At 61.2% G+C, this 110362-nt stretch carries 106 protein-coding genes, 4 tRNA genes, 4 pseudogenes and 1 riboswitch (1 of these 115 only partly in view); of the genes and pseudogenes, 74 read left to right on the top strand and 40 right to left on the bottom strand.

From position 1 onward, the window contains the following. Nucleotides 1-392: 392 nt before the first annotated feature. Nucleotides 393-1121: pseudogene (locus tag DWF74_RS30955) on the top strand (PAS domain-containing protein); the annotation flags it as partial. 18 nt (nucleotides 1122-1139) lie between these two features. Continuing rightward, nucleotides 1140-1709, top strand: a complete 570-nt coding sequence (locus DWF74_RS30950; RefSeq protein WP_240322057.1) for a methyl-accepting chemotaxis protein — start codon at nucleotides 1140-1142, stop codon at nucleotides 1707-1709. A gap of 63 nt (nucleotides 1710-1772) precedes the next feature. Here the strand turns inward: DWF74_RS30950 and DWF74_RS08135 are convergent, their stop codons facing one another. From DWF74_RS08135 to DWF74_RS08120, 4 genes are all read right to left on the bottom strand, one after another. Further along, nucleotides 1773-2279 (bottom strand): hypothetical protein, encoded by a 507-nt coding sequence (locus tag DWF74_RS08135; protein WP_102860624.1) that lies wholly within the window; start codon nucleotides 2277-2279, stop codon nucleotides 1773-1775. Nucleotides 2280-2461: 182 nt separating this feature from the next. After that, nucleotides 2462-3205: an NAD-dependent epimerase/dehydratase family protein gene (locus DWF74_RS08130; protein WP_102860625.1), complete on the bottom strand. Its 744-nt coding sequence runs from the start codon at nucleotides 3203-3205 to the stop codon at nucleotides 2462-2464. 32 nt (nucleotides 3206-3237) lie between these two features. After that, nucleotides 3238-3870 (bottom strand): glutathione S-transferase family protein, encoded by a 633-nt coding sequence (locus DWF74_RS08125; RefSeq protein WP_115580733.1) that lies wholly within the window; start codon nucleotides 3868-3870, stop codon nucleotides 3238-3240. Between the two features lie 100 nt (nucleotides 3871-3970). Continuing rightward, nucleotides 3971-4402 (bottom strand): PACE efflux transporter, encoded by a 432-nt coding sequence (locus tag DWF74_RS08120; protein ID WP_102860627.1) that lies wholly within the window; start codon nucleotides 4400-4402, stop codon nucleotides 3971-3973. A gap of 123 nt (nucleotides 4403-4525) precedes the next feature. On the opposite strand from DWF74_RS08120, the gene DWF74_RS08115 reads away from it, so the two are divergent. After that, on the top strand, nucleotides 4526-5443 hold the full coding sequence (locus DWF74_RS08115) for a LysR family transcriptional regulator (protein ID WP_102860628.1): 918 nt from the start codon (nucleotides 4526-4528) through the stop codon (nucleotides 5441-5443). Here DWF74_RS08115 and DWF74_RS08110 read toward each other — a convergent pair. After that, on the bottom strand, nucleotides 5440-6369 hold the full coding sequence (locus tag DWF74_RS08110) for a LysR family transcriptional regulator (protein WP_115580732.1): 930 nt from the start codon (nucleotides 6367-6369) through the stop codon (nucleotides 5440-5442). The genes DWF74_RS08115 and DWF74_RS08110 overlap by 4 nt on opposite strands. A gap of 66 nt (nucleotides 6370-6435) precedes the next feature. Here DWF74_RS08110 and DWF74_RS08105 point away from each other — a divergent pair, with 66 nt between their 5' ends. Continuing rightward, complete coding sequence (locus DWF74_RS08105; RefSeq protein WP_115580731.1) at nucleotides 6436-7056, top strand: LysE family transporter; 621 nt, start codon at nucleotides 6436-6438, stop codon at nucleotides 7054-7056. 6 nt (nucleotides 7057-7062) lie between these two features. On the opposite strand, the gene DWF74_RS08100 is transcribed toward DWF74_RS08105, so the two are convergent. Then, the gene (locus DWF74_RS08100; RefSeq protein ID WP_115580730.1) at nucleotides 7063-8094 is read right to left on the bottom strand and encodes a LacI family DNA-binding transcriptional regulator; all 1032 of its coding nucleotides are present in this window, start codon (nucleotides 8092-8094) and stop codon (nucleotides 7063-7065) included. 215 nt (nucleotides 8095-8309) lie between these two features. On the opposite strand from DWF74_RS08100, the gene DWF74_RS08095 reads away from it, so the two are divergent. Both DWF74_RS08095 and DWF74_RS08090 read left to right on the top strand, forming a co-directional pair. Beyond that, nucleotides 8310-8843 carry a gluconokinase gene (locus tag DWF74_RS08095; protein WP_102860632.1) on the top strand — a complete coding sequence of 178 codons (534 nt, stop codon included), beginning with the start codon at nucleotides 8310-8312 and terminating at the stop codon, nucleotides 8841-8843. Nucleotides 8844-8927: 84 nt separating this feature from the next. Next, entirely contained in the window at nucleotides 8928-10280 is a 1353-nt protein-coding gene (locus tag DWF74_RS08090; RefSeq protein WP_047305702.1) for a GntP family permease, read from the top strand. 209 nt (nucleotides 10281-10489) lie between these two features. Here the strand turns inward: DWF74_RS08090 and alaC are convergent, their stop codons facing one another. Continuing rightward, nucleotides 10490-11701 (bottom strand): alanine transaminase, encoded by a 1212-nt coding sequence (gene alaC / locus DWF74_RS08085; RefSeq protein ID WP_102880635.1) that lies wholly within the window; start codon nucleotides 11699-11701, stop codon nucleotides 10490-10492. Nucleotides 11702-11980: 279 nt separating this feature from the next. Between alaC and DWF74_RS08080 the strand changes: the two genes are divergently transcribed. From DWF74_RS08080 to DWF74_RS08045, 9 genes are all read left to right on the top strand, one after another. After that, nucleotides 11981-12643, top strand: a complete 663-nt coding sequence (locus tag DWF74_RS08080; RefSeq protein WP_110594805.1) for a LysE family translocator — start codon at nucleotides 11981-11983, stop codon at nucleotides 12641-12643. 69 nt (nucleotides 12644-12712) lie between these two features. Continuing rightward, entirely contained in the window at nucleotides 12713-13201 is a 489-nt protein-coding gene (locus DWF74_RS08075; RefSeq protein ID WP_102860634.1) for a GyrI-like domain-containing protein, read from the top strand. Between the two features lie 253 nt (nucleotides 13202-13454). Next, nucleotides 13455-13553: a K(+)-transporting ATPase subunit F gene (kdpF, locus tag DWF74_RS08070; protein ID WP_016968152.1), complete on the top strand. Its 99-nt coding sequence runs from the start codon at nucleotides 13455-13457 to the stop codon at nucleotides 13551-13553. Next, on the top strand, nucleotides 13537-13707 hold the full coding sequence (locus tag DWF74_RS30405) for a hypothetical protein (RefSeq protein WP_162884082.1): 171 nt from the start codon (nucleotides 13537-13539) through the stop codon (nucleotides 13705-13707). Before kdpF ends, DWF74_RS30405 begins: the two co-directional genes overlap by 17 nt. Before the next feature lie 13 nt (nucleotides 13708-13720). After that, nucleotides 13721-15427, top strand: a complete 1707-nt coding sequence (kdpA, locus tag DWF74_RS08065) for a potassium-transporting ATPase subunit KdpA (protein ID WP_115580729.1) — start codon at nucleotides 13721-13723, stop codon at nucleotides 15425-15427. A 9-nt stretch (nucleotides 15428-15436) separates the two neighbouring features. Next, entirely contained in the window at nucleotides 15437-16120 is a 684-nt protein-coding gene (kdpC, locus tag DWF74_RS08060; protein ID WP_115580728.1) for a K(+)-transporting ATPase subunit C, read from the top strand. 12 nt (nucleotides 16121-16132) lie between these two features. Continuing rightward, a complete protein-coding gene (gene kdpB / locus DWF74_RS08055; RefSeq protein ID WP_102860637.1) occupies nucleotides 16133-18205 on the top strand; it encodes a potassium-transporting ATPase subunit KdpB in 2073 nt (690 codons plus the stop codon). Between the two features lie 60 nt (nucleotides 18206-18265). Further along, a complete protein-coding gene (locus DWF74_RS08050; RefSeq protein ID WP_102860638.1) occupies nucleotides 18266-20959 on the top strand; it encodes a sensor histidine kinase in 2694 nt (897 codons plus the stop codon). Beyond that, a complete protein-coding gene (locus tag DWF74_RS08045) occupies nucleotides 20956-21648 on the top strand; it encodes a response regulator (protein WP_102860639.1) in 693 nt (230 codons plus the stop codon). The genes DWF74_RS08050 and DWF74_RS08045 overlap by 4 nt, the downstream gene beginning before the upstream one ends. Here DWF74_RS08045 and DWF74_RS30400 read toward each other — a convergent pair. Beyond that, entirely contained in the window at nucleotides 21627-21779 is a 153-nt protein-coding gene (locus tag DWF74_RS30400; protein ID WP_162884081.1) for a hypothetical protein, read from the bottom strand. The two genes, DWF74_RS08045 and DWF74_RS30400, sit on opposite strands and share 22 nt — an antisense overlap. Before the next feature lie 221 nt (nucleotides 21780-22000). On the opposite strand from DWF74_RS30400, the gene DWF74_RS08040 reads away from it, so the two are divergent. Then, complete coding sequence (locus DWF74_RS08040) at nucleotides 22001-22498, top strand: GNAT family N-acetyltransferase (protein ID WP_115580727.1); 498 nt, start codon at nucleotides 22001-22003, stop codon at nucleotides 22496-22498. 94 nt (nucleotides 22499-22592) lie between these two features. On the opposite strand, the gene DWF74_RS08035 is transcribed toward DWF74_RS08040, so the two are convergent. Continuing rightward, complete coding sequence (locus DWF74_RS08035; RefSeq protein WP_102860641.1) at nucleotides 22593-23078, bottom strand: GNAT family N-acetyltransferase; 486 nt, start codon at nucleotides 23076-23078, stop codon at nucleotides 22593-22595. Nucleotides 23079-23261: 183 nt separating this feature from the next. On the opposite strand from DWF74_RS08035, the gene DWF74_RS08030 reads away from it, so the two are divergent. The 4 genes from DWF74_RS08030 (at nucleotide 23262) to DWF74_RS08015 (ending at nucleotide 25882) form a co-directional block, all read left to right on the top strand. After that, a complete protein-coding gene (locus DWF74_RS08030) occupies nucleotides 23262-23696 on the top strand; it encodes a YybH family protein (RefSeq protein WP_102860642.1) in 435 nt (144 codons plus the stop codon). A 67-nt stretch (nucleotides 23697-23763) separates the two neighbouring features. Then, entirely contained in the window at nucleotides 23764-24108 is a 345-nt protein-coding gene (locus tag DWF74_RS08025; RefSeq protein ID WP_102860643.1) for a YciI family protein, read from the top strand. A gap of 26 nt (nucleotides 24109-24134) precedes the next feature. Beyond that, a complete protein-coding gene (locus DWF74_RS08020; protein WP_115580726.1) occupies nucleotides 24135-24626 on the top strand; it encodes an SRPBCC family protein in 492 nt (163 codons plus the stop codon). Further along, entirely contained in the window at nucleotides 24626-25882 is a 1257-nt protein-coding gene (locus DWF74_RS08015) for an RNA polymerase sigma factor (RefSeq protein WP_102860645.1), read from the top strand. The genes DWF74_RS08020 and DWF74_RS08015 overlap by 1 nt, the downstream gene beginning before the upstream one ends. Nucleotides 25883-25924: 42 nt before the next feature. Here the strand turns inward: DWF74_RS08015 and DWF74_RS08010 are convergent, their stop codons facing one another. Continuing rightward, nucleotides 25925-26779, bottom strand: a complete 855-nt coding sequence (locus tag DWF74_RS08010) for a LysR family transcriptional regulator (RefSeq protein WP_115580725.1) — start codon at nucleotides 26777-26779, stop codon at nucleotides 25925-25927. A gap of 89 nt (nucleotides 26780-26868) precedes the next feature. Here DWF74_RS08010 and DWF74_RS08005 point away from each other — a divergent pair, with 89 nt between their 5' ends. From DWF74_RS08005 to DWF74_RS07985, 5 genes are all read left to right on the top strand, one after another. Then, nucleotides 26869-27303 carry a multidrug/biocide efflux PACE transporter gene (locus DWF74_RS08005; protein ID WP_102860647.1) on the top strand — a complete coding sequence of 145 codons (435 nt, stop codon included), beginning with the start codon at nucleotides 26869-26871 and terminating at the stop codon, nucleotides 27301-27303. A gap of 183 nt (nucleotides 27304-27486) precedes the next feature. After that, nucleotides 27487-28095 carry a paraquat-inducible protein A gene (locus DWF74_RS08000; RefSeq protein ID WP_102860648.1) on the top strand — a complete coding sequence of 203 codons (609 nt, stop codon included), beginning with the start codon at nucleotides 27487-27489 and terminating at the stop codon, nucleotides 28093-28095. Next, the gene (locus tag DWF74_RS07995; protein ID WP_102860649.1) at nucleotides 28095-28709 is read left to right on the top strand and encodes a paraquat-inducible protein A; all 615 of its coding nucleotides are present in this window, start codon (nucleotides 28095-28097) and stop codon (nucleotides 28707-28709) included. Before DWF74_RS08000 ends, DWF74_RS07995 begins: the two co-directional genes overlap by 1 nt. Then, nucleotides 28702-30393, top strand: a complete 1692-nt coding sequence (locus tag DWF74_RS07990; protein ID WP_102860650.1) for an intermembrane transport protein PqiB — start codon at nucleotides 28702-28704, stop codon at nucleotides 30391-30393. Before DWF74_RS07995 ends, DWF74_RS07990 begins: the two co-directional genes overlap by 8 nt. Further along, nucleotides 30390-30974 (top strand): PqiC family protein, encoded by a 585-nt coding sequence (locus DWF74_RS07985; protein WP_102860651.1) that lies wholly within the window; start codon nucleotides 30390-30392, stop codon nucleotides 30972-30974. Before DWF74_RS07990 ends, DWF74_RS07985 begins: the two co-directional genes overlap by 4 nt. Nucleotides 30975-31221: 247 nt before the next feature. Here the strand turns inward: DWF74_RS07985 and DWF74_RS07980 are convergent, their stop codons facing one another. Further along, nucleotides 31222-32139 (bottom strand): LysR family transcriptional regulator, encoded by a 918-nt coding sequence (locus DWF74_RS07980; protein WP_102860652.1) that lies wholly within the window; start codon nucleotides 32137-32139, stop codon nucleotides 31222-31224. 211 nt (nucleotides 32140-32350) lie between these two features. On the opposite strand from DWF74_RS07980, the gene DWF74_RS07975 reads away from it, so the two are divergent. The 6 genes from DWF74_RS07975 (at nucleotide 32351) to DWF74_RS07950 (ending at nucleotide 38104) form a co-directional block, all read left to right on the top strand. Further along, nucleotides 32351-33109 (top strand): 5-oxoprolinase subunit PxpA, encoded by a 759-nt coding sequence (locus DWF74_RS07975; RefSeq protein ID WP_102860653.1) that lies wholly within the window; start codon nucleotides 32351-32353, stop codon nucleotides 33107-33109. 94 nt (nucleotides 33110-33203) lie between these two features. Continuing rightward, the gene (locus DWF74_RS07970; RefSeq protein ID WP_102860654.1) at nucleotides 33204-33446 is read left to right on the top strand and encodes an acetyl-CoA carboxylase; all 243 of its coding nucleotides are present in this window, start codon (nucleotides 33204-33206) and stop codon (nucleotides 33444-33446) included. Between the two features lie 10 nt (nucleotides 33447-33456). Next, entirely contained in the window at nucleotides 33457-34830 is a 1374-nt protein-coding gene (locus tag DWF74_RS07965) for an acetyl-CoA carboxylase biotin carboxylase subunit (RefSeq protein ID WP_115580724.1), read from the top strand. Then, nucleotides 34827-35699, top strand: coding sequence for a 5-oxoprolinase subunit B family protein (locus tag DWF74_RS07960; protein ID WP_115580723.1), 873 nt, complete (start codon nucleotides 34827-34829; stop codon nucleotides 35697-35699). The genes DWF74_RS07965 and DWF74_RS07960 overlap by 4 nt, the downstream gene beginning before the upstream one ends. After that, nucleotides 35696-36670 (top strand): biotin-dependent carboxyltransferase family protein, encoded by a 975-nt coding sequence (locus tag DWF74_RS07955; RefSeq protein WP_102860657.1) that lies wholly within the window; start codon nucleotides 35696-35698, stop codon nucleotides 36668-36670. The genes DWF74_RS07960 and DWF74_RS07955 overlap by 4 nt, the downstream gene beginning before the upstream one ends. Nucleotides 36671-36781: 111 nt before the next feature. Continuing rightward, complete coding sequence (locus tag DWF74_RS07950; RefSeq protein ID WP_102860658.1) at nucleotides 36782-38104, top strand: purine-cytosine permease family protein; 1323 nt, start codon at nucleotides 36782-36784, stop codon at nucleotides 38102-38104. Between the two features lie 21 nt (nucleotides 38105-38125). On the opposite strand, the gene DWF74_RS07945 is transcribed toward DWF74_RS07950, so the two are convergent. Beyond that, nucleotides 38126-39736: an inorganic phosphate transporter gene (locus tag DWF74_RS07945; protein WP_115580722.1), complete on the bottom strand. Its 1611-nt coding sequence runs from the start codon at nucleotides 39734-39736 to the stop codon at nucleotides 38126-38128. Between the two features lie 241 nt (nucleotides 39737-39977). After that, nucleotides 39978-41000, bottom strand: a complete 1023-nt coding sequence (locus DWF74_RS07940) for a transporter (protein WP_115580721.1) — start codon at nucleotides 40998-41000, stop codon at nucleotides 39978-39980. Nucleotides 41001-41170: 170 nt separating this feature from the next. Between DWF74_RS07940 and DWF74_RS30945 the strand changes: the two are divergent. Together DWF74_RS30945 and DWF74_RS30940 are read left to right on the top strand one after the other, a co-directional pair. Then, a pseudogene (locus DWF74_RS30945) lies at nucleotides 41171-41965 on the top strand (methyl-accepting chemotaxis protein); the annotation flags it as partial. Nucleotides 41966-42130: 165 nt separating this feature from the next. Then, nucleotides 42131-42898, top strand: a complete 768-nt coding sequence (locus DWF74_RS30940; RefSeq protein ID WP_416760392.1) for a methyl-accepting chemotaxis protein — start codon at nucleotides 42131-42133, stop codon at nucleotides 42896-42898. Nucleotides 42899-42979: 81 nt separating this feature from the next. Here the strand turns inward: DWF74_RS30940 and DWF74_RS07930 are convergent, their stop codons facing one another. Further along, entirely contained in the window at nucleotides 42980-43297 is a 318-nt protein-coding gene (locus DWF74_RS07930) for a PepSY domain-containing protein (protein WP_115580720.1), read from the bottom strand. Nucleotides 43298-43452: 155 nt separating this feature from the next. On the opposite strand from DWF74_RS07930, the gene DWF74_RS07925 reads away from it, so the two are divergent. Next, the gene (locus DWF74_RS07925; RefSeq protein ID WP_102860662.1) at nucleotides 43453-44364 is read left to right on the top strand and encodes a sterol desaturase family protein; all 912 of its coding nucleotides are present in this window, start codon (nucleotides 43453-43455) and stop codon (nucleotides 44362-44364) included. Here DWF74_RS07925 and DWF74_RS07920 read toward each other — a convergent pair. Further along, nucleotides 44342-45022, bottom strand: coding sequence for a helix-turn-helix domain-containing protein (locus tag DWF74_RS07920; protein ID WP_115580719.1), 681 nt, complete (start codon nucleotides 45020-45022; stop codon nucleotides 44342-44344). The two genes, DWF74_RS07925 and DWF74_RS07920, sit on opposite strands and share 23 nt — an antisense overlap. Further along, nucleotides 45023-46150, bottom strand: coding sequence for a glycerophosphodiester phosphodiesterase (locus DWF74_RS07915; protein WP_102860664.1), 1128 nt, complete (start codon nucleotides 46148-46150; stop codon nucleotides 45023-45025). A 245-nt stretch (nucleotides 46151-46395) separates the two neighbouring features. Here DWF74_RS07915 and DWF74_RS07910 point away from each other — a divergent pair, with 245 nt between their 5' ends. Next, nucleotides 46396-46731 (top strand): DUF2025 family protein, encoded by a 336-nt coding sequence (locus DWF74_RS07910; protein ID WP_102860665.1) that lies wholly within the window; start codon nucleotides 46396-46398, stop codon nucleotides 46729-46731. 46 nt (nucleotides 46732-46777) lie between these two features. On the opposite strand, the gene DWF74_RS07905 is transcribed toward DWF74_RS07910, so the two are convergent. Next, the gene (locus DWF74_RS07905; protein ID WP_115580718.1) at nucleotides 46778-47101 is read right to left on the bottom strand and encodes an antibiotic biosynthesis monooxygenase family protein; all 324 of its coding nucleotides are present in this window, start codon (nucleotides 47099-47101) and stop codon (nucleotides 46778-46780) included. Continuing rightward, nucleotides 47098-47817 carry a CTP synthase C-terminal region-related (seleno)protein gene (locus tag DWF74_RS07900; protein WP_115580717.1) on the bottom strand — a complete coding sequence of 240 codons (720 nt, stop codon included), beginning with the start codon at nucleotides 47815-47817 and terminating at the stop codon, nucleotides 47098-47100. The genes DWF74_RS07905 and DWF74_RS07900 overlap by 4 nt, the downstream gene beginning before the upstream one ends. A 62-nt stretch (nucleotides 47818-47879) precedes the next feature. Between DWF74_RS07900 and DWF74_RS07895 the strand changes: the two genes are divergently transcribed. Beyond that, nucleotides 47880-48773 carry a LysR family transcriptional regulator gene (locus DWF74_RS07895; RefSeq protein ID WP_240322035.1) on the top strand — a complete coding sequence of 298 codons (894 nt, stop codon included), beginning with the start codon at nucleotides 47880-47882 and terminating at the stop codon, nucleotides 48771-48773. Nucleotides 48774-48780: 7 nt separating this feature from the next. On the opposite strand, the gene DWF74_RS07890 is transcribed toward DWF74_RS07895, so the two are convergent. The 5 genes and pseudogenes from DWF74_RS07890 to DWF74_RS07875 all read right to left on the bottom strand — a co-directional run bounded on the left by DWF74_RS07890 (nucleotide 48781) and on the right by DWF74_RS07875 (nucleotide 52937). Next, the gene (locus tag DWF74_RS07890; RefSeq protein WP_102860668.1) at nucleotides 48781-49320 is read right to left on the bottom strand and encodes a DUF1003 domain-containing protein; all 540 of its coding nucleotides are present in this window, start codon (nucleotides 49318-49320) and stop codon (nucleotides 48781-48783) included. A gap of 88 nt (nucleotides 49321-49408) precedes the next feature. Then, nucleotides 49409-49849 (bottom strand): annotated as a pseudogene (locus DWF74_RS30935) (methyl-accepting chemotaxis protein); the annotation flags it as partial. Nucleotides 49850-50002: 153 nt separating this feature from the next. Continuing rightward, nucleotides 50003-50638 (bottom strand): annotated as a pseudogene (locus DWF74_RS30930) (PAS domain-containing protein); the annotation flags it as partial. Between the two features lie 447 nt (nucleotides 50639-51085). Next, nucleotides 51086-52156 carry a diguanylate cyclase gene (locus tag DWF74_RS07880; RefSeq protein ID WP_115580715.1) on the bottom strand — a complete coding sequence of 357 codons (1071 nt, stop codon included), beginning with the start codon at nucleotides 52154-52156 and terminating at the stop codon, nucleotides 51086-51088. A gap of 172 nt (nucleotides 52157-52328) precedes the next feature. Then, nucleotides 52329-52937, bottom strand: coding sequence for a TetR/AcrR family transcriptional regulator (locus tag DWF74_RS07875; RefSeq protein WP_102860671.1), 609 nt, complete (start codon nucleotides 52935-52937; stop codon nucleotides 52329-52331). A gap of 203 nt (nucleotides 52938-53140) precedes the next feature. Between DWF74_RS07875 and DWF74_RS07870 the strand changes: the two genes are divergently transcribed. Further along, on the top strand, nucleotides 53141-54199 hold the full coding sequence (locus DWF74_RS07870) for an MBL fold metallo-hydrolase (RefSeq protein ID WP_115580714.1): 1059 nt from the start codon (nucleotides 53141-53143) through the stop codon (nucleotides 54197-54199). A gap of 87 nt (nucleotides 54200-54286) precedes the next feature. Next, nucleotides 54287-54844: an AAA family ATPase gene (locus DWF74_RS07865; RefSeq protein ID WP_102860673.1), complete on the top strand. Its 558-nt coding sequence runs from the start codon at nucleotides 54287-54289 to the stop codon at nucleotides 54842-54844. Here the strand turns inward: DWF74_RS07865 and DWF74_RS07860 are convergent. Further along, nucleotides 54826-55143: an XRE family transcriptional regulator gene (locus DWF74_RS07860; RefSeq protein ID WP_115580713.1), complete on the bottom strand. Its 318-nt coding sequence runs from the start codon at nucleotides 55141-55143 to the stop codon at nucleotides 54826-54828. The genes DWF74_RS07865 and DWF74_RS07860 overlap by 19 nt on opposite strands. Before the next feature lie 106 nt (nucleotides 55144-55249). After that, nucleotides 55250-56041, bottom strand: a complete 792-nt coding sequence (locus DWF74_RS07855) for an AraC family transcriptional regulator (protein ID WP_115580712.1) — start codon at nucleotides 56039-56041, stop codon at nucleotides 55250-55252. A 113-nt stretch (nucleotides 56042-56154) separates the two neighbouring features. On the opposite strand from DWF74_RS07855, the gene DWF74_RS07850 reads away from it, so the two are divergent. After that, nucleotides 56155-56973, top strand: coding sequence for a sulfite exporter TauE/SafE family protein (locus DWF74_RS07850; protein WP_115580711.1), 819 nt, complete (start codon nucleotides 56155-56157; stop codon nucleotides 56971-56973). Nucleotides 56974-57222: 249 nt separating this feature from the next. Here the strand turns inward: DWF74_RS07850 and DWF74_RS07845 are convergent, their stop codons facing one another. From DWF74_RS07845 to DWF74_RS07835, 3 genes are all read right to left on the bottom strand, one after another. Then, on the bottom strand, nucleotides 57223-58203 hold the full coding sequence (locus tag DWF74_RS07845) for a hypothetical protein (protein ID WP_115580710.1): 981 nt from the start codon (nucleotides 58201-58203) through the stop codon (nucleotides 57223-57225). Between the two features lie 169 nt (nucleotides 58204-58372). Next, a complete protein-coding gene (locus DWF74_RS07840) occupies nucleotides 58373-59620 on the bottom strand; it encodes a ribonucleotide-diphosphate reductase subunit beta (protein ID WP_011062780.1) in 1248 nt (415 codons plus the stop codon). A gap of 750 nt (nucleotides 59621-60370) precedes the next feature. After that, a complete protein-coding gene (locus DWF74_RS07835; protein WP_016968107.1) occupies nucleotides 60371-60634 on the bottom strand; it encodes a DUF2790 domain-containing protein in 264 nt (87 codons plus the stop codon). Between the two features lie 411 nt (nucleotides 60635-61045). On the opposite strand from DWF74_RS07835, the gene acs reads away from it, so the two are divergent. From acs to astE, 14 genes are all read left to right on the top strand, one after another. Beyond that, entirely contained in the window at nucleotides 61046-63001 is a 1956-nt protein-coding gene (gene acs / locus DWF74_RS07830) for an acetate--CoA ligase (protein WP_016968106.1), read from the top strand. Nucleotides 63002-63614: 613 nt separating this feature from the next. Then, complete coding sequence (locus DWF74_RS07825; RefSeq protein WP_102860678.1) at nucleotides 63615-64391, top strand: ABC transporter substrate-binding protein; 777 nt, start codon at nucleotides 63615-63617, stop codon at nucleotides 64389-64391. Nucleotides 64392-64483: 92 nt separating this feature from the next. Next, a complete protein-coding gene (locus tag DWF74_RS07820; protein WP_016968104.1) occupies nucleotides 64484-65173 on the top strand; it encodes an ABC transporter permease in 690 nt (229 codons plus the stop codon). Continuing rightward, nucleotides 65170-65868, top strand: coding sequence for an ABC transporter permease (locus DWF74_RS07815; RefSeq protein ID WP_102860679.1), 699 nt, complete (start codon nucleotides 65170-65172; stop codon nucleotides 65866-65868). Before DWF74_RS07820 ends, DWF74_RS07815 begins: the two co-directional genes overlap by 4 nt. Before the next feature lies 1 nt (nucleotide 65869). Continuing rightward, on the top strand, nucleotides 65870-66982 hold the full coding sequence (locus DWF74_RS07810) for a succinylglutamate desuccinylase/aspartoacylase family protein (protein WP_110594762.1): 1113 nt from the start codon (nucleotides 65870-65872) through the stop codon (nucleotides 66980-66982). A 23-nt stretch (nucleotides 66983-67005) separates the two neighbouring features. Beyond that, the gene (locus DWF74_RS07805) at nucleotides 67006-67770 is read left to right on the top strand and encodes an ABC transporter ATP-binding protein (protein WP_011062773.1); all 765 of its coding nucleotides are present in this window, start codon (nucleotides 67006-67008) and stop codon (nucleotides 67768-67770) included. Nucleotides 67771-67882: 112 nt separating this feature from the next. Continuing rightward, the gene (gene argR / locus DWF74_RS07800; RefSeq protein WP_102860681.1) at nucleotides 67883-68863 is read left to right on the top strand and encodes a transcriptional regulator ArgR; all 981 of its coding nucleotides are present in this window, start codon (nucleotides 67883-67885) and stop codon (nucleotides 68861-68863) included. Between the two features lie 411 nt (nucleotides 68864-69274). Next, complete coding sequence (locus tag DWF74_RS07795; protein WP_115580709.1) at nucleotides 69275-70495, top strand: aspartate aminotransferase family protein; 1221 nt, start codon at nucleotides 69275-69277, stop codon at nucleotides 70493-70495. A gap of 132 nt (nucleotides 70496-70627) precedes the next feature. Continuing rightward, a complete protein-coding gene (gene aruF / locus DWF74_RS07790) occupies nucleotides 70628-71647 on the top strand; it encodes an arginine/ornithine succinyltransferase subunit alpha (protein ID WP_102860683.1) in 1020 nt (339 codons plus the stop codon). Between the two features lie 85 nt (nucleotides 71648-71732). Further along, nucleotides 71733-72758 (top strand): arginine N-succinyltransferase, encoded by a 1026-nt coding sequence (astA, locus tag DWF74_RS07785; RefSeq protein ID WP_016968175.1) that lies wholly within the window; start codon nucleotides 71733-71735, stop codon nucleotides 72756-72758. Further along, nucleotides 72755-74224 (top strand): succinylglutamate-semialdehyde dehydrogenase, encoded by a 1470-nt coding sequence (gene astD / locus DWF74_RS07780; protein WP_162884154.1) that lies wholly within the window; start codon nucleotides 72755-72757, stop codon nucleotides 74222-74224. The genes astA and astD overlap by 4 nt, the downstream gene beginning before the upstream one ends. Before the next feature lie 142 nt (nucleotides 74225-74366). Beyond that, on the top strand, nucleotides 74367-75713 hold the full coding sequence (gene astB, locus DWF74_RS07775; RefSeq protein ID WP_115580708.1) for an N-succinylarginine dihydrolase: 1347 nt from the start codon (nucleotides 74367-74369) through the stop codon (nucleotides 75711-75713). 57 nt (nucleotides 75714-75770) lie between these two features. Then, entirely contained in the window at nucleotides 75771-76058 is a 288-nt protein-coding gene (locus DWF74_RS07770; protein ID WP_102860686.1) for a topoisomerase II, read from the top strand. 12 nt (nucleotides 76059-76070) lie between these two features. After that, the gene (gene astE, locus DWF74_RS07765) at nucleotides 76071-77081 is read left to right on the top strand and encodes a succinylglutamate desuccinylase (RefSeq protein WP_115580707.1); all 1011 of its coding nucleotides are present in this window, start codon (nucleotides 76071-76073) and stop codon (nucleotides 77079-77081) included. 63 nt (nucleotides 77082-77144) lie between these two features. Here astE and DWF74_RS07760 read toward each other — a convergent pair whose 3' ends face one another. Further along, entirely contained in the window at nucleotides 77145-77654 is a 510-nt protein-coding gene (locus DWF74_RS07760; protein WP_102860688.1) for a 6,7-dimethyl-8-ribityllumazine synthase, read from the bottom strand. A 121-nt stretch (nucleotides 77655-77775) separates the two neighbouring features. Continuing rightward, nucleotides 77776-77946: riboswitch (FMN riboswitch) on the bottom strand. Between the two features lie 221 nt (nucleotides 77947-78167). On the opposite strand from DWF74_RS07760, the gene ltaE reads away from it, so the two are divergent. The 8 genes from ltaE to mgtE all read left to right on the top strand — a co-directional run bounded on the left by ltaE (nucleotide 78168) and on the right by mgtE (nucleotide 85998). Further along, nucleotides 78168-79172, top strand: a complete 1005-nt coding sequence (gene ltaE / locus DWF74_RS07755; protein WP_102860689.1) for a low-specificity L-threonine aldolase — start codon at nucleotides 78168-78170, stop codon at nucleotides 79170-79172. A 146-nt stretch (nucleotides 79173-79318) separates the two neighbouring features. After that, entirely contained in the window at nucleotides 79319-81943 is a 2625-nt protein-coding gene (gene alaS, locus DWF74_RS07750) for an alanine--tRNA ligase (protein ID WP_115580706.1), read from the top strand. A gap of 97 nt (nucleotides 81944-82040) precedes the next feature. Continuing rightward, on the top strand, nucleotides 82041-83282 hold the full coding sequence (locus tag DWF74_RS07745) for an aspartate kinase (protein WP_102860691.1): 1242 nt from the start codon (nucleotides 82041-82043) through the stop codon (nucleotides 83280-83282). A 188-nt stretch (nucleotides 83283-83470) separates the two neighbouring features. Continuing rightward, nucleotides 83471-83659, top strand: a complete 189-nt coding sequence (gene csrA, locus DWF74_RS07740; protein WP_002554426.1) for a carbon storage regulator CsrA — start codon at nucleotides 83471-83473, stop codon at nucleotides 83657-83659. Nucleotides 83660-83721: 62 nt separating this feature from the next. Next, a tRNA-Ser gene (locus DWF74_RS07735) sits at nucleotides 83722-83812 on the top strand. A gap of 107 nt (nucleotides 83813-83919) precedes the next feature. Beyond that, nucleotides 83920-83996: transfer RNA gene (locus DWF74_RS07730), tRNA-Arg, on the top strand. Nucleotides 83997-84068: 72 nt separating this feature from the next. Further along, nucleotides 84069-84145: transfer RNA gene (locus tag DWF74_RS07725), tRNA-Arg, on the top strand. Nucleotides 84146-84555: 410 nt separating this feature from the next. Beyond that, nucleotides 84556-85998 carry a magnesium transporter gene (gene mgtE, locus DWF74_RS07720; RefSeq protein ID WP_102860692.1) on the top strand — a complete coding sequence of 481 codons (1443 nt, stop codon included), beginning with the start codon at nucleotides 84556-84558 and terminating at the stop codon, nucleotides 85996-85998. 111 nt (nucleotides 85999-86109) lie between these two features. On the opposite strand, the gene DWF74_RS07715 is transcribed toward mgtE, so the two are convergent. Beyond that, nucleotides 86110-86436, bottom strand: a complete 327-nt coding sequence (locus DWF74_RS07715) for an Arc family DNA-binding protein (RefSeq protein ID WP_016968184.1) — start codon at nucleotides 86434-86436, stop codon at nucleotides 86110-86112. Between the two features lie 378 nt (nucleotides 86437-86814). Between DWF74_RS07715 and phnN the strand changes: the two genes are divergently transcribed. Continuing rightward, complete coding sequence (gene phnN, locus DWF74_RS07710; protein WP_115580705.1) at nucleotides 86815-87396, top strand: phosphonate metabolism protein/1,5-bisphosphokinase (PRPP-forming) PhnN; 582 nt, start codon at nucleotides 86815-86817, stop codon at nucleotides 87394-87396. Here the strand turns inward: phnN and DWF74_RS07705 are convergent. After that, on the bottom strand, nucleotides 87371-87550 hold the full coding sequence (locus DWF74_RS07705) for a PA3371 family protein (protein WP_102860694.1): 180 nt from the start codon (nucleotides 87548-87550) through the stop codon (nucleotides 87371-87373). The genes phnN and DWF74_RS07705 overlap by 26 nt on opposite strands. Before the next feature lie 23 nt (nucleotides 87551-87573). Continuing rightward, complete coding sequence (locus DWF74_RS07700) at nucleotides 87574-87813, bottom strand: hypothetical protein (protein WP_115580704.1); 240 nt, start codon at nucleotides 87811-87813, stop codon at nucleotides 87574-87576. A gap of 295 nt (nucleotides 87814-88108) precedes the next feature. Between DWF74_RS07700 and DWF74_RS07695 the strand changes: the two genes are divergently transcribed. Then, a tRNA-Arg gene (locus tag DWF74_RS07695) sits at nucleotides 88109-88185 on the top strand. A gap of 15 nt (nucleotides 88186-88200) precedes the next feature. Here DWF74_RS07695 and DWF74_RS07690 read toward each other — a convergent pair. The 3 genes from DWF74_RS07690 to DWF74_RS07680 are packed head-to-tail and all read right to left on the bottom strand — an operon-like array spanning nucleotide 88201 to nucleotide 92427. After that, on the bottom strand, nucleotides 88201-88860 hold the full coding sequence (locus tag DWF74_RS07690; RefSeq protein WP_115580703.1) for a DUF1266 domain-containing protein: 660 nt from the start codon (nucleotides 88858-88860) through the stop codon (nucleotides 88201-88203). A gap of 7 nt (nucleotides 88861-88867) precedes the next feature. Next, the gene (locus DWF74_RS07685) at nucleotides 88868-90109 is read right to left on the bottom strand and encodes a hypothetical protein (protein WP_115580702.1); all 1242 of its coding nucleotides are present in this window, start codon (nucleotides 90107-90109) and stop codon (nucleotides 88868-88870) included. Beyond that, nucleotides 90100-92427, bottom strand: coding sequence for a hypothetical protein (locus DWF74_RS07680; protein ID WP_102860698.1), 2328 nt, complete (start codon nucleotides 92425-92427; stop codon nucleotides 90100-90102). Before DWF74_RS07680 ends, DWF74_RS07685 begins: the two co-directional genes overlap by 10 nt. Before the next feature lie 527 nt (nucleotides 92428-92954). Between DWF74_RS07680 and DWF74_RS07675 the strand changes: the two genes are divergently transcribed. The 4 genes from DWF74_RS07675 to DWF74_RS07660 all read left to right on the top strand — a co-directional run bounded on the left by DWF74_RS07675 (nucleotide 92955) and on the right by DWF74_RS07660 (nucleotide 98266). Then, nucleotides 92955-94559: a tetratricopeptide repeat-containing response regulator gene (locus DWF74_RS07675; RefSeq protein ID WP_102860699.1), complete on the top strand. Its 1605-nt coding sequence runs from the start codon at nucleotides 92955-92957 to the stop codon at nucleotides 94557-94559. Next, a complete protein-coding gene (locus tag DWF74_RS07670; protein ID WP_102860700.1) occupies nucleotides 94556-95245 on the top strand; it encodes a sensor histidine kinase in 690 nt (229 codons plus the stop codon). The genes DWF74_RS07675 and DWF74_RS07670 overlap by 4 nt, the downstream gene beginning before the upstream one ends. Nucleotides 95246-95580: 335 nt before the next feature. After that, complete coding sequence (locus DWF74_RS07665) at nucleotides 95581-96822, top strand: glutamine synthetase family protein (protein ID WP_205413503.1); 1242 nt, start codon at nucleotides 95581-95583, stop codon at nucleotides 96820-96822. Nucleotides 96823-96895: 73 nt separating this feature from the next. Further along, nucleotides 96896-98266, top strand: a complete 1371-nt coding sequence (locus tag DWF74_RS07660; protein ID WP_102860702.1) for an MFS transporter — start codon at nucleotides 96896-96898, stop codon at nucleotides 98264-98266. A gap of 57 nt (nucleotides 98267-98323) precedes the next feature. Here DWF74_RS07660 and DWF74_RS07655 read toward each other — a convergent pair whose 3' ends face one another. The 4 genes from DWF74_RS07655 to flgA form a co-directional block, all read right to left on the bottom strand. Beyond that, complete coding sequence (locus tag DWF74_RS07655) at nucleotides 98324-99070, bottom strand: flagellar brake protein (RefSeq protein ID WP_102860703.1); 747 nt, start codon at nucleotides 99068-99070, stop codon at nucleotides 98324-98326. A 96-nt stretch (nucleotides 99071-99166) separates the two neighbouring features. Beyond that, entirely contained in the window at nucleotides 99167-99634 is a 468-nt protein-coding gene (locus DWF74_RS07650) for a flagella synthesis protein FlgN (protein WP_102860704.1), read from the bottom strand. Nucleotides 99635-99682: 48 nt separating this feature from the next. After that, nucleotides 99683-100000, bottom strand: coding sequence for a flagellar biosynthesis anti-sigma factor FlgM (gene flgM / locus DWF74_RS07645; protein WP_102860705.1), 318 nt, complete (start codon nucleotides 99998-100000; stop codon nucleotides 99683-99685). 151 nt (nucleotides 100001-100151) lie between these two features. Next, nucleotides 100152-100913: a flagellar basal body P-ring formation chaperone FlgA gene (gene flgA / locus DWF74_RS07640; protein WP_102860706.1), complete on the bottom strand. Its 762-nt coding sequence runs from the start codon at nucleotides 100911-100913 to the stop codon at nucleotides 100152-100154. A gap of 75 nt (nucleotides 100914-100988) precedes the next feature. Here flgA and DWF74_RS07635 point away from each other — a divergent pair, with 75 nt between their 5' ends. The 6 genes from DWF74_RS07635 (at nucleotide 100989) to flgE (ending at nucleotide 106020) form a co-directional block, all read left to right on the top strand. After that, nucleotides 100989-101921, top strand: a complete 933-nt coding sequence (locus tag DWF74_RS07635) for a chemotaxis protein CheV (protein ID WP_102860707.1) — start codon at nucleotides 100989-100991, stop codon at nucleotides 101919-101921. Nucleotides 101922-101965: 44 nt separating this feature from the next. Beyond that, nucleotides 101966-102793, top strand: a complete 828-nt coding sequence (cheR, locus tag DWF74_RS07630) for a protein-glutamate O-methyltransferase CheR (protein ID WP_011062744.1) — start codon at nucleotides 101966-101968, stop codon at nucleotides 102791-102793. A gap of 252 nt (nucleotides 102794-103045) precedes the next feature. Continuing rightward, nucleotides 103046-103453 (top strand): flagellar basal body rod protein FlgB, encoded by a 408-nt coding sequence (flgB, locus tag DWF74_RS07625; protein ID WP_102860708.1) that lies wholly within the window; start codon nucleotides 103046-103048, stop codon nucleotides 103451-103453. Between the two features lie 3 nt (nucleotides 103454-103456). After that, nucleotides 103457-103900, top strand: a complete 444-nt coding sequence (gene flgC, locus DWF74_RS07620; protein WP_102860709.1) for a flagellar basal body rod protein FlgC — start codon at nucleotides 103457-103459, stop codon at nucleotides 103898-103900. Between the two features lie 15 nt (nucleotides 103901-103915). Beyond that, nucleotides 103916-104647, top strand: coding sequence for a flagellar hook assembly protein FlgD (gene flgD, locus DWF74_RS07615; RefSeq protein WP_102860710.1), 732 nt, complete (start codon nucleotides 103916-103918; stop codon nucleotides 104645-104647). Between the two features lie 29 nt (nucleotides 104648-104676). After that, nucleotides 104677-106020: a flagellar hook protein FlgE gene (gene flgE, locus DWF74_RS07610; RefSeq protein WP_115580700.1), complete on the top strand. Its 1344-nt coding sequence runs from the start codon at nucleotides 104677-104679 to the stop codon at nucleotides 106018-106020. Nucleotides 106021-106359: 339 nt separating this feature from the next. On the opposite strand, the gene DWF74_RS07605 is transcribed toward flgE, so the two are convergent. Further along, on the bottom strand, nucleotides 106360-109254 hold the full coding sequence (locus DWF74_RS07605) for a ribonucleoside-diphosphate reductase subunit alpha (protein WP_102860712.1): 2895 nt from the start codon (nucleotides 109252-109254) through the stop codon (nucleotides 106360-106362). Nucleotides 109255-110011: 757 nt separating this feature from the next. Here DWF74_RS07605 and DWF74_RS07600 point away from each other — a divergent pair. Further along, nucleotides 110012-110362 carry the beginning of a response regulator gene (locus DWF74_RS07600; RefSeq protein WP_102860713.1) on the top strand. Its footprint extends 372 nt past the window's final position, so the window shows 351 of its 723 coding nt (coding positions 1-351); it begins with the start codon at nucleotides 110012-110014; its stop codon lies off the right edge, out of view.

Below are 110362 nucleotides of genomic sequence, written 5' to 3'. Positions count from 1 at the left end.
TTTGAAAAAGCGTATCGGTCGCTTTTTGAACCACTGTCTCGTGATGTTTCAGCCTTATAACGGCTGTTTGTGGAATGTTCATCCGGGCACGAAATTGACTTCATGAATAAAGACGAGAGTGCGCATTTAGAGGCACCGCAGGATCAGGAGTAATTAATTAGATGGAATTTCTTTTCTTTGTTAGGTCCGACCCGACAGCGGGTCCTCAAGAAAAGGATGGCTTGATAAGAGCGTTGCAACATGGACTCTCCGATTAAACATCATTTGTCACCTGACACTTCCTTTCTCATATGGAGAGAGGCGCTTGCCCTGTTAATGGAACGTTGTGGTGGATCAGTTGAAAGACTAGAAACTTCCGTCAATCAAAAGACAGCGTTGAAGGTGATACAACTATGTTTAACCTACATCACAAGGCAGACCTTCTGGAGATCGAGCGCTTTAATTGTGCGTTGACCGAGGCCAATGCCAAGTTGGCGGCGATCAGCCATTCCATGGCGATGATCGAGTTCTCTCCCGATGGCATCGTGCTCGACGCCAACGAAAACTTTTGCAAGGCAATGGGCTATTCCGCGGAAGAGATACGCGGCAAGCATCACCGGATCTTCTGCGAGGAAGCGTTCTACCGCAGTGAGGAGTACGCCAAGTTGTGGCGTGATCTGGCCCGGGGTGAACCTGTCAGCGGCACCTTCCTGCGGCTGAACAAGCGCGGCCAGGAGATCTGGCTCGAAGCCAGCTACATGCCGGTGTTCGATGCCGAGCGTCAGGTCAAGAGTGTGATCAAGGTGGCTTCGGACATCTCCGAGCGCATCCATCTGGAACATGAAAACCAGAGTCTGTTGAACGCCATTGGCCGCTCCATGGCAATCATCGAATTCACCCCCGATGGCAAGATAGTTGCCGCCAACGACAACTTCCTCAAGACCATGCAGTACTCCCTGAATGAAATACTCGGTCAGCACCACAGCATGTTCTGTCATCGCTCTGAAGCCGAGTCTGCCGAGTACAAGCAGTTCTGGGCCTCGTTGAACCGTGGTGAATACCATTCCCACCGTTTCGAGCGGGAAAACAAGTACGGCCAGACCGTGTTCCTCGAGGCTTCCTACAACCCGCTGTTCGACACCAAGGGGCGCTTGTACAAGGTGGTCAAGTTCGCCAGCGATATCACCCAGCAAGTGACCACCCTGCAATCTGCCGCCGAATCGGCCCACAGTACCTCGGTGCAGAATGATGCCTGCGCCCAGAAAGGCTCGGAGGTGGTGCAACAGACGGTGGAGATCATTCAGCAGATTTCCCACGACCTGAACGAAGCCGCCCGCAGCATTGATGCGGTCAGCAAACAATCGGAGATCATCGGCAGCATAGTCCAGACCATTCGCGGGATTGCCGACCAGACCAACCTGCTGGCGCTCAATGCGGCCATCGAGGCGGCCCGGGCCGGCGAGCATGGACGGGGGTTCGCGGTGGTGGCGGACGAGGTACGCAGCCTGGCGGCACGCACCAGCCAGGCGACGGTGGAGATCGTCGAGGTGGTGCGCAAGAACCACGACCTGTCCATGAGCGCGGTCACCAGCATGCAGTCGAGCCTGAGTCGTACCGGACTGGGGGTCGAGCTGGCCAATGAGGCGGGGGAGGTGATCCTGGAGATTCAGCAGGGCTCAAGGCATGTGGTGGATGCCATCAGCCAGTTCAACTCGACCTTGCAGCTGTAGCCGCGGTTTTCCTTCGGATACAAAAAAGGGTTCCCGTGCAGGGAGCCCTTTTTGTTGGCGCTGTTACAACGCAGCGAGGAACTTCTCGTCGATCGGCTTGGCGCTGTTCTTGGCCTCTTTCTCTTCCTTGGCCAACTGCATCTTGTCTTGCAGGCGCTGGGCGATTTCCTGATTGATCGTCAGTTGCCGTTCAGGTGGCAGGTTCCTCAGGTCTTCTTCGGTCAGCCCCATATCCTTGAGGATGCTGTCGCGCAGGCGCTGTTCGGGCGTCTTGCTCATGTAGTCCTTGAACTCGCTCAGGGCACCGGTTTCCGTGGCGCTGGTGGCCTGTGGCGTGCTGGTGGCGGGCGGCGTGGCCTGGAGCAGGACACGGGTCTTGGCGAACGCTGCATTGACGTTGTCGTCCACGGTATTGCCTTGCAGGCTGGACTGGGACGTCGGCACGGTCACGGAGTTCTGGGCCTGCTGCAGCATGCCGCTGTACAGCGCGCTGGCGGCAGCGGTGGTCGGGTCCATATCGGTGCGCGAGGTGGGCTGCACCGAAACGGATTTCTGGGCGTTGACCAACATGATCGGGAACCTGTGTGAGAGAACTAGGCTGAAGTTTTAGCAAGTTCCATGCCGATACTTTAGTCATTGAATATCAAGAGGTTAGGGCAATTGTTCTCGGCGGGTGGCCAGTAAGCGGACAAGTCTTGCCGCTTCCTGGCAATTGCCGCCCGCCTGTTTGCCGAGGGGCGGCGATCAGCGTCTCAGTAAGTGATGGGAATGCCGAAATGCTCCTGGAAGGCATCGTCCACAGGCTCGTACCCCAGGACCTTGGTGGTTTCGCTGAGATCCAGGCGCTTGAAGCGGTTGTTGGATATGCCATGGCCGATCAGGAACTGCACCCCAGGGGTTTCGACCGCTCGCTGCAGCAGTTGCACAGCGTCCCGAGGGCTGAGCCAGGCGCTCAGGTCGCGGGTGGTGGTCAGTTCGTGGTGTTGCGGGTCCTCGAATGCCCCGATGCGCAGGGCGATGCAGGACAGCCCGCGCCGGGCTGCATAAAAGGCACACAGGGCTTCGCCATAGCATTTGCTCACACCGTACAGGTTGGCTGGCATCACCGGCATGCCCGGGGTGATCTGCCGGTCCACCGGGTAGCCTTCGATGGTCTGGGCGCTGCTGGCGAACACCAGGCGCCGGCAACCGGCGTTCACTGCGGCCTCGAACAGGTAGGTGGTGGCGAGGATGTTGTTGGGCAGCAGTTCGTCGAAGCCGGCAGTGGCGTGGGGGATGCCGGCCAGGTGCACGATGACGTCGATCCCCGGCAGCAGGCGGCTGATGGCTTGCGGGTCATCAAGGTCCAGGCGCACAAAACGGTGGGGCGCCGGGATGTCGAAGTCCGGTTCGACGCGGTCGGTGAGGGTGAAGCGATGGCGCTCCTGGGAGCCCTGGAAAAACACTTTGCCGATCCTGCCGCAGGCGCCGGTCAGTAGTACGTTGAGTCCATCCATGTCGAATCTCCGGTGGGCTGAGAAGGGGCAGGCTAGGGCGTGCCGTTACGTCCATGCAGCACAAAGCCCGGACGCAGGCTGAGGCGTTCGTAGTAGGCGGCCACGGCGGGGAAGTCCGGGTGTTCCATCGGGGTCATCTTCCAGCGATTGACCGAGAGGCCAAGGACGATATCCGCCAGGCTGAAGTCTTCACCGAGCACATAGTTCCCGGTGCTCTCAAGCTGCCGTTCAAGGATCGCCATCTTGCCGTTCCAGGCCAGCAGGCTGGCGCCGATGCGCTGGCTGTCCTGGCAATCCGGATGCTGGCGCACCAGGCCCATGAAGGCGTAGCTCCAGGCCGGATTGAGTTCGGTGGCCTGCCAGTCCATCCACTGTTCCACCAGCGCCCGGGCTCGCGGGGCGATGGGCAGCAGGCCGCTGCTGGGGTGCAGGTTGGCCAGGTAGCGGCAGATGCTGTTGGACTCCCACAGGGCACCGGCATCATCGATCAGCACCGGGACCTGGGCGTTGGGGTTGAGGGCGAGAAATTCGGGACTGTGGGTCGACTGGAAGCCGCTGCCCCAATCTTCCTGCTGGTAGGAAAGGTCCAGTTCTTCACAGGTCCACAAGACTTTCCTGACGTTGATGGACGAGGCTTTACCGAGAATTCTGCAGGGGGTTCCCATGACGTTTCCTTGTTCGTGGCACAGGTTGGCGATGGGAATCTATCAGCGAGCCAGGTTCTCGGCGACGGTCAAATTGCCTCCAGGGGTGTTTTGCCCAGCTTCAGGCCGGATCGGGCAGGGCCGAAGCCGGCAGACCGAAGACCCGGTCGAACAGCCAGTTGAAGGCGAAGGTGTAGCAGGGGATGAACAGGATCAGCGCCAGGTCCAGGAGGAAGGCCTGCACCAGGCTGATGTTCATCCACCAGGCGATGAGCGGGATCAGGAACACGATCAGGGTCAACTGGAAGCCCACGGCATGGGCGATGCGCCGCTTGACGGTGCGGGTGCGCGAGGGCTGACGGCTTTCCCAGCGCTCGAACAGCGTGGTGTAGATGAAGTTCCAGGTCACCGCGATGCTGGTGATGACCACGGCCAGCGGCCCGGTGCTGCTGGGGGACGTGCCGGACAGCAGGGCCAGGCCGAGGGCCGAGAACGTCATGCCGAACACCTCGAACAGGGATACGTAGACCAGTTTGCGTTTCACGCCTTGCATGGAAATTCCTCGGTATTGAATGGCAATGGCCAGAGCTGGACTGGCGCAGGGCGCGAAAGGTAGCTTCAATAGTGGTGACAGAAAAAGTCGGAAGCTTTCAGTTTTATTGATAGGTTGCCCTCCATGAATTTCTCCAGTGACAGCATCCAGTTGTTTCTCGCCGTGCTCGAGCGCGGTTCCTTTTCTGCGGCGGCCCGCTTCCTGGGCAAGGTGCCCTCGGCGGTCAGCATGGGCATTGCCAACCTTGAGGCTGAACTGGGTTACGCCCTGTTCGATCGCCGCCATCGCGAGCCGGTGCCGACGCCCCTGGCCCTGTCCCTGGCGCCCCATGCGCGGTTGATCGCCGACCAGCTCAAGCAGTTGCAGGTGCACGCCATCGAGCTGTCCCTGGGCCTGGAGAGCAAGCTGTCGATTGCCGTGGTGGATGACATCGACAAGCAGCGAGTGCTGGCCGCCATCAAGCTGATTGCCGAGCGCTATCCGCTGCTGGAGGTGGAGGTGCTCAGTGCCCCCCAGGATGATGTGCTGCAACTGCTGCACAGTGGGCGAGTGAGTGTGGGCGTGGCCTTTGCCGGCTTGAGCGTGAATGCCCTGGAGTATTTCCAGTACATCGGCAGTGAGCGGGTGATTGCCTGTATCTCGCCGCGACATCCGGTGTTTGTGGCCAGCGATGGCTCGTTGTACCTGGAGGAGCTGATCCGGTTCCGCCAGGTCGTGGTGGCCAGCCGCGACTTGCCCATCAGCGATACGCGGCCCTTGGTGGGCGAGTCGTTGTGGCGCACCGACAGCCTGGCCATGGCCCTGCACATGGTGGAAGCCGGCATCGGCTGGGGCAATTTCCCCTTGTCGGTGATCCAGCCGCTGCTGGTGGCAGGGCGCTTGCAGAGGCTGAAGTTCAAGAACCTCGACAACGGCTTGTCGTTGCCGGTGCATGCGGTGTGGCTGAAGAACCGGCCACTGCAGAAGGGCGCCCTGGCCCTGGTGCAGTTGCTCAGTGGCGAAGATCCGGCGCTGGGGCCGCTGCCCGCCCCCGGGGTTTAGCCCAGGGCCTGTTCACGCAACCAGCGCAGCAAATGACCGGCCGCCGAAGCGTCGCTGATCGCCTGGGCGGACAACAGGTAATAGGCGCTGCCGTCGGCGATGAAGCCGAAAGGGGCGCAAAGCAATCCTCCAGCCAGATCATCGCGCACCAGTTGCCGGGGGGCGATGGCCAGCCCGAGTCCCGCCACCGCCGCTTGCAGGCTGAAGTAGAAATGCTCGAAGACTTGCTCCTGTAGAGCCAGGGAGGCGGGCAGCTGCTGCTGTTGCAGCCAGTGCTCCCAGGCTTGCGGCCGGGTAGCACTGTGCAAGCGCGGGGCGTGTTCCGCCAGGGTCGGCTGGCCGTCTGGCGAAGGGGTCCAGTCAGCCTGTTTGTCCGGCCGGCACACGGGGCCAATGGCTTCGTCGAACAGCCAGTGGGCCTGAGTTTCATCGCTCCAGGCGAAATCGTTGCGGCGGATCGCCAGGTCGATGCCGGCGTTGAACGAGAAAGGCCCGCCGCCGGCCAGCAACTGGATCGATATTTCCGGGTGAGCGGCCTGGAACGCCGGCAGGCGTGGAATCAGCCAGCGCATCAGCAGGGTCGGTTCACAGGACAGCACCAGCGGCGCCTCGGGGTCCGGTGCCCGCAGGCGGCTGGCGGTGTTCTCGATCAGGTCCAGGGCCTGGGTTACGCTGTGCAGCAGTTCGGCTCCGGCCGGCGTCAGAAATACCCGGTGGCTGCGGCGTTCGAACAGCGCCGTGCCCAGGTCCTCTTCCAGGGCGCGCACGGCGCGGCTGATGGCGCCGTGGGTCAGGTGCAGGGCGGCGCCGGCCTGGGTGAAGCTTTCCAGGCGTGCCGCTGCTTCGAAGCAGCGCAAGGCGCCGAGGGGCGGCAGGCGTCGGCGCAATGTCTGTGAGTTTTTATCACTGAGAGTGTCAGTTTTCATCGTTGGCTGTCCCCGTGCCGATCCCCATACAGTAGCGCCTGATTCTATATCCAAGGCGTATGTAACGTGACTGAACTGTTAGTCGTAATCACCATTACCATTCTTGCTGTACTCAGCCCCGGAGCCGATTTTGCCTTGGTAACGCGCAATAGCCTGATGCTCTCGCGCCGCCACGGTGTGTTCACTGCCCTGGGTATCGGGCTCGGGGTCATGCTGCATATCGGCTACAGCCTGCTGGGGGTGGGGGTGCTGTTGCAGCAGTCGCTGCTGTGGTTCACCGGGCTGAAGATTGCCGGGGCGCTTTATCTGATCTATCTGGGGATCAAGCTGTTGCGCGGTTCGGACCAGGGGCCGTACGAGGAGGCGGCGGCGAATGTCGAGACTTCGTCATGGGCGGCTCTGCGCAGCGGCTTTCTGACCAATGCGCTGAACCCCAAGACGATGATTTTCGTTCTCAGCCTGTTTATGCAGGTGATCCGGCCGGGCACGGCATTGCCGGTGCAGATCGGCTACGGGGGGATCATTGTCCTGGCTCACGTGTTGTGGTTCGTGGCGGTGGCGCTGTTTTTCTCGGCACCGGCGATTGCCAGTCGACTGCAGGGGTACAAGCGCCGTATCGATCAGGTATTTGGTGTGGTGCTGGTGGGGTTCGGGCTGCTGCTCAGCGTGCTGAGCCTGCAGCCCTGAAACACCTCAGGTGCTTTCCCGCACCCGCAGCTCGAAGCCCATGTCCACTACGGGCTCGGCCACGCTGTTGCCGGCCAGCAGGGTCAGCATCTGCTCGGCTGCACGGCGGCCGATGGCTTCCCTTGGGGTGCTGATACTGCTCAGGCGCGGCACCATGTGTTCCGAGGAGGGCAGGTCGTTGAAACCCAGCACCGCCACTTGCTCCGGAACCTTGATCCCGCAGCGCATGGCTTCCAGCAGTGCGCCCTGGGCCAGGTCGTCGTTGCCGAAGAAGATGGCGTCGACTTGCGGCTGGCTCTGCATCAGTTGCAGGAACAGTTCGCCGCCCAGGCCCACGGAGGATGGGCGTGGGGTCAGCAGTTCCAGATCGGGGTTGTACAGCCCGGCCTCTTGCAGGGCACGACGGAAACCTTCGCCCCGTAGCAGAGTGCGTTGATCCAGTTGTGCACCGATGTAGGCCAGATGCTTGCGCCCACGGGAAATCAGGTGCCGGGCGGCGGTCTCGCCCGCGTTCAACTGGGAGAAACCCACGCAGTTGAGCCCGGCGCCGGGGTCCAGGTCCATCATGTAGACGCAGGGGATGTTGTTGGCCTCGATCATCCGCCGGGCGCTTTCGGTACGGTCAAAACCGGTCAGCAACAGACCCCGGGGCTGGTAGGTCATGTAGTTGCGCAGCAGGTTTTCTTCTTCGTCCCGGGAGTAGTGGTAGTTGCCGATCAGCACTTCGAAGCCCTTGGGCCGCAGGACCTGATGAATGGCTTCCAGGGTTTCGATGAACAGCAGGTTGGACAGCGACGGCACCAGCACCACCACCGACTGGCTCTGGGCCGAGGCCAGGGCACGGGCGGCGGAGTTGACCACGTAGTTCAGCTCCTGCGCGGCCTTCTGCACCTTTTCCACCAGCTCGGTGGCCACGCTGCTGACGCCGCGCAGGGCCCGAGAGGCGGTGATCGGACTGACACCGGCCAGTCGCGCCACTTCGTTGAGGGTAGGGCGCCCCGTGGTACGGGAGCTTTTATCGTTTTTATGAGGGGTCATCAGACGGCTTGCCAAACAAAATTCAAGTCACTAAGGTAGCGCTGTCCTGAAACAGCTGCAATGCGTGAGCGAGGTGTGCCTGACCCTCGCTCTTTGGTTTGGCGGACTATATACGCGGCAACCCACAAAAATGACAAGAAGGCGTCGGCAGACACTGTTTTTGTACTAGAACTAGAACTAGCGAAGGTAGCGCTGTCTGCGCGCTGAGGTGTTACATGAGTCAATCTATTACCGCCCTGGTCATCATGGGTGTTGCCGGCTGTGGCAAATCCAGCGTCAGCCAGGCGCTGTGCCAACGCAGCGGCGCCACGGCCATTGAAGGCGATACGTTCCACCCTGCCGCCAATATCGCCAAGATGAGCGCCGGCATTCCCCTCGACGACGACGACCGTGCCGGCTGGCTCGACAGCCTCTGCGATGAATTGCGTCGGACCCTGGCCGCCGGTCAGCGTCCGGTACTGACCTGCTCGGCCTTGAAGCGCAAATACCGTGAACGCCTGCGCGCAGCGACCCCCGGCCTGGGCTTTATCTTCCTCGAACTGACACCGGCAGTGGCCGCCGATCGCGTGGCACACCGGCCAGGGCATTTCATGCCTTCGACCCTGATCGACAGTCAGTTCGCCACCCTCGAATCCCCCGTGGGGGAGCCGCTCACCCTGGCCCTGGATGCCAGCACCCTGAGCGTCCAGCGCCTGGCCGAACTGGCCAACCAATGGTGGCTGGAGCATGGCCTTGAACCTTCACATTAAGTGCTGGCTCGAAATAGGTAGCGCTATCCCACTCGGCCCTTGTTTTTAACGCTTAAATAAAAACAACAAACCGGAGGCAATCCCATGTTTGGCATGTCCCAAGAGACCTATCTGCTGGTTGATGCAGTGGTCACTATCATCGGCCTGATCGTCTTGATCACCCGATTCAAGCTGCATCCCTTTATTGCTCTGACCATTGCCGCGGGGTTCCTCGGCCTGACCTCGGGCATGCCGGTAGACAAGATCATCAAGGCGTTCCAGGACGGTTTTGGTGGCGTGCTCGGTTTTGTCGGCATCATCCTGGCCCTGGGCACCATGCTCGGAAAAATGATGGCCGAGTCCGGCGGCGCCGATCAGATTGCCCAGACCCTGATCCGTTCGTTCGGCAAGGAGCGGGTGCAGTGGGCGATGATGTTCGCTGCGTTCCTGGTGGGCATCCCGCTGTTCTTCGAGATCGGCTTCGTGCTGCTGATCCCGCTGGTGTTCATCGTCGCCCGGCGCACCGGGGTGTCGCTGATCAAGATCGGCATTCCACTGCTGGCTGGCCTGTCGGCGGTGCACGGCCTGGTGCCGCCGCATCCGGGGCCGCTGCTGGCCATCGGGGTGTTTGGTGCCGACATTGGCAAGACCATTCTCTACGGCCTGATCGTTGCTCTGCCGACGGCCATCATTGCCGGTCCGATCTACGGCACCTTCATCGCCAAATACATCCCGGGTCACCCGTCCCAGGAGCTGGTGGACCAGCTGGCCCGTGAAAACACCTCGCAGAACCTGCCCAGCTTCAGCGTGACCTTGCTGACTGTGCTGCTGCCGGTGTTCCTGATGCTGCTCAAGACCTTCGCCGACGTGGCGTTGCCGGACGGGCACTTCTTCCGCATCTGGATGGACATGATCGGCCACCCGATCAGTGCCTTGCTGCTGGCCCTGCTGCTGTCGCTCTACACCTTTGGCTACAAGCAGGGCATTGGCTCCAAGCAGATCCTCGGTTTGCTCGACGCCAGCCTGGCGCCTACCGCGGCGATCATCCTGATCATTGGTGCCGGCGGTGGTTTCAAGCAGATGCTGGTGACCAGCGGCGTGGGTGATGTGATCGGCCACATGGCGGTCAATGCGCAGATCTCGCCAATCCTCCTGGCCTGGCTGGTGGCGGCGGTGATTCGTATCGCAACCGGTTCGGCCACCGTGGCCACCATCACCGGCGCGGGCATCGTGGTGCCGGTGGTGGGGATGATCCCCGGGGTCAACCGCGAACTGCTGGTGCTGGCCACCGGTGCCGGCTCCTTGATCCTGTCTCACGTCAACGACGCGGGCTTCTGGCTGGTCAAGCAGTACTTCAACATGACCGTGGCCGAGACCTTCAAGACCTGGACGGCGATGGAAACCATCCTCTCGGTGGTGGGCCTGATCTTCATCCTGTTGTTGTCGTTGGTGGTTTAAACGGCGGGGCTGACCCCTGTAGCTGCTGTCGAGCCTGGGGCGAGGCTGGGCAAAGGCCCGAAGGGCCTTGCCCGGTGATCTAACGTCAGCCCTTGATAGGCATCTGAATCGCCGCGAGTGCTACGCACTCGTTCGCAGTCTGCGGCAGCGGCTACAGTACAGGCACAAAAAAACCGCATCGCTGCGGTTTTTTTGTGGCTGAAGGAGTCTCAGCTTTTCTGCACCAGGGCGTCGGCGCGGAACATCCCGCGAATGCCGCGCACCGCCTGGCGAATCCGGTCCTGGTTCTCGATCAGGGCGAAGCGCACGTGATCGTCGCCGTACTCACCGAAACCCACCCCGGGCGACACGCAGACCTTGGCCTCGGCCAGCAGCTTCTTGGCGAATTCCAGGGAGCCCAGGTGCGCATAGGCTTCGGGAATCTTGGCCCAGACGTACATCGAGGCCTTGGGGTTCTCCACCATCCAGCCCAGCTCATGCAGGCCCTTGACCAGCACATTGCGCCGTTGCCGGTATTGCTCGGCAATGTCTTTCACGCACTGCTGGTCGCCTTCCAGGGCGGCAATCGCGGCCACTTGCAGCGGGGTGAAGGTGCCGTAGTCGTGGTAGCTCTTGATTCGCGCCAGGGCGTTGACCAGCTCCGGGTTGCCGACCATGAAGCCGATGCGCCAGCCGGCCATGTTGTAGCTCTTGGACAGGGTGAAGAACTCCACCGCGATGTCCTTGGCCCCGGGCACCTGCATGATCGACGGGGCTTTCCAGCCGTCGTAGACGATGTCGGCGTAGGCCAGGTCGTGGATCACCAGCACGTCGTACTGCTTGGCCAGGGCGATCACCCGCTCGAAGAAATCCAGCTCCACGCACTGCGCGGTGGGGTTGGAGGGGAAGCCCAGGATCATCATCTTCGGCTTGGGGATCGAACCGCGAATGGCCCGCTCCAGCTCGGCAAAGAAGTCCACGCCGGGCACCAGTGGCACCGAGCGCACCTGGGCGCCGGCGATCACCGCGCCGTAGATGTGGATCGGGTAGCTGGGGTTGGGCACCAGCACCGTGTCGCCCTGGTCCAGGGTGGCCAGCATCAGGTGCGCCAGGCCTTCCTTGGAACCGATGGTGACGATGGCTTCGCTTTCCGGGTCGATATCGACCTCGTAGCGATCCTTGTACCAGCGGGAAATCGCCCGGCGCAGCCGTGGAATGCCTTTGGAGGTGGAGTAGCCGTGGGTGTCCTCACGCTGGGCAACGGTCACCAGTTTTTCGACGATGTGCGGCGGAGTCGCGCCGTCGGGGTTGCCCATGCTCAAGTCGATGATGTCTTCGCCGCGCCGACGCGCAGCCATCTTCAGCTCGGCAGTGATATTGAAAACGTAAGGGGGGAGACGATCGATGCGCGCAAAGCGGCGCGGCGAACCTTGTTCGGCCATTGTTGCCTCGAAAAGACGTAAGCGCCCGGAACCGTCCGAGCGACGTTGGCCACTGCGGTGGCCTGCGGGGGCAGACGATAAAGGCGCTGGCGCCGGCTTGTCCAGAGCAGCGGAAAATTATTTTTGCGCTGCCGGCGGTTTGCCCGGCTGGCGGGTTTGCCGCTATAACGTGCACGCTTTTTGCCTGCAAGGACGGCGCCCGGCCTGTGCCTGATCCGTTCGGGCGGATCTGATGCCGCTCGGCAGCTCTTCGAACAACAGCGTCAGACGGGATGAATGATGGAGTTTACCAGCGGCTTTTTGCTGAGCCTTTCGCTGTGCCTGGACATCGGCGTGGCCAATATCGCGATGATCACCCTGGCCATGCAGCGCGGCTATTTCCAGGGCTTCTGCCTGGGCCTCGGAACTTGCGTGGGTGACCTGATCTACGCGCTGTTGGCCCTGGCCGGGATGACCGTACTGTTGCAGTACGAAACTGTGCGTTGGGTGCTGTGGATCGGCGGTTCGGCGCTGCTGGTGTATTTCGCGGCGAAGATGATCTACGCCGCCATTCATCACAGTGCGCTGCTGGCCACGGCGGGGGAGGCGGACCGCGGTTCGCCGCGCAAGGAGTTCCTGCGCGGGATCTTCCTGGCCATGTCTTCCCCCAGCGCGATCCTCTGGTTTGCCGCCGTGGGGGGCACCCTGATTGCCCGATCCGGTGGCGGCACGATTGCCGACTCCGGGTTGTTCCTGGCCGGCTTCTTTTGCGCCGGGCTGGTCTGGACCATGGGCCTGTGCCTGGCCGCGACCCAGGGCGGCAAGTTGCTGGGCGACAAGCTGTTGCGCTACTCCTACCTGGCATCTGCGGCGATCTTCTGCTATTTCGCGGTGTACGTGATCCTATCCGGTTATCAGGAGTTCATCGTCGGCGCTGGGGTGGTCGACCTTCCGGCGCTCTGATCCTGGCCCTGGCGATTGGCTTCTATACTTGCTGGCGTACCCATCTTTTCTGCGGCAGGAGTGGCATTCATGGATGAGCAAAAACAGGGCGCAGGTCCAGAACCGCGCTTCGAAAGAGAGCGTTTTCTGCTGATCGCCGGCTTCAGCGAGCGGTTTACCCCTGGCGCCAGCCAGGACATCGGGCAGCTCTGGCAGCGCTTCATCCCCCACATCGGCAAGGTGCCGGGGCAAGTGGATGAGGTGACCTACGGCATCTGTTGCAACCCCGATGGCCAGGGTGGCTTCGAATACCTGGCCGGGGTCGAGATCAGCAAGCTCGACGATTTGCCCGAGCGCTATCGCTGGATCGAGGTGCAGCCGCAGAACTATGCGGTGTTCGAGCACGGTGGCTCCTTGCAGGAACTGCCACAGACCTTCAACTACATCTGGAAGACCTGGCTGCCCCAGTCCGGTCGCGAGGCGGCCGATGCCCCGGAATTCGAGCGCTACAGCGCCGACTTCAACCCCGATACCGGCAGCGGCGTGGTGGAGGTCTGGCTACCGCTGAAAAGTGAATGATCCCCTCGGGGGCGCTGGCCGGCCCCCGATTCCCCCGGCCTTGGCCGCAATCTATACGCCGTCTTAATACCGCCCCCCGCAATCAGTGTCCGACCTTGATACGCCCTCACCTAACCTGCGTGGCGCAGAGGAGAGCGGCGGACGGCTCGTTCCCGACTCCCTGCCGGTGCCTGTTGCCGGGTGCCTGACCGGTTGCGCCCCGGGCCGCTGTCTGCGGTTGCGGCGCCGCCTCAATGGATTAAGGGGAAAAGCCTTGCTGACACTGGAATTCATCTACGGCGCCAGCGGTTTTTGCGCCGTGCTGCTGTTTGTCTACCTGGGTTACGCGCTGATCCGTGCCGAGAAATTCTGATGACCGCACCCAACGCTACCCCGGCATTTTCATTCGCCCGTCCGGGCATTCTCGAGAAAGGAAACCAGCCATGTACGACCTGATCTTCGTGGGCCTGTCCCTGGGGTTCTTTGTACTGACGGCCCTGGTCATCGTCGCCATGGGCAAGATTTGAACGGAGCATCGACATGTTGAGTACTGTGCTGGAATACGCGGTGATCCTCGGGGTAATGACCGGGCTCGCCGTACTCATGGGCAAATGGCTGGCCCGGGTCTTCAGCGGCCGCGGCCACGCCTTGCCCGAGCGGGCCACCTACCGCCTGCTGGGGATCGACCCCGGCGAAACCATGGGCTGGGCGCGCTATGGCTCGGCGCTGTTGCTGTCCAACGCAGCGATGATGCTCCTGGGCTACCTGGTGCTGCGCCTGCAAACCGTCATGCCCCTCAACCCCCTGGGGTTGGCGGCGCAGACCCCGGACCTGGCGTTCAACACCGCCGCGTCCTTTATCACCAACACCAACTGGCAGGCGTACTCAGGTGAAAGCAGCCTGTCGAACTTCAGCCAGATGGCGGTGATCACCTTCCTGATGTTTGTCGGCTCCACCGCCGGTGTGGTGGCAGCGGCCGGTTTCATTCGTGGCCTGAGCCGTTCCAGCTCCGCCGATATCGGCAACTACTGGGTCGACTTCACCCGCACCCTGTACCGGGTGATGCTGCCTTTGTGCCTGGTCATGGCCCTGGTCTATGTCTGGCAGGGCATGCCCCAGACCCTCAACTCCCAGGCCCTGGCCACCACCTTGGAAGGCGCCCAGCAGCAGCTGATCGTCGGCGCCGTGGCCAGCTTCGAGTCGATCAAGCACATCGGCACCAACGGTGGCGGCTTCTTCAGCATGAACGCCGCCCACCCGTTCGAGAACCCGACTCCGCTGACCAACGTGCTGCACATCCTCAGCATGTTGCTGATCCCTTCGGCGCTGACCTACACCTTCGGCAGCATGCTGCTGCGGCGGCGTCAGGGCTGGGTGTTCTTCGGCACCTTCCTGGTGATGTTCGTCGGCTTCCTGGCCATTGTCTTCACCGCGGAGCAGGGCGGTAATCCGCTGCTGACCCAGGTCGGTGCCGACCAGCAACTGTCGGCAACCCAGAGTGGCGGCAACATGGAAGGCAAGGAACTGCGCTTCGGCATCGCCGACACCGCGCTGTTCGTCACCACCACCACCGGCGCCACCACCGGTTCGGTGAACGCCATGCACGACTCGCTGACCCCCATGGGCGGCTTCGTGCCCCTGGCGCAGATGATGCTCAACTGCGTGTTCGGCGGTGACGGCGTGGGCTTTATCAACCTGATCCAGTACGCCCTGCTGACGGTGTTCCTGGTGGGCATGATGATCGGCCGCAGCCCGGAATTCCTCGGCAAGAAGATCGAGGCCCGGGAGATCAAGCTGGTGATGCTCTCGGTGCTTGCGCACCCGATCTGCATCCTCGGTTTCACCGCCCTGGCAGCGTTGTGGCCGGACACCTTGAACAGCCTCAACAACCTTGGCCCCCATGGTTTCAGCGAAGTGCTCTACGCCTACGCCTCGGGTACCGCCAACAACGGTTCGGCGTTTGCCGGGCTCAATGCCAACACGCCGTTCTTCAACACCACCATCGGTCTGGCGATGCTCATGGGACGTTTCTTCACCATGCTGCCGATGCTGGCCGTGGCCGGTTCGCTGGCGGCGAAAAAGAACATCCCGGCCGGTGCCGGCACCATTCCCACTGCCACGCCGCTGTTCATGTTCCTGGTGGTGTTCGTGGTGCTGGTGGTTGGTGGCCTGACTTTCCTGCCGGCCCTCGCGCTCGGCCCGCTGGTGGAGCAACTGCAGTTGCTGGCCGGCCAGACTTACAAGTAAGGGGTTGTGATGACGACGCAAATGCAAACCCAAGGCACCACTGCGGTGCTGTTCAAGGGCCTGTTGCGCCCGGTGCTGGTGGCGGCGGTGTTCTTCATGCTGCTGACCGGGCTGGCCTATCCGTTGGCGACCACCGTGCTGGCCAACCTGCTGTTCCCGTTTCAGGCCCAGGGCAGCCTGGTGCAGCGTGACGGGGTGGTGGTGGGCTCGGCACTGATCGGTCAGTCCTTCAGTCGCCCGGAGTATTTCCAGGGCCGCCCGAGCATGACCCTGGGCAGCGATCCGCTGGACCCGAGCAAGAGCGTGCCCCAGCCCTACAACGCCGGGGCCAGTGGTGCCAGCAACCTGGGCCCCACCAACCAGAAACTGATGGACAGCGTGGCGGCGCGGGTCAGCGCCTATCGCCAGCTCAACGGCCTGGCGGCGGACATGCCGGTACCGGTGGACGCGGTGACCGCTTCGGCTTCCGGCCTGGACCCGCACATCTCCCTGGCCAACGCCCAGCTGCAATTGAACCGGGTGGCCCGCCTGCGCAACCTGCCGCTGGCCGAGCTGCGGGCGCTGCTGCAGGACCACAGCGAAAGCCGCACCTTCGGCCTGCTGGGCGAGCCCCGGGTCAATGTGCTGCAACTCAATCTCGCGCTGGATGCCCTGGCACCCGTGCATGCCTCGCCCCTTGCGGTCAGTGAGTAAGAGATACCGATCATGAGTAATAACCCTCGTATAGCGTTGTTCGACCGTGGGCTGCTGTTCACGGCGTGCCTGGATGCGGTGAAGAAGCTGCTGCCACAGGCGCAGTGGAAGAACCCGGTGATGTTCGTGGTCTATCTGGGCAGCATTCTCACCACTTTGCTGTGGTTCCAGTCCCTGGGCGGTGAAGGCGAGGCCTCCAGCGGCTTCATCCTCAGCATCACCCTGTGGCTTTGGTTCACCGTGCTGTTCGCCAACTTCGCCGAGGCCCTGGCCGAGGGCCGCAGCCGGGCCCAGGCTGCGAGCCTCAAGGGCATGAAGCGCCAGACCCTGGCCAAGCTGTTGCAGCAGCCCAGGCATGGCGCCGCCTGGCTGCCGATGGCCGCCAGCGAGCTGCGCAAGGACATGGTGGTGCTGATCGAAGCCGGCGACCTGGTGCCGCTGGATGGCGAGGTCATCGAAGGCGTGGCCACGGTGGACGAGAGCGCCATCACCGGTGAGTCGGCGCCGGTGATCCGCGAGGCCGGGGGCGACTTTTCCTCGGTCACCGGCGGCACCAAGGTGCTGTCCGACTGGCTGGTGGTGCGCATCAGCGTCAACCCCGGCGAGTCGTTCCTGGACCGCATGATCTCCATGGTGGAATCGGCCAAGCGCCAGAAAACCCCCAACGAGGTGGCCCTGACCATTCTCCTGGTGGGGCTGACCCTGCTGTTCCTGCTGGTGATCGTGACCCTGAGCCCGTACTCGATCTTCGCCGTGGCCATGAGCGGCACCGGCAGCGTGATCAGCGCCACGGTGATGGTGGCGTTGCTGGTGTGCCTGATCCCCACCACCATCGGCGGCCTGCTCTCGGCCATCGGCGTGGCAGGCATGAGCCGGATGATGTCGGCCAATGTCATCGCCACTTCCGGGCGCGCTGTGGAAGCCGCTGGTGACGTCGACGTGCTGCTGCTGGACAAGACCGGCACCATCACCCTGGGCAACCGTCAGGCCAGCGCCTTCCTGCCGGCCCCGGGAATCAAGGACAGCGAACTGGCGGACGCCGCGCAACTGGCTTCCCTGGCGGACGAAACCCCGGAAGGCCGCAGCATCGTGGTGCTGGCCAAGCAGAAGTTCGACATCCGTGGCCGCGACATCGAGGCCCTGGGCGCCAGCTTCGTGCAGTTCAGCGCGCAGACCCGCATGAGCGGCGTCGACCTGCCGGAGGGGCGCAGCATCCGCAAGGGCGCGGCCGATGCCATTCGCCGGCACATCGAAGCCCTGGGGGGCAGCTTCCCGCCGGCCTTGCAGGCCAAGGTGGATGAAGTCTCGCGGCGCGGCAGTACGCCGCTGGTGGTCAGCGACGGCGCCCAGGCCCTGGGCGTGGTGGAACTCAAGGACGTGGTCAAGGGCGGGATGAAGGAGCGCTTTGCCGAACTGCGGCGCATGGGCATCAAGACCGTGATGATCACCGGCGACAACCGCCTGACCGCGGCGGCGATTGCCGTGGAGGCCGGGGTCGATGACTTCCTCGCCGAGGCCCGTCCCGAGGACAAGCTGCAACTGATCCGCGACTACCAGGCCAAGGGCAAGCTGGTGGCCATGACCGGCGACGGCACCAACGACGCCCCGGCCCTGGCCCAGGCCGACGTTGCGGTGGCGATGAACAGCGGCACCCAGGCGGCAAAGGAAGCCGGCAACATGGTCGACCTGGACAGCAACCCGACCAAGCTGATCGAAGTGGTGGAAGTCGGCAAGCAGATGCTCATGACCCGCGGCGCCCTGACCACCTTCAGCGTGGCCAACGACGTGGCCAAGTATTTTGCTATCGTACCGGCCGCGTTCGTCGCCACTTACCCGCAGTTGGGCGCGTTGAACGTGATGCAATTGACCAGCCCGAACTCGGCGATTCTCAGTGCGGTGATCTTCAACGCGCTGATCATCGTGTTCCTCATCCCCCTGGCGCTCAAGGGGGTGAAGTATCGGTCCATCGGCGCGGCGGCCTTGCTTAACCGCAACCTGCTGATCTACGGACTGGGCGGGGTGCTGGTACCCTTTGCCGGGATCAAGCTGATTGACATGCTGCTGGCCGGGCTTGGCCTGGTTTGACGCAAGGACAGGCAATGCGGCGCTCCCTGGGGGCGCCGCATTGTTCATTTAAGGAAGCTCATGACTGTGCTTGATGCAAGTCCTGCGCCCCGCGACGGGCGCCCCGATCCCGATGCGCTGCTGGAAAAGCTGCAACAGGACGAACAAGCCGCCCAGCGCGGCAAGCTGCGGATCTATTTCGGTTCCAACGCCGGGGTCGGCAAGACCTGCGCCATGCTCACCGCCGCCCGCAACGAAGTGGCCCTGGGTCGCGACGTGGTGGCCGGGGTGGTGGAAACCCACGGCCGGCGGGAAACCGCCGAGCTGCTGCAAGGCCTGGAGGTGCTGGAGCGTCACAGCCTGATGCACCGCGACTATGCCTTGCCCGAATTCGACCTGGACGCGGCCCTGGCGCGACGTCCCTCGGTGTTGCTGGTGGACGAGTTGGCCCACAGCAACGTCCCCGGTTCCCGGCATCCCAAACGCTGGCAGGATGTGGAAGAACTGCTGCGGGCCGGGATCGATGTCTGGACCACCCTCAACGTCCAGCACCTGGAAAGCCTCAACGACATCGTCAGCGGCATCATCGGCATCCGCGTGCGCGAGACGGTGCCTGATCACCTGTTCGATGAGGCCCACGAAGTGCTGGTGATCGACCTGCCACCGGACGACCTGCTGCGTCGACTCAAGGACGGCAAGGTCTACATGGGGCCCCAGGCCGAGCGCGCTTCACGCAATTTTTTCCGCAAGGGCAACCTGTTGGCCCTGCGCGAGCTGACCCTGCGCCGTACCGCCGACCGGGTCGATGCGCAAATGCGCGACTATCGCCGCGAGCGCTCGATCAATGCCCTGTGGCCGGCCCGGGAGCGCTTGCTGGTGGGGATCGCCGGCGACCCGGCGGACGAACGCCTGGTGCGCGAGGCCGCGCGCCTGGCGCAGAAACTCGAAGCCGACTGGATCGTCGTGCACGTGGCCTCGGCGCAACGTCGTGGCCACGGTGCCAGCCGTTATGCAGCAGCGATGAAGACCCTGGCCCTGGCCGCCGAGTTCGGCGCCGAGACCGCGACCCTGCCAGGCCTGGACGTGGCCGAGGCGCTGGTGGCCTGTGCCCGTGAGCACAATGCCAATCGCCTGGTGCTGGGCCATTACCCGCGCAAGGTCTGGCAGTTCTGGCATCAGTCGGTGAGTGATCGCATCAGCCGCCAGCATCCGGAAATCGATCAGATCGTGATCGCCAACGGGCCCTTGAGCCGGCGCCCGGCCGCTGCGGACAAGCCAGAGGCCGGATTGTCGCCGAGTCGAGCGCCGGCCTATCTGTGGGCCAGCCTGGCCTGTTTTGCCGCCACTGCAGTGGCGGCGCTGCTGCTGAAGGTGTTCGACCCGGCCAACGTGGTGATGTTGTTCCTGCTCACTGTGGTTCTGGTGGCCTTGCGTTTCGGGCGGGGGCCGGGTGTCTGGGCGGCCATGCTGGCGGTGCTGTGTTTCGACTTCTTCTTCGTTCAGCCGGTGTTGTCGTTCACCGTCAACGACACCCAGTATTTCTTCACCTTCGCCTTGATGCTTGGCATTGCCCTGATCACCGGCCAGCTCACCGCGCGGCTGCGCCACCAGGCCCGCACCGCCGCCGAAGGCGAACGTCGCGCCACCTCCCTGGCCGGGCTGGCTCGGGAGTTGTCGGCGGCACTGACCGAGGAGCAGATCTGCGCCGTGGCCCTGCGCACCTTCAGCGGGGTGTTCGAGGCCCGGGTCGGATTGGCGCTGCCGGATGCGGACAATCGCGTGCGAGCCTTGAATGCCAATACCCTGGCGGTCGATGAAAGCATTGCCCAGTGGGCCTATGACCACGACCAGCCGGCAGGCAGCGGCACCGACACCCTGGCGGCGGCCAAGGGCTGCTACCTGCCGCTCAAGGCACCGATGCGCGTGCGTGGGGTGCTGGTGTTGGAGCTGACGGACGCCGAACGCCTCAACGAACCCGAGGAGCAGCGCCTGCTGGAGGCCTGCATGAGCCAACTGGCAATCGCCCTGGAGCGGGTGCATTACGTCGAAGTGGCGCAGAGCACCGTGGTGCAGATGGAAGGCGAGCGCATGCGCAACACTTTGCTCGCCGCTATTTCCCATGACTTGCGCACTCCGCTGACCACCATCATCGGGGCCGCCGATGCCGCGTTGCCCCATGCCCCCAGTGGCCCGCTGCCCGAGCTGTTGCATGGCATCCATGATCAAGCCACGTCGATGCAGCGCCTGATCGAGAACCTGTTGGATATGGCGCGCATGCAGGAGCGCGGGGTGCGCCTCAAGCGTCAGTGGAATTCCCTGGAGGAGATTGTCGGCAGCGCCCTGCGCCAGTTGCGCGAGCCCCTGGCCAGACATGAACTGCGGGTGACCATGGCGCCCCATCTGCCCCTGGTGGAGGTGGATGCGCTGCTGCTGGAACGGGTGCTGGTGAACCTGCTGGACAACGCCGCCAAGTACACCCCTGCCGGCACCCTGGTGCAGATCACGGCCCGCCAGGTGGACCAGCAGATCATCCTGCAGGTCAGCGACTCCGGCCCCGGCTGTCCCAAGGGCAGTTCCCCGGACAGCCTGTTCGAGGCCTTCAGCCGTGGCCAGCAGGAGTCCGCGGTGGCCGGGATCGGCCTGGGGCTGGCCCTGGCCAAACGGATTGTCGAAGCCCATGGCGGGCGTATCGAGGCCCAGCCTCACGCCGACGCCGGGCTGAGTTTTGTCATCACCTTGCCGGCGGGACAACCGCCATCCATGGAAGCCCTATGAGCAACCCACGCATCCTGATTGTCGAGGACGAAGCCAACATCCGGCGTTTTGTCGGCATTGCCCTGGAGGACGAAGGTTTCCAGGTGTTCGAGGCCGACAGCGTCAAGCGCGCCCTGATCCATGCCGCCAGCCGCCAGCCGGATCTGGTGATCGTCGACCTGGGCCTGCCGGATGGCGACGGCAAGCAATTGATCAGCGAGCTGCGCGGCTGGCTGGCGGTGCCGATCCTGGTGCTGTCGGCCAGGGACCGCGAAGACGAGAAAGTCGCCGCCCTGGATGCCGGCGCTGATGATTATCTGGTCAAACCCTTCGGTGTGCCGGAGTTGCTGGCGCGCATTCGTGCGCAACTGCGGCGCCACGGCCAGAGCGGCGCGGTGGCGGCCACCAGCAAGGTGGCCTTCGGTGCCATCGAGGTCGACCTGGCCACCCATGAGGTGCGCCGCGAAGGGCAGTTGGTGCACCTGACTCCCATCGAATACCGTCTGCTCTGCGCCCTGATCCGCGGCCAGAGCCGGGTCCTGACCCATCGCCAACTGCTGCTGGAGGTCTGGGGCCTGGACTATGTCGACCGCGCCCATTACTTGCGGGTGCACATGGCCCATCTGCGGCAGAAGCTGGAGGCTGATCCGGCTCAGCCCCAGCACCTGATCACCGAGTTGCAGGTGGGTTATCGCCTGGTGGGGCTCTGATCCTGCCTGGTGGCGCCGCTCAGGGCTTTTTTGCCGCGACGCCGCTCATGTACAAAATCGATGTACAAGGTGATGCAGCCGAAGGCGGTGATGCTGAACAGCACAAGAAGGCCGATCTGGATGTTGCTCATGGGGAAAGTCCTGTGGGCAAGACGCGGCAGGGCCGGCTTGATGGGGCCGGCCAGGAGGCGTCGGGGATCAGATAGATAATCCCTGGGCGCCGCCCTTGCCAGGGTTTATATGAAAGCTTTACGGCGGCCCCGACTATCCCTATGCCCTGCATACGCAAGGCTCCCGGCAACGCCACTCTTGCTAGAATCGGCCATCCTTCACCGTCTTCAGGTTGCCGCCCATGACTGCTTCGACCCCGCTGATCCGTACCGTCCTGCCCACCGACCTGGATGCCTGCTTTGCCATCGAGACCCTGGCCTACGAAGGCGACGAAGCCGCGACTCGGGAAAAGATCGCTACCCGCATCGCTACCTGGCCCGAGGGCTTTATCGTTGCCGAGGTGGAGGGGGCAGTGGCCGGCTTCATCAACTCCGGTGCCACCTTCGAGGTGCAGATGGCCGACGAAGCCTTCAAGGAACTGATCGGCCACGACCCGGCCGGTTCCGAAGTGGTGATCATGTCGGTGGTGGTGCATCCGGATTTCCAGGGCCAGGGTCTGTCCCGGCAACTGTTGCAAGCCTTCATTGCACGCATGACCGAGCTGGGCAAGGCGCGCATCCACTTGATGTGCAAGGAACGCCATGTACCGCTCTACGAGCGCTTTGGCTTCGTCTATGTCAAGGCGTCGGCGTCGGACCACGGCGGCATGGCCTGGCATGAGATGGTGCGGGGGGTTTAAGTCCCAGGCATGCCCCTGATGCACAAGGGGCGCCGGCGTAGGGGCTTTTCAGGGGGCTGCTAAGCAGGAGTGCCCTTGAGTTGAAGTGCTGAACTCAAAACGCCAGGACCATCCTGCGTTCATAACCCATCCGGCCTTTGCAGGCTTCGCCATTCTCGACCCAGCCCAGCTTGAGATAGAGCTGGAGTGCGGCGTGGTTGTCGGCATCCACCGCCAGCATCAGGCCCTTGAGCTGCGGCCATTCCTGGAGCGCGGCGCCGGGCAGGGCTTGCAGGCAGGCGGTGCCCAGTCCCTGGCCCTGGAATGGCAGGTCCACTTGCAGGGCGTGCAGGGTGGCGTGGTCGGCCTCGGCCCAGGCTGGCAGGCAAGGCGCGTGCTTGAGCAGCAGGAACGCCACCGGCCGTTCGTCGCTGAGCAGGGCAAAGCCCTTGATGGCGCCGGCCGGTGCATTGCCCAGGGTGTACAGCGCGCCATGGATATCCCCGGAAAACGCTCTCTGTTCAGGCCGTACTTCAAGGCTCAGCAGTTGGGCACGCTGATGGCTGTCGAGCTGTTCATAAGGCACGAGACGAGTGGTCACTGGCGGGACTGTCCAGGGGAGGGAAGGGGGCGGATTCTAGCGATTTTGCCCGAGCGGTAAAATTTTTTATCGAGGTTGTCGATTGTCTGGCTGGCCAGACGACTAAGGGTGAACCGAGCATTCAAGTGCGCTCTTGCAGGGGCTGCCCGGTGCCGGTTGATTCCACTCTTGAGGAGTTTTGCCATGCACAACCCATCCAGCGAAGCACAGATCCGCAGCCTGATCGGCCATTGGCAGCAGGCGGTGGTCGCCAGGGACATCGAGCGTATCGTCAGCTTTTACGCCGATGACATCGTCTCTTTCGACGCCGTCGGCGCCCTGCAGTATTCGGGCAAGGCGGCCTACCGTGAACATTGGCAGGCCTGCATGCAGGAGTGCCCGGGGCCGGGCATCTTCGAGTTCCACCAGCTGCGGGTGCGGGCCGCCGAGGAACTGGCGTTCGCCCATTGGCTGGCCCATTGCGGGGGCACGGATGCCCAAGGGCAGACCAAGGCCTGCTGGATGCGGGTGAGCGCCGCCTATGAGCTGCGCGACGGGCAGTGGCAAGTGGTGCATGAGCACTGGTCGGCGCCGTTCGACATGCAGACCGGGACCACTCAGTTCGATCTGCAACCTTGATGAGCGGGTGGTTCGCCAAAGGACAAAACAGCAACCATAGTTGATCAGCCCGAACCCGGAGACACCCATGAAATACCTCTGTCTGGTCTACAGCGATGAACAGTTGTTGCACAGCTTGCCCGAGAGCCCCAAGGACGCCGAGTGCCAGGCCTATGCCGAGTCGGTCCAGGGCAGCGGACGGATGCTTGCCGCCGAGGCGTTGCAATCGATACAGACCGCCACCACGGTGCGCATGCGTGGCGGCAAGCTTTCCATCACCGATGGTCCGTTCGCCGAAACCAAGGAGCAACTGGCCGGTTTCTACCTGATCGAGGCCAGGGATTTGAATGAAGCGATCCAGGTGGCGGGGAACATTCCGGCGGCCCGGGTCGGCAGTGTCGAAGTGCGTCCTGTGCGTGAACTCAATCCCTGATAACAAGCATAAGCAGGAGTTTGCCAATGACCTTTTCAACAGTCGGCCGCCAGGCCGCCGAGCATGAACTGTCCATCAGCCGCTTGATCGATGCGCCGCGGGCCAGGGTGTTTCGCGCCTGGACCGAGCCGGCGTTGCTGGTGCAATGGTGGGGGCCGCACGGCATGACCACCCCGGAGTGTGAAATGGATCTGTGGGTCGGTGGTCAATTTCGCACGTTGATGCGGGCTGCGGACGGTGCCGAATACCCGACCATGGGGGTGTTTCTGGAGATCCACGCGCCGCCGCGCCTGGTGTTCACCGATGCCTATGTGCCGGGCTGGATTCCTTCGGGCAAGCCGTTCATGACCGCTGAAGTGACCTTCGAGGAGCAGGACGGCAAGACGCTCTACACCGCCCGTGCCATGCATTGGAGCGAAGCCGATCGGCAAGCCCACGAAGCCATGGGATTTCACCAGGGGTGGGGAGAGAGCCTGGAGCGTCTGGTGGCCCTGGTCACCCAAGGCATGGCGGACTGATGCCGGGTCAATCCGGTGAGGCCCTACAGGTCCTGGTGGCGCGGGTCTACCGCGAGCAATCGCGGCGCATTCTCGCCACCCTGATCCGCCTGCTGGGGGATTTCGACCTGGCTGAAGAGGCCTTGCACGAGGCCTTCTTTGTCGCCGTGGAGCGTTGGCAAAAGGACGGCGTTCCGGACAATCCTCGGGCCTGGCTGGTGTCCGTTGGACGCTTCAAGGCCATCGATGCCTTGCGCCGGCGGGCGCGCTTCGCCGCTTCCCAGGCGGCGCTGGTCAGCCAGCTGGAGCACCTGGAACAGCACGACTGGGAGGGTGAGGACGTGCAGGACGATCGCCTGCGGTTGATCTTCACCTGTTGCCACCCGGCGCTGGCGGCAGACGCCCAGGTGCCACTGACCCTGCGGGAAATCTGCGACCTGAGCACCGAGGAAATCGCCCGGGCCTTTCTTGTCTCTCCGGCCACCATCGCCCAGCGTATCGTGCGGGCCAAGGCGAAGATCCGCGACGCCGGAATTCCCTATCAGGTGCCGACGCTGGACGAGTTGCCCGAGCGCCTGGACAGTGTCTTGCGAGTGATCTACCTGGTGTTCAACGAAGGTTATTCGGCGTCCATGGGGGCCGAGTTGACCCGTGAGGACCTGACCCGTGAAGCGATACGCCTGGGGCGCCTGCTGCTGGAGCTGTTACCGGAAGCGGAGGTATTGGGCCTGCTGGCCCTGATGCTGTTGCACGAGTCGCGACGTGGGGCGCGACTCTCCAGCACGGGCGAGTTGATCCTGCTGGATGAGCAGGACCGTTCCCTGTGGCAGCGGGCCTTGATGGACGAAGGTTGTGCCCTGGTGGAGCGCGGGTTACGCAGCGGACGCGGCGGAGCCTATTGCCTGCAGGCGGCGATTGCCGCGGTGCATGCCGAGGCTCCCAGCGCCGAACAGACCGATTGGCCGCAGATCGTTGGCCTGTATGAGGTGTTGCTGCGGCTGCAGCCTTCGCCGGTGATCGAGCTCAACCGTGCCGTGGCCCTGGCCAAGCGTGACGGCCCCGCGGCCGGCCTGGAGCAGGTGGAGGCCATCCTGCAGCGCGGCGACTTGCAGGATTACCACCTGATCCACGCTGCCCGTGCCGACTTCTGCCGGCAGTTGGGGCGAGTCGAGGCGGCGCGGGAGTCCTACCAAAGAGCCTTGGCCCTGACCCGGCAAGCTCCGGAACGGCGTTTTCTCGAAGCGCGCCTGGCCCAACTGGTCTCCAGCTCTGCGTAGCTTTACAGGACGCGCTCTACAGGGGCGGATACCCGAGCTGCCTCACTCCAGCATTCGCCCCAACAGCCAGCTCCCGGCCGGCCCTGGCGGGTGCAGGCGCGACCAGAGGGCATCCACCACCACCTTGCGCGGCCAGCCGCGTACGTTCAGTTCCTGCAATTTGCCGGCGCCGAAGCCTTCCACCAGCCAGCTCGGCAACGGCGCCCAGCCAAAACCGCCCTGGGCCATTTCCAGCAGCATCAGGTAGCTGGGCGCCGACCAGACCCGTCCCTGGGGACGGCTGTCGTAGGGGTTGAGCACTGTCGCCAAGCGCAGTTCCCGGTGCTGGCGCAGGGCTTCCTGATCGACGTGCTCGAGCCGGGCCAGGGGATGTTTGCAGGAGACGTACAGGGACATTTCACCCTGTTCATCCAGGGTCTGGTGATCCAGGTCCGCCGGGTAATCGGCCTGCATCTCGGCGAAGGCGATGTGCGCCCGGCCACTTTGCACCAGGGCAATCAGGTCTTCGCATTCGGCAATCAGGCATTCCAGTTCCAGGTCCGGGTAACGCTGCTCGAAGGCGCTCAGGCAGCTTTCAAAGCGATCCGACTGATAGGTGTCGGACAGGGCAACGGTGAGTTTCGCCTCGACTCCCTGGGACAGTTGGCTGGCGGCCATTTCCAGGCGGCTGGTGGCCGCGAGGATTTCCTCCGCGTGCTGCAGCATCACCTGCCCGGCGGGGGTCAGGCCGGGCTTGCGGCTGGCCCGATCGAACAATTGCACATTGAGGTCGATTTCCAGGCTGGCCACTGCCGCGCTGATGGTGGACTGGCTCTTGCCCAGTTTGCGGGCGGCGGCGGAAAAGGAACCCTGGGTCGCTGCCTGGACGAACGCCAGCAGCACTTCGTGTGAGGCCATGAACTATCGCCTTGGTCGATGGTTATTGATTATTAAGTATCGACCTGATCCTGGAAGATCGCCAACACATTCACTCAAGGAGCACGGCAATGAGCCTGCAAAAATCCCTTACCGAACGTATTTTCCAGGCTGTAGGTTTTGAGCTGCTGGCCGTGCTGATCTGCACGCCGCTGCTGTCCTGGATCATGGATAAACCCATGGCTGACATGGGCCTGGTGACCATCGGCATCGGCCTTTTGGCGCTGATCTGGAACGTGGTGTTCAACGGTCTGTTCGATCGTCTGCTCAAGCGCCTGCAACTTGCACGCAATGGTTGGACCCGGGTCCTGCATGCCCTGCTGTTCGAAGGCGGTCTGGTGGCGATGGGTGTACCGCTGATTGCCTGGTGGTTGAATGTCAGCCTGTTGCAGGCGTTCATCCTCGATATCGGCGTGCTGTTGTTCTTTCTGCCCTACACCTACCTCTACCACTGGGCCTACGACGTACTGCGGGACAAGTGGTTGCAACAGCGTCTGGCTCATTGAGCCGCAGGCCTTTGTGATAGTCGCCGGTTTTGGCCGGCGAAAACCCACGGGGGGCCTATTATGGCGTAGAGGTCTGCGAGCTGATTTCAGACAGAACTGGACACCGTCCTCGGGTTTTTCTGAAAATGTGCGTCCGCTGGAGGCCGTCACTGAACCAGCAGCCCTCCCGACTATCTGAAGACCATGACTATTTCCCGCAACTGGATCATCTGCGAACACTGCGATTCGCTGTACGAATCCGTGCCGCTCGGCAAAGGCCAGGCCGCTCAGTGCTCGCGCTGTGGCGCGTTGCTGGCCCGTGCCCGCTACATGAACGTGCAGCAGCTGTTCGCCTTGTCGATTACCGCCGGGTTGTTGTTCGTCTTCGCCAATCTGTTTCCGGTGATCAAGATCAGCCTCGAAGGCCTGAGCAACGAAGCCACGCTCTGGCAATCGGTAGAAGCCCTGGCCCAGGGCCGCATCAGCCTGATTGCGGCGATCACCGGCCTGACCATCATTCTGGCGCCGTGCCTGCAGATCATCCTGCTGTGCTGGGTGCTGGGGTTCGCCAATTTCGATCGTGCCGCGCCAGGCTTCAAGGCCTGCATGCGGGCCCTGGAGCACCTGCGGCCGTGGAGCATGCTGGAGGTGTGCCTGCTGGGCATTCTGGTGGCCATCGTCAAGCTCGCTGGCATGCTCGATGTGCACCCCGGCCTCGGGCTCTGGGCCCTGGCCATGCTGACGGTGCTGATCATCCTGATTTCCGGCAAGGACATCCGCTATCTGTGGGATGACCTGGAGGGTCGCTACTGATGAGTACGCCCCCTTACGCCCGGGACTATCAGCTGATGCTCTGCCACACCTGTGGCCAGGTCTGCGAGCAATCCGAGCACCAGTGCCCCCGATGCGACTCCGTGGTCCATGCGCGCAAGCCCAACAGCCTGGCGCGGACCTGGGCCTTTCTCGTGGCCAGCCTGATCTTCTACATTCCGGCCAACCTGCTGCCGGTGATGCACACCAGTATTTTTGGCAGCGCCAGTGAAAACACCATCATGAGCGGCGTGGTGGAGTTCTGGAGACACGGCTCCTGGGACATCGCCCTGTTGATCTTCATCGCCAGCGTGGTGGTGCCCTGCATCAAGTTCTTTGTCCTTGGCACCTTGCTGGTGACCTGCCAGCGCCGCAGCCTCTGGGCCCAGCGCGAGCGTGCCAGGCTGTACCGTTTTATCGAGGTGATCGGCTATTGGTCGATGCTCGATGTGCTGGTGGTGGCCCTGGTGGCGGCCCTGGTGCAGTTTCGGGCCCTGAGTTCCATCGATCCGCGGATGGGCATACTGTTTTTTGGTTTGGTGGTGGTGCTGACGATGTTGGCGGCCATGAGTTTCGATCCCCGGCTTATCTGGGATGTAGAGGTTGAAGATGTCTGATCATCCAGGTTCCAAGGCGGCAGGTTCCCAGCCGGCTCCCGGCGCTCCGGCGCTGCGTACGCGGCGTTTCAATGTCTCGCTGGTGTGGTTGGTGCCCATTGTTGCGGCCTTGGTGGGGCTGTCGATGGTGGTCCACAACTCGCTGTCGGCCGGGCCGGAAATCACCATCAGTTTCCAGACTGCCGAGGGCCTGGAAGCCAACAAGACCCAGGTCAAGTACAAGAACGTGGTGATCGGCAAGGTGACCTCCATCGCCTTGAGCGACGATCGCCGCAAGGTGCTGGCCAAGGTCGAGCTGGATCAGTCCGCCGAACCGTTCACCGCCGACGACTCGATGTTCTGGGTGGTGCGCCCGCGGATCGGCGCCAACGGCGTTTCCGGGGTCGATACCTTGCTCTCCGGGGCCTTTATCGGCGCCGATGCCGGCAAGTCGGAGAAGCGCAAGAACAGCTTCAAGGGCCTGGAAACCCCGCCGCTCATTACCTACGGGCAGAAGGGCAAGCGCTTCACCCTGCACACTGACGACCTGGGCTCCCTGGACATCGGTTCGCCGGTCTACTACCGGCGCATCGAAGTGGGGCAGGTGGTGTCCTATCAGTTGGCCAACAGCGGCAAGGGGGTGGACGTGAAGATCTTCGTCAACGCGCCCAATGATAAGTACGTCACCACCGACAGCCGATTCTGGAACGCCAGCGGTGTGGATGTGACCCTGGGCGCCAATGGCTTGAAGGTCAACACCGAGTCGGTGTCCTCGATCCTTGCCGGCGGCATCGCCTTCGTCGAACCCAAGTACAGCCCCAACGCCAAGCCGGCCGAGGAGAATGCCGAATACACCCTGTTCGGCGATCAGGATACGGCGCTGGCTCCGCCGGACGGCGCGCCGTATTACATCCGCATGCGCTTCGATCAGGCCCTGCGCGGCCTGTCGCTCAATGCCCCGGTGGAGTTCCTCGGGGTGAACATCGGCAAGGTGGTGTCCATGGACCTGGACTACGACGAACAGCGCAAGTATTTCCCCACCCTGGTAGGGGCGGTGATCTATCCCGAGCGCCTGGGCAAGGCCCATGAAAAACTGGTGAAGCAGACCGGCGGCGAAGACGACGCCCGCTCCGCGCAACTGATCGGCGCCTTCGTCAAGAACGGCCTGCGGGCCCAGCCCCGCAGCGGCAACCTGCTGACCGGCCAGCTGTACATCTCCCTGGATTTTGTCGCCAATGCCAAGCCGGTGGCCTACAACCCCGCCGCACGGCCGCTGGAGATCCCCACCATCCCGGGCAGCATGGACAAGTTGCAGGAACAACTGCAGGCCGTGGTGGACAAGATCAGCAAGCTGCCGATCGACTCCATCGCCGCCAACCTCGATGGCAGCCTGGCGGAGATGCAGAAGACCCTGAAACAGGTCAACGGCCAAGTGCTGCCGCAGATGCGCGACACCCTGGAGCAGTCGAAGAAGACCCTGGCCAGCGCCAACGAGAGCTTCTCCGAGGATTCGCCGCAGCGACAGAAACTCAGCCAGGCCATGGAGGAAGTGCAGCGCACCGCCCGTTCGGTACGGGTGCTCAGCGACTTCCTCGGTCGTCATCCTGAAGCGTTGATTCGCGGTCGTCTCAAAGACAACCAACCGGATGCCTACCAGTCGCCATCCTCCTCTGTCCGCGAATCCGCACCGGAAGCCCAGCCATGAAAAAAATCGCCTTGTTGTTGAGCCTGACCCTGGGACTTGCCGCTTGCAGCTCTGCGCCGACCCGTTACTACACCCTGATGCCGCCGGTGACTGAAGGCAGCGCTGCGGCCCGCAACGCGAATCTGCAGTTCGAGATGTCCACGGTGCGCATCCCGGTCCAGGTGGATCAGCCGCAACTGGTGGTGCGCCAGGACAGCGGCACCCTGGCGATCCTGGAAACCCAGCGCTGGAGCGCGCCCTTGGTGGATGAGTTCCACGACGCCCTGGCCAGCCAGATGGAGCACAAGCTCGGCACCCGCAACCTTGAAGGCTTGCCCAAGCAGCCCGGGCTCCCGGTGCTGTCGTTGCAGACCGATGTACGGCGTTTCGAATCCCTGCCCGGGCGTTACGCGCTGATCGATGTGGTCTGGAGCCTGCGCTTGCGGGGCGAGGGCGGCCCGGCCCGCAGCTTGACCTGCAGCAGCCAGATCCGCCAGCCGGCGGGTGTTGAACTGAGCAGCCTGGTGCAGGCTCATCAACAGGCCATTGCCCAGTTGGCCGCACAGATCGCCAGCACCGCACAGCGCTGGACCTGCCCCTGAATCAGCCCTGTAGCCGCTGCCGCAGGCTGCGAACGGCTGCGCAGGAGACGCAGGTTTTTCCGGCCGCCACAGGTTTGGCTCAGGATCGCCAGGCAAGGCCCTGCGGGCCTTTTCGCAGCCTCGCGGGCTCGGCAGCGGCTACAGGTGTCGGGTTGTAGCCGCTGCCGCAGGCTGCGAACGGCTCCGTAGGAGACGCGTGGATCTTGAGGTCGCTGGAGGTTCGGCAAGAGATCGCCAAGCAAGGTGTTCAGCGCCGGGCGCTGAGTTGCTGGGGCGCGAGGAAGGCGTCGTGGAAGTAGTCGCGCAAGGCCTGCATCGCCGGGGTGAAAGTCCGTTCGCGGTGCCAGGCCAGGCCTACGCTCATCGGGGTCACTGCGTCGCTCAGGCTCAGGGTCTCGATGCGCTTGCCCTCCAGGGACCAGGGTCGATGCACCAGGTCCGAAAGAATCGCCACGCCGCTGCCGTTGGCCACCATGCTGCGCACCGCCTCCACCGAACTGGTGCGCACCCGGACATTGGGCTGCTGGCCGGCCTGTTCCCAGTAGCGCATGGCACTCTGCTCGGCTTCGTCGACGGTGAGCAGGATGAACGGCTCCTGGGCCACGTCCGCCAGGCTGACGCTGGCTCGTTCGCAGAGCCGATGGTGGGCCGGCAGCCATAGCCGGCGCTCGGAGTTGAATAGGGTTTCCGAAACGATGTCCGGGTGGGTCAGGTTGGCGGTGAGCACCACCGCCATGTCGAAACGCCCCTCCAGCAACCCTTGCTCGATGGCCTGGCGCTCCTGCTCGTGGAGTTCGATGGTGACGTCCGGGTGCCAGTGCTCCAGGCGTTGCAGGTGGTGCGGCAAGAAGTAGCCGATCACCGTGTAGCTGGCCGCCAGGTGCAGCACACCACTGGCCCGATAGTCCGGCAGCGGACTGTTCAGCGCATCCTCGACACTGCGCAAGATCACATAGGCGCGGTTGAGAAAATGCCGCCCGGCGTCGGTCAGGTTCATGCCCTGGGCCGAGCGCACGAACAACTGCACGGCGAGCATGGCTTCAAGCTCCTTGATCGCCGTGGTCACCGCCGATTGGGAGATATTCAAGTGGATCGCCGCCTGGGAGATCTGCCCGATCTCTGCGGTCGCCACGAAGTAGCGCACCTGGCGCAAGGTCAACGACATGTTCCATTCCCCATCACCTCTGCAGGAGCCGGTTTGTCGGCCAAAGCCATCTCACGCCGGTCTTCGCCGATACGTGGATCACCGCCTGCCTACTCCTAGCAGAGCTTTATCTGTTTTTCAGAAGATGCTCTATCTGATAATAGATCTTCCCAAGGGGTCAAGGCCGCTCTAATTTTCACTGCACGAAGTCACAAGAGTTGGAGCAACAGTGATGCAGGCAGTGGATTTCAATTCGGACATGGGCGAAAGCTTCGGCCCCTGGACCATTGGCGACGGCGTCGACAACGAGCTCATGGGCTTTATCAGTTCGGCCAATATCGCCACCGGCTTTCACGCCGGCGACCCCGGCACCATGCGCCGCACCATCGAACAGGCCAAGCGCCTGGGGGTGGCTATCGGTGCGCATCCGGGGTTCCGCGACCTGGTGGGCTTCGGCCGCCGGCACATCAACGCACCGGCCCAGGAGCTGGTGGACGACATGCTTTATCAGCTCGGCGCCCTGCGGGAAATGGCCCGGGTGCAAGGCGTGAAGTTGCAACACATCAAGCCCCACGGCGCGCTCTACATGCACTTGGCCCGGGACGAGGAAGCGGCGCGGCTGCTGGTGCAAAACCTGCGCAAGCTGGAGCCCGAGCTGCTGCTGTATTGCATGCCCAATTCGGTGATCTGGCACGTCGCCCAGGAGCTGGGCCAGCCGGTGATCCGCGAGTTCTACGCCGACCGCGATTACGACCTCAGCGGCTCCATCGTCTTCACCCGCCAGGTGCGCGCCCTGGACCCGGCTGCCGTCGCCGCCAAGGTGTTACGCGCTTGCCAGACCGGCCTGGTACGTACGGTTGAAGGCGAGGACCTGGCCATCGAGTTCGATTCCATCTGCCTGCACAGCGACACCCCCGGCGCCCTGGATCTGGTGGAGGCCACCCGCACGGCGCTGGATCAGGCCGGCATCGAGGTGCGCGCACCGCGCTGAGGCGCATCGATACGAAGCACCGCGCACAGACGCGGGGTTCATCTGGTTTTGATTTTTTGCCTGCCTTTCTACAACTATTCCAAAAGGAACAGACATGGCCGAATACAGTGTTATCACCCCCTTGCCGGGCACTTTCTATCGCAAGGCCACCCCGGAGTCGGCGCCTTTCGTCGAGGTCGGCGACAGCGTCAGCGCCGATACCGTGATCGGCCTGATCGAAGTCATGAAGCAGTTTTCCGAACTGACCGCCGGGAGCGCGGGTCAAGTCAGCGCCTTTGTGGTGCAAGACGGTGATCCGGTGGAACCGGGTCAGGTCGTCGCGACGCTCGAACAGTGAGGGCCAGGGCATGACTCAAGCAATCAAGAAGTTGCTGGTGGCCAACCGCGGCGAGATCGCCGTGCGCATCATCCGTGCGGCCAAGGCCCTGGGGATTCCCACCGTTGCCGCCTGCAGTGAGGCGGATGCCGACTCCATGGCTGCACGTATGGCCGATGAAGTGCAGATCATCGGCCCGGCGCGGGCCGACAAGAGCTACCTGAATGTCCAGGCCCTGCTCGGTGCCTTGCAGGCCAGTGGTGCCAATGCGGTGCATCCGGGCTATGGCTTTCTTTCCGAGAATGCCGACTTCGCCGAGGCGGTGGTCGAGGCCGGGGCGATCTTCGTCGGTCCCAGCGCCGAAACCATCCGCCGCATGGGCGACAAGGCCGAAGCCCGGCGCACGGCGCAGGCGGCGGGAGTGCCGGTGGTACCGGGCTCCCCAGGTGAGCTCTTCGACCTGGACGCGGCGCTCAAGGCCGCTGAAAGCGTGGGCTTTCCACTGTTGATCAAGGCCAGTGCCGGTGGTGGCGGACGCGGGATTCGCCTGGCTCAGGATGCGGCGCAATTGGCCGAGGAGTTCCCTCGGGCGCAACGCGAAGCCCAGACCGCCTTCGGCAATGGTGCGCTGTACCTGGAGCGTTTCATTGGCCGTGCGCGGCACATCGAAGTCCAGGTCTTGGGCGATGGCCAACACGCGGTGCATCTGTTTGAACGCGAGTGCTCGCTGCAACGGCGGCGGCAGAAGATCTTCGAAGAAGCGCCGTCGCCGGTGCTCAGTGCCGAGCAGCGTGAGCAGTTGTGCAGCAGCGCCGTGCACCTCACCGAAGCCTTGGGTTACCAAGGTGCTGGCACTCTGGAATACCTCTATGACGACAGCACCGGCGAGTTCTTCTTTATCGAGATGAACACGCGGATTCAGGTGGAGCACCCGATCAGTGAACTGATCACCGGCATCGATCTGGTCCAGGCCATGTTGCGCATCGCCGGGGGCGAGCCCCTGGGGTTGCGCCAGAGCGATATCCAGCTCAATGGCGCGGCCTTGCAGATGCGCCTGAATGCCGAAGACCCAGCGCGGGATTTCTTCCCCAGTCCGGGCAAGGTCGAGCAACTGATCTGGCCGCAAGGGGCGGGGGTGCGGGTCGATAGTCACTTGTACCCGGGCTATGCTGTGCCGCCTTATTACGACTCGCTGCTGGCCAAACTGATCGTCCACGGGCGTGACCGTGGCGAGGCCCTGGCCCGGGCGCGGCTGGCCGTGGAACACACCACCTTGACCGGCATGGCCAGCACCTTGGCGCTGCACCGTGAACTGCTGGCCGAGCCCTGGTTGCAGCAGACCGATTTTCACACCGCAACCCTGGAAACCTGGCTGGCCGAGCGCCGCGCCGGAGGTGTCGCATGAACCAGCCGATCCGCTACAGCTTTGGTGCCGACGAGCACCTGTTCGCCGAAGTCAGCGACAGCATGTCCCTGGAAGCCTTCTTCAAGGGCATGGCGGTGACCCGTGCCGTAGAGCGCCTGGAGTTGGATGGGGTGCTGGATGTGTGCCTGGCCAATGCCTCGTTCCAGATTCGTTTCGACCCGGATCGCATCGCTCCGCAGGTTCTGCTGGAGGCGGTGCAGCAGGCCGAGGCCGGGGCGGTGGCCGAGCGCAGCCTGCACACTCGGATCATCGAGATCCCCGTGCTCTACAACGATCCCTGGACCCACGAAACCCTGATGCGCTTTCGCGACCGGCACCAGGACCCCAGCGCCACGGACCTGGAGTACGCGGCGCGTATCAATGGCCTGGCGGACGTCGAGGCCTTCATTGCCGCCCACAGCGGCGCGCCCTGGTTCGTCTCCATGGTGGGCTTCGTCGCCGGGTTGCCGTTCATGTTCCAGATGGTCGAGCGCCAGCGGCAGTTGCAGGTGCCCAAGTACCTGCGGCCGCGCACCGATACGCCCAAGCTGACCCTGGGCCACGGTGGCTGTTTCGGCTGCATCTACTCGGTGCGCGGTGCCGGCGGCTACCAGATGTTCGGCGTCACCCCGGCCCCCATCTACGACCCGCAGCAGCAACTGGCCTACCTCAAGGCGCACATGGTGTTCTTCCGTCCGGGGGACATCGTGCAGTTCAAGCCCATCGATCGTGAGGCTTATGACCAGGCGGTGGCCGAAGTCGAGGCCGGGCGCTTCGACCTGCGTATCCGCGAGGTGGAGTTTTCCCTGGATGCCTTTCTCGCCGACCCGGTCGGCTATCCCAAGTCGCTGCAGGAGGTGCTGGCATGATCAAGGTCATCAAACCGGGCCTGGCCACATCGGTGCAGGACCTGGGTCGCGAAGGTTTCTATCACCTGGGGATTCCGCCGTCCGGGGCCCTGGACCAGTACGCCCTGAGCGCGGCCAACCAGTTGGTGGGCAACCCGGCAGGCGCGGCGGGGCTGGAGTGCACGCTGCTCGGGCCGGAGCTTGAGTTCAGCGCCGACGCCCTGGTGGCGGTTTGCGGCGCGCACATGACACCCAAGCTCGATGGCGTGGACATGCACCTGGACACCGCCTTTGCGGTCAAGGCCGGGCAAGTGCTGCGTTTCGACTTTCCCAAGGCCGGGGCCCGGGCCTATCTGGCGGTGGCCGGTGGCATCGATGTGCCGCTGGTGCTGGGCAGTCGTTCGACCTACGCCCTGGGCGCCCTGGGTGGTTTCCAGGGCCGGCGCCTGGCGGCCGGGGATGAGCTGCCGGTGGGTGTCGCCAGCGGCAAGAGCCGTCCCGGTGCCAGCTTGCCCATGGCGCTGCGCCAATCCCTGGGCGGCGAAATCACTCTGCGGGTGGTGCCGGGGCTGTACTACGAACGCTTGAGCGAGGCGGCCAAGGCCAGCTTCTTCGCCGAACCCTGGACCGTGGGCTCGGAGGCGGACCGCATCGGCTATCGCTTCAAGGGCGGCAGCGCCTTGAGCTTCCAGCCCCGGGAGCAGCCATTCGGCGCCGGTTCCGATCCGTCGAACATCGTCGACAGCTGCTACCCGATTGGCTCGATCCAGGTGCCGGCGGGGCTGGAACCCATCGTCCTGCACCGGGACGCGGTGTCCGGTGGCGGCTACGCCATGATCGGCACAGTGATCAGCGCCGACCTTGACCTGATCGGCCAGATGCAGCCCAACCAGAAGGCCCGCTTTGTTGCGGTGACCCTCGAAGAAGCGCTGGAGGCCCGGCGCTCCTACAAGAAAAAGCTCAGCTGTCTGAGCAAACTGTTTCCTTCCTGATTCTGCCCGCCGCATCGCGCGGGCCATGCCAAACGGTAGGCCAACGCCGCACTTCGGTGCGGTGACGGCTGCCCGCGCTTCAACCCTTGATCGGTTCTGGAGTTCACGCACATGGCAGCTTTATCGCAAGCGAATCAAACCGGGCAGACCCCGGCCGATGTGGCCCTTCCCAGCGATGCACGCATGGGCCGACTGTCCCTGACCATGGCCTGGTGGGCGGTGTGCAGCGCGATGTTCTATATCGTCGTCGGCGCTTCCCTGGCCCTGTCCTACGGCACCCGCAATGCCTTGATCGGCATGCTCTTGTCGGTGCTCAGCTATGGCCTGGTGAACAGCGTCCTCAGCCGCTTCGCCATGCGCAGCGGGCTCTCGGTGGCGCTGTTTTCACGGTTGTTGTTCGGCAGCACCGGGGCTTGCCTGGCGACCCTGATCTTCTTCTCCACGGCCATCTACTACGCGGTGTTCGAGGGTTCGGTGATCGCCGTGGCGCTCAACCACCTGTACCCGCAACTGCTGTACCCGCTGGCGGCGCTGGTGGTGGTGCTGTACAGCGTGCCGTTGATTCTGGGCAGCGTGCAGCACTGGCTGGACAAGCTCAACGGTGTGCTGTTGCCGGTGTACCTGGGGGGCTTGCTGTTCGCCGTGGGCCTGTCCATCAGCCGTTATGGCTACCAGCCGCAATGGCTGGATTTCGGCCCGGCCAATCCCAGTAGCACGGGCTGGTGGGATTGCTTTGTGGCCTACATGGGGGTGTGGATCCTGATGTTGTTCACCTTCGACTATGCACGCTTCGGCAAGCCCGAAGACGCCGGCTATCACGGTCGCTGGAACTTCGGCATGCCGTTCTACGCGGTGACGTTCTTGCTCAACGGTGCGGCAGGGATCTATCTGGTGAGCAGCATTCCCCATGACGGTGCACTCAACGAAGTTTCGGTGGTGATGGCGATCCTGCAATTGATGGGGCTGTGGGGGCTGTTGTTCGTCTGGGCCACGCAAACCCGGATCAACACCGCCAACTACTACCTGGCGACCTTGAACATGCAGGCGTTCTTCGGCCGCTTCGGCCTGCGCGGTTCCTACCTGATGTGGGCGGTGGCCGTGGGGATCATCGTCTACGGCCTGATGCTGGCGGATGTGTTCGCCTACCTGCTCAAGGCCCTGGCCTATCAGGGGATCTTCGTGGTGGCCTGGGTCGGTGTGGCCCTGGCGCAGATTCTGCTGGGGCGTACCGACGTGGCGGCGATTGAGCGCGTGGCGGCCTTCAACCCGGTGGGGCTGACGGCCTGGTTCGGCGGCACGGCCCTGGGCCTGATGCTGATGTGGGCGGGGGGTGGCTTGGCCAGTTTTTCGGCACCACTGACCGGGGTCCTGGCGTTTGCCTTGCAGGCCGGGCTGGCCAGTCGTTTGCACAGCCGCTTGCCCGCCGCCGGCTGACGGGGCGGGGCCAGCGGCGGCTCAGAACAGTTGGGTGAACAGCCAGTACAGGCTGCCCGACAGCAGGATCGCCGCCGGCAAGGTCAGGACCCAGGCCATGGCCAGGTTGCGGATGGTGCGCATCTGCAACCCGCCGCCATTGGCCACCATGGTCCCGGCCACCCCCGAGGACAGGACGTGAGTGGTGGATACCGGCAGGCCGAACATGTCCGCCGCGCCGATGGTCAGCATGGCCACGGTCTCCGCCGAGGCGCCCTGGGCATAGGTCAGGTGGGTCTTGCCGATTTTCTCGCCGACGGTCACCACGATGCGCTTCCAGCCCACCATGGTGCCCAGACCGAGGGCGATGGCCACGGCGATCTTCACCCACAACGGGATAAAGCGCGTGGCGTTGTCGATCTGCTGTTTGAACAGTTGCAACTTGTCCCGGGTGTCCTGATCGAAGTGACCCACTTGGTTCTTGTCCATCAGGCGGATGGTTTCGCTGGTCAGGTACATGTCGTTGCGTACGTTGCTCATGGCTTCGGCGGGCACCTTGGCCAGCGAGCCGTAGCCCTTGACCTCGGCACCGATGGCACCGGTCAGGGCCGCCAGGGCAGGGATCAGTTCAGGCGTTGCCTCCTTGCTGCGCATGTAATCCGAGAGCACCGCGCGAGGATCGGCGGGGGCCACTTGCGGGGCGCTTTTCACCAGGGCTTGCTGGGTGACCTCGGCCACTGCGGCAAATTGCAGTGACTGGTCGGCGGGCATGGTGCGGTTCAGGGCATAGGCCATGGGCAGGGTGCCCACCAGGATCAGCATGATCAGGCCCATGCCTTTCTGGCCGTCGTTGGAGCCGTGGGCGAAGGACACCCCGGTACAGGTCAGGATCAGCAAGCCGCGAATCCACCACGGCGGCGGGGCGTCGCCCTTGGGCGCCTTGTACAGCGCGCGATTCTTGACGAACAGGCGCAGGGCCAACAGCAGCAGGGCGGCAAACATGAAACCGATCAATGGCGAGAACAGCAGGGCGTAGCCGACCTTGGTGGCCTGGCTCCAGTCCACGCCGCTGGTGCCGTCGCGGCCGTGCATCAGTGCGTTGGCCACGCCGACGCCGATGATCGAGCCGATCAGGGTGTGGGACGAAGAGGCCGGCAGCCCCAGCCACCAGGTGCCGAGGTTCCACAGGATGGCGGCGATCAGCAGGGCGAAGATCATGGCGAAGCCGGCGGAGGAGCCCACTTGCAGGATCAGTTCCACCGGCAGCAGGGCGATGATGCCGAACGCCACCGCGCCGCTGGACAGCAGCACCCCGAGGAAGTTGAACAGGCCGGACCAGACCACCGCGAACTGCGGCGGCAGCGAGTGGGTGTAGATCACGGTGGCTACGGCGTTGGCGGTGTCGTGGAAGCCGTTGACGAACTCGAAGCCCAGGGCGATCAGCAGGGCCACGCCCAGCAACAGGAAGGGCGTCCAGGTGGTGACCGTGGTGCCCAGTTCGTGCATGTCGTGCACCAGGCTGTAGGCGGTGAACAGCAAGCCCATGGCCAGCACCGCGAAAAACACCACCAGGGTGAAGGGGCCGGGTTTTTTATCCAGTTGCGGTTGGTGATCGAGGCTGGAGGAGGCGGCAGTCAGGGACGGGGTGGCCATTGCTGGACAATCCTGTTGCTGGAAAGGAATGGTGTCCATGATCGTTGCCAAATGTTACAGGGAGACTGCCTCAGGTCATGGTTTAGGCGATTGAGCCGTTCCGTTGATCAAATCAAGCCCGCGTGGCCATCCCGTTATCCCGCTTATCGCATAGGAGCCGGTTTGCCGGCGAAGAGACCCTCAAGCCTGGCACCTGCCTTGGGGGAGCCTTCGCCGGCAAGCCGGCTCCTACAAGGTGGGGTCAGTAGTCCTGGCGCTTGCGGAAGGCCCAGCGCCCGGCGATCAGGGTGAAGGTGGCCACCAGCGCCACCAGAATCCAGAAGCCCTCCGGGTCGCCGGAAAAGGGAATACCGCCGACATTCATGCCGAAGAAGCCGGCGATGATGTTGATCGGCAGCGCCAGCACCGTGACCACGGTCAGGGTGAACAGGGTGCGGTTGGTCTGTTCATTGAGGTTGGCGGCAATCTCTTCCTGCAGCAGTTTGATCCGTTCGCCCAGGGCCGTGAGGTCGTTGATGATCAGGGCGAACTCTTCGGTGGACTTGCGCAGTTCCTTGACGTCGTCCTTCTGCAGCCATTGCGGCGGGCGGTTGAGCAGGCGCAGCAGGGAGCCCGGTTCCAGGGCCAGCAGGCGTTGCAGGCGCACCAGCACCCGGCGCATGGCTCCCAGTTCGGCACGGTTGCTGGAGACTCGGGACGCCAGCAACTGGTCTTCGATCTGGTCGACGCTGAGGCTGGTCTTGCGCACGATCTGGGTCAGCACTTCACCCTGGTCGCGCAGCAGGTGCACCAGCAGTTCCAGGGGCGAGCGAAAGCGCTCCCCGGCCTTGACCGAGGAGCGCAGCTTGTCCACCGAATGCAGGGGCTGCAGGCGGGCGCTGATGATCAGGTTGCTGCGCACGCAGACCCACAGGGTGGAAATGTCCGAGGACACCATGCTGCTGAAGTTGAATACCACATCGTTGACCACCGCCAGCAGCGCCGAGTCCACGTGTTCGATGCGAGTCGAGCGCGAGCCTTCGTGCAGGGCTTCGAAGAACTCCTCGGGCAATTGCAGGTGGGCTTTCATCCAGCGCTCGCAGGCGGCGTGGGCCAGGTTCAGGTGCAACCAGAGGAATTGGTCGTCGTTGTGCGGCTGTTGCAGGGCTTGCAGGGCCTTGGCTGAGTCCAGTTCATGACCCCGTTCGCCGGGCCGAAAGTTGAAACCGTAGAGCAGGCCAAACAGATCGGAATCGCGGTGACTCTGGTCGATGCTGTGGTTCATGGGGTCTCGCAGGAGGGACAGTGCCTGGCGCGGGCTTTACAGGTTCACTTGGGCCTCATCATGGCAAGGCTTTTTGACAGTTTTGTGACGTTTCAAAGTGCACAGTACGCGTTGCCATACCAGTGGTCGGCAGCGCTCAAGAATGGATCGCGGATGCCGATCACGCTCACATGCAATGCGCATTCGATTTTCCTCGAATGCTCCTGACAGGGAAGTTCGGACCTACGCATGCCTTTAGTGGCTTGCTCCATCCCTGCCATGAGATCTTCTCGATGTTTTTGCAAAAATCCCTGAGAGCGCAAATTCTTGCCCTGCTGAGCGGTAGCCTGTTTGCGGTGTTGTTGATCGCCCTGGCGTGTTTTCACTTGCTGTCCGGTGGCGTGCAGAGCTACCGCGAGCTGATCGAAGGTCCGCTGCGCAGTTCGCAGCTGATCGACGAGGCCAACCTGCAGTTCAAGAGCCAGGTGCAGGAGTGGAAGAACGTGTTGCTGCGGGGCAAGCAGCCCCAGGAGCTGAACAAGTACTGGCAGCAGTTCGAAGATCGTCAGCGGGATGTGCAGAACATCCTCGGCCAGTTGGCCCAGAAGCCGGGCCTGGACTCGGGCTTCAAGAGCCGGGTGCAGCGCCTGGCCGAGGAGCACCGTGCGCTGGGGGCGGCCTATCAGAAGGGCCGTGACGCCTATGTGGCCGCAGGCGCCGATCCGAGTGCCGGTGACGCGGCGGTCAAGGGCGTGGACCGTGCTACCAGCGAACAGATGAGCGAGTTGGTGACCGAGCTGCGCAAGCACAGTGACCAGCAGTCCCGGGACATCAGCTCGGCGGCTGATCGTACGGTGTGGCTGGGCATCCTGGTGATGCTGGTTTCCGGTTTGCTGATCGGCCTGCTCAGCCTGTGGCTGGTGAACCGCAGCCTGGTGCAGCCGATCCGCCAGTTGATCGACTACGTCGCCCAGCTCAGCCGTGGCCAGTTCGCCGACCGGGTGGCCAGCGATCGTCAGGACGAACTGGGCAGGCTGGCGGGGGCCGCCAACACCCTGCGTGACTTCCTGGCCCAGACCTTCAGCAGCCTGCAGCGCAGTGCTGCGGACCTGGACAGCTCCAGCGGCGAGCTCAATTCCATTGCTACCCTCATGTCCCAGGGCACCAACGAGCAGTTCAACCGCACCGATCAGGTGGCGACGGCGATGAACGAGATGTCCGCCACTGCCCAGGAAGTGGCGCGCCACGCTGCCGATGCTGCCCGCGCCGCAGATGATGCCGACCAGTCGGCGCAGCAAGGCGAGCAGGTAATGCAGAGCACGATCCACAGCATCACCCAGATGCGTGGCGAGATCGCCAACACCGCCACGGTGATCCGCCGCCTGGAGGCTGACAGCGGGCGTATCGGCAAGGTCCTGGAAGTGATCCAGGGGATCGCCGAGCAGACCAACCTGCTGGCGCTCAACGCTGCCATCGAAGCGGCCCGGGCCGGTGAGGCGGGGCGCGGGTTTGCCGTGGTCGCCGATGAGGTGCGCAGCCTGGCCCAGCGTACTGCGGCGTCCATCATCGAGATCAACCAGATCATCCAGAGCGTGCAGACCGGTGCGGTGGATGCGGCCCAGGCCATCGAGAGCGGTCAGTCGCGCAGCGAGCAGAGTGTGCAGCAGGTGACCGAGGCCGGTGCAATGCTGGAGCGTATCACCGAAGCGGTGGAAGCGATTCGCGACATGAATCGGCAGATCGCCACCGCCGCCGAGGAGCAGACATCGGTGGCCGAAGACATCTCGCGCAACCTGACCGAGATCACTTCGATTGCCAGTACCAACCTCGATAACGTCCAGCGCACCGAAGCGGCGAGCCGCAACTTGCACGGTCTGTCGGGACAGTTGAACGCAGTCACGGCGCGTCTGGGCGCCTGATACCGCTCACCCTCTATGCGGGCCCAAAAGCACAAGGCCGCGCTCCGGTAACGGGGCGCGGCCTTGTGCTGTGTGCGGGGCTTACTTGTCTTGCTTGTTGCTCAGGACCTTGCCGGTCTTGGCGTCCAGGTCCACGTCCCACTCGATGCCTTTGCTGTCACGCAGTTCTACCTGGTAGACGTAGGTGCCTGTCGCGGTCTGCTCCAGCTCGGTGTCGGTGATGCTGGCGGCGGTGGTGCCCGGGTGCTGGGCCAAGGCTGCCTGGTTGAGTTTTTCCAGGTCCATGATGGCGCCGGATTTGAGCAGGCCCGGGATCAGGTCCGGACGGACATCGGCCTGGGCCAGGCCGGCGGTCAGGGTCAGGGCGGCAGCGGCGAACAGAGCGGAGAACTTGGTCATGGGTTGATTCCTTGGGGTGATGGGTTTCGATGGACACAGGTTAGCCAGTGCAACTTAACTCACCCTTAATTCAGGTCAGTGGTTGCGCCGTTTGTTCAAGCCAGGGGGCTGGGGCGGGGCCCAAGCTGGTGTCTCCCTTCTAGGAGACTCAGTGAATGAAACGATGGCTTGCGTGGTTGTATGCCCCCTTGTTCTTTGGTGGATTCATCGGTGGTGCATTGTGCTGGATGAGCGCGGCAGAGGCGTCTGCGAGCGGGTTGCTGGTGTTGTTTGCGGCCGCGCTCCTGGTGTCGTTCCTGGTGGAGTGGGTCCTGCCTTATGAGCCGGCATGGAATCGCTCCCAGGGTGACCGCCTGCGGGACAGTCTGCATGCCTTGGTCAATGAGGGCCTGAATGCCCTGGGCCTGCTCGCATTGCCGGGACTGGTGGCGCTGCTGGCCCATGACGGTCTGTGGCCTCGGGACTGGCCGCTCTGGGGCCAATTGCTGCTGGCGATCGTGATCGCCGATTGCGGGATCACCCTGGCTCATTACGCCAGCCATCGCTGGGCCTGGCTCTGGCGCCTGCATGCGGTGCACCACAGTGTGCTGCGCATGTACGGTTTCAACGGTCTGCTCAAGCATCCGCTGCACCAACTGCTGGAAGCGACGGCGGGGTTGCTGCCGTTGTTGGTGCTGGGCATCCCGCTGCCGGTGGCACAGTTGCTGGCCCTGGCCATTGCCATTCAATTGCTGTTGCAGCATTCCAATGTCGATATGCGCCTGGGGTTGCTGCGCCTGGTGTTTGCCTGGGCGCCGGTGCATCGCTTTCACCATATGAAGTACGGCCGTGCCGGTGATGTGAATTTCGGTCTGTTCTTCAATGTATGGGACTGGCTGTTGGGAACCGCGTTCTATCGGCATGACTACGCGATGCGCCAGGGCGACCTGGGCATCGGTAGCCGTCCGGACTATCCGGTGGATTACTGGCCGCAGTTACTGGAGCCATTCAAGGCCCAACACTATGCCGCCGAGCCCAAGGTGCCCGAGGCGTTGCGGCGCCCGGTCAATCCAGCAGGCGGGGCTTGAGGGTTTTCAGGGCCTGGCCGGCGGTGACGCCGAACAGCGCCTTCAAGGTCCGGGAGAAGTGCGCGGTGTCGGCGAACCCGGCGCCATGGGCCGCCAGGGCCATGGCCTGCCCCTCCAGCAACAGGGCCATGGCCAGGCGCAGCCGTCGCCACAGCACCAGGCGCCGGACGGGCAGGCCGACATCACGGGCGAACAGCCGTTCCAGCTGGCTCAGGGACAGATGGGCCTGGGCTGCCAGTTGCGTCGCTGCCACCTTGCCCTCCAGGGCAGCGTCCAGGGCCAGCAGCGCCCGTGCCACGCGACGGTCGGCAATGGGCTGGCGCGGACAACTGCGCAGCGCCGCTTCCAGGCCGGGCAGTGAGGGCTCGACACGGCTGACGCTGAGCTGCAGGTCCTGCGCCGTGATTCGCAGTGGCTCGGCGAAGACCGTGAAGGCCCGGTCGGGGGCCTGGATAATGGCGTGGCGATGCAGCGCCTGGATCAGCAGGAAGTGGCCACTGAGTCGGACTCCGTCCAGTTCCACGGTGACCGGCTGTTCGGGGGCAATGATCAGTTGATGGGCGTAGTGGGCATGGGGCGTGGTGCGCCCCATCGCCCCGTGGATCAGACCAAAGTCATGGCCCAGCCAGAGTTCGCCGCTCCAGTGTGAGGCGGACATTCAGTAGCCGCTGGCCTCCAGCAGTTGGGCCACGCTGGCGCTGGCCGGCCGCTTGAAATACTTGAGCAGATCGGCGCTGCGGTTGGTGAAGATGCCATCGACCCCGGCTGCCATGACCTTCTTGAAGTCCACCGGTTCATCGACGGTGTAGACGTGCACCAGCAGGCCCTGGTCGTGGGTGTACTGATTCATCCAGGGTTGCACCAGATCCGCATAGCTCTGATCGCCGCCAGCCGTCAGTGCTGCCGAGGGACCGGTACCGATGGCTCCCTGGGTCTTGGCGAAGTCGACCCAGCGCTTGAACTCGGCCTGGTCCTTGGGTTGCTGCTTGGCATAAAAAGCGGCTTTGTCGGTCTCGCCGCTGCTGGCGAACGTCTGCCCGGAGGCTGGCTCGATGCTGCCGGGAGCCACCCACAGCAACAGGACTTTCGGCACCTTGGGCATTGCCTTGTGCAGCAGCTCCAGGCTGTGTTTGTCGAAGGTCTGCAGCACGACCTTGCCTTTGCCCTGGCCCACGGCCAGTTCGCTTTTCGCCAGCTTGGAGCCCGCCGGGCTCAGCCAGCCGCGGTCCTGGAGTTTTTCCTTGAGATCGTGCTCGATGCCGGGAAACAGCTGGGGCTCCTTGGTCTCGATGTAGAGCCCGGGTTTGTGCTGTGGATTGCCCTGGGCGATGTCGATGATCTCGTCCAGGGTAAGGATCTTCAGGCCGACGAAACCCGGACGGGCGCGGTCCGGATGGGCCTGGTTGAACCAGCTGCCGGCGTCGAGGGTTTTCAGCTCGGCCATGGTGAAGGCGTTGGCCGGGCTGTCCTTGCGTTCGGGGAATTTCTGCGCCACGTCGGTGGTACGTTGCAGGTTGTTGTCGTGCAGGGCGAAGAGCACACCATCCTTGCTGCGCTGCAGGTCCATCTCCAGGTAGTCGGCCCCCAGGTCCCGGGCCAACCTGTAGGACGCGGCGGTGGACTCGGGGGCATCGAAAGAGGCTCCACGGTGGGCGATCACTGCCGGGTGCGGAATGCCCTGGCGAGCGGCAAGTGCATTCGGATCAGGCTGTTCAGCGGCCTGGGCCAGGCCGCAACCGAGCATCAGGGCCAACATCAGGGCACAAGGGGGGAAGGTCGCTGGCATGCTCGAAATCCTTTCGTGGAGGCGGGGGCAAGGACCTATCTTTTAGCAACACAATGACGCTTGTGCTATCTCCAGAGCGACATAAATCCTTCTCATGCGCATCTTTCGCGGTTTTTTCCGGTGCTTTGCAGTACTCTTGGGCGCTGCAGTTTCCCCATCAGAGGGAAGCCTGAAAACAGCTCCTTCCTTGCCTCGCGTGTAGACCATCGATCACCCGTCCCATGGGACTTACAGTGAGGTTTACCATGAGCATCACCTCCGAACTCATCTGTCAGGCTGCCGATCAGCTCAAGGGCTTTGTCGGCTTCAATCGCAAGACCGGTCGCTACATCGTGCGTTTCAGCGAAGACTCCTTCGGCATGGATGTGGCGGATGACGCCATAGTGCCGGCCAATGAATTTGTCTGGGCACCGGTTTCCGATCAGGCCATGAGCCTCAAGCGCGAGCAGATCCAGTTGCTGCTGGATCAGAACATCGACGACCGGATCAACATCAGCGAACCGCTGCGGGTCTACATGCGTCGCAGCGATCTACCGGAAATCCAGGCGGTGCGCAGCCTGCTGTCGACCGCCCAGGGATGATCCGCGCTTGCCCTGAACCGCATCCGGAGCGGTTCAGGGCCTTGCTTCAAATGCCGAAGCTGTAGGCCCGCTCCACCTTGCTCACCCGGGTATGAAAGTAGCGGTACCAGTCGTTGCGACCACGCTCGCGGATGGCGCGGTGTTCGGCCTGTTGTTTCCAGGCCAGGATCGCCGCCTCGCAGCTCCAGTAGGACACGGTAATGCCGAAGCCATCCTCGCCCCGGGCCGATTCGACCCCAAGGAATCCCGGTTGTTGGCGAGCCAGCTCGACCATGCGTTCGGCCGCCCGGTCGTAGGCGGGATCGGTTTGGCGGCGCTGGGAACTGAAGATCACTGCGTAATAGGGTGGGGCGGGCGTCTGGTCGATCATCCTTGTGCCTCCAGGCAGGCGTTGAGCAGGGCTGTGACCAGGGGCGGTGTGCGGCCTTGGAGGGCCGCGCGCTCGGGCTGGAACAGTGTGGCGACGAAGAATGGATGGCCGTCCAGTTCCACGGCGCGCAAGTCGCCGTCACTGTCGTGGCCAGCAGGGCGCAAGGCGCCGCTGAGCAAGGGGCCGGCAAAGTCCGGATTGACCCCATAGCGGCAGCGATAACCTTCCTCGATGCTCTGGGTGCCGTGGGCCTGGGCGATCCGGCTGCCGCTGTGCAGCTGGATTCGGTCGCGGGCTTCCTCCAGGGCGCAATTCAAGGGAGTGAGCACCGCGCGCTGGGCATGGGGGTTGATCTCGCCGTGCTCGGCGTCGTTCCAACCCAGTACGTTGCGGGCATATTCCAGCACCGCGTGCTGAAAGCCGCCGCAGGTGCCGAGGAAGGGCCGTTGCTGTTCCCGGGCGACGCGTATCGCCAAGAGGGCACCGTCGATGTGGCGGTAGGGACTGCCAGGCACGCACCAGATTCCGTCGAAGCCTTTGAGCTGTTGCTCGTGGATCAGTCCCGGCGTGGCCAGCCACTGGTAGTCCACCCTGACCCCGCTATCGGTCGCGGCGCGTTCCAGGGCCAGGGGAATGGCCTGGTGTGCGGTGATCTGTGGGTCGTGATCCCCCACCAGGGCGATGCGGATGGTGACGGTAGATCGGGCTGTGTGCATGTGGCCTCTCTGACTTGTCGACTGCCTGGAGCCACTATAGATTGGCGATCACGCAATCAATATTGGCGTTTGCCCAAGTGATCAATGCAGCCGCGCACTATCAGCTGGACTATTCCGACCTGTCACTGATTCTCGCCCTGGTCCGTGGCGGCTCCCTGGCTCGCGCCGCGGCTCTGCTCAAGGTGGATGTTTCCACGGTGTTTCGTGCCGTGCGCCGGCTGGAGGCCGGGCTCGGGCAGCAACTGTTCGACAAGAGCCGCGCCGGCTATCTGCCCACCAGCCTGGCCCAGGCTCTGGCACAGCAGGCCGAACAGGCGGAGCAGGCCCTGGAGGCCGCGCGGATCGGCGTGGCCCAGGGAGGAGAGGTGATCAGCGGCACAGTGCGCCTGACCTGCACCGATTCGGTGTTGCAGGGCCTGCTGCTGCCGGCCCTGGCGCAATTCATGCCGAGCTACCCGGCGCTGGTGATCGAACTCTGTACGTCCAATGATTTCGCCAACCTCAACCGGCGTGATGCGGACATTGCCCTGCGTCTGACCGCGACACCGCCGGAACATCTGGTGGGGCGCTGCCTGGGGGCGGTGTCGTATCGGCTGTGCGCAAGCCCGGAGTACAAGCTACGGGTGGATTGCAGCGACCTGTCGAAGGTGGCCTGGATCGCCCCGGATGATTTTCTCCCCGACCATCCCACCGTAGTCTGGCGCCGTCAGCGCTGGCCTGGCGTGCAGCCCAGCTACCGCTGCAACAGCATGCTCGCGGTGAGCGAACTGGTAAGGGCCGGCCTCGGCGTTGCAGCCTTGCCGGATTTTCTCATGGGCGCTGGTGGTCTGGAGGCGTTGAGTGAACCTCTGGGGCATGACACAGCGCTGTGGCTGCTGACCCGTCCGGATTGCCGGGCCCTGCGTTCGGTGGTGACCCTGTTCGATGAACTGGCGCGCCATCTGCGCTGGCCATGAGCAAGGCTCAAGGGTGGGGCTGATCCTTGCGCACAAAGTGTGCGTGCATCTCGCTGGTGAGGTTCTCGATGCGTTCGGTCAGTTGCTTGGTCATCTCCGTGAGACGGGTGTTCTGCTCCAGCAACTCCAGCAGTTGGCGGGCGGTCTGCGCGGCCTGGGCCTGGCGTTCGCTGTTGGCGATGGCCAGGGCTTCGCGGTGTTGGGCGTCGGCGTCCGATTGGGCCTTGTCCCGCGCGGCCTGGCGGGTCTGGGCCAGGAGGATCAGCGGTGCGGCGTAGGCTGCCTGCAGGCTGAAAGCCAGGTTCAGAAGGATGAAGGGGTAGACGTCGAACTGGGTCACGCCAGTGAGGTTGAGGGCAATCCAGATCACTACGATCAGGGTCTGTGCACCGAGAAAGGTCGGGGTACCAAAGAACCGGGCAAAGGCTTCGGCCTTCAGGGCAAAGGCGTCGTTGCCAAAGGTCGGTGCCAGGTGGGCGTGGGCGCGGTGAAAGCGCAGGTGGTCGACGATTGGGGTGGTTTTTTCCGGGGTGTCGCTGGAACTCATGATGGCCTCCGCCAAGCGCTGGAACGTCAGGCCACTATAGCCACCCTGGCCGGGCCCGACGTCGTTATCGACGCCGGGAAAACCACCCTCAGAGCACGTTGCGCTCGTTGGCAAACATGCTGACGGCTTGTACCGCGTCACTGGCGCCATCGCGAATCTGCAGGATCACCGTCCCGGCCTGATCCGCCAGTTGCACGCCCTTGGCAGCTCGTTCACGAGTGCCGTCCATGCTCTTGATCGCTTGCTGCGTTTCGTTCTGGATCATGTCGATCATGCTGGAGATTTCCGCCGTCGAGCCGCTGGTGCGCGCCGCCAGTTGCCGGACCTCGTCGGCCACCACGGCAAAACCTCGTCCCTGCTCCCCGGCACGGGCGGCTTCGATGGCCGCGTTGAGGGCTAGCAGGTTGGTCTGATCGGCAATCGCGCGAATGGTATTGACGATGGCGGTGATCTGCTCGGAACGTTCGCCGAGGTGGGCAATCAGCGAGGAGGAGTCCTCGATGTTATGGGCGATCTGGCGCATTTCGCTGGCCGCTTGCTGGATCACTTCTGTTCCTTGTTCGGCGACTTTCCGGGTCTGCACCGAGATGTGATAAGCCTGGCTCGCACTCTGGGCATCCTGCTCGTGCTTCTCCACCTGCTGAGTCACGTCGGCGGCGTACTTGACCACCTTGCACAGGCGTCCGCTGGCGTCATAGACCGGGTTGTAGTTGGCTTCCAGCCACAGCGTGCGCCCGTGCTTGTCGATCCGCTCGAAGCGGCCGTTGAAGAACTCCCCCCTGTTCAGGCGATTCCAGAAGTCCTGGTAGGCGCTGCTATTGACCAGCTCGGGTTTGCAGAACATCCGGTGATGCTTGCCCTGGATCTGGGCCAGGCTGTAGCCCATGCGGCTGAGGAAGTTGGCATTGGCACCGATGATGCTGCCGTCCAGGTTGAACTCGATGACCGCCATGGCCCGGTCGATGGCCTCCAGTTTGTTCCGGGCCTCGACTTCCTCTTGCACCCTGGCGGTGACGTCAAGGGCATATTTGACCACTTTGTACACCGTACCGGAGGCATCGCGGATCGGGTTGTAGCTGGCCTCCAGCCAGAGGCTCTGGCCGGTGGCGCCGACCCGCTCAAAGGTGCCGGACTCGAACTGGCCGTTGTTCAGGCGGGTCCACAATTGCTGGTAATCGGCGCTGCGAGCGTATTCCGGGAGGCAGAACAGTCGGTGAGACTGGCCGATCACCTGGTCTTGCCGATAGCCCAGGGTCTTCAGGAAGTTGTCGTTGGCTCGGAGCACCGTGCCCTGGAGGTCAAACTCGATCACCGCCATGGAGCGGTCGATGGCCTCCAGCAGACGGGATTGTTCGACGATGGTCTGGTTCAGGGAATCGATGGTCTTGTTGTGACGGTTGAATAGCATGTTGGCAGGTGCTCTGTGGGAGAAACGTCGCGTCGATCCCTATGGAGTGCGCCGGTATGCCGAAAGCTCCCCGGCGATCGGCATTATCTGCTCAATGTCAGCGTTCCATGACTGACAGATAATTTCGCAGCGGTGAAGCGGGCGACATTTCGGGCGAACGTCGCTGGCCGCATCAAGAGGAGACGTAACGGCTGCGAATCGATTTAGTTGGGTTGGATGACTTTGCTGGCAGCGGTGCCGAAGGCGTTATCCGCTGCTGCAAAGTGGCGGCATTATGATGTCAGCCACGAAGAAAAATCCAAATAAACTTATACAAAAGTATTTTTTACTTTCTTTTTGTATAAGTTTTAACGGTTTTTATGCCATTTGCGCGTGTGAGAAATGGGCTTCGCTGTCATTGCTGGCGGTGCGGTTGCGCCCGTTGTTCTTGGCCAGATACAGGGCCTTGTCCGCCGCATCGAGCCAGCTGGCAGGGTCGGGGAAACTTGAGTTGAAAGCCGCCAGACCGATACTCAGGCTGACTTTCAGTTCCTGTACCTCTGGATGCTGGTACTGGTTGAACACCTGGCGCAGGCGCTCCATTAAATCCAGGGCCTGTTGCCGGCTCATGCGTGGCAGGATCACGCAGAACTCGTCGCCACCGTAGCGGCCGGCGAGATCGTCATGGCGCAGGTTGCGCCGCAGTTCATTGCTCAAATGGCGCAGCACCGTATCGCCGACAATATGCCCGTAGGTGTCGTTGATCGCTTTGAAGTGGTCGATGTCGATCAGGGCGATGCTGGCTTCCATCTGCTGTTGCTGGCACTTGTGGAACTTGATGTGCAACAGGTCTTTCCACGAGCCGTGGTTGAGCAGGCCAGTGAGGCTGTCGGTGCGGCTCAGGGCGCTGAGGGCACGCTTGTGTTCGGACAGTTTGATCGCCAGTCGATAGCAGACCATGCCCACTGCGAGGGGGTAGAGGGTCAGCATGGGCAGGCAGGCATAGATTTGCAGCGGGCTGATCTGGGTACTGACGGCGGCCCCGAACAGCGCCCAGGACAGCAGTATCCCTGCACATTGGGCCAGGCCGCCACGAATGAACAGGCGCAAGCCACCTGCGGCGACATTGTTCATGCACATCATCGAGAGGATGGTGACTGCCGGCAGGGGATTGAATTGCATGGTTGCCGCCCAGAATCCCCCCAGCAGCGAGTCATATAACAGGTTGCGGCGTTCTGCCCGGTAGGGAAAACCAGAACGGGTCGAGAGCTGATACGCCAGATGGGGCCAGATCAGGCCATTGAACAGCAGCAGGGCCCATACCCAGTCAGGCGGGGCCAGGGGGTAAATTGCAGCCAGGACACTGATGCCGCCGATACTCAGGCCGATGATCCTTGGCCAATAGATGCGCCGGGCAAATGACAGCCCCTTGCCGCGTTGGTTTTCCATAAATTCGTGCACCGGATTCTGTACTGAAACACTTTGTGGTGTTTTTTGCGGCTTGGCCGTTTATCGGATCAGTCTGGTGAATATTGTCATTTATTCCAGTGGGAATAATCAGTGTCCTTCGAAGCCATTTAACAGTGGCCGGGAACGTTGCACGACGGGAGCGCAAGCTGGCTCATGCTTGGTAGTGGGCCAGGAACATGTCCAGTGCCGATTCGATGACCCGGGTCTGCATGTCTGCTGTCAGGGGCGGCTGGCCCATGGTGATCTGCGGCCAGAAGGCAAAGCTCTTGATCAGCCCGTGCATCTGTTGCGCGGCGAACTCCGGGTCCAGGGGCTTGAGGCGGCCATCCGCCAGGGCCCCGCGGATCCACAGGGTCAGGCCTTCTTCCCGTTCGCCGAGTCGTTCCACCATGTTCTGTGCCCGCTCGGGGGAGTGAATGGTTGCGGCGATGGCGACTCGGGCCAGGTCGAGGAAGTTGTTGTCGGCTAGCAGTTGCAGCTTGGCGCGCAGAACGTTTTGCAACTGCTCGCGCAATGGCTGGTCGCTGCGGTAGCTGACCTCCGATTGGGCGCTGGTGCTGTTCCAGAGCTTATGCAGAATTTCGGCGAATAACTCTTCCTTGCTGGGGAAGTGGTTGTACACCGTGCGCTTGGAAACCCCGGCTGTCGCGGCAATCTTGTCCATGCTGGTGATCTCGAAACCGCTGGCGCGGAATTCGCTGATCGCCGCCTGGATGATGGCGTCGCGTTTAAGGTCGGTGAGGCGCTTCGGAGCTGTCATAAGTCGGGTTCGGTCAGGGTCGGCGTAGAAATCAGTCGGCAGTCTACTTCGTCTTAATTCTGTTGCAATGCAGAAACTACACTGTGTAGTGTAGCTTTTCTTGAAAACGATGATTGGCGGCTGATGCTTGCGTGCCTTGGCCAGTAGATCGTCCCGCAGAACAACGTCGGAACCTGCCGCGTTCCAATGGCGTCATTTCAATCATGGCCACTGTTTCGTCCAGCGTCACCCGCGCTCCCCGCCAGGAAACCTCCCGCCAGGAGCAGGGCGCCTTTCGTAACCATGCTCCGGTACGTCGCGCCGGTTTCGGTAAAACCCTGCAGATTTTCTGGAACATGCTGTTCCACAAACCGCGCAATACCCGTCCGGCCGGTGCCATACCCGTCCAGCCGCTGACCCGTGAGCAACTGCAGGCGGCTCCCAATCACAGTGTGTTTCGTCTTGGGCACTCCACGGTGCTGTTGAAGATGCGCGACAAGTTCTGGATCACTGACCCGGTGTTTGCCGAACGTGCATCCCCGGTGCAATGGGCTGGTCCGAAGCGTTTTCACCAGCCCCCCATCAGTCTGGAGGCGCTGCCCGAGATCGAGGCGGTGATCCTCTCCCATGACCATTACGATCACCTGGACCACCAGACAGTACTGGCCCTGGCAGGCAAGACCCGGCACTTTCTCACCCCGCTGGGAGTGGGAGACACCCTGATCAAATGGGGGGTACCAGCGGCCAAGGTCCGGCAGATGGATTGGTGGCAGGGCTGCGAAGTCGAGGGCATCCGCTTTATCGCTACGCCGTCGCAGCACTTTTCCGGTCGCGGGTTGTTCGATGGCAATCACACCTTGTGGGCGTCCTGGGTGATGATCGACGCAGCGACGCGGATCTTCTTCAGCGGCGATACCGGTTACTTCGACGGCTTCAAGCGCATTGGCCAGCAATACGGGCCCTTTGACCTGACGCTGATGGAAACCGGTGCCTACAACGTCGAATGGCCCCATGTACACATGCAGCCGGAGCAAACCCTGCAAGCTCACATCGACCTGCAAGGTCGCTGGTTGCTGCCGATCCATAACGGCACCTTTGACCTGGCCATGCATGCCTGGCATGAGCCCTTCGACCGTATCCTGGCCCTGGCTTGGGAGCGCAGCATCACTATTACTACGCCGCAGATGGGTGAGGCCTTCAACCTCGCACAACCTCAGCGCGGCGGAGCCTGGTGGCTGGAGGTGGAAGGCGCCTCGGAACAGGCGGCTGTCGAGTCTGCGTAATCCTGCCTTGATCCATGTGTGTCAGGTCGGCAAAGACAGGCCGAGGCTGTAAAACCTGTTGGATGTCCGCTCTGAGGGAGCAGTGTCATGGCTTACAGAATTCATATCTTCGGCGCATCCGGTTCCGGGACTACAACTTTGGGTCGGGCCCTGGCCGAGCGCTTGTGCTGCAAACACTTCGATTCCGATGATTTTTTCTGGCAACCCGGCGCCAAGCCTTTTAGTTGTCGGCGTCCCCGTGACGCACGTATCCATATGCTGCAAACCCAGGTGTTGACGGAGCCGGACTGGGTCCTGTCCGGCTCCCTTTGTGGTTGGGGAGATGTGCTGATCCCCAGTTTCACTCTGGCGGTCTTCGTGCAATTGGACCCTGAGGTTCGCTTGCAGCGCTTGCGTGCCCGGGAATTCCAGCGCTACGGCGAGCAGATTTTCGAGGGTGGCGAACGCTACGTCGCGACCCAGACTTTTCTCGCCTGGGCCGCCGGCTACGATGAGGGTGGCCACGGAACCCGCAGTCTGCGGCGCCATGAAAGCTGGATCAAAAACCTCGACTGTCCGCTCGTTCGCCTGGATTCGACCCAGCTTTCAGTAGCGGACTTGTGCGGGCAACTGCTCAAGGCACTGGATCACTCGATCATTGCGTAGTCAGGGCGTTCCATGGGGTTGGGAGTCGCGCCCTTGATATTCATGCCGCGGCCCGGAGCGAAGCCGGGAAAGAACACCAACCCTTGAGCTTCAAGGCAGAACGCCAGTGCCAGGCGGGTCACGTCACGCACCTCGTAGCCGGCTTCGAAGCGCTGGATAGCTTGCACCGAGACCGTGGATTCACGGGACAGTTGATCCATGTCCCAATCCAGCATGTCCCGGGCCTGGGCACAGTGCTGCGGAGTGAATTGATAAAGGGCGATACGTTCCAGGGTGATTTTCATCGCTAGAGAGGCCATGGTTTTCTCCGGGAGGTTAGGCTGGAAGTTGGCTTGGTACTGGTTATTTGTACAGTTGTTTAATTCCCGGATCAAACTGATTTTTGCTCTCTGCCCGCGGCTTTGGTCACAAGGTTTTTCCCGGGATCGGGTCCGTCCTGTTCAGGTAGGTACTGGGGGACTGTCCCAGCACCCGGCGGAACATGGTGGAGAATGCCCCGGGGCTGTCATAGCCGAAATCCAGGGCGATGCGTGTCACTGACTCCGCGGCTGCCAACCGCGCCAGGGCCAGGATCACGCAGGCTCGTTGTCGCCATTGAATGAAGCTCATACCCGTTTGCTGGCGGAAGACGCGATTAAACGTGCGCAGGCTGACGTGCAACCGATCCGCCCAGTGCTCCGGGGATTGGTGAATATCGGGTTGCCCGAGAAAGGCCTGGCACAACTCCAGTAGCGGGCCATCAGCCGGCAGAGGGATATGCAGCGGTAGCGCCGTGCTGCGTCGCAGTTCATGCAGCAGCAGGTCGACCAGCAATCCGTCACGCCCGCCCTGATCGTATTGCAGGGGAATCTCTACGGCCTCCAGGAGCAGTTGGCGTAACAGCGGTGAGACGCTGACGACTCGACAGCCGCTGTTATCCAGGGGCGCCGCGGCAGGTTCGATATACAGGCTGCGGGTACTGACCCCGAGCATCAGCACCTCATGTTCCACCTCGGGTGGAATCCACACCGCATGTTGCGGTGGCACTACCCAGTTGCCCTGATCGGTGCCCACCTGCATGACTCCGGTAGCGCCATACAGCAGTTGTGCCCGCCGATGACGGTGACGAGGCAGGCGTTGGCCGTCGGCGTAGTCGGTGCCGATGGCCAGTACCGCACGCGGTGTCTGATCCAGTTGATCGATGGAGATGTTGCGCATGCCGAGTCGTTCCGTGTTTGGCGTAAACGCAAACATTATTGGCTGACTTGCTGAAGTCGGCCAAGCGCTGAAGCTCTATCGTCCAGCTCTTGTGCAAAGACGAGCGTGGTCCGATGTTCTATCTACTGCTGGCACTTTTTGGTTGCATGACGGGTATCAGCGCCGTGCTGTTCGGCTTTGGCGGCGGATTTGTAGTGGTGCCGCTGCTGTACTGGATGCTGCTGGGCAGCCAGGGGGCGGACTCGGCGGCAGGGCAGTCGGCGATGCATGTCGCGGTGGCTACCTCGACTTGCGTGATGATCGTCAATGCCCTGGTCGCTAGCCGTCGACACCATCAGGCGGGCAATCTTGTTCGCCACTACCTGTGGCCGCTGGGGGGCTATATAGGGCTGGGGGCTATCTTGGGTGCGGCAGCGGCCATGTGGGTCAGTGGCGAAGTGCTTCGCTATGCCTTTATCGCTTACCTGGGAATCACCGTTGCTGACTGCCTGCTGCGACGTGGTTTTCTTGAACCGTCTCAAGGGCAGGAGGCGCGTCTTCTTGGAGTCCGCGAAACGCTCTTTGGCGGTGTAGGAATAGGTGTAGTCGCCACCTTTCTCGGCGTAGGCGGCAGTGTCATGACGGTGCCCCTATTGCGCCGTTGCGGTTTGTCCATGACCCAGGCCACCGCAATGGCCAATCCTCTGAGCGTGCCTGTGGCGTTGGCGGGAACGGTCACCTACATGGCCCTGGTCCGTTTCAGCTCGTTCGATCTCGGCCCCTGGTTTGTCGGTTATGTCGACCTGCTGGCGTTCTCGGTACTGACCCTCGGCTCGTTGCTGGGCATCCGCCTGGCCACTTCCTGGATTGGCAGAATTCCCGACCGCGTACATGCAAGGGTGTACATCGGTCTGTTGTTGCTGGTGTTGTTCAGCATGTGTGTGAAGGGCTAGGAGCGTCACGCTTGGTGGCTCGATTGTCCTTGTCCGCAGATCCATAATTGCCCGCTGCTGAATGCTGAATGCTGAATGCTGAATGCTGGCTCTGGCTTGGCTGACCGTGTTTTCGGCTTTTTCATACAAGGGAGCTTCCATGTTCAACGGATTGATCCAATGCACAGCCGACGGCTGGCAGGGGCGGTGGTCAGGAAGCATCCGGGGGCCTTGGCCCTGGAGTTGCCCAAGCGGTGAAACCGTAGGCGGCTATTTTGCTTCCAGGCCCGGTGCCTCGCGAATCACGAAATGGTCCAGGTTCTCGATATTGGCGCTGAACACCCCGAAGGTCGCTTCGGGGTTTTTCTTGCTCGGCACCTGCTTGAGTGTCGGGGTGACACCGTAGAAGAAACAGTACAACTCGCGCTGGCTGTCGATGGCGCCCTTGATCTCTTCGAGGAAGGCTTTGCGCTTGCGATAGTTGTCGATCAGTTTCTTGCTCAGGTAGACGTTGACTGAATAAGGCTTCTTCTTGGCTTCTCCCTCTTCCTTGAACCAGACCTTGTGCTCGAAGTCGATGCGAAAGCTCTGGGTGTAGTCCTTGATTTCCTTGATCTTGCCCCAGTAGATCAGCCCCTTGTTATCCAGCAGGTACTCGATCTTCTTGAAGAACGAGGCGTAGGACGCGGTGTGTTCGCCAATCTTCAACGGCATGCGCTTGAGCAGTTCCTTGTCGTCGATATTCGACACGAAGCATTCCACCGGGTGAGCGAAGACACAGGTCTTGTCCGGGGTTGTATCGCGCCCGGCGTGGGGCATTTGCAAGCTGGCAGGCGTCACTGGCGGGTTGTTTCCAGGTGTCTGCGGCGCTGCTGTCGGGTTGGCCGGTCGCCGCAGGTATTCGCGGCGGGTCAGCAGCAGCTCCGAAGGGAAGTGTTCCTCGCGATCATCCTCGACTGCAGCCCCTTCGATGCTGCCGGGGCTTTTGCTGATCCCGTAAGGGCAGCCTTCTATATGAAGAGTGCTGGGCAGGTTCTTGAAATGCGGAGTGCGGATGTAATTGACGTTCTTGGCATTGAAGGTGCCCAGCTGATTGGCGGCATCGAACGCTGTGCGACAGTCGTCATTGGGGCACTGGAAGCTTTCCTTGGCCGAGTCGAAGACCAGGGTTTCATCGAAGTTCAGATCCCGCACGTCATAGATCGACAACTTTTCGTCGAGGCTGATGCAGTAGGCGGTATCGAATTTCATGAGCGCTTTGATCCTTAAGCGGGGGAGTGGACTTTATAAAGGCAGGTCTTGGAGCCTGCACGCACTTTAATGAGCCGGGCCTTGTAGATGAAGCAGGTGCGGATTTGCGCGGCCAATAAAAAAGCCCTGACCAAGTCAGGGCTTCTTGTTTGTTTCATCGATCCGGGAATCAATCCCAGCTCAATGCACCGCCAGTCTGATACTCGATCACGCGGGTCTCGAAGAAGTTCTTCTCTTTCTTCAAGTCCATGATCTCGCTCATCCATGGGAACGGGTTGGTGGTACCTGGGTACTCTTCCTTCAAACCGATCTGCGACAGGCGACGGTTGGCGATGAACTTGAGGTAGTCCTCCATCATCGCCGCGTTCATGCCCAGTACGCCGCGCGGCATGGTATCGCGAGCGTATTCGATTTCCAGTTGGGTGCCCTGGAGAATCATCTGGGTGGCTTCTTCCTTCATCTCGGCATCCCACAGGTGCGGGTTTTCGATCTTGATCTGGTTGATCACGTCGATGCCGAAATTCAGGTGCATGGATTCGTCGCGCAGGATGTATTGGAACTGCTCGGCGACACCGGTCATCTTGTTGCGTCGGCCCATGGACAGGATCTGGGTGAAGCCGCAGTAGAAGAAGATGCCTTCCAGGACGCAGTAGTAGGCGATCAGGTTGCGCAGCAGTTCCTTGTCGGTGTCGACGGTGCCGGTTTCGAACTTCGGATCGGAGATCGAACGGGTGTACTTCAGGCCCCAGGCAGCTTTCTTCGCGACCGAAGGAATCTCGTGGTACATGTTGAAGATCTCGCCTTCATCCATGGCCAACGATTCGATGCAGTACTGATAGGCGTGGGTGTGGATCGCCTCTTCGAACGCCTGGCGCAGGATGTACTGGCGGCATTCCGGGTTGGTGATCAGGCGGTACACGGCCAATACCAGGTTGTTGGCAACCAGGGAGTCGGCGGTGGAGAAGAAGCCCAGGTTGCGCATGACGATGCGACGCTCGTCGTCGGTCAGGCCTTCCGGGTTTTTCCACAGGGCGATGTCGGCGGTCATGTTGACCTCTTGCGGCATCCAGTGGTTGGCGCAGCCGTCAAGGTACTTCTGCCAGGCCCAGTCGTACTTGAACGGTACCAGCTGGTTGAGGTCGGCGCGGCAGTTGATCATGCGCTTTTCGTCAACGGCGACACGAGCGGAAGAGCCTTCCAGTTCAGCCAGGCCTTCGGCGATATCGAGCTGGTCCAGGGACGCCTTGGCGCGGGCCACGGCAGCGGAGTCGCTGGCAGTCACGGCGCGGGCTTCAAGAGCGGCGGCACCACCGGCGCTGTCGAGGCGGTCCATGTTGGCTTCGGTAGCGTGGCCGGCGTTAGCGCCTTTGACTGCAACTTCGCCTTCTTCTTTGTCGAATTCGTCCCAGCTCAGCATGACGTGTCGTCTCCTGCTTGAGGGCCAGATGCCCGTGTGAAAACAAAAGGGTTGGCTTTTCACACGGCGCTACTGGCCGCGTTAAATCATTGGAAATCGTTTGTTGCAGCAGTGAACGCAGGCAATAAACAGAAATACGTGTTCGGGTGCCTTGAAGCTGCTGTCGGGCGGAACTGAGGGTGTCGGCTCCGGCGCGGGATTCAGCAGGTCGTTTTCATCCGGTAAGGGAATGTTGCGGGCCCGTTTTGAGGACGCATTATAAGGATATTTTCAGGGCCGTGGGGCGACCGATGGGCGCAGGCGGGCCCAAGAAGGAGGGGGACTGAGAGCAAAGCGCGGGTTTACAAGGCTTTGGCCGTTGAAGATTTTTTTTCAGGCTAGAAAAAAATATCTTCAAGTGGCCAAAAAATAGCCAATTTTACTAGATGTTGTGTTTTTGCAAGCCTTTTTCAGGTTTTGAACACAACTCGAATCGTCCGGTTTTGTCGCTGAAAATCTCCTGGCAGAGGTCTTCAAGGTCGGCGGGATTGCCCTCGCCGAAGTCGTCAGCCAAGAGGCTCAGAAGGTCGTTGGCAGTGCCATGCGCAGGCCATCAATCACGGCAGGAAAAGTGCGTGCGATTGCCGTACTCGCACGTCGTCAAGGTGAAGCCTTTCACTACCCTTGGGTGGGTCGTTGTCGGGCATCTTTGCCGCAAGAGGGATTTCTTGCGGCCGGCAGTCATCAAGGTCTATGCAATGAACTTGGCTATTAACCGTTAGAACAACCGTTGCCCATTACGCGGTATTGAAGAATATGCCGCTGGCCGTGGGAGTCTTCATATTCCATGCGCGCTGGTACAACTTCGCATACTTCTGGAACTTCGCTCATGGAGATAACTTTGGCGATATCCAGGTCAGTGGAGTAAGTGTATTCCTCAACCGGTACTTGCTGCTGGGCGACATCAGTCGGGATCTCATCAGCCATCGCGGTAACGCACAGACTGCTGAGGGCCAGAACTAATAAAGCTTTCATTTGCGTTTTACCTTTCTAAGGTCGTGTGGGGTCGCGCAGCCTTTGTGGGGCTGCGTGTGGAACTTGAGTAGAAGTTTGATTAACTGCCTTCGTGGGGGCTGCAACTTGGTTAATCAGATTGCCTGTTTGGCGAGACGGATTTTAGGCCCGGGGCCGGCGGCCATATAGGCGTACTTTTGATAAACACCTTTGACAGTTTTTGTAACAATCCCCGAAAAAGGCCTGTCTGCTGGTCTGTTTGAACATTTTTATCCGCGGTGAATATCGCTGTAAGCAGCGTTCTTGAAGGGTTGCGGCAAATATCGGGGTATTTCGCAGGGGGTTGTTACTACCATCGTCGAATGGTTCTATAGGCGCCCCCCGGCTACAACGGGGTCATACAAAAACAACTATGTCACCGAGGTAAGAAAGATGAGTGCGGCTTCTCTGTATCCCGTTCGTCCCGAGGTTTTGGCCAATACGCTGACTGACGAGGCGACCTACAAGGCCATGTACCAGCAGTCGGTCGTGAACCCGGACGGTTTCTGGCGCGAACAGGCCAAGCGTCTCGACTGGATCAAGCCTTTTACCACGGTGAAGCAGACCTCCTTCGACGACCACCACGTGGATATCAAGTGGTTCGCCGATGGCACCTTGAACGTCTCCTACAACTGTCTGGATCGCCATCTCGCCGAACGTGGCGATCAGATCGCGATCATCTGGGAAGGCGACGATCCTTCCGAAAGCCGCAACATCACCTACCGCGAACTGCATGAAGAAGTCTGCAAGTTCGCCAACGCCCTGCGCGGCCAGGACGTGCACCGCGGCGACGTGGTGACTATCTATATGCCAATGATCCCCGAAGCGGTGGTGGCCATGCTGGCCTGTACCCGTATCGGCGCGATCCATTCGGTGGTGTTCGGTGGTTTCTCGCCTGAGGCGCTGGCCGGTCGCATTATCGACTGCCGTTCGAAAGTGGTGATCACTGCCGACGAAGGCATCCGGGCCGGCAAGAAGGTGCCGCTCAAGGCCAATGTCGACGACGCCCTGACCAACCCGGAAACCAGCAGCATCCAGAAAGTCATCGTGTGCAAGCGCACCGGTGGCGACATCAAGTGGAACCAGCACCGCGACATCTGGTACGAAGACCTGATGAAAGTGGCCGGCAGCGTCTGTGCTCCGAAAGAGATGGGTGCCGAAGAAGCGCTGTTCATCCTTTACACCTCTGGCTCCACCGGCAAGCCCAAGGGCGTGCAGCACACCACTGGCGGTTACTTGCTCTATGCGTCGCTGACCCATGAGCGGGTGTTCGACTACCGTCCGGGCGAAGTCTACTGGTGCACCGCCGACGTCGGCTGGGTCACCGGCCACACCTATATTGTCTATGGCCCCTTGGCCAACGGCGCCACCACTGTGCTGTTCGAAGGTGTGCCCAACTACCCGGACGTGACCCGGGTGGCGAAGATCGTCGACAAGCACAAGGTCAATATCCTCTACACCGCTCCGACCGCGATCCGCGCCATGATGGCTTCGGGCACCGCTGCCTGTGAAGGCGCCGACGGCAGCAGCCTGCGTCTGCTGGGGTCGGTGGGCGAGCCGATCAACCCGGAAGCCTGGGATTGGTACTACAAGAACGTCGGCCAATCCCGTTGCCCGATCGTCGACACCTGGTGGCAGACCGAAACCGGCGCCACCCTGATGAGCCCGCTGCCGGGGGCGCATGCCCTGAAGCCGGGTTCTGCAGCACGTCCGTTCTTCGGCGTGGTCCCGGCCCTGGTAGACAACCTGGGCAACATCATCGAAGGCGCGGCCGAGGGCAATCTGGTGATCCTCGACTCCTGGCCGGGCCAGGCGCGGACCCTGTACCGCGATCATGATCGTTTCGTCGATACCTACTTCAAGACCTTCCGTGGCATGTACTTCACGGGTGACGGCGCGCGTCGCGATGAAGACGGCTACTACTGGATTACCGGCCGCGTGGACGATGTACTCAACGTGTCCGGGCACCGCATGGGGACCGCCGAGATCGAAAGTGCCATGGTCGCTCACCCTAAAGTTGCCGAAGCGGCGGTGGTGGGCGTGCCTCACGACATCAAGGGCCAGGGCATCTATGTCTATGTGACCCTCAATGGCGGCGAAGAACCGAGCGAAGCCCTGCGTCTGGAGCTGAAGAATTGGGTGCGCAAGGAGATCGGTCCGATCGCCTCGCCGGATGTCATCCAATGGGCGCCGGGCCTGCCGAAAACCCGATCCGGGAAGATCATGCGGCGAATCCTGCGCAAGATTGCCACGGCGGAGTACGACGGTCTGGGCGATATCTCCACCTTGGCCGACCCAAGTGTGGTGCAGCATCTGATTGATACCCACAAGACCATGAACGTCGCCTGAGGCGGGTTCCGAGTCATCCAGCCCCGCTCGGCCTTGTGCCGGGCGGGGCTTTTTTGTGGCCACGTGATGCGCCGGCAAGCTGATTGCTGCGGGGCTGCGTGGTTGTTGCAGGGGGTTGGCTTGTCAGCGAAGAGGGGCGAATAAATATCGGATATTTCCGGCGAGCGCATACGAATGTTACCGATGTTGCCGGAGATGTAACCCCGCGCTCACTTTCGGGGCAAAGGGAAACGCCCGGCCCTATTCCGGGGCCTTTTATACCCTTACAAAAAATAAGTCATCACGCTGCGCTTGCCGGAATAGAAGGCTTTGCGAATAATAGGCCCGCAATTTGCAACATAGATCGGTTTACTGTCTTTTGCTCTTGCATAGATTTGAAGAGCTGTCAATGTGCTGCCCCGGCATTCTCAATGCTTCTGTAATTTGTTGTCGCATTGAGGAAATATCGGCTTCCAGCCTGTCGTTAGAATGCCGGTCACTCGCTCGTCGCTGCCTGTGTGTGAGTCCTCTGCGGAGTTCCCGGGACGCAGCGCGGCAATTCAGGTTTCACCCATTCGCATATTGGGCTGTCGCTCACTCTGCCGTTTTCGCCCTTTACCGATGGAGTTCTAAGATGAAGAAACTCGTGCTTCTTGGCGCCCTGGCACTGTCCGTGCTGTCCTTGCCGACTTTCGCCGATGAAAAGCCGCTGAAAATTGGTATCGAAGCGGCTTACCCTCCGTTTGCCTCCAAGGCGCCGGATGGCAGCATCGTCGGTTTCGACTACGACATCGGCAATGCCCTGTGCGAAGAGATGAAGGTCAAGTGCGTATGGGTCGAGCAAGAGTTCGATGGCCTGATCCCGGCGCTGAAAGTGCGCAAGATCGACGCCATCCTCTCGTCCATGTCGATCACTGACGATCGCAAGAAGTCCGTGGACTTCACTAACAAGTACTACAACACTCCGGCCCGTCTGGTGATGAAGGCCGGTACCCAGGTCAGCGATGGCCTGGCTGAGCTCAAAGGCAAGAATATCGGCGTACAGCGTGGCTCGATCCACGAGCGTTTCGCTCGTGAAGTCCTGGCGCCGCTGGGTGCACAGATCAAGCCTTACGGCTCGCAGAACGAAATCTACCTGGATGTGGCGGCCGGTCGCCTCGACGGCACCGTGGCGGACGCTACGCTGTTGAATGACGGTTTCCTGAAAACCGACGCCGGCAAAGGCTTCGCCTTCGTCGGTCCGGCTTTCACTGATGTCAAATACTTCGGCGATGGCGTAGGGATCGCTGTGCGCAAGGGTGACAAGGCCGATCTGGACAAGATCAACGCTGCCATCGCTGCCATTCGTGAGAATGGCAAGTACAAGCAAATCCAGGACAAGTACTTCGACTTCGACATTTACGGCAAGTAAGACCGTCGAAACAGTCAGTCCGAGATGGCGCAAGCAGCAGAATCTCTGAAGTTTGCGCCATTTTTTCATCCCAATTTTCGAGGACCTGAATCATGTTGAAAGGCTACGGGGCTGTCATCCTCGATGGCGCTTGGCTGACGCTTCAGCTCGCCTTGTCGTCCATGGCCCTGGCCATTGTTCTGGGTCTGATCGGGGTCGCGTTGCGCCTCTCGCCGGTGCGCTGGCTGGCCTGGCTCGGCGATCTGTATTCCACGGTGATCCGTGGCATTCCCGATCTGGTGCTGATCCTGCTGATCTTCTACGGCGGCCAGGACCTGCTGAACCGTGTGGCGCCGCTGCTGGGCTACGACGATTACATCGACCTCAATCCGCTGGCCGCCGGTATCGGCACCCTGGGTTTCATCTTCGGTGCCTACCTGTCGGAAACCTTCCGTGGCGCCTTCATGGCGATTCCCAAGGGGCAGGCCGAAGCAGGCATGGCTTACGGCATGAGCAGCTTCCAGGTGTTCTTCCGGGTGATGGTGCCGCAGATGATTCGCCTGGCGATTCCCGGCTTCACCAACAACTGGCTGGTGCTGACCAAGGCTACCGCGCTGATTTCGGTGGTGGGCCTGCAAGACATGATGTTCAAGGCCAAGCAGGCGGCAGACGCCACTCGCGAGCCTTTCACCTTCTTCCTCGCAGTGGCGGCCATGTACCTGGTAATCACCAGTGTCTCGTTGCTGGCATTGCGTCACCTTGAGAAGCGCTACTCGGTAGGCGTAAGGGCGGCTGATCTATGATCTTCGACTACAACGTCATCTATGACGCCTTGCCGCTGTACTTCAGCGGCTTGCTGACCACTCTGAAGCTGTTGGCACTGTCGCTGTTCTTCGGTTTGCTGGTGGCCTTGCCCTTGGGGCTGATGCGGGTGTCCAAACAGCCATTGGTGAACATGAGCGCCTGGCTCTACACCTATGTAATCCGTGGCACGCCGATGCTGGTGCAGTTGTTCCTGATCTACTACGGCCTGGCCCAGTTTGAAGCGGTGCGTGAGAGTTTCCTCTGGCCCTGGCTGTCCAGTGCGACCTTCTGTGCCTGCCTGGCCTTTGCCGTCAACACCAGCGCCTACACCGCAGAAATCATCGCCGGCAGCCTCAAGGCCACGCCTAACGGTGAGATCGAGGCGGCCAAGGCCATGGGCATGTCGCGCTACAAGATGTATCGCCGCATTCTCCTGCCATCGGCCCTGCGCCGGGCTCTGCCGCAGTACAGCAACGAAGTGATCATGATGCTGCAGACCACCAGTCTGGCCTCCATCGTGACCCTGATCGACATCACCGGCGCGGCGCGCACGGTCAACGCGCAGTACTACCTGCCGTTCGAGGCCTATATCACTGCGGGTGTGTTCTATCTGTGCCTGACGTTCATCCTGGTGCGCCTGTTCAAGCTGGCCGAAGGCCGCTGGCTGCGCTACCTGGCACCGCGGAAGCACTGATATGCAGCGTATCGATCATCCATTGCCCTGGAGCCACCTGGGCAGCGAACGCAGCATCTCGGTGTTCCGTTTCGGCAGTGGCGAGCGCAAGGCCTATATCCAGGCCAGTCTGCATGCCGACGAGTTGCCCGGCATGCGCACCGCTTGGGAGCTGAAGAAGCGCCTGGCCGAACTGGAAGCCGAGGGTGCCCTCAACGGTGTTATCGAGCTGGTGCCCGTGGCCAATCCGCTGGGGCTGGGGCAGTTGCTGCAAGGCAATCACCAGGGGCGTTTCGAGGCTGGCAGCGGCAAGAACTTCAATCGCGACTTCGTCGAGTTGAGCGGGCCTGTGGCCCAGCGCCTGGAAGGGCGCCTGGGGGATGATCCTCACGCCAATGTGCGCTTGATCCGTCAGGCCATGAGCGAAGTGCTGTCCGAATTACCGCCGGCCGCCAGCCAGTTGCAGGGCATGCAGCGGGTGCTCCTGAGTCATGCCTGCACGGCGGATGTGGTGCTGGACCTGCATTGCGATACCGAGGCGGCGCTGCATATGTACGCCTTGCCGCAGCATTGGCCGCAGTGGCGCTCCCTGGCGGCGCACCTGGATGTGAAGGTCGGGTTGCTGGCGGAAGATTCCGGGGGCAGTTCGTTCGATGAAGCCTGCTCGCTGCCCTGGTTGCGTCTGTCGCAACAGTTTCCCGAGGCGCAGATCCCCCTGGCCTGCCTGGCCACCACTCTGGAACTGGGCGGTCAGGCCGACACCGGGCGGCCTCAGGCCGAGGCGCATGCCGCTGGCATCCTGGCGTTTCTCGCCGAGCAGGGGCTGATCGCCGGTGAGTGGCCGGCGCCCGGGCGTGAAGCCTGTGAAGCCATGCCGTTTGAAGGCACCGAATTGCTGTATGCGCCGCACCCCGGCGTGGTGAGCTTTCTGCGTCCGGCCGGTAGCTGGGTGGAAGTGGGCGAACCGATTTTTGAAGTGATTGATCCCCTATCCGATCGGGTCAGTACGGTGTGTGCTGGCACCAGCGGCGTGTTGTTCGCCGTTGAGCGGCTGCGATATGCCCAACCCGGTTTCTGGCTGGCCAAGGTGGCGGGGCGCGAAGCGCTGCGTCACGGGCGCTTGCTCAACGACTGACTGTTTTTGTGAGAACCGACCGCATGTACAAACTTGAAGTCCAAGACCTGCATAAGCGCTATGGCAGTCACGAAGTGCTCAAGGGTGTGTCCCTGAAGGCCGCAGCTGGCGATGTGATCAGCATCATCGGCTCCAGTGGCTCGGGCAAAAGTACCTTTTTGCGCTGCATCAACCTGCTGGAGCAGCCCCATGCCGGTAAGATCCTGCTGAACAACGAAGAGTTGAAGCTGGTGGCCAACAAGGATGGCGCGCTGAAGGCCGCCGATCCCAAGCAGTTGCAGCGCATGCGTTCGCGCCTGTCGATGGTGTTCCAGCACTTCAACCTGTGGTCGCACATGACCGCCATTGAAAACATCATGGAAGCACCGGTGCATGTGCTGGGTGTGTCCAAGGCTGAGGCTCGCGAGAAGGCCGAGCATTACCTGGCCAAGGTGGGTGTGGCGCACCGCAAGGATGCTTACCCGGGGCACATGTCCGGTGGTGAGCAGCAGCGCGTGGCTATCGCCCGGGCTCTGGCCATGGAGCCGGAAGTCATGCTGTTCGACGAGCCGACCTCGGCCCTGGACCCTGAGCTGGTGGGTGACGTGTTGAAGGTCATGCAGGCCCTGGCCCAGGAAGGCCGGACCATGGTGGTGGTGACTCACGAGATGGGCTTTGCCCGTGAAGTCTCCAACCAGTTGGTGTTCCTGCACAAAGGCGTGGTGGAAGAAAGCGGCAACCCGCGGGAAGTGCTGGTGAACCCGCAATCAGAACGTTTGCAACAATTCCTCTCCGGCAGCCTCAAGTAATAGCTGCCGTTATGCACCAAATTAGGTCATGCTGCGCACCGCGCGCCAGATGGTCTAACTTGGTGCTGCCGCCCTTGGCTTCTAACACTGTTTTCGTTTCGGATTGCCCGCCATGACTGCCCATCGAATTGGTTTCCTGATTTGGCCCAGCACTAAAGCCTTGACGCTGGCGCTGGCCGAGGAGGCCTTGCGTGTTGCCCAGCGGGTGCACCCGGACGTGGTTTATGAGCTGGCATTCCTGCAGGCCGAAGCGCCAGTCGAAGGCGCCTGGCAACTGCCGGGGGAGCCTTGGGCGGGCAAGCTTGAAGGTTGTCAGAAGTTGTTCCTGCTGGCCGATGAGCCGCCGGCACCGATGAGTTCGACCCTCAGTAGCGCCCTCAAGCAGCTGGTGCGTGCCGGCTGTGTGATTGGGGGGTTGTCCGCCGGGGTTTACCCGCTGGCCCAACTGGGTCTGCTCGATGGTTATCGGGCGGCGGTGCACTGGCGCTGGCAGGACGATTTTGCCGAACGTTTCCCCAAGGTCATTGCCACCAGCCATCTGTTCGATTGGGATCGTGATCGCCTGACGGCCTGTGGCGGCATGTCGGTGCTGGATCTGTTGCTGGCGGTGCTGGCGCGCGATCACGGTGCCGAGCTGGCCGGCGCGGTGTCGGAAGAACTGGTGGTGGAGCGCATCCGCGAGGGCGGCGAGCGTCAGCGGATTCCGCTGCAGAACCGTCTGGGCTCCAGCCATCCGAAGCTGACTCAGGCCGTGCTGCTGATGGAGGCCAATATCGAAGAGCCGCTGACCACCGACGAAATTGCCCAGCATGTCTGTGTGTCCCGACGTCAGTTGGAGCGGATCTTCAAGCAATACCTGAATCGGGTGCCCAGCCAGTATTACCTGGAACTGCGCCTGAACAAGGCCCGACAGATGCTGATGCAGACCAGCAAGTCGATCATTCAGATCGGCCTGTCCTGCGGCTTCTCCTCCGGTCCGCACTTCTCCAGTGCCTACCGCAATTTCTTTGGCGCCACCCCCCGTGAAGATCGCAATCAACGGCGCAGCAGCAGCCCGTTCGAACTCTCCTCCGTACCAGCCGAGCGCGGCTGACCCCGTCCGTTAGGTGTCGGCGTGCCGGCCAATCCCACGGGCAACCCGCTCACCGCGCAACATCCCGATCGACGCCTTGTGGTCGCAATGCCGATAACCGTTTCGAGGTTTGGGGCCGCTCGCCACGTAACTATCTGAATAGCAATCTGAATAGCAATCTGAATAGCAACCTGGATAACTACCTGGGTAATTACCTTGGGCAAATTGCCCGGCGAATCTGCCGCTAGAGCCTTGCGCAGTTTAAACTGCGCCTTTGCGACGCTATTTGTCGCATTGCCATAAACCCGCGTAAAACCTGGGTTGGCGCTATAAGAAGTTGTCGCTTGGCGACAAGGCCGGGCACAAAACTGTCCTTACAATCCCTCCATCGCTCGCCAGTTTCAGGCGGGTGTTCCTCTTCAGGAGACTCCGATGTCCGTTGAGCAAGCTCCGGTGCAACGCGCCGATTTCGACCAGGTGATGGTTCCCAACTACGCACCTGCGGCTTTCATTCCTGTGCGCGGCGCGGGGTCTCGAGTCTGGGATCAGTCGGGACGGGAGCTGATCGACTTCGCTGGCGGCATTGCGGTCAACGTACTGGGCCACGCCCATCCGGCGCTGGTGGGGGCTCTGACCGAGCAGGCCAATAAACTGTGGCATGTGTCCAACGTGTTCACCAACGAGCCGGCCCTGCGTCTGGCGCACAAGCTGATCGACGCCACCTTCGCTGAGCGCGCGTTCTTCTGTAACTCCGGTGCAGAAGCCAACGAGGCCGCCTTCAAGCTGGCCCGTCGCGTGGCTCACGATCGTTTCGGTGCCGAGAAGTACGAAATCATCGCCGCGCTGAACAGCTTCCACGGGCGCACCCTGTTCACGGTGAACGTCGGTGGCCAGTCGAAGTATTCCGATGGCTTCGGTCCGAAAATCACCGGCATCACCCATGTGCCGTACAACGACCTGGCTGCTCTGAAGGCCGCGGTTTCCGACAAGACCTGCGCCGTGGTGCTGGAGCCGATCCAGGGCGAAGGCGGCGTGCTGCCGGCCGAACTGGCCTATCTGCAGGGCGCTCGCGAGCTGTGCGATCAGCACAACGCGCTGTTGGTGTTCGACGAAGTACAAACCGGCATGGGCCGCAGCGGTGAGCTGTTTGCCTACCAGTATTACGGCGTGACTCCGGACATCCTCACCAGCGCCAAGAGCCTGGGCGGCGGCTTCCCGATCGCGGCGATGCTGACCACCGAAGCGTTGGCCAAGCACCTGGTGGTTGGCACCCACGGCACCACCTACGGCGGCAACCCGCTGGCGTGTGCCGTGGCCGAGGCGGTGATCGATGTGATCAATACCCCCGAGGTACTCAATGGCGTGAAGGCCAAGCACGATCGCTTCAAGACCCGTCTGCTGCAGATCAGCGAGAAGTACGGCCTGTTCACTGAAGTCCGCGGCCTGGGCCTGTTGCTCGGTTGCGTGCTCAGCGAAGCCTGGAAAGGCAAGGCCAAGGACGTGTTCAACGCTGCCGAGAAAGAAGGCCTGATGATTCTGCAAGCAGGTCCCGACGTGGTGCGCTTTGCCCCGAGCCTGGTGATCGAGGATGCCGATATCGACGCCGGCCTGGACCGCTTCGAGCGCGCCGTGGCGAAACTGACTCAAGCCTGATCCAGGTAGCAGTACTTCTCGGCGTCGGCTTTAGTGGCCGGCGTCGAGCCTAATTCCTGTGCCGGGCTGTCCCGGCATTTTTTTCCCTGAGTCGGACGGTTTCCGACCTGTTTTAGAGTAAGGAGTGACACCATGCTGGTGATGCGCCCCGCGCAAATGGCTGATCTGGGCGAGGTACAGCGTCTGGCTGCAGACAGCCCGATTGGTGTCACCTCCTTGCCGGACGATGTGGACCGCTTGAGCGACAAGATCGCTGCAAGCGAGGCTTCGTTCGCTGCTGAAGTGAGCTTCAACGGTGAGGAAAGCTACTTTTTCGTCCTGGAAGACACCGACAGCGGCAAGCTGGTGGGGTGTTCGGCCATCGTCGCGTCCGCCGGTTATTCCGAGCCGTTCTACAGCTTCCGTAATGAAACCTTTGTCCATGCGTCCCGCGAGCTGAAGATCCATAACAAGATTCACGTCCTGTCCCAGTGCCACGACCTGACCGGCAACAGTCTGTTGACCAGTTTCTATGTGGTGCCGGAGCTGGTGGGATCGCCCTGGTCGGAGCTCAACTCCCGGGGCCGCCTGCTGTTCGTTGCCAGCCACCCGGAGCGTTTCGCCGATTCGGTGGTGACCGAGATCGTCGGCTACAGCGATGAGCACGGTGATTCGCCGTTCTGGGACGCCATCGGGCGTAATTTCTTCGACCTCAACTACGCTGAGGCCGAGCGTCTGTGCGGCCTGAAGAGCCGGACCTTCCTTGCCGAGCTGATGCCTCATTACCCGATCTACGTGCCGCTGCTGCCGGACGCCGCCCAGGAAGCCATGGGCCAGGTGCACCCGCGGGCGCAGATCACCTTCGACATCCTGATGCGCGAAGGTTTTGAGACCGATCACTACATCGACATTTTCGACGGCGGTCCGACCTTGCATGCACGGGTTTCGGGAATCCGCTCCATTGCCCAGAGTCGCGTGGTGCCAGTGAAGATTGGCGAAGCGCTCAAGGGCGGTGGTCGTCAGTACCTGGTGTCCAACGGTCAGTTGCAGGATTACCGCGCGGTGTTGCTGGAGCTGGATTACGCCCCGGGCAAACCGGTCACCCTGGATCTGCAAGCCGCCGAAGCCCTGGGCGTCGGCGAAGGTGCCAGCGTGCGTCTGGTGGCGGTTTAAAGCCTGCTTCCATTACCTGGAAAGCATGCCTGGAAAGCAGCGAGTTTCGCGCAGGCCATCAGCGGCCTGCGTCTGAGGAGATAGCATGATCGTTCGTCCCGTACGCAGCAGCGATTTACCCGCGCTGATCGACCTGGCCCGCAGCACCGGCACCGGCCTCACCACCTTGCCGGCCAACGAAGAGCGCCTGACTCACAGGGTTGGCTGGGCGGAAAAGACCTTTCGCGGCGAAGCCGAGCGTGGCGATGCGGACTACCTGTTTGTGCTGGAAGACGACAACGGCCGGGTGGTGGGGATTTCCGCCATCGCCGGCGCCGTCGGCTTGCGCGAGCCCTGGTACAACTTCCGGGTCGGCCTGACGGTCAGCGCCTCCCAGGAGCTGAACATCTACCGCGAGATCCCCACGCTGTTCCTGGCCAACGACCTGACCGGCAACTCCGAGCTGTGCTCGCTGTTCCTGCATGCCGATTACCGCACCGGCCTCAACGGCCGCATGCTGGCCAAGGCGCGGATGCTGTTCATTGCCGAGTTCCCGCAGCTGTTCGGCAACAAGATCATTGCCGAGATGCGCGGCATGTCTGATGAGAATGGTCGTTCGCCATTCTGGGAGAGCCTGGGCCGGCACTTCTTCAAGATGGAGTTCAGCCAGGCGGATTACCTGACCGGGGTCGGCAACAAGGCGTTCATCGCCGAGCTGATGCCCAAGTTTCCGCTGTACACCTGCTTCCTGTCCGAGGATGCACGCAACGTGATCGGCAAGGTCCACACCGACACCGAGCCGGCCCTGGCCATGCTCAAGAGTGAAGGTTTCAGCTACCAGGGCTATGTCGACATCTTCGACGCCGGCCCGGCGGTGGAGTGCGAGACCAGCAAGATCCGCGCGGTACGTGACAGCCAGGCATTGGTGCTGGCCATCGGCACCCCAGGCGACGACGCCACGCCGTTCCTGATCCACAACCGTAAACGCGAGGACTGCCGCATCACTGCGGCGCCTGCACGCTTCGCCGCGGGCACCTTGGTGGTTGATCCTCTGACCGCCAAACGCCTGCAACTCAACGCCGGCGACCAGGTCCGCGCGGTTCCGCTGTCTGCTTCTCGGGAGTCGAAATAATGAGCACGCTGTACATCGCTGGCCAATGGCTGGCCGGCCAGGGCGAAGCCTTCACCTCGGTCAATCCGGTGACCCAGGCGGTTATCTGGTCCGGTAACGGCGCCACGGCCGCGCAAGTGGAAAGCGCCGTGCAGGCCGCCCGCCAGGCGTTTCCAGCCTGGGCCAAGCGCTCTCTGGAAGAGCGCATCAGCGTGCTCGAGGCCTTTGCCGCCAGCCTGAAGGCGCGGGCCGACGAACTGGCCCGCTGCATCGGTGAGGAAACCGGCAAGCCGCTGTGGGAAGCCGCCACCGAAGTCACCAGCATGGTCAACAAGATCGCCATCTCGGTGCAAAGCTACCGCGAGCGCACCGGCGAGAAGAGCGGCCCCTTGGGCGACGCCACCGCTGTGCTGCGACACAAGCCCCACGGCGTGGTGGCGGTGTTCGGCCCTTACAACTTCCCGGGGCACTTGCCTAACGGGCACATCGTTCCCGCGCTGCTGGCGGGCAACAGCGTGCTGTTCAAACCCAGCGAGCTGACGCCGAAAGTCGCCGAGCTGACGGTGCAGTGCTGGATCGAAGCCGGCTTGCCGGCAGGCGTCCTCAACCTGCTGCAAGGCGCCCGGGAAACCGGTATCGCCCTGGCCGCCAATCCGGGTATCGATGGTTTGTTCTTCACCGGTTCCAGCCGCACCGGCAATCATCTGCACCAGCAATTTGCCGGGCGTCCGGACAAGATCCTGGCGCTGGAAATGGGCGGCAACAACCCGCTGGTGGTGGATCAGGTCGCTGATCTGGATGCGGCGGTGTACACCATCATCCAGTCGGCCTTCATTTCGGCCGGCCAGCGCTGCACCTGCGCCCGCCGCCTGCTGGTGCCACAAGGCGCCTGGGGTGATGGGTTGCTGGCGCGCCTGGTGGCGGTCAGCGCGAGCATCGATGTCGGTGCCTATGACCAGCAGCCGGCGCCGTTCATGGGTTCGGTGATTTCCCTGGGCGCCGCTCGCGCGCTGATGGACGCGCAGCAGCAACTGTTGGCCAATGGCGCCGTGGCCTTGCTGGAAATGACCCAGCCCCAGGCTCAGGCCGCTTTGCTGACCCCAGGCATTCTGGATGTGACGGCAGTGGCTGAGCGTCCCGATGAAGAGCTGTTCGGGCCCTTGCTGCAAGTGATCCGCTACGCTGATTTCGATGGGGCCATTGCCGAGGCCAACAACACTCAGTACGGCCTGGCTGCCGGTCTGTTGTCGGATTCTGCCGAGCGTTACCAGCAGTTCTGGCTGCAGAGCCGTGCCGGGATCGTCAACTGGAACAAACAGTTGACCGGTGCCGCTAGCAGCGCGCCGTTTGGTGGTGTTGGGGCTTCGGGCAACCATCGGGCCAGTGCCTATTACGCGGCGGATTACTGCGCGTATCCGGTGGCTTCCCTGGAAACCCCGAGCCTGGTGCTGCCGAGCGCGTTGACGCCGGGTGTGCGCTTGTCCTGATTCGAGAGGCCTTTATGGTCTCTTCGCCGGCCAGCCGGCTCTTGCAGATATGTAGGAGCCGGCTGGCTGGCGAACGAGCGCGAAACGCGCGCCCTGTGTAAATACCGATGCCTATAACAAACAGATTCGTGGAGCCTCGCTGATGAAATCCTATGAAGTCAATTTTGACGGTCTAGTGGGGCCGACCCATAACTACGGCGGTTTGTCCTACGGCAACGTCGCCTCCCAGAGCAACAGCCAGCAGGGCTCCAATCCCAAGGAAGCGGCGCTGCAGGGCCTGGCGAAAATGAAAGCGCTGATGGACATGGGCTTCCAGCAAGGCGTGCTCGCCCCGCAGGAGCGGCCTGATGTTGCGGCCTTGCGCAAACTGGGTTTTGCCGGGACTGATGCGCAAGTCATCCAGCAAGCCGCCCAGCAGGCGATGCCCTTGCTGGTCGCCAGTTGCTCGGCATCGAGCATGTGGGTGGCCAACGCCGCCACCGTCAGCCCGAGTGCCGACACCGCCGATGGCCGCGTGCATTTCACCGCCGCCAACTTGAACTGCAAATACCACCGCAGCATCGAGCATCCGACCACCAGCCGTGTGCTGGGGGCGATGTTCGCCGACCAGAAACACTTTGCCCATCACGCCGCGTTGCCGGCGGTGGCGCAGTTCGGTGATGAAGGCGCGGCCAACCACACCCGCTTCTGCCGTGATTACGGCCAGGCCGGTGTCGAGTTCTTCGTTTTCGGTCGCAGCGCGTTCGACAACCGCTACCCGGCACCGCAGAAGTACCCGGCACGTCAGACCCTGGAAGCCTCGCAAGCCGTGGCGCGTCTGCATGGCCTGAGCGAGGAGGGTGTGGTCTATGCCCAGCAGAATCCCTCGGTGATCGACCAGGGCGTGTTCCACAACGACGTGATCGCCGTGGGCAATGGCGAGGTGCTGTTCTATCACGAGGACGCCTTCCTCGAGACCGAGAAGATGCTCGCTGAACTGCAGGGCAAACTGGGCAAGCGCGGCGGCAACTTCCAGTCGATTTGTGTGCCGCGCTCGCAGGTGACGGTGGAAGATGCCGTGCGCTCCTACCTGTTCAACAGCCAACTGCTGTCCCGTGCCGATGGTTCGATGCTGCTGATCGTGCCGGAAGAATGCCGCAGCAACGAGCGGGTCTGGCAGTACCTGCAAAGCCTCACCAGCTCGGGTGGCCTGATCCGCGAAGTGAAGGTTTTCGATCTCAAGCAGAGCATGCAGAACGGCGGTGGCCCCGCTTGTCTGCGTCTGCGAGTGGCGCTGAATGAAACCGAGCTGGCGGCAGTCAATCCTGGGGTTATCATGACCGCGCCGTTGTACGACACCCTGACCCAGTGGGTCGGCAAGCACTACCGCGACCGCCTCAGTGAAAGTGATCTGGCGGACCCGCAGCTGTTGCTTGAATGCCGGACGGCACTGGATGAACTGACGCAAATCCTTAAACTGGGCGCGGTTTATCCCTTCCAGATCAATTGAAAGCCCGCGCCCGGCGATCCCGGGCGCGCCGCTTCACCCCAGATGAGAACGACCCCCATGAGCGATACCCTGCAACTGATCCTTGAAGACACCGACGGCACCCAACTGCAAACCTCCTGCACCCGCTTCGCGGTGCTGTGGCAGGGCAAGGAAGTGTGGATCCAGCAGGACGGCCGTGGCCAATTGCTGATCGGCGTGGACGTGGAAGAGGGCGATGCCGAATACGCCAGCCTGTTGCTGCGTCCGCTGGCAACCAACCTGGTCAGCCTGCAACTGGAAATGGAACCGGCCGACGCTGGTGAAGATGATCACGTGCATGGCCCTGACTGCGGTCACGCTCACTAAGGAAGCCGCTTTATGCTCGCCCTCGGCAAACTGCTTGAACTGACCCTCGCCGGCCGTGAACCGGCAGAGAAGACTCAACTGACTGTCGACGGCGTGCGCATGCGCTGGCTGAGCGAGGGCGCCCTGGAAGTACGGCCGCCTGAAGCTCGGGATAACGGTCTGGACCTGTTGCTGTCCGCCGGTATCCACGGCAACGAGACAGCCCCCATCGAGCTGCTCGACCGTTTGTTGCATGACATTGCCCGGGGCGATTTGAAGCCCAGGGCGCGCATTCTGTTCCTGTTCGGCAACCCCGAGGCCATGCGCCGTGGCGAGCGATTCGTCGAGCAGGACGTCAATCGGCTGTTCAACGGTCGGCATGAATTGAGCAGTGGTTTCGAAGCCCTGAGGGCTTGCGAGCTGGAACGTCTGGCGGCGAGCTTCTTCAACCTGCCGGGGCGCGAACGCTTGCACTACGATCTGCACACGGCGATCCGTGGCTCGAAGATCGAGCAGTTTGCCCTCTATCCGTGGAAGGATGGGCGTCAGCATTCGCGCCGTGAACTGGCGCGCCTGCGGGCGGCGGGTATGGAGGCGGTGCTGCTGCAGAACAAGCCTTCCATTGTCTTCAGCGCCTACACCTACGATCAGCTGGGGGCCGAGTCCTTCACCCTGGAGTTGGGCAAGGCACGGCCGTTCGGGCAGAACCAGGGGGTCAATGTCGAGCGCCTGGAAACCCGTCTCAAGCACATCATCGAAGGCACCGAGCCAGAGCCCGAACAGGACACCCTCAATGGCTTGAAACTGTTCAGCGTGGCGCGGGAAATCATCAAGCACAGCGACAGCTTCCACCTGCATTTGCCGGCGGACGTCGAGAACTTTTCCGAGTTGGAAGTGGGTTACCTGCTGGCCGAGGATATCGCCCAGACCCGTTGGGTCATTGAGGAAGAGGGCGCGCGGATCATTTTTCCCAATCCCAAGGTCAAGAACGGCCTGCGTGCGGGGATTCTGATTGTGCCGGCATCGGCTGACGGCCTGGCCTGAAGGAGCGTTCGCCGACAAGCCGAGCCCCCGCAGGAGCCAGCTTGCCGGCGATATCGCTAACGTTTAAACCGCTACCGCACGCTGCTCGTTACGGCGCAGGGCGCGAACTTTCTGCAGGGTATCGGCGCAGGTCTTTGCCGCTTCCTGGCCCTTGTGCACGAAGTGCTCGAAGAAGAACTTCTGATGCTCTTCGCCTGCGTGGAAGTGATGCGGGGTCAGCACCACGGAGAATACCGGCACTTCGGTTTCCAACTGCACCTGCATCAGGCCGCTGATCACCGACTGGGCGACGAACTCATGGCGGTAGATGCCGCCGTCCACCACCAGCCCCGCAGCGACGATCCCGGTGTAGCGACCGGACTTGGCCAGCAGTTTGGCGTGCAGAGGAATCTCGAAGGCGCCGCCGACTTCGAAGAAGTCGATATCGCTTTCCTGATAACCCTGGGCGAGCATTTCCGCGACGAAACCCTGGCGGCTCTGATCGACGATTTCCTTGTGCCAGCAGGCCTGGATAAAGGCGATACGCTCGTTGGGGTGGTGTTTGCTTTTGCTATCGATTGCGGTGGGTTGCATCTGTTCTGACTCCTGTTTGTATGAAAAACAGGGCGTATATGAATCGAATGGGATTTAAGGGTGCGCGCAGAACGGCCGTGGATTTCCCACGAGCTGCCCGGCAGCGGCCCTTTGGCGCCAATCCCGTTCTCTCTTCATCCGGACTATGACCGTCGGCCCCGGAATCACACCGGGTCTGCTGACCTTGTTGGCACCTGTGGACTTGCCACGGGCATCGCCAAGCGCTCGCGGGCTATGCACATTGCGCGCAATTACCGCCGGTGGGGAATTACACCCCGCCCTGAGAACGATTGCCCGCGAGTTTTTCGCGGGCGGTGAGTTTTTAACACAGATTTGGCGGGGAAGCATTGTGCCTTTTGGATAATGTTCATCAGATTTTTCACCCTGTGGCACAAGGTTTTCTACAGTTGCTGCTTGATTAATCGGCCGTGGGGCCGCAGTAATTCGTTTCGAAAGGGAATTCCCCCTGTTCAGCGCGGACCTTGCGGTCCCCCGTAGTTGGAGCCAGATGTGATGAGCGTGATCGATCTTCGTAGTGACACCGTGACCCAGCCGACTCCCGGCATGCTCGAGGCCATGGCTTGCGCCCGTACCGGAGACGATGTCTACGGCGAAGACCCGACGGTCAATCAGTTGGAGGCGGAACTGGCACAACGCCTGGGATTTGCCGCGGCCCTATTTGTACCTTCCGGCACCATGAGCAATCTGCTGGCCTTGATGGCCCACTGCGAGCGAGGCGATGAGTACATCGTCGGCCAGCAGGCCCACACCTATAAATATGAAGGAGGTGGTGCCGCGGTGCTGGGATCGATCCAGCCTCAGCCGCTGGAGCTACAGGCCGACGGTTCCCTGGACCTGGATCAGGTGGCGGCCGCGATCAAGCCCGATGACTTTCATTTTGCCCGCACACGCTTGCTGGCCCTGGAAAACACCATGCAGGGCAAGGTGCTGCCCCTGGCTTACCTGGCCCAGGCCCGGGCCTTTACCCGTGAGCGGGGGCTGGCCCTGCACCTGGATGGTGCGCGCTTGTATAACGCGGCGGTGAAGCTGGGGGTGGATGCCCGGGTGATCACCGAACACTTCGATTCGGTATCGGTGTGCCTGTCCAAGGGACTCGGTGCGCCAGTGGGCTCGGTGTTGTGCGGCTCCCGTGAACTGATCGGCAAGGCGCGGCGCCTGCGCAAGATGGTCGGCGGTGGCATGCGCCAGGCCGGTGGGCTGGCGGCAGCGGGGCTGTATGCCCTGGAGCATCAGGTACAGCGTCTGGCGGATGACCATGCCAATGCGCAACTGCTGGCCCAGGGGCTGAGCCAGGCGGGCTTCAGTGTCGAGCCGGTGCAGACCAATATGGTGTATGTGCAGATGGGGGATAGGGCCGAAGCCCTCAAGGCGTTCGCCGCTGAGCGAGGGATCAGCCTCAGTGCCGCGTCACGGCTGCGTCTGGTGACCCATTTGGATGTCAGTTCCGGGCAAATCGAACAAGTGGTGCGCACTTTTGCCGAGTTTTCCCGTAACTGACAGTGTTCTCCGTCCAATTGACTGTTTGTATCGTACAAACACGCTGTACCAAGTGATTAACGCCGATATAATGCGGCCCTTTGCCGTCGTTTCGTCTGTTGACGTTGCGCACAGGCCTTTGGCCGCAGTCTCCGTGGAAGAACCTAATGAAAAGCGCAGAAATCCGTGAAGCCTTCCTCCGCTTCTTCGAAGAGCAAGGCCACACCCGTGTAGCCTCCAGCTCCTTGATCCCAGGCAACGACCCCACCCTGCTGTTCACCAACGCGGGGATGAACCAATTCAAGGATTGCTTCCTGGGCCAGGAAAAGCGCGCTTATACCCGCGCTGTGAGCAGCCAGAAGTGCGTCCGCGCCGGCGGCAAGCACAACGACCTGGAAAACGTCGGTTATACCGCTCGTCACCACACCTTCTTCGAAATGCTGGGCAACTTCAGCTTCGGCGACTACTTCAAGCGTGACGCCATCACGTTCGCCTGGACCTTCCTGACCTCCGACAAGTGGCTGAACCTGCCGAAGGAAAAGCTCTGGGTCACGGTTTACGCCAGCGACGATGAGGCTTACGACATCTGGACCAAAGAGGTCGGGGTGCCGGCCGAGCGCATGGTGCGCATCGGTGACAACAAGGGCGCGCCCTACGCTTCCGACAACTTCTGGACCATGGGCGATACTGGCCCTTGCGGCCCTTGCACCGAGATTTTCTACGATCACGGCGCCGATATCTGGGGCGGCCCACCCGGTTCGCCTGAAGAGGACGGTGACCGTTACATCGAAATCTGGAACAACGTGTTCATGCAGTTCAACCGCACCGCCGATGGCGTGCTGCACCCCCTGCCAGCACCGTCGGTGGACACCGGCATGGGCCTGGAGCGGATCAGCGCGGTGCTGCAGCATGTGCATTCGAACTATGAAATCGACCTGTTCCAGAGCCTGCTGGACGCAGCGGCCAAGGCCATCGGTTGCACCAACGATGCCCAGGCTTCGCTTAAAGTCGTGGCTGACCACATCCGTTCCTGTGGCTTCCTGATTGCCGATGGCGTACTGCCATCCAACGAAGGCCGTGGCTACGTACTGCGCCGGATCATTCGTCGCGCTTGCCGTCACGGCAACAAGCTGGGGGCCAAGGGCAGCTTCTTCTACCTGATCGTCGCGGCCCTGGTGGCCGAAATGGGCGAAGCCTTCCCAGAGCTGAAATCCCAGCAGGCGCATATCGAACGCGTGCTGAAAGCTGAAGAAGAACAGTTCGCCAAGACCCTGGAGCAGGGTCTGAAGATCCTCGAGCAGGACCTGGCGGCACTCGAAGGCTCGGTAGTGCCGGGCGACGTGGTGTTCAAGCTCTACGACACCTACGGTTTCCCCATGGACCTGACCGGTGACATCGCCCGTGAGCGCAGCCTGACCCTCGATGAGGAAGGTTTCGAGCGCGAGATGGAAGCCCAGCGGGTACGTGCCCGTTCCGCCAGTTCCTTCGGCATGGACTACAACAGCCTGGTCAAGGTCGATGTGGCCACCGAGTTCACCGGCTATCACGCCACCAGCGGTTCGGCCAAAGTGGTCGCTCTCTATAAAGAAGGGCAATCGGTCGACGTACTGAATGAAGGCGAAGAGGGGGTTGTGGTTCTCGACCAGACTCCGTTCTACGCCGAGTCCGGCGGACAGATCGGTGACTGCGGTTACCTGCAGGCCGGCAATGCGCGCTTTGATGTGCGCGACACCACCAAGACCGGCGGTGCGTTCCTGCACCACGGCGTACTAGCGTCGGGCAGTCTGATCGTGGGGGCTGCAGTCGATGCTCAGGTCGACGCCGACGTGCGTCACGCCACTTCGCTGAACCATTCGGCCACCCACTTGCTGCACGCCGCACTGCGCCAGGTACTGGGCGAGCACGTACAGCAGAAAGGCTCTCTGGTGGACAGTCAGCGCCTGCGTTTCGACTTCAGCCACTTTGAAGCGATCAAGCCTGAGCAGATCAAGGCGCTGGAAGACATCGTAAACGCCGAGATTCGCAAGAACACTGCGGTGGAAACCGAAGAAACCGACATCGACACCGCCAAGAAGAAGGGCGCTATGGCGCTGTTCGGCGAGAAGTACGGCGACAGCGTGCGCGTACTGAGCATGGGCGGTGATTTCTCGGTGGAGCTGTGCGGTGGCATTCACGCCAACCGTACCGGCGACATCGGCTTGCTGAAGATCACCAGCGAAGGCGGCGTGGCTTCCGGTGTGCGGCGTATTGAAGCGGTCACCGGTGCTGCGGCCCTGGCGTACCTGAACGCTGCGGAAGAACAACTCAAGGAAGCGGCGACCCTGGTCAAGGGCAGTCGCGACAACCTGATCGACAAGCTGTCGGCGGTGCTGGAGCGCAATCGTCTGCTGGAGAAGCAGCTCGAGCAGTTGCAGGCCAAGGCTGCCAGCGCTGCGGGTGACGATCTGTCCGCCCAGGCGGCAGACGTCAAGGGCGTGAAAGTGTTGGCTGCGCGTCTTGATGGCCAGGACGGCAAGGCGCTGTTGGCGCTGGTGGATCAGTTGAAAAACAAACTCGGTCGCGCAGTGATCCTGCTCGGCAGTGTCCATGAGGAAAAGGTCGTACTGGTTGCAGGTGTAACCAAGGACCTGACTGGCCAACTCAAAGCCGGTGATTTGATGAAACAAGCCGCTGCGGCAGTGGGCGGGAAGGGTGGTGGTCGTCCAGACATGGCTCAAGGCGGTGGTGTTGATGCTGCTGCGCTGGATGCGGCACTGGCCCTGACCGTGCCATTTGTCGAACAGGGTATTTAAGGCGCCGAGCCGGGCCCGTCGTCTAGTGGCGGGTCCATGCGCTGTGCAGTTTGATTGATTAACGGGCGCCCCTTTACGGGCTGAGGCGGCTTAGAAAATGGCTTTGATCGTACAGAAATTTGGAGGCACTTCGGTCGGCTCTGTCGAGCGGATCGAGCAGGTCGCCGACAAGGTGAAGAAGTTCCGCGAAGCCGGCGATGACCTGGTGATTGTGCTGTCGGCGATGAGTGGCGAAACCAACCGCCTGATCGATCTGGCCAAGCAGATCAGTGGCGAAGCTAAACCGGTTCCCCGTGAGCTGGATGTGATCGTCTCCACCGGCGAGCAAGTGACCATTGCGTTGCTGGCCATGGCGTTGATCAAGCGTGGTATTCCTGCGGTGTCCTACACCGGCAACCAGGTACGTATTCTTACCGATAGTGCTCACAATAAAGCGCGAATCCTGCAGATCGATGATCAGAAGATTCGTGGTGATCTGAAGGCCGGCCGTGTGGTTGTGGTTGCCGGTTTCCAGGGCGTTGACGAGCACGGCAACATCACCACGCTGGGGCGTGGCGGCTCCGACACTACTGGTGTGGCGCTGGCAGCGGCCCTAAAGGCTGATGAGTGTCAGATCTATACCGACGTAGATGGCGTCTATACCACTGATCCACGTGTGGTACCCAAGGCTCAGCGTCTGGACAAGATCACCTTCGAAGAAATGCTGGAAATGGCCAGCCTCGGTTCCAAGGTGCTGCAGATCCGCGCGGTCGAGTTTGCTGGCAAGTACAACGTTCCGCTGCGCGTGTTGCACAGCTTTCAGGAGGGTCCGGGCACCCTCATTACTATTGATGAAGAGGAATCCATGGAACAGCCGATCATTTCCGGCATCGCCTTTAACCGCGATGAAGCCAAGCTGACTATCCGTGGCGTGCCAGACAATCCTGGCGTGGCCTTCAAGATTCTCGGCCCGATCAGTGCGGCGAACATTGAAGTCGACATGATCGTGCAGAACGTCTCGCACGATAACACCACCGACTTCACCTTCACCGTGCACCGCAATGACTACCTGGCGGCTCAGACTGTGCTGGAAAACACCGCTCGTGAGATCGGTGCCCGTGAAGTGGTCGGTGATACCAATATTGCCAAGGTCTCGATCGTGGGTGTCGGCATGCGCTCCCACGCGGGTGTGGCCAGCCGCATGTTTGAAGCCCTGGCCAAGGAAAGCATCAACATCCAGATGATCTCCACTTCCGAAATCAAGGTTTCGGTAGTGATCGAAGAGAAGTACCTGGAACTGGCAGTGCGTGCGCTGCACACCGCGTTTGAGCTTGACGCTCCAGCCCGCCAGGGCGAGTGATAAGTGTTTGAAAGGGGCGCGGTCTGACCGCGCCCTTTGTGTTTTTGATCGGCGCGGGAGAAAACTGTTCTTTTGCCCGTGCTAGTCAATACTTAGGCGTGTAGGACTGCAGCCGACCAGGTTGTAGGCCGACACCCTTTTTTTTGCAGACTGTAGTCCCTGAAAATGTAATGCGTGAGGAGATAGGTATGCTGATTCTGACTCGTCGGTGCGCAGAAAGCCTGATCATTGGTGATGGCGAGATCACTGTGACCGTGCTCGGCGTCAAAGGTAATCAAGTGCGTATTGGTGTCAACGCCCCCAAAGAAGTGGCGGTTCACCGTGAGGAAATTTACCTGCGGATAAAGAAAGAGAAGGACGAAGAACCAAGCCATTAATTTTTATCGTTTTTTTTGTTTGCAAACGGGGAGAAAGCTGGTTAATATACGCCCCGTGTTGCGGAGAGCTGGCCGAGTGGCCGAAGGCGCTCCCCTGCTAAGGGAGTACACCTCAAAAGGGTGTCGGGGGTTCGAATCCCCCGTTCTCCGCCATTATTTGTTTAGTACGTTGTAATCTGGCTTTTTCTGTAAGTTGTTGAAATTACTAGAAAAAGTGCTTTACAAAAAGATTTAACGGCCTATAATGCGCGGCAACAAATGCACTCGTAGCTCAGCTGGATAGAGTACTCGGCTACGAACCGAGCGGTCACAGGTTCGAATCCTGTCGAGTGCACCATTTAAGAGTTAGTTGCAGTAATGTAGTTAACTTGGCTTCAACCAGTTGTGGTCTGGTCTAAAAACACAAAATGCACTCGTAGCTCAGCTGGATAGAGTACTCGGCTACGAACCGAGCGGTCACAGGTTCGAATCCTGTCGAGTGCACCATACATCAGAAAGCCCGCATCGAAAGATGCGGGCTTTTTGCTTTCTGCGTTTTATTTGTCGCTCTTTTTGCTCGTCCGGCTGGAACAGCTTTGATCTTCGGAAGTCGAATGCCCTGTCTGTCGCCGAACTTTTTTCTCTGCGTGTGTGTTTTCTTTTTCTGCCGGGGCGTCGCAATCTCATAGATTCGGACGCTACTCAGGTTTATGCCGCAAGCGCTTGTTCTTGCCGCGATTTTTTAACATTTAAAATTGCCAAGCGGTGTATCATTGCGCCCGTCAGCCCCGCCGGGGCTTGTGGAATACCTCCATGGACTTACCCAGTAGTTACTCAGTATCCCGTTTTCACAATCATGAACTGACTGACTGATTGATCCTTCCGGCGTGCTCCTCTGCTGGGAGTGGAGTTCGCCTATGACCGAAGTAGAAGTAAAGAAAACGCAGGAAAGCCTGCAAGACCGCCTCGCTCAAGTCGTTGAGCTGCTGCAGCGCCAGCGGGTGGTTGAAGACCTGACACACCGTCAGGAAGGTCACCATCACGATCGGGTCGAGAACCTGGTCCATCGGCAAAATCTCGTCGAATTGCAGCGCAAGCTTGATGATCTGCACTCTGCCGACGTTGCCTATATCCTTGAAGCCCTGCCTCTGGAAGAGCGCCTGACCGTTTGGCAGTTGGTCAAGGCTGAGCGTGACGGCGACATTCTTCTCGAAGTATCCGACTCCGTGCGTGAAACCCTGATCGCCGACATGGACGATCACGAGCTCCTGGCTGCAGCCAAGGAGATGGACGCCGACGAACTTGCTGACTTGGCTCCCGAGCTGCCGCGAGACGTAGTCCATGAGTTGATGGAGGCCCTTGACGGCCAGCAGCGTGAACGCGTTCGCTCCGCGTTGTCCTATGACGAGGAGCAGGTCGGTGCGCTGATGGACTTCGAGATGGTGACGATTCGAGAGGACGTCAGTCTTGAAGTGGTTCTGCGCTACCTGCGTCGTCTCAAGGAACTGCCGGGCCATACCGACAAGCTGTTTGTGGTGGATTATGACGGCGTGCTCAAGGGGGTGCTGCCGATCAAGCGCCTACTGGTCAATGATCCGGACAAGCAGGTCGCGGAAGTCATGGCCAGCGACCCGGTGAGCTTTCATCCGGATGAAGATGCCTACGATGCGGCTCAGGCATTTGAGCGTTATGACTTGATCTCGGCTCCGGTGGTCGACAAGAACGACAAGCTGATTGGCCGTTTGACCATTGACGAAATGGTCGACCTGATTCGTGAGGAAAGCGAGACCGAAGTCCTCAATATGGCCGGTCTGCGGGAAGAGGAGGATATCTTCGCCTCGGTCTGGAAGTCTTTGCGCAACCGTTGGGCCTGGTTGGCAATCAATCTGATCACGGCGTTTGTCGCATCCCGAGTGATTGGTCTGTTCGAAGGTTCTATCGAAAAGTTGGTAGCACTGGCGGCCTTGATGCCGATTGTTGCCGGTATCGGCGGCAATTCGGGTAATCAGACCATCACCATGATTGTCCGGGCCATGGCCCTGGACCAGGTGAGTACCGGCAATACTTCACGCTTGATGCGCAAGGAACTGGCTGTAGCCCTGATCAATGGTCTGGTCTGGGGGGGAGTGATCGGTGTTGTTGCTTACATGCTTTACGGGAGTTGGTCGTTGGGAGTGGTGATGACCGCCGCGATGACCTTGAACCTGCTGTTGGCAGCCCTGATGGGGGTCCTGATCCCCATGACACTGGCGCGCTTGGGGCGTGACCCGGCAATGGGCGCCAGCGTAATGATTACTGCCATGACCGACAGCGGCGGCTTCTTCATCTTCCTTGGTTTGGCGACGATCTTCCTGCTTTGAGCCAGCCTTGCACATCGGTTTATTCGCGAAGCGCCTTTATGGCGCTTCGTTGCTTTTATCGCAGGCAAAAAAAAGCCAGCAACTAGGCTGGCTTGAGCTTTCAGGGTGAAATCAGTTGGCGTCTGCGGCCATTTCGGCGTCATGGGCGATCAGCGAAACCAAAGCGTTCTGCTGGCGATGTGAAAGTTGGCGGAAGCGTTGAAGCAGTTCGCGTTCATGCAAGGACAGCTCAGGGCTGTCCAGACGCATGCTCAACTCTTCACCCAAGGCACCTTCCTGAATAAGACTCTGCTCCAGGCGCGCGATGATTTCGGAGTTCATGCTGCGGTGATGATTGCGAGCCACCTCGGCAATGCGTTCACGCATCCCGTCGGGTAGACGTACGACGAACTTGTCAGCCGTACGGCTGGAATAAATTGCCTGTTTCAATGGGCGCATATATTTAACCGGTTAGTTCAGGGGAGCGGTTCTCGGAATTGGCCGCGAGCTGTCTTTTAGGACAAGCCTGATTGCCAAATGTTCAACCTGAATTGTTAAGAGGCCCGCATCATGCCTCAAAATTGCCAGATCCTTGGCGTCAATTCTGTGACAAATATTGAACTGGATAAAGGCGTTATGCCAGCACCAATTATCAGAAATGCGGACTGGTTTGAAAAGATCACCGGGCCCGCGTTGTTGGCCGCATTCTCCCATCCGACGGGAGTGTCAGTGCACTTGTGAAGGTGCATGCTATGCGGATGAAAGCGTAATCCCTACCTGTTAGAGGATAGTGGCAAATGGCCGATTTACTAGTTGTGCTGTCCGGAGCGGCAGCCCATGCCGGGTAGACTGATTTATTTGATGGGGCCTTCAGGGGCCGGCAAGGATAGCCTGATTGATACGGCCAGGCAGCCTTTAAGTGTCTTGGGATGTGAGGTTGTAAGAAGGGTGATCACGCGCTCGGCGGAGTCTGTGGGTGAGGAGGCGCAAGAGGTCACTGTCGAGGAGTTCGAGCGGCGGGTGGCCCGGGGCGATTTTGCCTTGTTTTGGCGAGCTAATGGTCTGGGTTATGGCATTCCCGTGCAAATCGATACTTGGTTGGCGCAGGGGCGGAACGTGTTGATCAACGGCTCTAGAGGCCATTTGCCACAAGCACGGGAACGTTATCCTGATTTACTTCCGATAGTTCTGATGGTTGATACCGAGGTATTGCGCCGTCGCCTGCTGCGTAGAGGCAGGGAAAACCTGCCGGAGATAGAGCGTCGCCTACAGCGCAACGAACAGTTTGCCTCTTCTGCCTGGCTGGATGACGAGCAGGTTGTGCGCCTAGACAATTCCTGTGAGTTGACGACAACCCTGGAACATCTGCTGGCCATACTGAGCGAGCACGGGATCAGCGCAATATCGGGTCGAACTTGATCTTGCGTCCGGCCAACAGCGCCAAAAGGAATAGGCTGAACATTGAGCCGCAGATGATCAGAGCAGCTTTGCCCAAGGGGGCTTCAGGCAGTAGCAAGGCGGCGATAGCGCTGATTAACGTCAGAATAAGCAGGCTTTTGGCTGCGGTGGACATTGGAGACTCCTGAAGTCTTGGTCTTAAAAAATCCAGCGTTCGGTTGGCGTGGCGGCAAGTTGCTGCGGGGTCTTTTCCTGGTTGACCCGAGCCACTCTGCGAGGCTCGACCTGGGTGTTCATGACTGCCAGTTGCGGTACCGGGTGCTGGTTGTAACGAGCGGTAGACAGTCCGGTAGGGTCAGCGTTGTCTACAGGTTGAAAGTGAAAGGTCATCAGTACGGCAATGGCGATCGCATTCAAGAGAAACAGGGCACTGTTCATGGGCGTCATCTCCGCAGTGTTTTACCCACTGATAAAGCAGCCTGCGTGCCAAGAGTTTAACTGCAGATAAACTCTTTAAAAACAATAACTTGAGATGGGTTCTAGGGATTGTTGAATTGCATTTTGCAATGATGGCTTTTTGCAGTGATGCAATGTGCACGACGAGGCCATGAGCGAGCGGAGCGCTCCTGGCGGCTCGTGCAAAAAGCCCTATGGATAACATGACAAATGCGGCCTTGGCCGTTAACATGCACGCCGTCCCACGCGCCATGAAATATCAGGCGCTTGCCGTTTTGTCTCAGTAGCTCAATTGGATAGAGCATCCCCCTCCTAAGGGGAAGGTTGGCAGTTCGAACCTGCCCTGGGACACCATCCCCCTTCGCGGTCTCAATCCGCTACAGGCAACAACGCCGGCAGCCCCTGCCAGGCAACCCCAGCCCAGATGCCGCTACCGGGCATCAGCAGTCGGCTCAGGCTTGTTTCATTGAACACCTCACCCAGAGAGTCGGCCCTGAACGCCGCGATCCATTGGCTGCGCCCGAGCATGAAGGCTCTGCCGAAGTCCTCCCAGTCGCTGAAGCAATCCTGAGCGCGTTGGGCATTGAGGAGCATGATCCGCCATCCGCTCTCGGTGTCGATCCAGCCCATCAACATTGCGCAACGGACAAAGAAGGCGCTGCGTACGCAGGCGAAGGCCATTGCTGCTCGCGGGTCGTCGCTGGCGTTCAGGCTGTGCAGGTCAACTCGGAACCACTGGCGTTCCAGGGTGCTGTCCAAGTGCTCGCGGACTTCGTCGTCCGTGGCGTTGCTGCGAAAGCCGATCTGGTGCAGCAGCGGGGCCCTGAGGGAGGCTTTCGCTTGATCCATGAAATGAGTGGTCTCGGGATCGAAGAAGCCGGTCATTCCGGTGGCATCCACCATGGGCTGGGCCAGGCTCAGTGCCCAGCGTTTGCGCGGCGTGAACACCACCAGAGAGGTGGGCGACTGGCGGCGAAAGTAGCGCCATACCAGCCAGGCGCCGAAGGCTACGGCAATTATCGTCATCATGTGCGTTTCACCGGTTCCTGGCCTGCCAGGCCACGATTTCCTCGGCCAGGGGCGCAGACATGTCCGTCCAGGGCACGCCTTCGGTCCGATACAGCGGGGCGTCGGGGTGGCATTGTGGCCGGGGGCTTTTCTTGAAGATATGGCGGGTGGCGTACTTGACCGATGGCGCCTGGGGGGCAACCTCTAGCAGCAAGTCGGACTGACGGGCCGCCACCAGCCATTCGACCATGGCCGACGGTGCGTCCAGTCGGTAGAACAGTTGCGGGTAGCGAGCCATCAGGCGGGTCTGGGCTTGCGCATCGCTGACTTCCTCGATACGCAACCAGCCGGCATCGGTGCGGACGATGCCGATGGCAATGCAGTCGGCTGGCGTCTGCAGGTCGGTGCCCAGGCTGTTGAGGAGGCGCAGCAGGTCCTGGAAGTAGCGCTCGATGGGCGGGCGGTTCTGCTTGCCTTTGACTTGCTCTACGGTCAGTGCGCCGTCGTCCTGGATGATCAGGCTGACGGTGATGTGGGGCTGGCCCTGGGCATCACGCAGACTGAACACGCGCATGCCCTGTTGCTCTACGGCTTCGGCATAGCGTTCACCGTAGCCGCCGGTCAGGGCCCGGCGGTTGGCGAATTGCCCCAGACAGTGACGCATCACATAGCTTTCGAAGGCCATTTCAGCCCGTAGCAACGGGCTTTCCGGACGCAGTTCGACCCAGGTGTGTTCGGCGCAGGAGACCGTCACATTGAGGGCGTCGGGAGAGCTCTGGCGCCAGCCCTGATCGACCCGGGCGGCCATCTGCGCGTGCTCTTTTTCCCATAGCGCCAGGGCCTGCGGGCAAGTGATGCGTTCCAGCTTGCCCTCCAGTGCCGTGCCTTTGCGCGAGGTCAGGAACTCCACCAGTTGCGCTTCCTGCTGCAACAGCAATGGCTCCTGCGGGTCGACCCATACCAGCGTCGCCACGGCCTTTGCGGCGTCTTCGGGCTGTGCCTTGGCAGCGCTGTCGAAGTACCCGCTCACCCAGGCTGGCGGCGTATCGGTACCCAGCACTGCACAGGCGTCCTCCAGGGTCTGGATGCGCCGTGCGGGTTCGAAGTTGCCCACCAGGTGCCGATAGAAATGATTCAGCAACCAACCCTGTACCGCGTCTTCGTCTCCGCGCCCCTGGCTGCGCTGAGTGATGCCGCGTTTGAGTTCATCGGCATTCAGCAGGTTGCGCGGGGCGTAGCTGGGGCTGCGCTTGTCGGCGCTTACTTCCATATCTGCCACCAGTTTTTCTTGGCGGCCGGTTGAGTCGGGGCTTGCAACTCGCTCAGGATTTCTTCGATCCGGGCGCGGCACCTGATGTCGTAGTCATCGTCCGGGGCGCACAGGGCCAGGGTTCGTGCGCAGTAGTCAATGGCTTCGGCGGTGCGGCCGCGGGCCTTGAGGAAGTCCACCGAGCTTGACATGACCGAGACTTCGTTCAAGGACAGCACTGCTGGCTCGTAACGTTGCCAGAGGCTGTCGGCGTTGTCGGGATGGGCATGGGCCAGGTAGCGCGCGACCTGAATCCGGGCGAACAGCGCGGAGCTGTCCAATTGCTGATCGCTGACGCCTTGCTCTTCCTGCCACTTGAGCAAGCGTTCAAGCCAGATGAGGATTTCATTGTCGCGATCGAGCTTGTACAAGGCGTACGCCACCGAGGCGACGTACTCATTCGGGTCGTGGCGGCTATAGCCGAACTCCGCCGAGTAATGCCAAAGCTGTTCTGCGGCATCAATGATGCCAGGCAGATCTTCCAGGCAGATACGCGCACTGAGCAGGCCGTTGTAGTGCTCGGCGAACGGGCTGGCGGCGATGCCGCGCGCGTGCAACTCGATGGCGTCTTCGTAGCGGATCTGGTTGTAGTAGCGATAGTTGATCGCCAGGTTGTTGCAGAGCATGGAGTACAGGTGCGCGCAGGCATCGTAGGGATGTCCGCTGCCGCTGGCGAAGTAGCGCTCCATGTGGGCCTGGCCCTGCTCGTAGGCATCTTTCTGCGCTTCGCGCAGCAACGAATAAGCTTGGTCTCGGGCGTCTCTGGGCAACTTGTCGGCTTCGGTCTCTGCCAGATCTTCGATGCTCAGTGCGTAGTTGTAGGCGTATTTGCCGCAGGACAGCACCGGCCTCGGTGCTTTCAGTGCTTCGATCACTCCCAGACTGTTGACCCGAGCGGCAAACAGCGAGAACGCACTGCGATTGTCCTGCATGCGACCTGCCTGGATGGCGTTCTGCAGCAGGCTGGCTTCGGTGGCCGCGTCGATCAGGCCGCGCTCTGCGTCATGCACCGCGGTCAGGCGGGTGATCCAGGGCTGCTCGGGGGCACGCCGCAGGGCTTCGGCGCGGGCTTGGGCAAACAGGGAGTCGCGTGTCTCCAGATCTTCCATGGCCTGGTACAGGGCGGCCAGGAGTGGGGTGGTATCGGGCTCGGTGGTTTCGATGTTCGGCAGCGCTTCGAGAAAACTCTGCAGTGCTTCTTCGGTAATACAGGCGCGCATCACGCAGATCGGCCACCAGGCACTGTGCTCTTGGGGATCTTGCAGGCGGTCGAGAACCAGGCGGGCGGTGGCCGGCCAGAGCTCGGTTTGCCTGTCATAAACGTCGATGAAGGCTCGAAACCCCGCTTCGTCGATACGCCCGGCTTCCATCAGCCAAGGCAGTTCGTACTCGATGAAATTGTTGCCGCCGTCAGAATCCAGGCTCAGGGCTGCGGCATTGCAGACCTTCAACGCTCCGGCCAGATCACCCTGGGCGTGCAGGGCGCGGGCGGCCAGGCGCGCGGTGCGCACTTCCCATTCGCGGCGCTGGGGCAGCGAGCGGCCAGCAGTCAGCTGGGCGATGGGTTGTTCGAACAGCGCCAGGCGTAACGGGATGATCTCGATCAGGGAGTTGCCCAGCCACAGCCAGTCGCCTTCATCGATGTCCTGGTCGGGGCCGGCCGTGCGTAAGGCGTTGACGGCTTCCAGCGCGGCGCTCCGGGCTTCTTCGTCGCGGTCGTGGAAGGCCAGGACGCGGGCGCGGCGTTGATACTGGTCGGCGGCGTCCCAGGCACGCAGCGCCGCACGGGCAGGATTGCTCAAGGTCAGGGCGTAGCGCACTTCGATGGTTTTCAGCGCAACTTCGAGGCGACCCTGTTCCAGCTCGTCGAAGATTCGGTAGCGACGATAGTGCTCGACATTGAAGTCCAGGGTTTGCGCGGCCATCTGGTTGAGCTGTTCGAGCACCTCAAGCAAGGTTGCGTCGTCGTCCAGATAACTGGCGATGCGCAAACGCAGGATGGCCAGGTTCATTGTCAATTCAGCGCGTGCAGGCTCATGCACGGCTTGCAGCAGGGCATTGCCATCCTCTGCGATAACGGCGCGAGCCGCGGCTGAATCACCGGCCTGCATCCATAGCGTGTGCAGGCGGTCGATCGAGGCCAGGGAGTCGGCCCGCAGCGGCTGTGCTTGCAACTGGGCCAGCAGGGTATCGGTTTCCTGGTCCTGCTGTTGCGCCTCAAGGCGGTCCATGAACTGTTCCAGTTCAATCCCGGTTATCGCACTGCTGTCATGCGCCATCGTTAACTCCATTTGATAATGACCTGCGCATCCCTTGATGCACTGCCTGGCAGACCGGCATTTGCTCGTCGATGATACCGCCGTCGGGCGTCATGCCGATCCTTCGACACCCGGATTGCAAGCCTGTGGGACTTGCGACTGATGGAACCTTTGCCGGCTGGCCGATCCTGCATGCAGGACCAGCATTGCGGAGCAAAAACGATCGACGCTTTGAGGCGCTGCACGCTATCAGGTGATGTTTCAGAATCCAAGGTTTGAGCACGCCGCCTAAGTGTTTTTCAGCGAAGGGCCAGGACTTTTTTCATCAGGCGGCAAATGCTGTCTGGCCTCTATAAGGGAATGGCGAATCCGGCCGATAACTTCAGTGGACAATTGTGTTCCCAAGTGGCGATCTGCATCACAGGTCGACGTGAAAGTGCTTGATAGCCCGTGGCCAGCAGCTATTATCTGCGCGCCAAAAACAGGCTGCGAAGCCGGGCGGGTCCTGCTGTCCCTGGATTGATCTTCTTACTTGCCTGGAATCTTCGATGCTGGCGTACCACCAAAAGAGCTTTTTGATCGTCGATGATTTCTCGGACTTCCGTAGTTCGGTGCGTTCGATGTTGCGTGAGCTGGGCGTTAAGGACGTGGACACCGCCGACACTGGCGAACAGGCCCTGCGCATGTGCGCGCAGAAGCGCTATGACTTCATCCTCCAGGACTATCATCTGGGCGACGGCAAGAAAAACGGCCAGCAGGTGCTGGAAGACCTGATGCTGGAAAAGCTCATCAGTCATGAGAGCGTGTTCCTCATGGTCACTGCCGAGAGCAGTCAGGCCATGGTACTCAGTGCCCTGGAGCACGAGCCCGATGCCTATCTGACCAAGCCCTTCAACCGTTCCGGTCTGGCCCAGCGCCTGGAGCGGCTGCAGCAGCGCAAGACCCTGCTCAAGCCTATTCTTCAAGCCCTTGATCGGGGCAAGCCGGTGGAGGTGCTCAACGCCTGCATCGCCCTGTGCAAGCAGGACCCGCGTTACGCGCCGTTGTGCCTGCGCTATCGGGCAGATGCCCTGCGCGACATGCATCAGAACGAGCCTTTGGAGCGCCTGTATAACAGTATTCTCGCGGACCGGCCTTTGCCCTGGGCCTACGTCGGCCTGGGGCGCCTGCTGTTCAAGCGCGGGCAGGTCGGCGAAGCCAAGGCCGTCTATGAAAAGGCCCTCAAGGCTTTCCCGATGATGCCCGGGCTTTACGACGGACTGGCGGATGTGCTGGTGGCTGAAGGCGACACCAAGCGTGCCCAGCATGTGCTGGAAGAGGCAGTGCGCCTGTCACCGCTGGCGGTGCGTCGTCAGGCGCTGCTGGGCAAGCTGGCCATGGCCAACGAAGACTTCGACAGCGCTTCCAGGGCTTATCGGCAGGCTGTATCTCAGGGCGCGCAGTCGCGCTTCAAGGACCCGGAAAGCAATCTTGGCCTGGCCCATGCCTTGATCAGCAAGGGCAGTGAAAAGGGCCTGGACACCCGCACCCGCCTGGAGATCAACCAGACCCTGAGTGCCGTGGCCAAGGAAAACCCCACCGACCCCGGACTGCAGATTCGTGCGCGCTTGATGAAGGCCACCAGCCTGCTGCTCAATGATGCGGAAACCGCAGAGAAGCTCACCGAGCAGGCGTTGATGCGCCTGGACGGCATGGAGCAGTTCATGAGTCCCGAAGCGGCATTGCTGGTGGCCAAGCAGCTGCAGATGTTGGGGCAGGCCAGTGCCGGTGCGTCGATGTTGAAAAACTGTGCGGAAATCTACGGCGACGATCCGAAGGTCATGCAGAACATCGCCAAGCTCACCGATGATCCGACTATTCTCAGTTCGTCCAATGCGGCGGCCGACATCAACCGCCAGGGGGTGCGCAGCTACAAGGCGGGCAATCTGAGCGAGGCTCGGGAGCTGTTCCGCAAGGCTTTGGCCATGCAGCCGAAGAACATCAGTATTGCCCTGAACATGGCGCAGTCGCTGTTGCACGGCACAGACCCCAAGACAGACGCGGCGCTCCTGGAAGAATGCCAGGCGTGCCTGAAAATGGTGGGCATGATGCCCGATACCGATGCGCGTTATGCGCGCTACCAGAAGCTGCGAAGCAAGGCGTTTGGCGAATGAACGAAGAGCAACAGGCGCTCGATTTCTCCACGGTGATTGCCTCCACCGTCCATGACATGAAAAATTCCCTGGCCATGCTGATGCAGGCCCATGCCCAGTGGCAGGCCCGTCAGCCCGAGACGCAACTGGCGCCGGAACAGGGGGTGATCGATTACCACTTCGCTCACCTCAACGGCATGCTGGTGCAGCTCTTGGGGCTGTACAAGCTGGGGGTCAACCAGTTGCCGCTGCAACCGGCTTACCACGAGTTGGATGATTTCATCGAAGCGCAACTGGTGAGCCATCAGGATGTGTTCAAGAGTCGTGGAATCTCTGCCACCTATGAGGTCGATCCCTTGAGTCCCCTGGGCTTCTTCGATCGAGAGCTGATTGCTTCGGTGTTGGCCAATTGCATCAACAATGCGCTGCGTTATGCCCGCCATGCGCTGTTGATCACGGTCAGTGATGAAGAGGGGCAGGTAGTGCTGTCCATCAACGATGACGGCGACGGCTACCCGCCAGCGATGATCGAGCGTCAGGCCGATTATGTGCAGGGCATCAATCAGAGCAGCGGCAGCACCGGGCTGGGGCTGTATTTCGCCGGGCGCATTGCCGAGTTGCATCAGCGCAATGGCGTATGCGGACACACCCGCATCAGCAACGGCGGCCCATTAGGCGGCGGGCTGTTCAAGCTGTACTTGCCTTGAGTGTCTGATCGGCGTGCTCGGCTGCGGCCAGGTGTTATCAGGCTGGCCGGGCCCTGGCAGGGGCTGTTCCCTTCTTCTTTTTCAGAGTCGGTGCTGGCCGTGACGTGTGGGTTGCTCACCGGGAGTTCGCGCCTTCCCGGGATTTTATTCTTGCCTGCTTGAAATCCTGAACGGGTGATGCGTATTTTGTACGGGTCGCCGTTCGCGGCTCGTATAACAACAAGGATTGAGTCATGACAACCGATGGCCACAGTTCACTCGCCGAGCGATTGACGGGCATTGATGAGATTGAATGCGTCACTGCGGATCTCAATGGCGTGCCGCGGGGCAAGGTGATGACAGCCGAGGGCTTCCTCGAAGGGCGGCGTTTGCAGATGGCTCGCGGGGTGCTGCTGCAATGCATCATGGGCGGGTATCCGCCGGCACGGTTTTACGGCAGCGACGACGGCGACCTGGCGCTCAATGCCGACCCTCGGCAGATTCATCGTCTGCCCTGGAGCCAGACGCCACGGGCGCTGGCCATTTGTGACGCGGATGAGCTCAGTGGCGAAAGTTCGCGACTCTCCACACGCGGCCAACTCAAGCAGGTGATCGCACGCTATGCGGCCCTGGGGCTGGAGCCGGTGGTGGCTACGGAACTGGAGTTTTTCGTGTTCGCTGCCAATGACGATCCGGCACAGGCTTTTCGGCCACCGGTAGGCCTGGACGGTCGACGGGAGGAGGGCTACTCGGCATTCAGTGTCAGCTCCAACAACGGCCTGCGGCCGTTCTTCAAGGAAGTCTACGAGTGCATGGCGGCCCTGGGTCTGCCTCGCGACACCTTCATGCATGAAATGGGTGTCAGCCAGTTCGAGATCAACCTGCTGCACGGCGATCCGCTGTTGCTGGCAGACCAGACCTTCCTGTTCAAGCACCTGCTCAAGGAAGTGGCCCTCAAGCACGGGCTGATCGTGGTTTGCATGGCCAAACCTCTGGCGCATACACCGGGCAGTTCGATGCATATTCACCAGAGCCTGGTGGAGATCGGCAGCGGGCGAAATGTCTTCAGCGACGATGCCGGGCAGCCGACGGCGATGTTCCGCCATTTCATCGGCGGGCTGCAGGCCGGGCTGGCGGACTTCACCGCATTGTTCGCGCCCAACGTGAACTCCTATCAGCGCTTGTGCCATCCTTACGCTTCGCCGAACAATGCCTGCTGGTCCCATGACAATCGGGCTGCGGGGCTACGTATTCCGGCCAGTTCGCCGGTGGCGCGACGGGTAGAGAATCGCCTGCCGGGCGCGGACGCCAATCCGTACCTGGCGATTGCCGCGAGCCTGGCAGCGGGCTTGCACGGGATCGAGAATGAGCTGGAACCCACGGCGGCGATCCAGGGCGAGTTCGAGGTTCCGGACAATCTGTCGCTGCCTTGTACCTTGCATGCGGCGCTGGAGCGTCTGAAGCGTAGTCAGTTGGCAAGGGAACTGTTCGGCACTGAGTTCATCGAAGGCTACATCGCTTCGAAGACCATGGAGTTGACCAGCTTCTTTGATGAAATCACTCCCTGGGAGCGGCGTGTGCTAGCGGCCCAGGCATAACCGAACCGTCGCTGGTCGGGCCCTGATTTGCCAAGGGTCCGACACCTCATTCAAGGAGCCGCTCGGAACGCCGATGCGCCAAATCTGGAAATCCTTTCGAGCGCTTTATTTCGCCTCGCTGATGATGTTGATCGGCTCGGGTCTGCTCAGCACTTATCTGGCTCTTCGCCTGGCCGCCGACCATGTCGATGGCCTGTGGGTGGGGGCCTTGATGGCGGCCAACTATTTCGGCCTGGTATTGGGGGGCAAGCTGGGGCACCGGTTGATTGCCCGGGTCGGGCATATCCGCGCCTACGCTACCTGTGCCGGGATCGTCGGGGCGGCGGTGCTCGGGCACGGATTGGTGGACTGGCTGCCGGCCTGGCTGGTGCTGCGGATGATCGTCGGCCTGGGGATGATGTGCCAGTACATGGTCATCGAAAGCTGGCTCAACGAGCAGGCCGACGCCAATCAGCGCGGGCTGGTGTTCAGCGGCTACATGATTGCCTCTTACCTGGGCCTGGTTCTGGGTCAGTTGATTCTGGTCATGCACCCGGCCCTGGGGTTGGAACTGTTGATGCTGGTGGCCCTGTGCTTTGCCCTGTGCCTGGTGCCGGTGGCCATGACCCGGCGTATTCACCCGGCGCCTCTGCATCCGGCGCCGATGGAGCCGCGCTTCTTTATCAAGCGAGTTCCCCAGTCCCTGAGTACCGTGCTGGGATCGGGGTTGATCGTGGGTTCCTTCTATGGCCTTGCGCCGCTCTATGCGTCGCAGCAGGGCTTGAGTACCGAGCAGGTCGGTCTGTTCATGGGGAGCTGCATTTTTGCCGGTCTGGTGGTGCAGTGGCCATTGGGCTGGTTGTCCGATCGCTATGATCGGGCGTTGCTGATTCGCTGTTTTGCGCTGTTCCTGGCGGTGGTGGCCCTGCCTCTGGCGATCCTGCCGTCGGTCCCTCTGGAGATGCTGTTTGTCCTCGGGTTCCTTTGTTCCCTGGTGCAGTTCTGTCTCTATCCGTTGGCGGTGGCTTTCTCCAATGACCACGTGGAAAGTGATCGTCGGGTGTCGCTGACGGCGATGCTGCTGGTGACCTATGGCGTGGGGGCGAGCATCGGTCCGTTGGCGGCTGGGGTGCTGATGAAGTTGTTCGGCAGTCAGATGCTGTATGCCTTCTTCAGTTTCTTTGCTCTGGTCCTGGTGTGGAGGATTCGGCCGAAGGCGGTGACCAATCTGCATCAGGTGGATGATGCGCCGCTGCATCACGTCGCCATGCCGGACAGCATGTCCAGCTCACCTCTGGTGGCGGCCCTCGATCCACGAGTGGATGAGCAGGTGGTGCAGGATCAGATGCAGACCGCGCCCGCGCCGGACGCCGCGCCTGCAGCGGAGCCTGAGACGCCGCAAGCGTCGGATGAGGCGTCGCCCGATGAATGCGCTCGGGATCATTTAAGCGGGGCTCGGCCCTAGAAACGAGAAACGGGCAGTTGCCGCAAGGCACTGCCCGTTTTCATTGGTGCGTGGGGCTCAGAGATCGTCTTTGTCGAAGCGCCGCGCTTCACGCTGCAACTGATAGACGAAGCGCTCTACCTGACGCTGCACCAGGCCGCTCATGTTGTGGAAACGCACGCCGGCAAAGGTGGTGTCGATACGTTCCTCGTGATGCAGGTAACGCAGTTCGACCGGGGCGGTCATGCTGCCGAAGGGCAGGGCGGCAATAAAGCGCTCGTACACCTGGCCCAGTTGCAGGCGCGAAGAGATATCGCCGTCGAAGCGCAACTTGCAGCCGGTAGCGGAAATATCCAGCAGCTTGCCGGTCAGAGGGGACTTGAGTTTTTCGCCGCTGAGTTCGATGTCGACCAGTTGCGCCAGCTTGAGTGCGGCGCGGAAGGCGTTGCGGCGCTGGTGGTAAACCACTTCGTCCGGCAGGGTGGCCCGGTAGCAGCGACCGCCATTGGACTCGTCGAGGGTCGGCAGGCCGTTGCTTTCCCAGGCGATGCGCACGCCTTCATGAAAGCCTTCAACACGAAATGGCTCGCCCGCCAGCATGAATCGCTCACCGTCGCGGGGGATCATTTCATCGAGGGCAATCATGTTGCTATCGCGGTCCACTTCCACCAGATAGCTCTGGAAGCGCTGGCTGCGCTCATGGAAAGTGATGATCAGCGGGTCGTGGCTCTCTTGCAGCAGCCGCAGGTTGGAGGAAATTTCCAACGCAGTGGTGAACACCTTAGGTGGCTGCGGAGCATCTTCCGCGTTTGAGGCGTTGAACACGGTTCATCAATCTCCAGACAAAATACAACTACACGCAGGGTCTGGCATTTTGCCAGTATGTTTCACGGCTTGATAGCACGCGCTCATTTTTGGGGCTTAAGCCTGACTGAGTGGGCGGGGCTTCGCAAGCATAGAGGTAGAGCCGCGGGCGTCATAAAGAGCTGGGGGTTCGCCGCCGTTGAGGATTTTCAACTGGTTGGCGGTGGTGGCCTGTTGAATCTGGATCGAGCGGCCGTTGAGTTCGTTGGTGGCCTGGCAGTCGGCGAGCAATTGGGTCAGCAGGTTGCCCTGCTCGAGCAGTTGATCGCCCAGGCTGGAGTGACTGGCCAGTTGTTCGAGGCCTGCACGATTGCTCGGCAGGTTCAGGCTGGCAAGGATCTCTGTGCGCTTACGGCCATGCTGTTCCAGCAATATGACCAGGGCCTGCTTCTGCGCCAGGATATCCTCCAGCAGCGGCATGTCGCGGCCATGCAGGGCAATGGATTCGGCTCTGAGCAGCTCCAGCAGTTGTTGAGCTGGAGCAAGGTCGTCATTGATCAGTTGCAGTAGATTGATGTCGTGCATGGCTGGCCTTGGGGATTAAGCGTCCAAAAGCCTGGCGCAAGCCTGTGGCTAGCGCTGGGCTTCGAAGTTGAGCAGTTTGCTGGCTACACGGTTGCTGTCGACCTTATAGCTGCCATCGGCAATGGCTTGCTTCAACTCGGCCACGCGGGCCTTGTCGACAGCAGGCTGATCGCGCAGCTTGTCGGTGATTTTCTGCAACTGTTGAGCCTCATTGCTGAGGTGTACCGATTCCCCGCTTTTGCTGGTCTCGGCTGCAGTCGTCAGCGGAGCGGATTTGCCGGCATCACCGGTTTCCTTGCTGGCGCTGGTACGCGTACTGCCTGTCAGTGAGGGGGAGCTGTTTAAACGGCTGAAGTCGATGACCATGATGAAGAAAACCTCTGGGTATTTGGACGCTTGCCATGTTTTCGGCCATACCCTGAAAAACTTTAGGCTCGATTGTCGACGAGCCAGCGCAGGTATCTGCGACCCTTTATCGGCCACAGTTTAGGGAACGAGCGAGTCGAGCGCCAGTTATCTACATGGCCACTTCCACCTGCCCCGGCGCGGTGACGCGAGCCTTGATCACGCGTTGCGAGTTCAGGTTCTTGACCCTGATCTGCTCGCTCATGCCGCCGTTGGACAGTGCTTCCCCCGGCATGCGCACGTTCAAGGTGCCGCTACGTGCCGAAATCACTACCTGATCGCCCTTGCGTACTACTTCAGCCTGTTCCAGGTGACCCAGAGTAATAAGCTGGTCGGCGACCATTGGTCGGACAAGTTTCTGACCAATGGCCTGGTCCACGGAAGTCAGGTAGCCCTGATTGTTCAGGCTGATATCTCTCTCGCGCAATACCACGTCTCCTGGCTCGATGATCCCGGCGCGTTTGAGTGGGCGCGAAGTGGTGACCACTTCGCGAAACAGTTTGACCTGGGCTGGCACGAACACCGTCCAGGGTGAGCCTCCCTCGCAGCGGACCTTGACCGTTACCCGCCCCAGTGGCTGTGCCGGACTTTCCAGGCTCGCTGTCAATTCCTTGTCGCAAGCAGGCATGCGCATGCGCGGATCCAGCTGGTTGACTTGGATTTCGTAGCGTCCTTCCGTTTGACTGGTAGCCAGATAGTCTTCTACCGTGAATTCAAGAAACCCTTGAGTGACGCCGATAAGTAGATCAGGCAGGGTGACCGAATCAGCAACGGCAGGGCCGCCAGGGTTTAGGATACATAGCGCCGACATCCCGCAAAGCAATGCGCGGTAGGGGGATGTCAGGCGTCGGAAAAATGTCGTTTTGGCGTTCATAACAGTTAAAAAGCAAGCGCCGTGCCGTTTAGTGATGAGCGTGCGTCGGATCTTAAAGCTTTGGGGAGTCTGGGCATGGCTGGTGTAATGGATTCGGTAAACCAGCGCACGCAATTGGTTGGGCAGAATCGTCTGGAGTTGCTGCTGTTCCGTCTGGACGGTGAGCAACTCTACGGGATCAACGTATTCAAGGTTCGCGAGGTGCTGCAATGCCCCAAGTTGACCCTGATGCCCAAATCCAACCCTGTGGTGTGCGGTGTCGCGAATATTCGAGGGGCGACCATTCCGATCCTGGATCTGGCAATGGCCACAGGTTCGGGGGGGTTGCAGGATCAGAGCAATCCGTTCGTCATTATCACTGAGTACAACACCAAGACTCAGGGGTTTTTGGTGCGCTCGGTGGAGCGTATCGTCAATATGAACTGGGAAGAGATCCATCCGCCGCCCAAGGGCACGGGGCGCGATCACTACCTGACGGCGGTGACTCGGGTGGACAACCAGTTGGTCGAGATCATCGACGTTGAAAAGGTTCTGGCGGAAGTCGCCCCCACCTCCGAGTCTATTTCGGTGGGCGTGGTTGACGTCGAGACTCAGCACAAGGCGGTTTCCTTGCGGGTGTTGACCGTTGACGACTCGTCAGTGGCGCGCAAGCAGGTGACTCGCTGCCTGCAGACTGTGGGTGTCGAGGTGGTGGCGCTGAACGATGGCCGGCAGGCGCTGGACTACCTGCGCAAGCTGGTGGATGAGGGCAAGAAGCCGGAAGAGGAATTCCTCATGATGATTTCCGACATCGAGATGCCCGAAATGGACGGTTACACCCTCACGGCCGAGATACGTAGCGATCCACGCATGCAAAAGCTGCATATCATCCTGCATACTTCGTTGTCAGGGGTGTTCAATCAGGCGATGGTGAAGAAGGTCGGTGCCGATGACTTCCTTGCCAAGTTCCGTCCTGACGACCTGGCATCCCGGGTAGTAGACCGGATCAAAGCAGCAGACCACAGCTGAGGGCATCAGCCCCCGGCGAACATAAGATTTAAGAGGCGGCAGCATTGTCTACGGGTAATTTGGATTTTGAACAGTTCCGGGTCTTCCTGGAAAAAGCCTGTGGTATTTTGCTCGGGGAAAACAAGCAATATCTTGTCTCGAGCCGTCTCAACAAACTGATGGAACAGCAAGGCATCAAAACCTTGGGTGAGCTGGTTCAGCGGATTCAGACCCAGCCGCGCAGCGGATTGCGCGAGATGGTGGTGGATGCGATGACGACCAACGAAACCTTGTGGTTTCGTGACACCTATCCCTTCGAAGTATTGAAGAACAAGGTGCTTCCCGAAGCCATCAAGGCCAGCCCCAATCAGCGCTTGCGGATCTGGTCGGCGGCATGCTCGTCGGGGCAGGAGCCCTATTCCTTGTCGATGTCCATCGATGAGTTCGAGCGCAGCAACATGGGCCAGTTGAAGATGGGGGTGCAGATTGTTGCTACCGATCTGTCCGGGACCATGCTCAATAACTGCAAGACCGGCGAATACGACAGCTTGGCCATCGGCCGTGGTTTGTCGGCCGAGCGCCTGCAGCGCTACTTCGACCCTAAAGGGCCGGGGCGCTGGGTGGTCAAGGCGCCGATCAAGAGCCGGGTGGAGTTTCGCTCGTTCAACCTGCTGGACAGTTACGCCAGCCTTGGCAAGTTCGACATCGTGTTCTGTCGCAATGTGCTGATCTACTTCTCGGCTGAGGTCAAGAAGGACATCCTGATGCGCATTCACAGCACGCTGAAGCCTGGTGGTTACCTGTTCCTGGGCGCTTCCGAAGCGCTCAATGGTCTGCCGGATCATTATCAGATGGTGCAATGCAGCCCTGGAATCATCTACCAGGCGAAATGATGGGCGGTTGCAGCAATAGAAAAGGAGGCCTCAGGGCCTCCTTTTTTGTGGGTGCCATTTTATCGGGTGGCCGGGCTAAAAGCGGCAGGTCGATTGCCGCTTTGCCGGCGTTTCGCGGAAATCCATTGCCGCTTTTCTGGCATTGCCGCCTTGCCGCTGCCGTAGAACCCTTGATTTATGGGGGTCTTTGACTTGGCACGTAGCTTGCTAAGTCAAGGTTACGAAAAATCAGGTCACCCAAAGGTTTCCGACATGAGCATCAGCTTCGATAAAGCGCTCGGTATTCACGAACAAGCGCTTGGCTTTCGCGCCAAGCGTGCCGAAGTGCTGGCCAACAACATCGCCAACGCCGACACCCCGAACTACAAGGCTCGGGATCTGGATTTCTCCGCTGTGCTCGCCGAGCAGAACGAAAAGGTCAAGAGCGGCACCTTCGCGTTGAACATGACCAACACCCGGCATATCGAAGCCCAGGGCCTGAGCAGTGGCGCCGAATCGCTGCTGTATCGCACGCCGATGCAACCCTCGATCGACCAGAACACCGTGGATGCCCAGTTGGAGCAATCGAGCTACGCACAGAACTCGGTTGACTTCCAAGCCAGCTTCACGCTGCTCAACAGCAAATTCAAAGGGCTGGTTGCAGCCCTGCGCGGAGAGTAATCCATGTCCCTTGCCAGTGTTTTCAATATTGCCGGTAGTGGCATGAGCGCTCAGACCACTCGTCTGAACACCGTCGCCAGTAACATCGCCAACGCCGAGAGCGTGTCGTCGAGCATCGACCAGACTTACCGCGCTCGTCATCCGGTGTTTGCCACCATGTTCCAGGGCGCCCAGAGCGGTGGCAGCGATTCGCTGTTCCAGAACCAGGATGCTGCTGGCCAAGGCGTTCAGGTGCTGGGCGTGGTGGAAGACCAGAGCAATCTGGAAGCTCGCTACGAACCGAATCATCCGGCTGCAGATGCCAAGGGCTACGTCTTCTACCCCAATGTCAACGTGGTGGAAGAAATGGCCGACATGATTTCCGCCAGTCGCTCGTTCCAGACCAACGCTGAAATGATGAATACCGCCAAAACCATGATGCAGAAGGTCCTGACCCTGGGTCAGTGATAAGGGGCGAAGCCAATGAGCGTTACTGATACCACCAGCGGTCCGTCCCTCAAGGATGTACTGGCCAACTCGTCGAAGAAGACCGCGAACACCACCAGCGCCGATGGCCTGGCGGCAGCGACGAACAGCGCCACCGGCAAGCAGGCCCTGGGCAAGGACGCGTTCCTCAAGTTGCTGGTGACCCAGCTGAACAACCAGAACCCGCTGGATCCACAGGACAACAGTGCGTTCGTTGCCCAGTTGGCGCAGTTCTCCACCCTGGAAGGGATCACGACCCTTAATACCTCGGTGAACTCCATCACTGGCAATTACAAGTCGTCTCAGGCTCTGCAGGCTTCGTCCCTGGTCGGTCGCTCGGTGATCGTCCAGTCCGGCACCACACAGGTTGACACCAGCAAGAGCATGACCGGTTCGGTGACCGTTCCGTCCAGCGTCAGCTCGGTCAAGGTGACCATCACCGACAAGGATGGCAACACCGTCAAGACCATCGACATGGGCAGCCAGAAGGCCGGCAACGCCAGTTTTGTCTGGGATGGCACCATGACCGATGGCACCAAGGCGGCCCCGGGTAACTACACCTTCAAGGCCAGCACCACCATTGATGGCAAGGGCACTGACCTGATCACCTACCTGCCGGCGACGGTCAACAGCGTCACCATCAGCCAGACCGGCGGAGAGTTGATGCTGAACCTGGCAGGGATGAGCAGCCCGATTGCCCTGTCCAAAGTACAAACCATTGGTATCTAGAGCCGACTAACCGGCACAAGGAGTGGAATATGTCTTTCAATATCGGCCTTAGCGGTCTCTACGCTGCCAACAAACAGCTGGACGTCACCGGTAACAACATCGCCAACGTCGCGACCACTGGTTTCAAGTCTTCCCGCGCTGAATTCTCCGACGTTTACTCGGCCACCAAGCTGGGCAGCGGTACTCAAGTGATTGGTAACGGCGTACGCCTGTCCAACGTTTCTCAGCAGTTCACTAACGGTGATATCAACAACACCGGCAACGTGCTGGACATGGGCATTCAGGGGCAGGGCTTCTTCGTGCTCAGCACCAATGGCTCGCTGACCTACACCCGTGCCGGTACCTTCAAGACCGACAAGGAAGGCTTCATCACCAACAGTGATGGCACTGCGCGCCTGCAAGGTTATGCCGTAGATGCCAACGGCAAGATCATCAACGGTGTACTGACCGACCTGCGGATCGATACCTCGAACCTGGCGCCCAAGCCAACCGACTCGATCTCCTCGACGATCAACCTGAACTCCGATTCGACTCCGATCGATGTGGCCTCGACCGCTCCGGCCTATGTGTTCAATCCGGCCGACAACACCACCTACACCAAGTCGTTCAGTACCCCGGTGTATGACTCTCAGGGCAACAAGCATGTCATGGATCAGTACATGATCAAGACGCCGAACCCTAATGAGTGGCAAACCTACACGCTGATTGATGGTCGCAACCCGGACGGTACTGCATTCAGCATGGCCAACCAGTCGCCGATCACCATGAAGTTCGACTCGTCGGGCAAGCTCAGCACCATTACCCCGCCAGCTGCGCCAGGGACTACGCCGTACACCATAGCCGGCAACAAAATTGTCATGTCGGCTACCGCCTGGACTCCGGGTACCGTCACCAATGGCGTATTCGCCCCTAACGGTGCCAAGCCTGCGGCGAACGGTGTCAGCATCGACATGACCAAAACCGGTTCGGTGTTCGGCGAAAGCACCCGCTCGATCATCGCGCAGAACGGCTATTCCACTGGCCAGATCAGCAGCCTGACCATCGATGGCACCGGTGTGATGCTGGCCAACTTCAGCAACGAGCAGACCAAGGCGATCGGTCAGATTTCCCTGGCCAGCTTCACCAACGAGCAAGGTCTGCAGCCGGTAGGCGGCACTCAGTGGAAAGAGACCTACTCGTCCGGTATTCCAGGTTATGACGCACCGAAGACCGGCACCCTGGGAGCGATCCAATCCAACTCCCTGGAAGAGTCCAACGTCAACCTGACCAACGAGCTGGTGAACCTGATCAAGGCGCAGAGCAACTATCAGGCGAACGCCAAGACCATCTCCACTCAGAGCACCATCATGCAGACCATCATCCAGATGACCTGATACCGGTTCGCTTGAGCGCTACACAAAAAGCCCCTCGATGAGGGGCTTTTTCATGCCTGTTTGCTGCCACCCAGTTCCTTTATTGGTGGTGGGTTCGTAGGCGTGCGCTGGTGGGGGGGGCTTTGCATGCGTGCCAGCTTGTATCGCAGGTGGCTGGCTTGTTGTCGGGGCTGGCTTGCCAGTGAAGTCGTCCTTGAGGCTTGCGCAGCGCTTGGATGGGGAGGCTTGTTCATCGCTAAGCCGGCTTCTACAGCTTTGTTGCGGGCAAAAGAAAACCCCCGATAAGCCGCAGGCCTATCGGGGGTTGGCACAGGCGCCATGGGCGCCTGTCAGCTCAGCTTATTGGCAAGCTTCGCAATCCGGCTCGTCGATGGCGCAAGCCTTCGGCACTGGAGCAGGGCCGGCAGGCGCTGCCAGGACCGAGTCGTCACCGTGGTTGCCGCCGCTGGAGACAGCGTTCAGCTTGCCGGTGTTGATGGTCGACTTCTCGGTGCTGGTGGCGGCCAGGGCGCGGAGGTAGTAAGTGGTTTTCAGGCCACGGTACCAGGCCATGCGGTAGGTCACGTCCAGCTTCTTGCCCGAGGCGCCGGCGATGTACAGGTTCAGCGACTGAGCCTGGTCGATCCACTTCTGGCGACGGCTGGCAGCGTCGACGATCCACTTGGTTTCCACTTCGAAGGCGGTCGCGTAGAGCTCTTTGAGTTCTTGCGGGATGCGCTCGATCTGTTGCACCGAACCGTCGTAGTACTTCAGGTCGTTGATCATCACCGAGTCCCACAGACCGCGAGCCTTGAGGTCGCGAACCAGGTACGGGTTGATCACGGTGAATTCGCCCGACAGGTTCGATTTCACGTAGAGGTTCTGGTAGGTCGGTTCGATCGACTGCGACACGCCGGTGATGTTGGCGATGGTCGCGGTCGGTGCGATGGCCATGATGTTGGAGTTACGAATGCCTTTCTGCACGCGGGCACGAACCGGTGCCCAGTCCAGGGTTTCGTTGAGGTCCACATCGATGTACTTCTGGCCGCGAGCCTCGATCAGGATCTGTTGCGAGTCCAGTGGCAGGATGCCTTTGGACCACAGCGAGCCCTGGAACGTCTCATAGGCGCCGCGCTCGTCGGCCAGGTCGCAGGAAGCCTGGATCGCGTAGTAGCTGACCGCTTCCATGGACTTGTCGGCGAACTCGACCGCAGCGTCGGAACCGTAGGCGATGTGCTGCAGGTACAAAGCGTCCTGGAAGCCCATGATGCCCAGGCCCACTGGACGGTGCTTGAAGTTGGAGTTCTTCGCTTGCGGCACCGAGTAGTAGTTGATGTCGATCACGTTATCGAGCATGCGCACGGCGGTGTTCACGGTGCGTTCCAGCTTGGCGGTGTCCAGCTTGCCGTTGACGATGTGGTTCGGCAGGTTGATCGAGCCCAGGTTGCAGACGGCGATCTCGTCCTTGTTGGTGTTCAAGGTGATCTCGGTGCACAGGTTCGAACTGTGGACCACGCCCACGTGCTGCTGCGGGCTGCGCAGGTTGCACGGGTCTTTGAAAGTCAGCCATGGGTGGCCGGTTTCAAACAGCATGGAGAGCATCTTGCGCCACAGGTCTTTGGCCTGGATGGTCTTGAACAGCTTGATCTTGCCTGGGTACTCGGTCAGGGCTTCGTAGTACTCGTAGCGCTCTTCGAAGGCCTTGCCGGTCAGGTCGTGCAGGTCCGGTACTTCGGATGGCGAGAACAGGGTCCACTTGCCGTCATCGAAGACACGCTTCATGAACAGGTCCGGGATCCAGTTGGCGGTGTTCATGTCGTGGGTACGACGACGATCATCACCGGTGTTCTTGCGCAGCTCGATGAACTCTTCGATGTCCATGTGCCAGGTTTCCAGGTAGGCGCAGACAGCGCCCTTGCGCTTGCCGCCCTGGTTGACTGCTACTGCGGTGTCGTTGACCACTTTCAGGAAGGGGACGACGCCCTGGGACTTGCCGTTGGTGCCCTTGATGTAGGAACCCAGCGCACGTACCGGAGTCCAGTCGTTGCCCAGGCCGCCGGCGAATTTCGACAGCATGGCGTTGTCGTGGATGGCGCCGTAGATGCCCGACAGATCGTCCGGGACAGTGGTCAGGTAGCAGCTCGACAGCTGTGGACGCAGGGTACCGGCGTTGAACAGGGTCGGGGTCGAGGCCATGTAGTCGAAGGACGACAGCAGGTTGTAGAACTCGATGGCACGGTCTTCGCGTTGCTTCTCTTCGATTGCCAGGCCCATGGCCACGCGCATGAAGAAGATCTGCGGCAGTTCGAAACGCACGCCATCCTTGTGGATGAAGTAACGGTCGTACAGGGTTTGCAGGCCCAGGTAGGTGAACTGCTGGTCGCGCTCGTGGTTGATCGCCTTGCCGAGTTTCTCCAGGTCGAACTCAGCCAGCACCGGGTTCAGCAATTCGAACTCGATACCCTTGGCGACGTAGGCCGGCAGTGCCTTGGCGTACAGGTCGGCCATTTCGTGATGGGTGGCGCTCTCGGCGACCTCGAGGAAACCCAGGCCTTCGGCGCGCAGGGTGTCCATCAGCAGGCGGGCGGTGACGAACGAGTAGTTCGGCTCGCGCTCGACCAGGGTGCGGGCGGTCATCACCAGGGCGGTGTTGACGTCTTTCAGGGCCACGCCGTCGTAGAGGTTCTTCAGGGTTTCGCGCTGGATCAGGTCGCCATCGACTTCTTCCAGGCCTTCGCAGGCTTCGCTGACGATGGTGTTCAGGCGGCCCATGTCCAGGGGAGCGAAGCTGCCATCGGCGCGGGTGATGCGGATCGAAGGGTGGGCTTGTACCGTCTCTTCGCCGCTGGAGCGAGTGGCACGTTCCTTGGCGCGGGAGTCACGGTAGATCACGTAGTCACGGGCAACTTTCTGCTCGCCGGCGCGCATCAGGGCCAGTTCGACCTGGTCCTGGATCTCTTCGATGTGGATGGTGCCGCCCGAAGGCATGCGACGCTTGAAGGTCGCGGTGACCTGTTCGGTCAGGCGCGCCACGGTGTCGTGGATTCGCGACGAGGCAGCGGCAGTGCCGCCTTCAACTGCGAGGAACGCTTTGGTGATAGCGACGGTGATCTTGTCATCGGTGTAAGCAACGACAGTGCCGTTTCGCTTGATCACGCGCAATTGGCCAGGGGCGGTAGCAGACAGATCCAGGTTGGAATCGGCGGCCTGCGGCGCATTGGCCTGCGGGTTCTCGCGAGTTGTGTCGGTTTGCATGGGTGTCTCCACGTTCTCTATGTTTGTTTGGGCACCAATGAGGTGCCCACCGTTCCGTCCTGAAGCACTACAGCCGGCAGAGGCCGGGCATAACGACTTCGGGACAGTTCAGGAAGGGGGCTATTGGCGCCGCTTCCATGCCGAAGTCATGGTGTCGAGCCTGGGCTCGGCACCTTATTCCTGGTGGGTGACAGTCTTGTTGCTGCAACACCCGTACCGCTTTCTCCTGGACAGGGTGGAAAACGATGCCATCCGCACGCGCGGTCTTGGTCTTCTGAAACAGCGATTGGTTCCACCAAACGGGGCAAGAAAAGGGCTTGAGTTTCTTGTCTGAAGTGTGTTTGGTTTTTTGCGTAAAACCCTAGATATAGGTGTTTTTGGCCGGCGGGCTACAAGATAATGCGTTTTGGGGGCTGATTGCAACGTGCTGCCTGTGGATAAGGTTGTGCGTAAATTGTGTATGGACTGGGTAAAACTCGCGCAGGCCGCAGTCCTAGTGCATGGAACCGTTTGTCACTGTTTTTTACCGCCTGAAATTGCCTTGGGCGGATTTTTGCGGGCGCGAACCCTATCACAAAAAATCCCCCTGACCGAGTCGTTTTAGTCGCTTGTGTGGGGGCCGATCCCGGTTGCTACAATCCGTCGCGGTCCATGAGTTGCTGGCGACGTTTTCCATGGCCGGTTATCCGTCTTTTTCATGACAAAAAGACGGGTGCTTTCTTTCCAGTGAATGCTGGCAATAAAAAAGAGGTCGAGCGTGGAGCAAGAAGCCTGGCAGGTACTGATTGTCGAGGATGACCAGCGTCTGGCTGAGTTGACCCGTGAATATCTCGAAAGCAACGGCCTGCTGGTGGCCATCGAGGGCAACGGCGCCCGGGCTGCTGCCAGGATCATTGCCGAGCAGCCAGACCTGGTGATTCTCGACCTGATGCTGCCCGGTGAAGACGGCCTGAGTATCTGTCGCAAAGTCCGGGGTCGCTATGACGGGCCAATCCTCATGCTCACCGCCCGCACCGATGACATGGATCAGGTCATGGGCCTGGACCTGGGGGCCGATGACTACGTCTGCAAGCCGGTACGCCCACGGTTGTTGCTGGCGCGGATCCAG

It is taken from the genome of Pseudomonas protegens (assembly GCF_003363755.1).
Lineage (GTDB): Bacteria > Pseudomonadota > Gammaproteobacteria > Pseudomonadales > Pseudomonadaceae > Aquipseudomonas > Aquipseudomonas danubii.
Note: the sequence above shows the minus strand (reverse complement) of the source record. Positions and strands in the feature narration are given on the sequence as shown.

What these genes read in the sequence shown, in the direction of transcription:
- flgC (WP_102860709.1), top strand. Translation starts at nt 103,457, where the DNA reads ATGTCCCTTGCCAGTGTTTTCAATATTGCCGGTAGTGGCATGAGCGCT.
- DWF74_RS07810 (WP_110594762.1), top strand. Translation starts at nt 65,870, where the DNA reads ATGCAGCGTATCGATCATCCATTGCCCTGGAGCCACCTGGGCAGCGAA.
- DWF74_RS07970 (WP_102860654.1), top strand. Translation starts at nt 33,204, where the DNA reads ATGGCCGAATACAGTGTTATCACCCCCTTGCCGGGCACTTTCTATCGC.
- kdpB (WP_102860637.1), top strand. Translation starts at nt 16,133, where the DNA reads ATGAGTAATAACCCTCGTATAGCGTTGTTCGACCGTGGGCTGCTGTTC.
- DWF74_RS07910 (WP_102860665.1), top strand. Translation starts at nt 46,396, where the DNA reads ATGAGCATCACCTCCGAACTCATCTGTCAGGCTGCCGATCAGCTCAAG.
- DWF74_RS07950 (WP_102860658.1), top strand. Translation starts at nt 36,782, where the DNA reads ATGGCAGCTTTATCGCAAGCGAATCAAACCGGGCAGACCCCGGCCGAT.
- astA (WP_016968175.1), top strand. Translation starts at nt 71,733, where the DNA reads ATGATCGTTCGTCCCGTACGCAGCAGCGATTTACCCGCGCTGATCGAC.
- phnN (WP_115580705.1), top strand. Translation starts at nt 86,815, where the DNA reads ATGCCGGGTAGACTGATTTATTTGATGGGGCCTTCAGGGGCCGGCAAG.
- DWF74_RS07915 (WP_102860664.1), bottom strand. Translation starts at nt 46,150, where the DNA reads ATGCCAGCGACCTTCCCCCCTTGTGCCCTGATGTTGGCCCTGATGCTC.
- DWF74_RS07880 (WP_115580715.1), bottom strand. Translation starts at nt 52,156, where the DNA reads ATGGAAAACCAACGCGGCAAGGGGCTGTCATTTGCCCGGCGCATCTAT.
- DWF74_RS07835 (WP_016968107.1), bottom strand. Translation starts at nt 60,634, where the DNA reads ATGAAAGCTTTATTAGTTCTGGCCCTCAGCAGTCTGTGCGTTACCGCG.
- DWF74_RS07855 (WP_115580712.1), bottom strand. Translation starts at nt 56,041, where the DNA reads ATGCGCAACATCTCCATCGATCAACTGGATCAGACACCGCGTGCGGTA.
- DWF74_RS07675 (WP_102860699.1), top strand. Translation starts at nt 92,955, where the DNA reads ATGCTGGCGTACCACCAAAAGAGCTTTTTGATCGTCGATGATTTCTCG.
- DWF74_RS08095 (WP_102860632.1), top strand. Translation starts at nt 8,310, where the DNA reads ATGAGTCAATCTATTACCGCCCTGGTCATCATGGGTGTTGCCGGCTGT.
- DWF74_RS07815 (WP_102860679.1), top strand. Translation starts at nt 65,170, where the DNA reads ATGATCTTCGACTACAACGTCATCTATGACGCCTTGCCGCTGTACTTC.
- DWF74_RS08100 (WP_115580730.1), bottom strand. Translation starts at nt 8,094, where the DNA reads ATGACCCCTCATAAAAACGATAAAAGCTCCCGTACCACGGGGCGCCCT.
- DWF74_RS07925 (WP_102860662.1), top strand. Translation starts at nt 43,453, where the DNA reads ATGAAACGATGGCTTGCGTGGTTGTATGCCCCCTTGTTCTTTGGTGGA.
- DWF74_RS08130 (WP_102860625.1), bottom strand. Translation starts at nt 3,205, where the DNA reads ATGGATGGACTCAACGTACTACTGACCGGCGCCTGCGGCAGGATCGGC.
- DWF74_RS07990 (WP_102860650.1), top strand. Translation starts at nt 28,702, where the DNA reads ATGTCTGATCATCCAGGTTCCAAGGCGGCAGGTTCCCAGCCGGCTCCC.
- DWF74_RS30940 (WP_416760392.1), top strand. Translation starts at nt 42,131, where the DNA reads ATGTCCCAGGGCACCAACGAGCAGTTCAACCGCACCGATCAGGTGGCG.
- DWF74_RS07875 (WP_102860671.1), bottom strand. Translation starts at nt 52,937, where the DNA reads ATGACAGCTCCGAAGCGCCTCACCGACCTTAAACGCGACGCCATCATC.
- DWF74_RS07670 (WP_102860700.1), top strand. Translation starts at nt 94,556, where the DNA reads ATGAACGAAGAGCAACAGGCGCTCGATTTCTCCACGGTGATTGCCTCC.
- DWF74_RS07960 (WP_115580723.1), top strand. Translation starts at nt 34,827, where the DNA reads ATGAACCAGCCGATCCGCTACAGCTTTGGTGCCGACGAGCACCTGTTC.
- DWF74_RS08000 (WP_102860648.1), top strand. Translation starts at nt 27,487, where the DNA reads ATGACTATTTCCCGCAACTGGATCATCTGCGAACACTGCGATTCGCTG.
- DWF74_RS07995 (WP_102860649.1), top strand. Translation starts at nt 28,095, where the DNA reads ATGAGTACGCCCCCTTACGCCCGGGACTATCAGCTGATGCTCTGCCAC.
- DWF74_RS08045 (WP_102860639.1), top strand. Translation starts at nt 20,956, where the DNA reads ATGAGCAACCCACGCATCCTGATTGTCGAGGACGAAGCCAACATCCGG.
- argR (WP_102860681.1), top strand. Translation starts at nt 67,883, where the DNA reads ATGACTGCCCATCGAATTGGTTTCCTGATTTGGCCCAGCACTAAAGCC.
- DWF74_RS07905 (WP_115580718.1), bottom strand. Translation starts at nt 47,101, where the DNA reads ATGATCGACCAGACGCCCGCCCCACCCTATTACGCAGTGATCTTCAGT.
- alaC (WP_102880635.1), bottom strand. Translation starts at nt 11,701, where the DNA reads ATGGCCGAACAAGGTTCGCCGCGCCGCTTTGCGCGCATCGATCGTCTC.
- DWF74_RS08125 (WP_115580733.1), bottom strand. Translation starts at nt 3,870, where the DNA reads ATGGGAACCCCCTGCAGAATTCTCGGTAAAGCCTCGTCCATCAACGTC.
- DWF74_RS07820 (WP_016968104.1), top strand. Translation starts at nt 64,484, where the DNA reads ATGTTGAAAGGCTACGGGGCTGTCATCCTCGATGGCGCTTGGCTGACG.
- DWF74_RS07890 (WP_102860668.1), bottom strand. Translation starts at nt 49,320, where the DNA reads ATGAGTTCCAGCGACACCCCGGAAAAAACCACCCCAATCGTCGACCAC.
- DWF74_RS07900 (WP_115580717.1), bottom strand. Translation starts at nt 47,817, where the DNA reads ATGCACACAGCCCGATCTACCGTCACCATCCGCATCGCCCTGGTGGGG.
- DWF74_RS07870 (WP_115580714.1), top strand. Translation starts at nt 53,141, where the DNA reads ATGGCCACTGTTTCGTCCAGCGTCACCCGCGCTCCCCGCCAGGAAACC.
- DWF74_RS07685 (WP_115580702.1), bottom strand. Translation starts at nt 90,109, where the DNA reads ATGGAAGTAAGCGCCGACAAGCGCAGCCCCAGCTACGCCCCGCGCAAC.
- DWF74_RS07940 (WP_115580721.1), bottom strand. Translation starts at nt 41,000, where the DNA reads ATGAACCACAGCATCGACCAGAGTCACCGCGATTCCGATCTGTTTGGC.
- DWF74_RS07690 (WP_115580703.1), bottom strand. Translation starts at nt 88,860, where the DNA reads ATGATGACGATAATTGCCGTAGCCTTCGGCGCCTGGCTGGTATGGCGC.
- DWF74_RS07760 (WP_102860688.1), bottom strand. Translation starts at nt 77,654, where the DNA reads ATGCAACCCACCGCAATCGATAGCAAAAGCAAACACCACCCCAACGAG.
- DWF74_RS08080 (WP_110594805.1), top strand. Translation starts at nt 11,981, where the DNA reads ATGGAGTTTACCAGCGGCTTTTTGCTGAGCCTTTCGCTGTGCCTGGAC.
- DWF74_RS07605 (WP_102860712.1), bottom strand. Translation starts at nt 109,254, where the DNA reads ATGCAAACCGACACAACTCGCGAGAACCCGCAGGCCAATGCGCCGCAG.
- kdpC (WP_115580728.1), top strand. Translation starts at nt 15,437, where the DNA reads ATGACGACGCAAATGCAAACCCAAGGCACCACTGCGGTGCTGTTCAAG.
- DWF74_RS07865 (WP_102860673.1), top strand. Translation starts at nt 54,287, where the DNA reads ATGGCTTACAGAATTCATATCTTCGGCGCATCCGGTTCCGGGACTACA.
- DWF74_RS07660 (WP_102860702.1), top strand. Translation starts at nt 96,896, where the DNA reads ATGCGCCAAATCTGGAAATCCTTTCGAGCGCTTTATTTCGCCTCGCTG.
- DWF74_RS08040 (WP_115580727.1), top strand. Translation starts at nt 22,001, where the DNA reads ATGACTGCTTCGACCCCGCTGATCCGTACCGTCCTGCCCACCGACCTG.
- astB (WP_115580708.1), top strand. Translation starts at nt 74,367, where the DNA reads ATGAAATCCTATGAAGTCAATTTTGACGGTCTAGTGGGGCCGACCCAT.
- DWF74_RS08005 (WP_102860647.1), top strand. Translation starts at nt 26,869, where the DNA reads ATGAGCCTGCAAAAATCCCTTACCGAACGTATTTTCCAGGCTGTAGGT.
- DWF74_RS07825 (WP_102860678.1), top strand. Translation starts at nt 63,615, where the DNA reads ATGAAGAAACTCGTGCTTCTTGGCGCCCTGGCACTGTCCGTGCTGTCC.
- DWF74_RS07985 (WP_102860651.1), top strand. Translation starts at nt 30,390, where the DNA reads ATGAAAAAAATCGCCTTGTTGTTGAGCCTGACCCTGGGACTTGCCGCT.
- DWF74_RS08120 (WP_102860627.1), bottom strand. Translation starts at nt 4,402, where the DNA reads ATGCAAGGCGTGAAACGCAAACTGGTCTACGTATCCCTGTTCGAGGTG.
- DWF74_RS07705 (WP_102860694.1), bottom strand. Translation starts at nt 87,550, where the DNA reads ATGTCCACCGCAGCCAAAAGCCTGCTTATTCTGACGTTAATCAGCGCT.
- ltaE (WP_102860689.1), top strand. Translation starts at nt 78,168, where the DNA reads ATGAGCGTGATCGATCTTCGTAGTGACACCGTGACCCAGCCGACTCCC.
- DWF74_RS07965 (WP_115580724.1), top strand. Translation starts at nt 33,457, where the DNA reads ATGACTCAAGCAATCAAGAAGTTGCTGGTGGCCAACCGCGGCGAGATC.
- DWF74_RS08135 (WP_102860624.1), bottom strand. Translation starts at nt 2,279, where the DNA reads ATGTTGGTCAACGCCCAGAAATCCGTTTCGGTGCAGCCCACCTCGCGC.
- DWF74_RS08110 (WP_115580732.1), bottom strand. Translation starts at nt 6,369, where the DNA reads ATGAAAACTGACACTCTCAGTGATAAAAACTCACAGACATTGCGCCGA.
- DWF74_RS30400 (WP_162884081.1), bottom strand. Translation starts at nt 21,779, where the DNA reads ATGAGCAACATCCAGATCGGCCTTCTTGTGCTGTTCAGCATCACCGCC.
- mgtE (WP_102860692.1), top strand. Translation starts at nt 84,556, where the DNA reads ATGACCGAAGTAGAAGTAAAGAAAACGCAGGAAAGCCTGCAAGACCGC.
- DWF74_RS08115 (WP_102860628.1), top strand. Translation starts at nt 4,526, where the DNA reads ATGAATTTCTCCAGTGACAGCATCCAGTTGTTTCTCGCCGTGCTCGAG.
- astE (WP_115580707.1), top strand. Translation starts at nt 76,071, where the DNA reads ATGCTCGCCCTCGGCAAACTGCTTGAACTGACCCTCGCCGGCCGTGAA.
- flgM (WP_102860705.1), bottom strand. Translation starts at nt 100,000, where the DNA reads ATGGTCATCGACTTCAGCCGTTTAAACAGCTCCCCCTCACTGACAGGC.
- flgB (WP_102860708.1), top strand. Translation starts at nt 103,046, where the DNA reads ATGAGCATCAGCTTCGATAAAGCGCTCGGTATTCACGAACAAGCGCTT.
- DWF74_RS07745 (WP_102860691.1), top strand. Translation starts at nt 82,041, where the DNA reads ATGGCTTTGATCGTACAGAAATTTGGAGGCACTTCGGTCGGCTCTGTC.
- DWF74_RS07920 (WP_115580719.1), bottom strand. Translation starts at nt 45,022, where the DNA reads ATGTCCGCCTCACACTGGAGCGGCGAACTCTGGCTGGGCCATGACTTT.
- alaS (WP_115580706.1), top strand. Translation starts at nt 79,319, where the DNA reads ATGAAAAGCGCAGAAATCCGTGAAGCCTTCCTCCGCTTCTTCGAAGAG.
- DWF74_RS07955 (WP_102860657.1), top strand. Translation starts at nt 35,696, where the DNA reads ATGATCAAGGTCATCAAACCGGGCCTGGCCACATCGGTGCAGGACCTG.
- DWF74_RS07840 (WP_011062780.1), bottom strand. Translation starts at nt 59,620, where the DNA reads ATGCTGAGCTGGGACGAATTCGACAAAGAAGAAGGCGAAGTTGCAGTC.
- DWF74_RS07805 (WP_011062773.1), top strand. Translation starts at nt 67,006, where the DNA reads ATGTACAAACTTGAAGTCCAAGACCTGCATAAGCGCTATGGCAGTCAC.
- DWF74_RS08015 (WP_102860645.1), top strand. Translation starts at nt 24,626, where the DNA reads ATGCCGGGTCAATCCGGTGAGGCCCTACAGGTCCTGGTGGCGCGGGTC.
- acs (WP_016968106.1), top strand. Translation starts at nt 61,046, where the DNA reads ATGAGTGCGGCTTCTCTGTATCCCGTTCGTCCCGAGGTTTTGGCCAAT.
- DWF74_RS07975 (WP_102860653.1), top strand. Translation starts at nt 32,351, where the DNA reads ATGCAGGCAGTGGATTTCAATTCGGACATGGGCGAAAGCTTCGGCCCC.
- DWF74_RS08010 (WP_115580725.1), bottom strand. Translation starts at nt 26,779, where the DNA reads ATGGCCTCACACGAAGTGCTGCTGGCGTTCGTCCAGGCAGCGACCCAG.
- DWF74_RS07845 (WP_115580710.1), bottom strand. Translation starts at nt 58,203, where the DNA reads ATGAAATTCGATACCGCCTACTGCATCAGCCTCGACGAAAAGTTGTCG.
- DWF74_RS08075 (WP_102860634.1), top strand. Translation starts at nt 12,713, where the DNA reads ATGGATGAGCAAAAACAGGGCGCAGGTCCAGAACCGCGCTTCGAAAGA.
- DWF74_RS08025 (WP_102860643.1), top strand. Translation starts at nt 23,764, where the DNA reads ATGAAATACCTCTGTCTGGTCTACAGCGATGAACAGTTGTTGCACAGC.
- DWF74_RS07930 (WP_115580720.1), bottom strand. Translation starts at nt 43,297, where the DNA reads ATGACCAAGTTCTCCGCTCTGTTCGCCGCTGCCGCCCTGACCCTGACC.
- DWF74_RS07680 (WP_102860698.1), bottom strand. Translation starts at nt 92,427, where the DNA reads ATGGCGCATGACAGCAGTGCGATAACCGGGATTGAACTGGAACAGTTC.
- DWF74_RS07945 (WP_115580722.1), bottom strand. Translation starts at nt 39,736, where the DNA reads ATGGCCACCCCGTCCCTGACTGCCGCCTCCTCCAGCCTCGATCACCAA.
- DWF74_RS07770 (WP_102860686.1), top strand. Translation starts at nt 75,771, where the DNA reads ATGAGCGATACCCTGCAACTGATCCTTGAAGACACCGACGGCACCCAA.
- flgA (WP_102860706.1), bottom strand. Translation starts at nt 100,913, where the DNA reads ATGAACGCCAAAACGACATTTTTCCGACGCCTGACATCCCCCTACCGC.
- kdpA (WP_115580729.1), top strand. Translation starts at nt 13,721, where the DNA reads ATGTTGAGTACTGTGCTGGAATACGCGGTGATCCTCGGGGTAATGACC.
- DWF74_RS07850 (WP_115580711.1), top strand. Translation starts at nt 56,155, where the DNA reads ATGTTCTATCTACTGCTGGCACTTTTTGGTTGCATGACGGGTATCAGC.
- aruF (WP_102860683.1), top strand. Translation starts at nt 70,628, where the DNA reads ATGCTGGTGATGCGCCCCGCGCAAATGGCTGATCTGGGCGAGGTACAG.
- DWF74_RS07795 (WP_115580709.1), top strand. Translation starts at nt 69,275, where the DNA reads ATGTCCGTTGAGCAAGCTCCGGTGCAACGCGCCGATTTCGACCAGGTG.
- csrA (WP_002554426.1), top strand. Translation starts at nt 83,471, where the DNA reads ATGCTGATTCTGACTCGTCGGTGCGCAGAAAGCCTGATCATTGGTGAT.
- DWF74_RS08050 (WP_102860638.1), top strand. Translation starts at nt 18,266, where the DNA reads ATGACTGTGCTTGATGCAAGTCCTGCGCCCCGCGACGGGCGCCCCGAT.
- DWF74_RS08090 (WP_047305702.1), top strand. Translation starts at nt 8,928, where the DNA reads ATGTTTGGCATGTCCCAAGAGACCTATCTGCTGGTTGATGCAGTGGTC.
- DWF74_RS07715 (WP_016968184.1), bottom strand. Translation starts at nt 86,436, where the DNA reads ATGCGCCCATTGAAACAGGCAATTTATTCCAGCCGTACGGCTGACAAG.
- DWF74_RS08030 (WP_102860642.1), top strand. Translation starts at nt 23,262, where the DNA reads ATGCACAACCCATCCAGCGAAGCACAGATCCGCAGCCTGATCGGCCAT.
- DWF74_RS07700 (WP_115580704.1), bottom strand. Translation starts at nt 87,813, where the DNA reads ATGAACAGTGCCCTGTTTCTCTTGAATGCGATCGCCATTGCCGTACTG.
- DWF74_RS07860 (WP_115580713.1), bottom strand. Translation starts at nt 55,143, where the DNA reads ATGGCCTCTCTAGCGATGAAAATCACCCTGGAACGTATCGCCCTTTAT.
- DWF74_RS07650 (WP_102860704.1), bottom strand. Translation starts at nt 99,634, where the DNA reads ATGCACGACATCAATCTACTGCAACTGATCAATGACGACCTTGCTCCA.
- DWF74_RS07635 (WP_102860707.1), top strand. Translation starts at nt 100,989, where the DNA reads ATGGCTGGTGTAATGGATTCGGTAAACCAGCGCACGCAATTGGTTGGG.
- DWF74_RS08020 (WP_115580726.1), top strand. Translation starts at nt 24,135, where the DNA reads ATGACCTTTTCAACAGTCGGCCGCCAGGCCGCCGAGCATGAACTGTCC.
- flgD (WP_102860710.1), top strand. Translation starts at nt 103,916, where the DNA reads ATGAGCGTTACTGATACCACCAGCGGTCCGTCCCTCAAGGATGTACTG.
- DWF74_RS07980 (WP_102860652.1), bottom strand. Translation starts at nt 32,139, where the DNA reads ATGTCGTTGACCTTGCGCCAGGTGCGCTACTTCGTGGCGACCGCAGAG.
- DWF74_RS07665 (WP_205413503.1), top strand. Translation starts at nt 95,581, where the DNA reads ATGACAGCCGAGGGCTTCCTCGAAGGGCGGCGTTTGCAGATGGCTCGC.
- flgE (WP_115580700.1), top strand. Translation starts at nt 104,677, where the DNA reads ATGTCTTTCAATATCGGCCTTAGCGGTCTCTACGCTGCCAACAAACAG.